Consider the following 109,200-nt stretch of genomic DNA (forward strand, 5'->3'; position numbering starts at 1 on the left):
AAGTTCGATGTCCTGAAGGCTGCAATGAACGAAATCGGCGTAACAGGTATGACTGTTTCAAACGTAATGGGCTGCGGAATGCAGAAAGGTGCTACCGAATATTACCGCGGAACTCCGGTAAATATGACATTGCTTCCTAAGATTAAGGTTGAAATTGTTGTAGCAAAAGTTCCGGTTGATGAAGTTGTTAAGGCTGCTTCTACGGCACTGTATACAGGACATATCGGTGACGGTAAGATTTTTGTATACGATGTTGAGAACGTAATCAAGGTAAGAACTTCTGAACAGGGATTCGATGCCCTTCAGGATTCTGAATAAGGCGCAACACTAGTTAATTTTATATTGATTACTGATTTCAGTTGCGCTTTCAGTTTGCCCTTTGGGCAAACTGATTTAACGAATTTTGAAATACCAGCGGATTTACGTGCAACACTGGTAGTTCTTAAAGTGCTTACTGATTTTGGGTGTGCGTTTTTTGATTTTGATTCAACTCCTGCCGCCGTGCAAAGAGTTTTTTTGTGTGGCGGCTTTGTCTTGTTTTGGGAAGGCGGTTGTACAAATAAACAATATTCCGCCGCAAACTTTGTGTGCGGAGCGTTGAAGGAGTAGAGGGGAGGAAAAATCCCCGTGTAAAAAAATTCCCGGTGAATGTCACCGGGAATTTTTTCGTATACCAAGCAAAGAACTTATTTTTTAAGAAGCGCCGCAAACGGATTGTACGTTTCTCCGTCGTCCTGACTGTTAATGTAGGACGAAGCGGAATTGTCCTGTTCTACAGAAGTTGCTGGGACTAATGAAATCCGTTTATTTTCTGCATCAATTTCCTTGATGACTACAGAAAGCGTATTTCCGACCTTAAACTTTTTCTTCAGGTTTGTATTCCTGTCAACGTCTTTAAGCGTTGAAACGTGAACAAGTCCGTCGACTCCTTTGTCTACGCTGATAAAAAGACCAAAATCTGCAATCCGTGAGATTGTTCCGTCGAATTTATCTCCGACCTTGAATTTCTTGCTGACCGAACTCCACGGGTCTTCCGCAAGCGCTTTCATACTGATTGAAACGCGCTCGTGTTCCCAGTCTGCGCGGAGAACTTTTGCAGTGATTTTCTGTCCTACGGAAAGAACTGTGCTTATGTCGTTTACGCGCTCGAATGAAATCTCCGAAACAGGAAGGAGCGTCTGAAATCCGTCAACGTCTACGAATGCGCCGAAGCTCTGGAGCGATTTTACAGTTCCTTCAACGACTGCACCTTCAGTTACTTTTTTGCTGAGCGTAACGATATGTTCGGCGCGCTCTGCTTCAAGAACGGCGCGGTTTGAAACAAGAATGTTTTTTCCGCCTTCTTTATATTCCGTGATGATGAAAGGCAGTGTTTTTCCTACGAATGTTTCGTTTTCTTCCTTCTGCCTGCCGCCCATCTGGGAGAACGGACAGAATGCGCGGTTTCCGCCGATTTTTACTTCATAGCCGCCCTTGATTTCCTTTTCTACGTGACCGTCTACAGGAATGCGGCTGGAAAATGCATTTTCTATCATAGAAGAATCGGCATCTTCACCCTTAATTCTGGCAGTGAATTTCAGTTCGCCGCGGATTTCTCCCATAAAGAAAACCTTGATTTTATCACCCTCTTTTACGGAACAGACGCCGTTTTCATCGGAGAATTCGGCGGCATTGACAACGCCTTCGCTTTTTGCGTTCAGATCGATGAAAATAGTTTCACCGTTTACCGCAACGACAGTCGTTTCAATTTCCTGTCCAGGAGTCAGATTTTCAAACATATATATACCTCTTGTTTTTCAGGCGAGTTTAGAACTGCCCGACTGTTTTACTATTTTATTTCCATTTCTACCGGCGGTTCGCTGAACAGGCTTCTTACTGCGGAATTTATCCGTTCGGCAACGTAGGAATTGTTCATCGTGTACAGGTGTATTCCTTCTATGCCGTTTGTAACAAGGTCGACAATCTGGTCTACGGCATAGGCAATTCCTGCATCGCGTATTGCTTCCGGCGAGTCTGCATAGCGTTCCATCATCCGCACAAATTTTTTAGGAAGAACGGCATTTGTCATACTGACCATTCGTTCGATTGATTTTTTGTTTGTAGCAGGCATAATTCCGGCTTCAATAGGAACGGTAATTCCGGCAAGCCGGGCGCGTTCTACAAAACGATAGAATTTTTCATTGTCAAAAAACAGCTGTGAAAGAAGATGCTCCGCGCCGGCATCAACTTTATCTTTCAATGCCTTAATATCGCTCAATACGTCCGGGGATTCCGGATGGCGTTCCGGGTAGCACGCGCCGAAAAGTTTGAAAGATTTTCCGTTAGTCCGCTTTGCATCAAATTCCTTGATAAAACGGATTAAGTCTGACGCGTGTGCAAAGTCATTGCACTGTTCAACGCCTTCTACCCTGTCTCCGCGCAGTGCAAGAATATTTTCAATTCCTGCTTCCTGAAACTGCTCCAGCACGAACAAAGCGTCTTTTTTTGTCATATTGATGCACGGAAGGTGAACGACGCTCTGTACTCCGCATACGTCTTTTATTCTGTTTGCAATGTTAAGCGTGTTTCCGCAGTTTGCGCTTCCGCCTGCTCCGTACGTAACGCTTATGAAATCCGGCTTTATTCCGCTTAGTTCATCAAGAGTTTTATATACGGTTTCTATGTTCATTGTTTTTTTGGGAGGAAAGACCTCAAAAGAAAAAATCGTATGGTTACTATTCATAGAAAAAAATATATCATATTAAAAAATATAATTCGAGTAGCCGTGATTAAAATATTGTATTCCGGCAAAAAAACGGATAAAGTACACGAATGAGCCTTTCTTCAGAACTAAAAGAAACTTTGAAGACGCTTGCACAGACTTATGAAACGGCGGATTTTTTAAACGATGACCCGAGCCGTTTTCTGCGCTGGTATTCAGACCCGGCGGACGTTGAAGCGGCAGCGTTTATTGCGGCAATGCTTTCATTTGGAAGCAGAAAACAGTTTATTCCGAAAATTCAGGAGATTTTTGAACTGGCAGACGCGCACGGAGGGATGAAATGCTGGCTTATGGACGGTAATTGTGGCGGAGATTTCCGCAGTTTTGCAGAAAAATCCGGGTGCGGCGGAAATTACAATAGGAAATTCTACAGGTTTTATTCTTATGAAGATATGATTGACTTGTTTGAACGAATGGGCGGTATTTTGAAAAAAAACGGAACGTTCGGAGAATGCGTTTATTCAGAATGGCATGCATCGCCGGAAAAACATCTTGCGGAAGTAGTAAGCGATTTGTTTTCCGGATGTGCCGTTGTTCCGCAGGGAAAAACTAGCGCGAACAAGCGTATTCATATGTATCTTCGCTGGATGGTGCGCCGCAATTCTCCTGTTGATTTAGGGCTGTGGAACTGGTACAGTCCGGCGGATTTGATTTTGCCGCTTGATACGCACGTCATTCAGGAAAGCATACGTCTTGGGCTTATCCCGGAAAAATCCAGCGCAACTCTTAAAACGGCACGCGCAGTTACTAATTCCCTTAAAGAAATCTGGCAAGATGATCCGTGTAAGGGTGATTTTGCGCTGTTCGGACTTGGCGTTGACCAGAACAAAAACGATGAATAGCGAAAGTCCGGACGGAATGGTGCTTGCACCTTGTAAAAAACAGCCGTAGAATACAGGTATGAACGTTAGTATTTTTGAAATGCCGCTTGATTTCGGGGCAAGCCGTCACGGTTCTGATATGGGACCTTCTGCAATCCGCCTTGCCGGAATTCGCGAAAAAATTGAAAGCCTTGGTCATACAATCAACAGCTATATGACTCCGATTTCCATAAATCCGCAGGAATACGAAAGCGTCGGTAATCCGCGTGCAAAATATCTTGAGCCTATTACAAAGGCGTGCCAGACTCTTGCTGGAGAAGTCTATCATACGGCGGAATCAGGTGATTTTCCGCTTGTGCTTGGCGGTGACCATTCAATCGCGCTCGGCTCTCTTGCAGGAATGGGGCGCTTTGCAAAAGAAAAGCATAAACGGCTTGGAGTTCTGTACGTAGATGCGCACGGAGATTTTAATACTGACGAAACGTCGCCGAGCGGCAATATCCACGGAGAATGCCTTGCGGCGTCCTGCGGATACGGACTTAAAGAACTGACGGATTTGTATTATGAGGGAGTAAAGATTGAGCCGCAGAATGTATGCTTTGTGGGGACGCGCGATTTAGATTCAGGCGAGCGCGAACTTATGAAAAAAGCCGGAGTAACAGTGTTTTCGATGAGCGACATCGAGCGGCACGGATTTCCGGCGATTGTAAAAAAAATAATTGTATTTTTCAAAAGCCACGCGGATATTGTTCACGTAAGTTTTGATATGGACGTACTTGACCCGATGTTCGCGCCGGGAACTGGAATTCCACTTCCGGCAGGGCTTACGAACAGAGAGGCGCTTCTTTTAATGGAAGAAATGGCAGACACTGGGCTTGTGCGCTCTGCGGAAATCGTAGAGGTGAACCCGGTGCTTGACGTGCGGAACCAGACTGCTATTCTTGCAGTAAGCCTGGCAGCCCGGCTTTTGGGTGAAAAAATCTATTAAGACCGGCTAGTTTTCAAGCTTAAGGTCGCCTTCACCAATCCAACCGATTTTTCTAAGAAGAAGACCTGCTGCCCAGCTTATTATTCCCGGAAGGATAAAGCAGATAAGCAGAAGTCCAATCCAGTCAAGTGCGCCCGGGGTAATTGCAGAAGCACCTGCTTTTACGGCAGCTTCCGATGGCGAAAACCATCCGGTAATTACGCCTATTTGTCCTACAAGACCGCACGTTCCCATACCGGAAGAAACAGCTGCGCCGTTCATCTCCATTTTGAAAAGGCACGTTGCAAGCGGACCTGTAATTGCCGATGCCAAAACAGGCGGAATCCAGATACGCGGATTTTTTATGATGTTAGGCATCTGAAGCATAGAAGTTCCCAGTCCCTGGCTGAAAAGTCCGCCCCATTTGTTTTCGCGGAAACTCATTACGGCAAAACCAATCATATTTGCGCAGCAGCCTGCAACAGCCGCTCCGCCGGCAAGTCCTGTAAGTCCGAATGCGGCGCATATTGCGGCGGAGCTTATCGGCAGGGTAAGCGCAATTCCTACTACAACAGAAACGATAATTCCCATTACAAGCGGATGGAGCTTTGTTGCCCACATAATAAGGTTTCCGATTGAGCTAGCGGCCATTCCGATATATTTTGCGCAAAGCACGGAAAGGAGCGCACCTGTAATAATCGTTACAAGCGGCGTTACGATGATGTCAACTTTTGTCTTTTTAGATACAAGTTGTCCTGCTTCTGCCGCAATAATTGCAATTACAAGAACGGCAAGCGGTCCGCCTGCACCACCGGTAATATTTGCCGCAGAACCTACGGCAGCAAGCGAGAACATAACAAGCATTGGAACGCCGAGTGCAAGTCCGATTGCAACAGCCATTGCAGCACCTACGACGTGCGCATCACAGGCAAAAGAGCCGGCATCAACAAAAAACTGGAATACTGCGTTCTGGTTCAGGCGCAGGAGCTGCTGACCGATAGTGCGGATAATCGTGCCGATTAGTAAAGATGCAAAAAGTCCCTGAGCCATACCGCTCATCGCATCAATACAATACCGCTTTACAAATTTGTTCATAGAAATCTCCTATGGAAAAAAATGAGAAAAATAAAATAGAGTGGATTGATATACTTGTTGATGTGCGATACAGGGCGCGCCGTAGCGTCGGCTGTATTCTCGTTCCGTGGAATCGAGCGTGTGGTTCATCACAAACGTAAAATCTAGTGGAAATCTAACGTATTTTTCGGGTAAAGGCAATATGCAGGGAAAACGCATTGCAGGACAGGACTCCTTACAGGTTTATTAAATTATGTGAGTCTGCTATTATCAAATTGTTTTTGTTTACTTTGGAGGAAAAAGAATGAAAAAACTGATTTTTTCTGTGATGCTTGCGCTGTCTGCGTTTTTTGCAGGTGCAGCAACACGACTTACGCTTGATAACGGCATAAATATTGTTTTTGAGGGATGCGCTGACGGTTCGGTGCGTTTTGAGGCTCTTGGAAAGAAACCTTCCGCTCCGGTGAAAGAGTTTGAACTTTCGCGCGAAGCTGCCGCTGAAGATTTTGTGCAGGCAGAGGATGGCTCGTACCGGTGGAACGGCTATACGGTCATTCCTGCGGCGGACGGCTACACCCTGCTTTTTAACGGTGAAGAACTGTATGCGTCGTCTTTCAACGAAGAACCTTCCCTTCTGCGTGAAATACGTAACTGGAAAACTGCAACTGAATTCTACGGATTTGGAGAAGCAAGCCGCAACGTGAGCCTGCGTAACCAGTCCTTTGCAATATGGAACGTTTCAAAATACGGTGACCACGCATATCTTTTCATTCCGTTTTACGTAACGAATACAAATACGTGCGTATATTACAATGCCGGTTCAAATGACAGAATTTATTTTCAGGACGGCAAAGACTTTCAGGTGTACAGAAGCGCCTATCACAGGATAGAATGTTTCGTACGCCAGGATTTATCTCTAGAAGAAAGCGTTGCGAAATTCTACAGGGAATCAGGTGCATCCTGCCTTCTTCCGAAATGGGCGTTCGGCTTTATCCAGTCAAAATACGGCTACAAGACGCAGGAAGAAGTGACTGAACTCGTAGACGGTTTCAAGATGCGTGACATTCCGCTTTCTGCCGTCGTCCTTGACCTTTACTGGTTCAATAGAATGGGCGACATTTCCTTTACGAACGCCGGTTTTCCAGAACCAAAAAAAATGAATGACTATATGGAACAGAACGGCGTAAAGCTCGTTACGATTACAGAGCCGTTTTTTACTACTGAATGCGTGAACTACAAGGAACTTCTTTCCGGAAAAATGCTGTGCAAGGATAACAAGGGAAAAATCCGGCTGTGGCGTGACTGGTGGTGTCTTGGGGATAAGGAGGGCGCGCTTTTTAATCCTCTTGCAAAAAAAGCCCCGTCATTTATGGCAGAAAAATATTCTGCAATGCTTGAAGACGGAATAGACGGCTTCTGGACAGACCTTGGCGAGCCGGAAAATGCTCCGGACGATATAAAAGTCGGAAAATACGCGCTTATTGATTTTCACAACTACTACAACTATTACTGGACAAAAGCGCTTTATGACGGTATGAAGTCCGTTCACCCTGACAAAAGGCTTTTCATTATGTCACGTTCAGGATATACAGGAATTGCAAAATTCAACGTTTCCGTATGGTCAGGAGATGTTGCAGTGTCCTGGCCGTCGCTTGAAAATCAGATAGCATACGGACTGAACGCCGGTCTTTCAGGACTTGCATACTGGGGAAGCGACGTAGGCGGATTTACGCCGGAAAAGACAAATCCTGAACTTTTCGTGCGCTGGTATCAGTTCGGTGCATTTACGCCTGTATTCCGTGCGCATGGTACGGATTCGCGCGAACCGTGGATTTTTACCGACAGGGAAACAGAAATCGTATCAAAATATATCCGTGCGCGCACTGCGCTTCTTCCTTACGTTTACTCAACGGCAAGGCAGACGATGAGCGGAATTCCGATGATGCGCCCGATGTTTTACGAGAGCAGTTCCGTTCCGCAGGAATATATGGAAAGCCAGTATATGTTCGGCGATTTCATTCTTGTAGCTCCTGTATATCGTCAGCTTGCTGCGGAAAAAGAAAAGACAGTCTATCTTCCTTGCGGAAACTGGTATGAGTTCAGTTCTATGAAAAAAATTAAGGCGGAAGGCGGAACGGCTGTTACAGTGCCGCTTACGCTTGACGATATTCCGGTGTACATAAAGGAAGGAGCAGTTATTCCTGCAGAAAAAGACGGTGCGCTGTACGTGCTTTTAGTTCCTGCTGACGGCGTAAAAAATTCGTTCGTGCTGTATGACGACGACGGAGAAAGCGAGCAGTACAAGGATGGCGCGTATTCGGAGATTGAGCTTTCGCTCGACGGTTTTAACGTTACGGCAAAACGTTCAGAAAATGCAGATTTTCTGGGTGACGATTTAATCCTTGCCGTTCCTGCCTCAGTAAAGACAGGAAGTGGCTGGACTTTGCGCGGAAATTTCAAGACGAAGAAAGTTTCGGTTTCTGAAATGGAGAACGGTTTTTCCCTGTAAACGTGAAAAAAGGTCTGAATATGAACAGAATTGATTTTTATAACGCATTTATCATTGTTTTTCTGGCAGGAACTATAGTCAGTTTTCTGATAAATCAGTTTCTGGAATGGATTGATTTTCGGGAGCGGTGCAGAAGCGGCGGAGAAATTCCTTCTGTCCTAAAAAACATTCCGGAATCATCCTGCTTTGATTTTGAAAAACTCCGGAAAATATGCGCCTACAAGAACGCAAAATATTTTGCGTGGATTCCGTCGTCCGTTCTTGGAACTGCGCTTTCACTTGCGCTTGTATGCACGGGATTTTATCCGTGGCTGTTCAACGTTGTCTGCCGCATTACAGGAACGCCGGGATCGTTCGTAAGTTCCTATACGTGTGCCTTTCTGTTTATGGTTTTTTGTTCCATCCCGGAAAGCATACTTTCAATTCCTTTTGACCTGTACCGCGAATTCCGCATAGAAAAAAAATTCGGTTTTTCAAATATGACGTTCCGACTGTGGATTTTGGACGGCATAAAAAACATTATTGTGTCGCTTGTGATGAGCGCGATTCTTGTTGCTGCAATGATTGCAGTTCTTACTGGTTTTCCAAAACTCTGGTGGATTTTCATTACGTGCATTCTGTTTGCGTTTACGCTGATTATGCAGATACTCTATCCGCTTGTAATTGCGCCGCTTTTCAATAAATTCATACCGCTTGAAGACGGCGAACTCAAGAGCCGCATTACATCACTTATGGAACAGCTTGGATTTAAATCGACCGGTATTTTTGTGGTAGACGCGTCAAAGCGGAGCGGGCATTCAAATGCGTATTTTACAGGAATAGGAAAGTCTAAGCGCGTCGTTCTGTATGATACTCTGGTGGAGCAGCTTACGACGGACGAACTTGTTGCCGTTCTGGGACACGAATTCGGGCATTACAAGCTTCATCACATTGTACGGCGGATTTGCATTATGCTTCCGGTAGAATTCCTTTTGATGTTCCTTCTGTACGTCTTTTCGCAGACGACTGCGCTTTACACAGGATTCGGGTTTGCAGTTGCACAGACACAGGTTCAGTCCGTTCAGTTTATAGGACTGTTCCTGTCATCTCTTGTAGCAGGTTCCGTTCAGGAAATTCTTTCGCCATTGATGCACTTTGGTTCACGGCGCGATGAATATGCGGCAGATGTATTCTCTGCGCGGCTTACAAAAAATCCGCACGCGCTCGTTACCGCCCTCATAAAGCTGAACAGCGAAAATCTTAGCGAACTTCTTCCGGCAAAACTGTACGTAATCTGGAACTATTCGCATCCTGCTCTTTCCGAACGCGTTGCCGCGCTGGAAGCTCTTGCAGAAAACGGCTGACTGTAAAAATCAACATACCTTGCCGTAACCGGTGAGGTTGCCGGTTTTTAAATTTCCTGCAATTTTTTAACGTTCTTCAATTAAACACAGATCGCCACCGGGGTCAATGAGGTAAAAGAAGCGGTATTGCAGAGGGAAAACGTGATACTGCTCTGCAGAGCGCAACTTTAAATATAAAAATATCCCTATTGACATTATCACTGAATGTACGGGGCTTTCCATCGAACAGGTAAACGCATTGTAAAAATATGAAAAACTTTCGGTTCTGACTGCGGAAAGTGTTTTCGGCAATGACATTTCAGCCTTGTTGCTTGAAGAGCCGGCTTTTTTCAGCTAAACTTTTTGTATGAACAGTTCATTTCTTGGCGAAGTGTTGATACTGGTGCTGCTGGTCATCAACTCCTGCAGGATATTCTTTCTTAAATACGGAAAAATTGACGCGCTTACGGTTCTTGCTCCTGTGTGCGTTATTCTTTCTGTTCTTCAGATTATTGCCTGGAACGCAGATTTTTTTTCCATTCTGATTTTTACCGTTTCAGCGGTAGCTTTTTTTATCAATTTCCGCGCGCTTCTGCGCTTTGCATCCGGTCTGTACGTTGACCATTACAGCATTGCGTTTAAGACCGGTGCGGCTTTGATTTTGTTTGTATCTGCGGTTTCTCTTGGTATTCTTTTGTATTTCCGCCCGGTTATCGTTCAGCCTTCTGATTATAAGGCAGTTCAGTCTAAGGTGCGCCTGGTCGGTTCGTTTGTCGGCGGTTTTCATACGGCATCTGCATTTGAAAGTGCAGACGGCATTGTAACGGTGTGCGCGCCTGTTCCAGAACAACCGTCCGCCGGTTCGGGCGCGGAACTACCGTGCGTGCTTATTATTCCGGACAAGCGCGCTGACACAAATTTCTATCTTCCGTATATGTATATGCTTTCAAAATGTGGTTTTACCGTATATTCCGGTGATTTTTCTGCGCGCGACGTAAAGTGGTTTCATTCGGCGGCGGACGTATGTTTTTTCCGGCGCTTTTTCTCCGTCTGTGCGTATCTAAAAAATCCTCATCAGTATGAGGCTGAAAAAGAATTTTACACGTTCAATATTTCAAAAGAAATTGATGCAATGGTTAATTTTATACGCAGGAATGCTTCTGAAAACCAGAAGATTTTTATTGTCTACGACTGGATGGCAGACACGGCTGTTTCTGACTATGCAAAGCTTCATCCGGATGTTGCAGACGGATTTCTTAATCTCTGTGATTTTGAAGAATACGTAACTCCGGGATTCGGCTTTGTGCGCCAGCTTGAGCCTTTTACGGCATTCCGGCTTGGCTTCGGGAAAAGTAATGATTTAAAGGAAATACAGCTTGTTGCGGACAGGACGCTTTCGCTTCTTCCGCAGGAAAAAAACAGTCAGGCGGAGGAACAGTCGAATGACGCTGAATGAACTTGATGTGTATTTCAAAAGTTTTTTGAAACCGGAAAATTTTTTGTCCGATTCGTCGCGTAACGGAATACAAATTCAAAACAGCGCGCCGGATAAAACTCCCGTTACAAAAATTGCGTTTGCCGTTGATGCTTGTGAACAGACAGCACTGGCGGCGGCAAAGGCAGGCGCGCAGCTGCTTTTCGTTCATCACGGACTTTTCTGGGGTGCGTGCGAAACTGTTACGGGTCACGTGTACAAAAGATACCGCGCTTTTTTGCAGAATGACCTTGCACTTTATGCGAGCCACATTCCGCTTGATGCAAATAATCCTTACGGCAACAACTACGGACTTGCCGCGCGCATCGGGCTAAAAAACTGCGCTCCGTTTGGTGAATGGCGCGGAATGTCGATAGGCGTAAAGGGAGAACTTACTGTTCCTGTTTCGGTGGAGAAACTTGCTTCCCGCGCGCTTCTTCCGGGAGAGAAGCCTGCGTGCATACTTCCGTTCGGAAAAAAAGATATCAGGACAGTCGGCATTATTTCCGGCGGTGCAGGCGAGGACTGGGTGCAGGCTTCTGACGCCGGTCTTGACGCGTTTATCACAGGCGAAGTACAGCACGAACAGTATCACTGCATTCAGGAAAACGGAATTAACGTTATTGCCGGCGGTCATTACCGCACGGAAACGGTCGGTGTAAATCTTGTACGTGAAAAAGTGGAAAAAGAATTGAAAATAGATACTATTTTTATAGATATTCCTACGGGACTTTAATATCTTTATCTATAGTAATTTTCTAGTTTTTTTCTAAGGGTTTGTTTTAAACCCTAAAAAATATTTATTTTATCAGAGGTTTTATGACTATCGACAGAAAAAAAATGCTGCCTTTTATCCTGACGGCTGCCGTTATTATCCTTGACCAGATTACAAAAGCATTGATTGTTAAGAATATTCCTCTTTTTACTATCGGGTATTCGTTCTTCGAGGATTTTTTGCGGATTGTTCATGTTGCAAATACCGGAGTTGCATTCAGTATGGGAGATTCTATGCCGTTTATTCTAAGGCGGATATGTTTTGGAATTATTCCGCTTGTCGTAATCGTAATGGTTATCGTCGTGTATCTTCGCAACGATGATTTCAATTCGCTTCAGCGCTGGGCAATCTGCGGAGTTTTAGGCGGCGGTCTTGGAAACATTATCGACCGTTTTTTCCGTGCAGAAGGCGTAGTCGATTTTATCGACGTAAAATTCTACGGTCTCTTCGGGCTTGAGCGATGGCCTACGTTCAATGTGGCTGATGCTTCGGTTGTTGTGTGCGGCATACTTCTTGTAATTTCATTTGCCGTTGCAATAAAAAGCGGCGGAAATAAAGACGGGGAATAGCATTTTATGGAAAAGTGCATAAAAAAAATCGGCATAATCGGTGCGATGGACTCTGAAATTTCAGTTCTTCGTTCCATAATGAAGGAAAACGGAAGCCTTAAGCAGACGGAGGCAGGAAACTGTACATTCAATGAAGGCGTAATCAACGGTGTTTCTGCTGTCGTCGTAAAAAGCGGCGTCGGAAAGGTGAATGCTGCTCTGTGCGCCCAGAGGCTTATCCTTCAGTTCGGGGTGGATGCTGTCATCAATACCGGGATTGCGGGCGCAATGGGCGGAAACCTCTGCATATTCGATATGGCCGTTTCTACGGATGCTGTGTATCACGATATGGACGCTGTGGAATTCGGCTACAAGCCGACGGAAATTCCGCAGATGAAGGTGAGTGCATTTCCGGCGGACGAACGGCTTATCAAGGCGGCAAAGTCTGCTTTCGAAAAGACGAATAAGTCCGGGGAACGGAAAATTGTTGCAGGACGCGTTGCGACCGGCGACCAGTTTGTAGCGGAAAAAGCGGTAAAAAATCACATAAAGGAAATATGCAGTCCTGTCTGTGTTGAAATGGAAGGAGCTGCAATTGCCCATACCTGTTATGTGAACTGCATACCGTACGTTATCCTGCGCTGTATTTCAGATATGGCGGACGATACGGTAAAGGCGACGTACTCGTTCAATGAGGAAACCGCCGCGGAAGAAAGTTCAAAAGCAGTAATTGAGATGCTTGCTGAATTATCCTGCGGAAATTGATTTTTCAAAGAGGTGAATATGTCTGAGCATACAGAGGGTCATTACAAGGTTGACAGTTTCAATCTTGATCACACAAAAGTAACTGCGCCGTTCGTGCGGCTTGCAGCTAAAAAAGTCGGGGAAAAAGGCGATGTCGTGTCAAAATTCGACATACGGTTCTGTCAGCCGAACAAAGAATTTATGACGACAGGCGCAATTCACACGCTTGAACATCTTGTTGCAGAATATATCCGCGATGAGATGGACGGCGTAATTGATTTCAGTCCGATGGGATGCCGGACAGGTTTTTATTTTACCATTTTCGGCGACAGGGACGAAGAATACGTTGCAGGGCATATGAGTTCTGTTCTTAAAAAAGTTGCCGCCTGGGACAAGCCTGTTCCTGCAACTACGGAAAAAGAGTGCGGAAATTACCGTGACCACGACCTTGCAGGCGCAAAGGAATGGGCGGCAAAATGGGTTTCCGGCATAGAAAAAAAAGGTTGGAATTGCTATTTAAAATAAGCGTTCCTGTTAATCTGCTGTTTATCAGGAAAAAAAATGAACGTCATTTCAAAATTCAAGGAAACAGTAACGTCGGTTCTGCCGGTTATGGCAATCGTGCTCGTACTTGGGCTTACGCTTGCTCCAATCGGTTCGGCTCTTATCATTCAGTTTATTGCAGGCGGAGTTCTGCTGATTGCAGGACTTACGATATTTTTAGTAGGCGTTGACATCGGAATACAGCCTATAGGGGAACGAATAGGCGCGGCTCTTACAAGCAAGCGAAACCTGTTCCTGCTTTTGAGCATTTCGTTTGTCATCGGATTTTTTGTAACGGTCGCCGAACCGGACATTCAGGTGTTCGGAGATCAGATTCATTCAATATTTAATGCCGTAAACAAAATGAACCTTGTGTATATGATTGCTTCCGGCGTAGGTCTTTTCATTATGATTGGACTTCTGCGGACTGTTCTGAAACTTCCGCTGAAGATTCTCCTTGTTTTCTTTTACATTCTTCTGTTCGTACTTTCGTATTTTTCTCCGTCAAGTTTTTGGGGAATTGCGTTTGACTCCGGCGGTGCTACTACAGGTCCTATGACAGTTCCGTTCATTCTTGCGCTTGGCGTCGGCGTTCATTCGGTGCGATCTTCCGGCAAAGACGATGATTCAGACACGTTCGGACTTACCGGCGTTACGTCCATCGGTCCGATTCTTGCGGTTATGATATACGGCATTGTGCTTTCGTCAAACGGCACTCTGAACGGTGCGGAAACGGCAGCAGAATCTGCTGCAGCAGAAAGCGGACTTGGAATTTTTCTTCATTTAATTCCGCATTATGCTTACGAGGCGGCGCTTTCCATTGCTCCGCTTGCAGTTATGCTTGTTGTGTTTCAGTTTACGCTTCTTAAACTCCCGCCACGCCAGATAATCCGTATGGCTGTCGGTCTTGTATGGAGTTATGTAGGACTTCTTGTGTTTTTAACCGGTGTAAACGGCGGCTTTATGTCTGCCGGCAGGGAACTTGGAATTATTCTTGGCGGAAAGGCAGCCGGTTCAGGTGGAGTGTGGTCGGTTCTTCTTATCTGCACAGGGCTTCTTCTGGGCGCCGTTGTTGTATGCGCCGAACCTGCGGTATGGGTTTTAACTGATCAGGTTGAAGCGCTTTCCGGCGGTACGATAAAGAGAAAGCTTATGCTTGTATTCCTTGCTGCCGGAGCTGCCGTTGCAATCGGTCTTACGATGTTGCGCGCACTCGGCGGATTCAGCATTATGCGCATTCTTATTCCGGGATATGCTCTTGCGCTTCTGCTTATGATCTGGAGTCCTAAGCTTTTTACGGCGATTGCGTTTGATTCCGGCGGCGTTGCTTCCGGTCCTATAACTTCAACGTTTGTCCTTTCGTTTACGCTTGGTGCAAGTCAGGCGTGCGGCGGAAGTTCTGATGCGTTCGGTGTTATTGCGCTTGTTGCTATGACGCCTCTTATTGCAATCCAGCTGCTTGGAATTCTTTACAACAGGAAGAAAAATAGGGACAGACTGACAGAAAAGGAGGGGAAATAATGGCATCATTTGATTTGATAATGGGCATTGTTCCCAAGAACAGCGGTGAACTTTTAACTCATACGGCAACGAATGCCGGTTCTGCCGGCGGAACGGTGTCTATGGGTCGCGGAACTGCATCTAATTCGATTTTGCAGATGCTCGGTTTCGGGGATTCTGCAAAAGACATTGTGTACATTCTTACCGATTCTGCTCAAACGCAGACGATAAAAAATGCAGTTACAGACGCGTGTCTTGAGAAAAAACGTCCGTTTGGAATTTTATTTTCAATAAAGGTTTCTCATTTTATAAAGACAGGTTCGGTTTCAGCAGACTTGCAGGAGGAAAATTCGATGACTAAAAATACAATGCATAAATTGATTACGATTATTGTAAACCGCGGTTTTGCAGAAGATGCAATGGATGCGGCAAGAAAGGCTGGTGCCGGCGGCGGAACGATTATAAACGCTCGTGGAACGGCTAAAGAGGGCGATGCAAAATTCTTTGGAATGGAGATTATTCCTGAAAAAGATATGATTTTTGTCCTTGCAGAAAATGAAAAAGCCGATGCAATTCTTGAAGCCGTGCGCACACTTCCGTGTCTTTCAAAGCCGGGAAGCGGAATTGCATTTGCAAGCCCTGCGGAAAACTTTACGCTTCTTGGAAAATAACGCGTCCGGCTTATGAAAAATCTGTGCATTCCCGGCGTCCGCCTTGAATATTTTGACACAATCGATTCGACTAATTCGGAGGCAAAACGCCGGCTTGGTGCAGTTCCGCCGGGAGAATATCGTCTGTTTCATAAAACTGTGCTTGTTGCCGGAGAACAGACTGCCGGCCGCGGACGTCTTGGAAGAAAATTTTATTCCCCCGGAGGAACAGGCCTTTATTTTTCGCTTGTCTATGCCGCCGGGAGCGTTTCTGACCCGGGAAAAATTACCGCCGTTGCCGCCGTTGCCGTATGCCGCGCCATAAAAAGCGTTTTTAACGTTGATGCTGGCATAAAGTGGGTAAACGACATATTTGTTTCCGGTAAAAAAGTGTGCGGAATACTTACGGAAGGCATTGTAAATCCGCTTTCGGGAGCAGTTGAAGCCGCAGTCATCGGAATAGGAATAAATATTTACTTCAGCAGCAAAATGCCGGAGGAACTTTCTTTACGTGCCGGGGGTATCTGCGGCTCTTCCCTCTCTGGTGCTGGTGATGAAAATGCAGACGGCGGAAAAAACGCGGAAATGAAAGACAGGCTTCTCTGCCGCATCATAGAAAATCTTGTAGAAATCCTTGACGGCAGGGAGGAGGAGTTTTTTTCCGCAATGGAAGAGTACAAGGCGCGTTCGACCCTTATCGGGAAAACAGTAACTGTTTCTCCCGTTATAGACAGCCGCGAAAGGCTGTATGATGCTGTAGTAACCGGCATTACAGATGACGCACAGCTTGTCGTGCGGACTTCTGACGGAAGGGAAAAGACGCTTTCAAGCGGTGAAGTAACGCTTCACGCAAACAGCTGATATTTACTGTTTGCGATAACAATCGGTGCGTGCTATAATTAAAGACACTGAAAACATTTTACGGTCTGCAAGCATAACTACGGCGGTTCTGCCGGTTTACGTTTGCCTGGAGTTTGAAAATGAGCGATTATTCTGATTTAGATCCTTCTATAGCAGAAATGCTTAGCAATGTGAAAGATACAGCTGATGAATCTGAAGATATAGATCTTTCTGAATTTGAATCAGCCGGTGAAAAGAAATTTTCTATGGAAGATTTTGCGCGCCGTTCAAAACTGTTTGACTCCAAAGCAGACAGCGTGAAGAAAAAGACAAAATCCATTCACGAAGTTGATTTAAGCCAGCACGAATTTGAACCTGTTGAGCAGATGCTGAGCGACGAGGCTTCTTCTGTTTTTGAAGATAAATCTTATTATAAAACAGCCCTCACAAATGAAAATGCCTCTTCTCAGCGCGTTCATCAGCTTCTTTCAAAATATTTGACCTGTCAGGATCCTAAGGACAGGACTGTCTATCGCCAGAATCTTATTTCAGCTTATTGGGAACTGCTCCGCGGAATGGCGCCGAAAATGGCTGATATAAATCTTCCTATGCCTAAGCGTATGATGTGCCGCTTCGGAGTCCTTCTGCCGTCGCTGTTCCGTCCTGAGCAAAAAACGTTCTTTTCCCGGATATTTTTTGAAAACCGTCCGTGCGAGCCTGTTATGTACGTTGACGAATGGTTCAAGGAAATTGCCGCCGGAAGAATGTCGAATTCTATGACTGACGAAAAACGAACGCCTGTAAAAGCGGCCAATGCGGAAGAAGCTGTGCGTATCGAACAGACACGGCTTATGCAGCTTAAATCAAAGAATTCCGGAAAGCTCCAGAGCGCCGAAAATCTCTTGAACATAAAGGAAAACGAGCGCGCAATGCTTGAAACTGAGCTTAAGGCAAAGGTGGATCAGCTTTGCGAGCATAATCCTGTTCTTGGTTTTGAACCGCATTTGTGCGAATATGATGAAATGCAGCTCAAGCTGTTTTCAGAAATTTCTGACAGGCTTCACCGGCTTTCAAAGAACAACAAGGAACTGTCACGCTGTCTTAGGGAATTTCAGGATGCAAAAGGCGTATATACCAGCGTTGAAAATAAACTTGCCGGCGGTCCGGACATATCGGCTGCTACGGACTCAAATGCCGTAAACATTGAATTCCAGACAGTCCGCCAGATGGCAAAAATGACTGTCGGACGGCAGGGAAATCAGTTTCCGATTTTTACGCGTGAATTTTTCCATTGTACGGAAAGGGGAACAGGAACGCGCGAAAACGTCATAGAAATCCTGCGCTGGGTAGAATCAGTTGATCCGGGCGCTTTCTGCCGTATACATAAAAATGTTCCGAACCGCATTGTTCCTTATGTGCTTCTTATTCCTACGTATGGTGACCGCGGCTTCTGCTGGGAACCGTTCGACCGTTATAACCGCGTAACAAGCCGCGGACGAATAGTTATTCCAATGTATCCGCGTGATTTGAAAATCGCCGTTCTTACTGCCGTTGCGGACTTACGCTGGCAGGTTGCAAAGGAAAAAGCGTCCTATTACTGGATGGAAGAAGGTCTTACCGGTCAGTATTATCAGCACATCGACCGCCTTAAGCTTAAGGGTGACCTGAAGGCATTTTTCATCGAGGATTACGTTTTGTGGATGACAAAGGAATCTGAGGGCGTACAGCGCCTTGACAAGGAAGTGCGCGGTATTTTCTGGCGGAATATGCCGTTCCCGAACGAACGCAAGCAGGAACTCAGAAAGCGAAGTCTTGTATACGATGAACTTTGTATAAAAGACAATAACCGCGCGATGAGCGACGGCTATTGATTTGAAAAAAATACATTACTATGCGATGAGCGTCTGCGGCGTGCAGACGCTTTTTTATTTTCCGAAAAGCGATGCGATTTTTGTAATTATGTCTGCGCCTGCAATGAACGTTCCTGCTGAACTTCCTATTGAAGAAAGGAAGAATACAAGAAGGACGCGCAAAATCCTGTTTTTGTAAAATCCCTTTACGGAACAGGCATCGTCAGAAAGCAGTTCAAGGTCTTTTACTTTCGGCTTGCAGAAAACAGCCTGCATTATTCCGGAAACAAGCCCGACTCCTATAAGCGGACAGAGCGAAGTAATCGGTGCGCCGATAAATGATACAAGAATTGCAAGCGGATGACCGGCTGCTGCCGCCGCTCCTATTGCCGAAAGAGTACCGTTCCACAAAATCCAGCTGAGCGCCATCTCTGTACCCTTAGCTTTTCCGCCGAAATAAAAACCGGCGCCTATCATTGCCACAATAATTGCCGGAATTACCCAGCCCATAATTTTTGTACCGGCTTTTTTCGGCGGAACGGAACTGATTTTCTCAAGGTCAGGCATTTCTTCCCCGGCGGCAATTTTTTCAAGGTGCTTTTTTACTCCGGCAAGATGACCGGCGCCTAATACCGCCACAATGCTGTTTCCGTCCGAATGCCAGATGCTCCCTGCAAGATATTCGTCGCGTTCGTCGATAAGCACTTTTTTTATTTCTGGCATATATTCAGAAAGTTCGCTCATCATCGAATCCATTTCGGACTGTTTCTTAAGGTTTTCTATCTGTTCGCTTGAAATTTCTTCTTTGCTGAAAGCGCTTGCAAGAAGTGCGGAAATAAGCTTGATTTTCCCTGTACTAGAATTGCACGCCCAGGCACGGCGCAGCGTTATTTGAATAGGACGGTCTGCCATAACGGCAGGAATTCCAAGTTCTTTTGCCGTATTCATTGCGGCAACCATTTCATCGCCCGGTTTTACGCCTGTGCTCTGACCCATCCGTTTCTGGAAAGACGCAAGCACAAGGTTTGCAAGCAGAAGAAATCCCTGTTTCTGGCGCAGAACCTTGATAATGTCAAGTTCGCGGTATTTGTCCGGATTTGTAATTGAATTACAGCGGTTCTGGTCAAGCTCGATTGCAACGCAGTCAGGGCGGATTGTTTTTATTGTTTCTGAAACTTCCGAAACGCTTTTCTCCGAAATGTGCGCCGTTCCGACAAGCGTTATGGTGCGTCCGTTCAGAGTCAAAACTGTCTGGGTTTGTGTCTGTGCCATTTTATTTCCTGTGCAGAAACCCTGAAAAACGGTGTATCGTTTTCAGGATTTCTGAATTATTTTGCCTTAGTTCTGAAGAAGTGCCCATTCTGCAAGCCTGTATTCAAAGAACAGAGGTGTCTGCATCTGGGTGATTTTTGCAAAATATTCGTTTGCTATTTTATCCATTCCCTTAAGCTGATAATACATCGCAAAATAGAACATCATTTTTCCGCGCTTGTTCTTGTCTGTTTCTTTGTCAAGATCCTTGATGATTGCGTTTTCTGCATTTATCGGTCCCTGATCGTGAAGCAGTCGCATAATTTTATAGTCAAGGGATTCACGGTTCATAGTTTTCATACATTTCTGCGCATAGTTCTTTGCATCAAGAAGCTTTTTTTCCTTCATATAGGTAATCATAATCATCATCTGATAGGCGGAAGAACTGCGGATTGATTCTGCTTTAAGGAATGCCTGCCGCGCCACCTGCCAGTTCTGCTCGTGGAATTCAAGAATTCCGATTTCTTCGTATGCAAAATAATACTTCGGGTTTGTTTCTATGATTTTGTGATAGTCCTTAAGTGCTTCCTTAATTCTGTTCTGCTCGTCGTACAAGCCGGCGCGGTAGGTGTAGCCAAGAAAATACGTCGGGTCTATTTCGATTGCCTTTGACCAGGCTTTTTCTGCTTCGGCAAACTGACCGCGGTTTCTCATATACTGACCAAGGTCGATGTAGAAATCGTAGCGTTCCGGCTCAAGTTCAATCGCCTTCTGGATATATTCTGTGGCTGCCTTGTAATTTTCGTCTTCGGCGGCAAGTTTTCCGAGATACTGCCAGGCAAGGCTGTTCTCCGGATTTTCCTGAAGTAGCCTGTTGAACGTTTCGCGCGATGTATTTATGTCATTGGTGTAGTAGCACATCTGTGCGTAACCGAAAAGCGCATCCTGATTGTCCGGCTCGCTGATGAGCGCACGCTGATAGTTTTTAAGGGCAAGCTTGTACTTCTTTTTAAGAGCCTGCTGGTTTCCCTGAATTATATTCGCCGTCGCATTGTTCGGGTCTGCTTTAAGAAGCTGGTTTATGATTGTCGTCTGCGACTGCTTGTTGCCGGATGCAATTGCAATTTCCGCACTCAGTTCAAGTACGTCCTGATTTGACGGATCTGACTGGAGAAGCCTGTTTGCAACGGCAGATGCTTCTTCCGTTCTGTCTGCAGAAAGCAGTAGTGAAGCCTTTAGAATTTCAAGGTCGACGTCATTTCTTAACGACTCTGGCATTTCAGTGTCGAAAAGGCGTATTGCTCTGTCTATATCGCCTGATTCAAGCGCAGACTGGATTTTTTCTACAAATACGATGTTTGGTGAAGCAGCTGTTTCTTTTGGTACGTTTTCAGGCGCAGTTTTCTCCGGTACGGATGCGCAGGCAGAAAAACAACAGAATAAAATTCCAGCGGCAAAAACAGACATTTTTGTTTTCATTATAGGTATACTCCAAATTAAACCGATTTTCCGACGGTTGAAATAAAAGCCGTCATTAGATAAACTACTTTCTGTATGCTTGCAAAAATTTTTAGAAGAGCCATTATTTTACTGGCAGTTTATTCTATTGTTATAATCGGCATTTTTGTCCTTCAGTTTAAGAATGATTCAATCATATCAGAAAAGCTTGGAACGCTCCATATAGTATTGCTGGAATCTGCGGCAGACGACAATAGCGTGAGCCTAAAAAATAAATTTACCGTTTCGTTTAACGGAATTACTTTTTCCGGTAACGATGAAAAGTCAGTCCGTATGATGACGGGGAATTCTTCCAGAGCAGTATCGCTTGTTTCCTGGGAAAAAACATCTCCGCTTTCCTGCATTCTGCATTTTACGCAGGGAGTAGACATTCAGTTTTCTGTAAGCGATGATACTTCGCTTGCGTTCCTTAATGTCCGTGCAAAAATACCGCAGAATGCAGATTTTGTCGTAATTCCGTACAGTTTTTCCGTCGGTTCGGCAGTTACTGCAATCAGCGATTCCAGAATTCAGGTTACAAATAAAAAAGTATCGTGGGAGTTGAGTGCTTCTGAAATAGAAGACAATATGCTTGTCGTTTCCCGGAAAGAACCTGTTGCATCATACGTTCATATAGACAAGAACCGTTCGTTCTCTTTTGCAATGGCAAACGGACTTGATGCTGCTTCAGAAACAGCATACATCAATATTATTGAAGATTTGAAAAACAATTTGATTTCGTCATTCCCACAGTCTTTGTCAGATACATCGCCGCTTTCGGAGCAGGAAGCCGTATCTTATGTTGCGGTAATGGCAGAAAAAGGCAGATATAATGAGGCAGTTGATGCTGTTCCTCAATCTTTCAAGAAAAGTACGTCGCGAACATATCTTTCTGCACCGTTTTTCAACAATCTTTCAGTAACAAGTGAATCTTTGTTCCGGCAGATGCAGTCTTACAGTGATATGATTCAGGCAGCTGCAGAAACAGGAACTTATGATGTGTTTACCGTAAAAAATCTTGCAGATTATATGTGCATGCATCCAGGTTCTTCTGCAATACATAAACTTCTTCAGAGTACGGCAGAAAGCGAACTGGAAGGAATTACGGTTCTGCAGGCATCAGGAATACTTTCTGTCTATGCAGATTTATATGAAAAGAATTCTGAACTTGCCGCAATGCTTTCCGGGGCTACTGGAAAATGTATTTCTAAAATAGAAAATTCGTGCAGCTTTGATGATTCTCGTATTACAATCGCAGAAAAAGGAACTCTGCTTTCCGTAATAAACGCTGCCGGTGCAGGAGATGCGCTTTTACGCTACGGTAAGATTACAGGAAATGCAGACTATGCTGCCGGCGGACGGTTGATTTTGCATTCATACCTAAAAGACAGTGCATCATTTGATTTAAGGACGCTCAGCGAACTGTATCCGGCTGTAGTCCACACAAATATGTATTATCCGCATTATGAAATTATGGCATTTGATAACGGTCAGGCAGTCTGGGCATGGACGTGCGCAAACAACATCAGCTATGAGAATGACAACGCAGGTGCAATCACCCTTGCCATTGACTTCCCTCTGTCATATACGCATTATGTCATCATAAGCGGAATACAGCAGTTCAAGACAATCTACATTTATAATATGGCATTCCGTTCTGACTATCGTTTTGAAACTTATAACTCATCCGGCTATGTATACCGTCAGGACAGAAGCACGCTGCTTTTGAAATCACGACATCGTTCGGAGATTGAAACAATCCGGCTTATCTATACGGAAAAAGCTGCTGAACAGTCTGATGAAATCCACGAGGAAGAAGTGGGAACCGGCGAATAGCGGCAGTTTCAGGAGAGAGAATTTTTTTCTTGTAACAAAGACAGAAAAAAACGGTTTATTTTGTATGAAAAAATTAGTGCTCGGGCTGATGTGTTTTATGATTCCCGCCTGTTTTGCAAGTCCTGATCTGGAAAAATACCTTGAAAATGATCTGGAGCTTAAGAAACTTGCGCTTGAAGTAAAAAAGGCAGAGCTTTCTTCGGAAGAAACGTCCATTGACACCGGAATAAACGTACAGATTTCTACGGGAACTATAACGCTTGCAGGCGGCGCTGATGATTTTAACGTAACGCTCAAGCCGTCTGTTACGGCAACTGTTCCAGTACGTTCTAATTTAAAATTTGCCGTTTCGTCATCCGTTGCGGTTGAGTCCGGGGAAGATAATTCAAGCAATACAAAATTTTCCCTTTCGGCAGACATTATTTCGGGTGCTTCTCTTTCGCGCAGGCTGAAGCTTATGAATGCGGAGCGGATGCTTTTAACGGCACGGCGGAATTTGCAGAACCGCGCACTTGAAGCGGAAAAAGAATTTTACACGGAACTGAAAGCGCTTTTTACTGCGGCAAATGCTATCGTAAAGGCGCAGCAGACTCTTTATGACGACACAATTGATTTTGAGGACATTAAGGCAAAAGGATATGCTGTTACTTCGTCAAAATACAGGCTGGCAGAATTAAAAGTCCTTTCTGATTCCCACGACGTAGAAACAAAAATCCGGGAACTTGAACACGACTGCGCAGTTTTTGCTTCAAAATGCAGTGATGAATATAAAACCGGCACAAAAGCGGAAGATTTTTTGCCGAAAACAATACAGTATGTAGAGCCGGTAGATATTCTGGCGTTTGAAAAAAATCAGTATGCTTCCATAGAAAAAGCCGTCTGGACATACGAGTACAATTCGCTTGAGCGGAAGTCAGTAAAGAACGTTACGCTTTCTGCGAATGCCGGCTACACCTTGAAAAATTCAAGTACGGCTTCTTCTGCCAGCCGTTCCGATATGTCGGATACGGTTGATGCAGGGGCGACTGCCGGGCTGTACGGCTTGAGTCTGGGAGCAGGCGTTTCGTTTCCGGTGGAAAATCCTGGAAATCCGGTGTATTCGCTTTCTGCGTCTGTTGATCCGGCGGAATTCCGCAAGGCGCGCATAACGACGGAAAAAAACGGTTATTCAGAAGAGCAGGACCTGATTGCAATTCAGTCTGCGGAGGAAGATTACGATACTTCCGTGGTAGACCAGCAGCAGTCTTTGAGCGACATTATCTGGTCAAGGCAGACAAATGCAGAAACGTATGAGATGTACGTTCGTCTTGAAAAGGATATGGCGGAATACCTTAAGGCAGGGATAATTACGGAAAGTGAATATTTAAATGCTTTTGCAAACAGGGAGCAGTACCGCCTTCAGCTTCTGATAAATGACATTGACCTGATTATTTATAACAATACGACAAAGCTTCTGTTCTGCCGTGATGAAGAAATTTTATAGGAAAATACGATGGGTAAAAAAACAGTTTCTGCCGGAAAGAAAATAACTATATGCATAATTGCGGCGGTGGCAGTCATTTCAGTAGCTGTTGCGGTGAAAAAAATTTCCGGAAGGGCGAAGGCGTCTGCTTCGCTTTATACGGTAAAGACGGAAATTTACGAAAACGTAATTGAAATTGCCGGTACGATTTCTGCGGCGGAACAGCAGACGCTTCAGGCGCTTAGCGACGGTACTGTTCTTGCCGTATACGTTGAAAAAGGCGATACGGTAAAAAAAGGCGACATTATCATTCAGCTTGATGCAACGGAGCAGGAATACAATCTTGCAAAGCTTGACTACGATATGGCATCGACGAAAATTACAGGTTCGCAGAAACAGCGCCTTTCCCTTCTTCAGAAAATTGAGGACAGAAAAGTAAAGGCAACTTTTGACGGAATAATTGCAGATCTTGATGTTTCCGTCGGCGATTCAATGGAAGCAAAGGATTCTGTAGGAACGCTCGTAAACGTAGATTATCTGATTGCAGAAGTTGAAATACCGGAAACAGACGTTTCAAATCTGAAAACCGGACAAAAAGTTGAATTTAGTTTTCCGGCATATAACGGAACGGTTGAAGGGTATGTTGTAAGCTGGCCGGCAATAGGTGAAGTTACAAGCCGCGGTGCGACTATTGTAAAGGCAAAAATTCGTATTGATGACTATCCTCCGCAAATTTTACCGAACTATTCTTTTACCGGAAAAATACAGATTACAGAACCGGTTGAAAATGTGATTGTAGAATCGTATGCCGTTGCGCGTGAAAAGGGCAGGGCATACGTGGAACTTGCCGCAACTGGCGAAAGGATATATGTAAATGTTTCACCATACGGTAGCGGCTATCTTAAAATTGAAAACGGTCTTTCCGGCGGCGAAGTCTTAAAAGCCCAGAGCGCACCCAAACGTTCAGGAACTGACCGTGCCAGACAAAAAAATGATTTTTCAAAAAACAACGAAAATCGCGGCGGACCGATGGGCGGCGGAATGGGAAGACCGCCTTTTTAATGTGCGTTCCCTGCTATTTGTTTTGGCAAATATCATTTGGTTTTATTTGATTTTATAAGGATGTGAAATGGCGGAAACTGTCATCCGTATGGAAAACGTAACGAAAGTATATAAAATCGGTCAGTCTGAAGTTCACGCTCTGCGCGGAATTACGTTCAGCGTAAAGCAGGGAGAATTCGTTTCTATAATGGGACCGTCCGGCTCCGGAAAATCGACCTGTATGAATATGATTGGCTGTCTTGATCGTCCTTCCGGCGGAATAGTCGAGATAAACGGTACGGAAACGGCAAAAATGACGGAGAAGGAACTTGCTTCGCTCAGAAACAGGACAATCGGTTTTGTGTTTCAGCAGTATCACCTTCTTCCGGGAATGACAGTTCTTGAAAACGTTATGCTTCCGCTTCGCTATCAGGGAATTGAAAAGCCGGAGCGCGTACGTCTTGCAAAAGAAGTGCTTGAGCGCGTTGAAATGGAGAACAGACTTTCTCACCGTCCTAGCGAGCTTTCCGGCGGACAGAAACAGCGCGTGGCAATTGCGCGTGCGATGGTCACAAAACCGCATATAATTCTTGCGGATGAACCGACCGGCGCACTTGACAGCAAGACAGGACTACAGGTTCTGAACCTGTTTAGGGAAATAAACAGTGCGGGAACGACAATTGTAATTGTTACCCATGACGGCGGAATCGGTGCAAGTGCAAACCGCTGTATACGGATTTTTGACGGCAATATTCAGTCAGATGAAGAGCAGATTCCTGTTATGCCGTTTTATGCTATGGCGGAAGAAAATGCTTGAGGATTTTTTTAATGCGCTGCAAAATTTCAGGCGGCAGAAAACACGTACGTTCCTCTCTCTTCTAGGTGTTATTATAGGAGTTGCATCTGTTATTGTAATTACGAGTATGGGTTCAAGCTCTACGCAGGAAATAAAAGATATGTTTGGAACGGCAGGTCTTGACGTAGTAAGCGTATCGAAAGGCTTTATGAGGCGCAGGCGTGATGCTGTTACGATTACGTTTGACGAATCTTTCCGGGAAAAACTGTTTGGCAATCTGAGTGACATAAAAAAAATCTGGTATAAAAATTCGATGAGCGCAACGCTTTCTTACGGCGATACTAGTTCTACGATGAGCTGCAGTGCCGTAGAATACGGCTATCTTGAAATGTACGGAATTCAGCTTTCCGAAGGGCGTTTTTTTACCGTTACGGAAGATTATTACGGTATGCAGAAAATTATTTTGGGAAAGACAGTCGTTGATGCGCTTTTCCCTGACGGCGGTGCAGTCGGAAAATACATTCTTGTTACGAACGGAAGCATATCGTTCAGTTTTGAAGTTGTAGGCGTATTGAAAGAGCAGACGTCCGGCATGGAAGATACAAGCAATTCTGCGTACATTCCGCGCGGTTTCTATGCAAAAAAAATTACGCCTAATCCTGCTGCGGCAACTGTTCTTGTTCAGGCGGTAAGTCCTGCAAAGGCGGCGGAACTTGTCGGCAAAATTGAAGAATACTGCAATAACCTTACGGGAACGGCGTATTCGGTGAATGTTATGTCGATGCAGACAATGCTGAATCAGATGGATGAAATTACTACTACGATGAGCGTTATGCTGAGCGCAATTGCGGCAATTTCTCTGCTTGTAGGCGGAATAGGTATTATGAATATTATGATTGTTACCGTTACAGAGCGGCGGCAGGAAATCGGAATACGCAAGGCGCTTGGTGCAAGTCCGCTTGATATACGGCGTCAGTTTCTGGTGGAATCCGCTGCAATCACCCTGATTGGCGGCATACTCGGAATCCTCATAGGCATTTCGGTGAGCCTTATAGTAGAGGGAATAAAAGGGCAGGCGTTTGTCGTCAGTTTCTGGGCGTGTGCCGTTTCTTTCGTTTTTTCTGTTTTTGTAGGAATTTTCTTCGGGCTTAATCCTGCCGCACGAGCCGCAAAACTTGACCCGGTACTTGCGCTTTCCGGGGAATGAAAAGCCGCCTTTTCTGCAAAAATAAAAAGCAGCCTGTAAAACTACGTGCTGCTTTTTATGACTCATACACGAGTCGAACGTGCGACCTTTTGCTTAGGAGGCAAATGCTCTATCCAGCTGAGCTAATGAGTCAAGTAATCCTATTTTACATAATTCCATTTAGAAAAACAAGATGGCATAAACTTTTTTCACAAAATCCTAATTCAGCCTTTTGTTTTCTCCGATAAATGGACTATGAAACTATCTAATAAACCAAACATAGCGGCAGGAATTGTTCTGCTGCTTGTGGCAGCTTTTTTTTCTATATCTCTGATTCTTCAGGCACTTGATTTTGGAAGTTTTGGTCCGGGAAGGGAAAATCTTTTGTATCAGCTTGGCTCTATGCTGACGTCAGTGTACGGCTTTTCAAGCATTTTAATTCCTGTATTTTTATTTTATGCGGCGATTTCCTGTTTTGCTTCACGGTGGACTGCCCGAAAATCCATGCAGCTTCTGACGGCAGTTATTCCGTTTTTTACGGCTGTAGGAATTGAAAAGGTTTGCAGAATGATTGTAAATCATACGACGGATAATTTTGCATTTATCAAGATTGTTTTGACGTCTATTATAGGCGTAATGCTCGTTATTATAGAAATTCTTTCTGCCGGAATGCTTGCAGATAAAATAAGCGGCGTTTCAACAAACGGCAAAAAATCCGGCGGACGTAGAACGGTAAAAATACCGGACGGACAGAACGACGCTTCTTTTGAGGATATAAACACTTCGGAATATGATGCGGACGAAGAAACTGTTTTTGACGGTGCCGATTTTAGCGTAACAGAATTTTCAGATGGTTCAAATGGTTCTGGCGTTCAGGAAGAGCTTTCAGAAAAAGATGCATCTGTTTCTGACGAACCGTATGCAGACGGAAATTCGGACGCTTGGGATAAAGGCGCAGGCGATTACGACGAAACGGCTGCATCCGAAACCGTAGCGGAAGATCCGTACAGTCTTGCATCTCTAGAAGAAACATCTTCTCCGGCACAGGCTGATGAAACGGTGCAGGCGCATTTTCCGGAGCGAAGCAGCACCAAAGAGGAAGATCCGTTCACCGGCGTGTTCGACGATATTCCGGAAGAGGACGAAATTCCTGAAAATCCGGCTTCTCTCATAACGCAGGAAGAATATGCGGCGCTCACGGATTTTTCCGATGAAAACGAAGACTCCGGCGATGACGATACTTCGGATGAAATCGAATGGCCGGAAGAGGACGAAATAAAGGCAAAGGCCGGGAATACTTTTCAGGCAGAAACGGTCGTAGATGAAGATATAAATGCAGAATCAGAGGGTGATGCCGGCGGTACGGAAGAGACTTCTGTTTTTGAAAATACGGAAGAAAAGGAAGAACCGTTTACCGTTCCTGACCACGAAGAAATTTCTTTGGAGGAAAATCCATTTGAAGATTTTTCTGATGCGAACGGAGATGAAGGAAATCTTGCAGAGGAAGTTCTGTCTGCATCAGATACGGCTGCAACGCTTGATCCCGATTTTTTTGATATAGATATGAACGAAGAAACTCCGGAAGAGGAGGAAGAAGAAGCCGCTTTAGAAGGGCGGACAGGCGGATTTGAAGCGAACGGGAAGGGCGCGGAAAATGATAAAGATGCGCCTTACGAAACGGAAGAGCGCGTTGAAGAAGTAAATCCGTTTGAAACGCCGGAAACGTCGCTCTCTGTGGAAGTTTTTGATGATATGGAAAAGGAAATCCGCGACGAATTGAAAGGAAAGAAATTCACTTTTACCGAGCCGGAACAGCAGTCTGATTTTGACAGCCAGGAAATGCCGGAAAACAAGATTTCAGATTCTCTTTCTGCACAGAATTCAGCAGCTTCAAGCCGTGCAAGGGCGAAAGGACCGTATAAAATTCCTACGTCGCTTCTGGAAGAATACGAAAACGACCAGTACTGGATTATTGACGAGCAGACAAAAGCCGATTCTCTTAAACTTAAAGAAACTCTTAACCAGTTTAATATCGAAGCGGAAATTATCGGCATAAAAAAAGGTCCTGTCGTCACGATGTTTGAACTTGCTCCTGCTCCGGGCGTAAAACTTAGCAAAATCGTAACGCTACAGGATAATATTGCGCTCAGTCTTGCGGCAAGTTCTGTCCGTATTGTAGCTCCTATTCCAGGGCGTGCGGCGGTCGGTATTGAAGTTCCGAACAAGCACCGTTCTATAGTCAGTTTCCGCGAAATGATTGAGCAGGATTTGCCGGAGTACAATAAAATGGCAATTCCTGTAATTTTGGGAAAAGACATTCTTGGAAAGGCGCAGCTGCTTGACCTTGTAAAAACGCCGCATCTTCTGATTGCCGGAGCAACTGGTGCCGGAAAATCAGTCTGCGTGAACTCGATGATTCTTTCAATTTTGTACAAGCGTTCTCCACAGCAGGTAAAACTTATCCTTGTTGATCCGAAAGTCGTTGAACTTAAGCTGTACAACGATATTCCGCATCTTCTGACTCCTGTAATCACCGAGCCGAAGCGCGCGCTCCAGTCACTGCAATATTGTCTGTGCGAAATGGAACGCCGGTATGCCCTTCTTGACGGTATGGGCGTACGCGATATTTCAAGTTACAACAGGCGCATTGAGGAACGGAACATCTGCACGGAAAAACTGCCGTATATCGTCGTCATTATTGATGAATTTGCAGATTTGATGGCTACAACCGGTAAAGAACTTGAGTCTACGATTGCCAGACTTGCCGCGATGAGCCGCGCCGTCGGAATTCATCTTGTCCTTGCAACCCAGCGTCCGTCAATCGACGTTATCACCGGTCTTATCAAGGCAAACATTCCGACCAGAATTGCATTTATGGTCGCTTCAAAAATGGACAGCCGCATCATCATAGATCAGGTGGGCGCGGAAATGCTTTTGGGAAAAGGCGATATGCTTTATGCAAGCGCCGTTGATCCGTTCCCGGTTCGTATTCAGGGAACATTTGTAAGCGACAACGATGTTGAAAAAGTCGTTGAATATGTAAAATCTTACGGCGAGCCGGAATATATTGATGATGAGATTTTTGTTGATGACGACGACGTTGATTTAGGACCAAGCCTGTTTAATGAAGGCGCAGATCCGTTGTATGATCAGGCGCTAGATATTGTCATTCAGGCAGGAAAAGCAAGTGCTTCATACATTCAGAGGCGTCTTAAGATAGGTTATAACCGCGCCGCGCGCCTTGTAGAAGAAATGGAAGAACGTGGAATAGTCGGTCCTGCAAACGGCTCAAAACCGCGCGAGGTCATTCACATTCCGAGCTAGATTCTCAGCAAAGGAGAGGCGGAATAGAAAAATCGCGCAGTTTATTGATACTTTTCTTCGTAAACTGTATAGTATAAAGGCATTTTTGAGGGATTGGCTCAATTGGATAGAGCGTTGGCCTCCGGAGCCGAAGGTTGCGTGTTCGAATCACGTATCCCTCAAGTAAAAAGGCTGGTTTTGAAAAAGCAAGACCAGCCTTTTTTATTTATCATACAGTTGCGCGGTGAAAAATTCTCCGGCGCGTATATGTATGTGCCTACCACTCAATCCGTCTGTTTTTCTTTATCATTGATTTTATTTTTTTCTGTTTAAGCCGTTTTTCTACGGATTCTTTTGTCGGTTTTGTCTTTTTGCGCTTTTTCTGCGGTTTTACGGCTTTTACGATGATGTTTTCCATTCTAAAAAGGGCGTTTGCACGGTTTCGTTCCTGATAGCGTTCATCGTCTGCGTATACAAAAAGACAGTCTTCTTTATTGATGTTCGGGCGTAATTTTGTGCGGATCAGGATTTTTTCTTCGTCAGAAAGACCTTCAAGCGATTTTACTGGAATTGCTGCGTGGACTTTTGTATTTACTTTGTTTACGTTCTGTCCGCCTGCGCCTCCGCTGCGTGAAAAAGTGAGAACAGCATTTTTTTCGATGGATTCGTGCAGTTCTTCGCGGTTCATCTGCGGACTCTCCTTTTTTAATTTTAAAGATATTCTGGTTTATGAAAAACATAAACCAGAATATCCGTCGGGGCGGGCTTTCGCCTTATTCTTCCCTTTCAGTTACAGTAATGTGAAGATCCTGCAGTTGCTTTTCGTCTACGACAGACGGACATTCGTCCATCGGGCAGGCGGCAAGATTGTTCTTCGGGAATGCAATTACTTCGTGTATGCTTTCTTCGTGGCGCATAAGCATAATCAGGCGGTCAAGTCCCGGAGCAATTCCACCGTGCGGCGGCGCACCGAATTTAAACGCCTGTACAAGAAATCCGAATGCTTTTTCGGCGCGCTCGCGGCTGTAGCCTACGATTTCAAAAATGCGCTCCTGCAAAGCCGGGTCGTTAATACGCATACTTCCTGAAGCAAGTTCGTATCCGTTCAAAACAAGGTCATACAAGTCGCCCTTTACTGCGCCCGGGTTACTTTCAAGCATGTCCCAGTATTTTTTCTGCGGAAGGGTGAACATATGATGTTCCGTTTCCCAGTGATTTTCTTCTTCATTCCAGGCAAAGTACGGAAAGTCGATAATCCAGGCAAAGTGGAATTCATCGGCCGGATTGTACAGGTTCAGGTCTTTTCCAAGCTGCTTTCGGACTGCACCGAGCGCAACGCAGGCAACCTGCCATTTTTCATCGCTTACGAACAGAATAAGGTCGTTCTTTTCTGCACCTAGCTTTGAGCAGATTTCTGCTTCTTTTCCGGCATAGAATTTGGAAATTCCGCCTTCGAATATTCCCTCTGCATCAATTTTCATCCAGGCAAGACCTTTAGCCTTGTAAGTTTTTGCAACTGCTTCAAGTGATTCGATGTGCTTTCTGCTGTATTTGTCGGCAGCGTTTTTTACGACAAGCGCCTTTATTCCGCTTCTTTTGTGCCGTTCGATTGACTTGTCTGCATTTGCAGCACCTGCCTTGAATGCGTTGAAGTCTGCAAGCTCTGCCATAAATGCGGCGTCCTGCATTTTCATATCAAAGCGAAGGTCAGGCTTGTCGCTTCCGTACAGGTCAAACGCGTCTTCCCAGGTAATCCTGTCAAAATGAGCTGGCAGATTGTAGTTCAGCGTTTTCTTGAAGATGTACTGCATCATTCCTTCTGTGGTTTCAAGAACTTCCTCGCGGTTTGTAAAACTCATTTCCATATCAATCTGCGTGAATTCCGGCTGGCGGTCACCGCGTGCATCTTCATCGCGGTAGCAGCGTGCAATCTGGAAATATTTGTCAAATCCGCTGACCATAAGAAGCTGCTTGTACAGTTGCGGACTCTGCGGAAGGGAATAGAATTTTCCCGGATGAACGCGGCTTGGAACAAGATAATCGCGTGCGCCTTCCGGTGTAGATTTTACGAATGTAGGTGTTTCGATTTCAAGAAATCCTTTTGACGTAAGGTATTCGCGCGTTGCAAACATAACCTGACTTCTAAGGATAATGTTCTGCTGCATAGGGTCGCGGCGCAGGTCAAGATATCGGTATTTAAGGCGCAAATCTTCGTTCGGAAGGACAAGAGTTCCGTCCTTCTGGCGCACTTCTTCGATTGAAAAAGGCAGTTCCTGACTTGTTGTAAAAATTTCGATGTCAGTTGCTTCTACCTCAATTTCACCGGTCGGCATATCTTTGTTGATGTCTTTTTCTGCGCGTGCATTAACGACGCCTTCCACCGCAATACAATATTCACTTTTAAGACCGGCGGCAATCTGCCTTACCTTTTCGTCTGCTTTTTCGCCGACCATAACCTGCGTGATTCCGTAACGGTCGCGCAGCCGTATAAATAAAAGTCCGCCTAAATCGCGGGTGCGGCTTACCCAGCCGTTTAATACAACTTTCTTTCCCGCGTCGCTTTTACGAAGCTCACCGCAGGTAACTGTTCGCTTAGAATTTTCCATAATATGTTTATTCTAGTATTTCACGCTGATTTTTACAATAATTAACAGCCCGGATGAAAGACAGAAGATGCCGTTCTTGTAAAATCTGTAGCCGTATTTGTGTATGAAAAGTGGAACGGGGCAGGAAGAATTGTAGTATTCGGTGTACGAATGAAATGTGATATAATCTGCGTATGATTTTGAATATACTTTGCGTTGCATTCGGCGGAGCTTTGGGTGCATCACTTCGCTATGTGATTTCGCTTGTGCCGGTGAAGTCTGTTTTTCCGTTCCAGACTTTTTTTACGAATATTCTGGGTTGTTTTATCGTAGGTGTGATTGCGGCACTTGCCGCAGGAGCCGTGCATAAGGCGGACGGACAGATTTCCCCTGTGCTTGTTTTGTTTTTGAAAACAGGTTTTTGCGGTGGATTTACGACTTTTTCTACGTTTGCACTTGAAAGCGCAGGGCTTTTCTCCGGAGGACACGCATCAGCCGGCGGCGTATATGTTGCGCTTACGCTGATTTCCGGAATTATATGCGTGTATCTTGGAGAACTTGCCGCCGGATTTATCCTGGGAAAATAATGTGCCGTTCAGAGGACTGTGCTATTTTCCAAGATTTACTGATTTTTCGTATGCGACGGTTACTGCCTGAATTACGGCATTTCTGAAACCGTTTGATTCAAGGGCTGCAACGCCCTCAATTGTCGTTCCTGCCGGCGAGCATACGGAATCTTTCAGGACTGCCGGATGATTTTTTGTTTCAAGAACGAGCGCGGCAGAACCTTTTACGGTTTGTGCAGCATACGTGTATGCCTGTGAGCGCGGCATTCCGCATCGTACAGCAGCATCTGCAAGCGCTTCTATAAACATAAATACGAATGCCGGTCCGGAGCCGCTTACTGCTGTTACGCAGTCCATAAGTTTTTCCGGAACAGCCTCGACTTTTCCGGCGGCGCTTAAAATCTGTTTTGCTTCTTCAAATTCTTCAGCCGTTACCGACGCGCCGCTTGTTACGGCAGTCATTGCTTCTCCGATTTGTGCGCATACGTTCGGCATCATTCTGATAAACCGGGCTTTCGGGGCAAAACTTTCAAGTTTTTCAATTTTTACGCCGGCTGCCATAGAAATGACAACCTGTTTACCGGTAATTTTGTCTTTTATTTCATCAAATACGTCTTTTAAAAACTGAGGCTTTACGGCAATAAAAATGTAGTCCGCGCCTTTTATTGCATCTTCATTTGACCCTGCAAAAACAGCTCCTGTTTCTTCAGCAAATTTTTTCCCCATTTCAGAGTTTTTATCCGTTACGGTGATGTCTCCGGCGTTGTATTTTTTGCATATGGCACGCATAATTGCTCCGCCCATTGCCCCGGTTCCTATACAAGCTATTTTCATATTATCCTTCCTTTTTATCAGTTCATTGTGCCAAAAATAAAGTTCCTTTTGCGCTGCCGTTCAGAAGACCGTCGATGATGTCAGGCGTCGAGCCGTTTGCAAGCAGCAGCGGAATTCCATAGACAGTTGTTTTTTCCGCCGCCTGAATTTTAGTTTCAATTCCGCCTGTTCCGAATGAGTTTGTGCTTCCGATTTTTATAGAATTCCTTAAATTCTGGATGTTCTCTACCGTTTCAATGAGCCGTGCATCTGGATTAGTTTTAGGATTGTCAGAGTATACGCCGTCAATGTCGCTTAACAAAATCAGAAGGTCTGCGCTCCAGAGAATTGCAGAAAGCGCACTCAGGTTATCGTTGTCGCCTATAGAAAATTCGTCTATTGAAACAGAATCGTTTTCGTTTACAATCGGTACGATGCCCTCATCTACAAGCGTGAACATCGTATTACGGATATTCAGTGAACGGTGGTCGTTCTTAAAGTCGTCTTTTGTAAGCAAAAGCTGACCGATATGCAGGTTCTGTAAGGAAAATGCTTTCCGCCACTGGCTCATAAGTTCTACCTGTCCGATTGCGCACAGTGCCTGCCGGAAATGCACGTCCTTTTTACGAGCCCATTCCCTCGTGATTGATATTCCGGAAACCTGCGCTCCAGACGAAACGAGAATAACCTGTTTTCCCAAATCTATAAGATTTCTGCATTGCCGCGCGAAATTCTGCATAAATTCCGTGTTCTGCGTGCCGTCTTCTTTTGCAAGCGTATTGCTTCCGATTTTTATCACGATTTTTCGTGCTTCTTTGAATGTCTTTGAAATTGCTTCACTCATATTTTTACCGGTCTGCCTTTTCAGCGGATTTGACCGTCTCCGTCTATAAAATATTTTATTGTTGTAAGTGCTTTTATTCCCATCGGACCGCGCGCGTGAAGTTTCTGCGTACTTATTCCAAGTTCCGCTCCAAATCCGAATTCGCCGCCGTCGGTAAACCGCGTTGAACTGTTTACGTATACGCAGGCGGCATCTATTTTTGCCTGAAACAGTCGTGCATTTGCGCGGTTTTCGGTGATGATGCTTTCTGAATGTTTTGTGTTGTGGCTGTTTATGTAGGTGATTGCTTCTTCTACGTCATCAACTGCTTTTACACAGCAGATGTAGTCAAGGAATTCGAAGCCATAGTCATCTTCAGTTGCGTGAAGCAGGTATTCTGGAACTTCTGGTTTTGCAAGAACAGAATAGCAGAAATCATCCGCACGCAACTGAACCCTTCCGGCAAAGCGTTCTTTCAGAAGAGGCAGGAATTTTTCTGCGATGCGCCTGTTTACCAAAATACATTCGATTGCGTTGCACACGCCCGGACGCTGGATTTTTGCATTTTCGGCGATTTTTACTGCCATTTCAAGGCTGGCTGATTCGTCTACATAAAGATGACATACTCCGCTTCCGGTTTCAATTACGGGAACGCGCGCATTTTCTACGACAGTCTTGATGAGACGGGCGCTTCCTCGCGGAAGGACTACGTCTATTTTTCTGACTGCGTTAAGAATTTGCTGAACGTCGTTGTGACCTTCACTGTCCGGCTCAACAAGTGCAATTGCGTCAGGAACGCCATCCTCCGTTTTGGAAAGCGCATCCTGTATAATAGAAACAATTGCCCTGTTTGAATTGTATGCGGAAGACGAGCCGCGCAGAAGAATTGCGTTTCCGCTTTTGTACGCAAGGCAGAACGCATCCACCGTAACGTTAGGGCGGCTTTCATAAATAATCGCTGCCACACCCAGCGGAACGCGCACCTGCCGTATCGTAAGACCGTTCGGCGTTTTCCAGCCGGCGGTTTCTTCTCCAATCGGGTCGTTCTGCAAGATTACCGTTCTAAGGCTTTCTATAATGGAATCAATACGCCTGTCATCAAGGGAAAGCCGGTCAACAAGTGTTTCTTTCATTCCTCCTGCACGGGCATTTTCTATGTCAGTTTTGTTTGCGGTGATGATTTTTGCGCGTTCCGCATCAAGCGCTTTTGCAACTTCTTCAAGCGCCCTGTTTTTCTGAACGGCTGTCTGCAAGGCAAGAACCTCTGCTCCGTTCCTCAGCGTTTTGTATGTACTGTTTAAATCCATAATCAATTCTCCGTTAGGTCAAACCGTTCAAAAAGAATAAAAAAAGCCGGAACAAATTGTTCCGGCGCCGTTGTGTCGTTTTAGTAATTTGCAAGGAAATACATTCCGAGCAAAACAGCATTACGGCACTTGTCTTCGGGCCATTCTGCTGAAAGAGGAAGGCTTTTTATATACCACCAGAAAATACCGAATTCCGGGTCAATGCGCAGCGAGTATTCCGCAAAATCGTCAGATTTTGTCTGCTGTCCGAACATAAGGTAAACGGCGTTAGCCAGTATCTCAAGGAATTTTGTATAGGATTTTTTCCAGTCAACAGGATTTTTGAAAAGAACGTCAAGCTTGAACAAAATTTCTTCTTTAAGTGCAACGTCTGATTTTTCTACCCAGGTTTTTTGAATTAACAGTTTAAGATTGTTTTTGAAACTTAAAATTAATTTGTTATGGTCATCATTTGTGGAAGCGGAAAAACTTCCCGAATAGCCGAACATCTGCGCAATCAAGTCAACGTCAGCATTTTCATTGCCTGTACCGGTAGTGAAGTCTGCTACTGCGCGGACTGTCTTTTCGTCTATAAATTCTGAAATTAGGATTGCTACCTTTTCTGATAAAGCCATAACCGAATAATAGTTTTTTATCAGTAAATTATCAAGTAGGTACATAGAAGTAAATTCCGGTGAAAAAAAAGGGTATGCCTGTTTCCGTATGTGATTTTTGTGCTGTAGAAAATCCTTTTTATAATCAGTATATTAAATGTATGATTACGAAACATAAAATGCAGGAATTACAGGAGCGTGCAGAAAAGTACGGTCCTTTGTGCGTCGGACTGGACACTGATCCGTCTTATATCCCTGACTCTGTCGTGAAAGCGGTCGGTTCACGGGAAGAGGCTGTTCTTACTTATAACAAAGAAATTATCCGTCGTGTTGCGGCTGATAAAAGCGCATGCTGCTTTAAAGTTCAGATTGCATATTATGAAGCGATGGGCATTGCCGGAATGAAAGTGTATGCGCAGACTCTCAAGGCTGTGCAGGATGCAGGACTGACTGCTATCTCTGACATCAAGCGTGGCGATATTGCCGCTACAGCCGGGGCGTATGCGCGTGCTCATTTTACAGGTGATTTTGAAACGGACATTATTACGGTAAATCCTTATATGGGATTTGATACGCTTAAGCCGTTTACGGAATACGCTTCTCCGGAAAAAGGCGGAAAGGGTGCGTTTGTGCTTTTGTGTACGTCAAATCCCGGAATGACAGACATTGAACATCAGGAACTGAAAGACGGTTCTCTTCTTCTTGAGCGAGTAGGTTCGGAGATCAGCCGGATTGGTGCAGAGTTCAAATCTTTCTATCCTGAACAGACGTGCGGTGCTGTAGGAGCAGTTGTAGGCGCAACGCAGGAAAAGGATGCGCGCAGGCTTCGCGATATGTATCCGGATACGTTCTTTTTAATTCCGGGATACGGTGCGCAGGGCGGTGCGGCGCGCATTGCGGCAACGCTTCTTGACAAAGCCGGAGGAACGGTAAATTCAAGCCGCGGAATTTTATGCGCCTGGCAGAAAGATAGTGATTTAACGGAAAAACGGGAGGCAGGCGCATTGAGCCTTGCCGATATTGCTTCTGCGGCGGCAAAAGCTGCTATATTCAGCAAGGAAGACCTGCTGAATGCAAAAAAATCACTGTAGAGGTGGAATATGCAGCCGGTCACTGATTGCAATGGAATTCCATATCCTGTGTATACGACAGGAAAAGTAACGTATTGTTCTAGCGTAGACGGAGCGCGCCCGGAAGGTTCTGTTTCCGTACTGAAAATTGAAATTTCCGGCGAAAAAGCGCGCCTTCCTGTTGCAGGACAGTTTTTTATGCTCCGTTCGGAAAAGTCAGAGAGGCTTCTTGCGCGCCCGATAAGCGTATTTCATTCGGAGCGGACAAAGCACGGCGTTTCGCTCAGTTTTTTAATTCTTTTAAAGGGAAAAGGAACGCAGGAACTTTGCGTGCTTGAAGCAGATGATACGGTGCAGCTGCTCGGTCCGCTCGGAAACGTATTTCCTCAACCGTCTGACCCTACTGGAAAAGTGCTGATTATCGGCGGCGGAATAGGCGTTGCGCCTGTTGCAGGCTTTGCAGAAACGCTGCCGGACGAATCCTATGATTTTATTGCAAGTTTTAAAAGCGGCAGCTACGGTCTTGAAAACGTCCGCGCATCTCATCTGACGATTACGACAGACGACGGAAGCACCGGTATTCACGGAATGCTTCCTGTGGCAATAGATGCAGAAAAAATAAAGAAAGCCGGCTACAGTACTGTATATGCGTGCGGTCCTGCGTCTATGCTTGCATACGTAAAGCAGATTTCGGAGGAAGCCGGCGTTCAGTGCTGGATAAGTATGGAAGCGCGGATGGCGTGCGGCGTAGGCGTGTGTCTTGGCTGCGTTATTCCTACAACAGAAGGAAACCTTCGTTGCTGCAAGGACGGTCCTGTCTTTAATTCAAAAATATTGTCGTTCCCTAAGCCTGCATATGCTCCCTGCTTCGGTACTGCAAAAAAAGCCGGTGAGCCTGTTCCTCAGGATTTTAAGCCGGATATGAGCGTTACCATAAAAGGCGTGCGTTTTGAAAATCCTGTCATCGGTTCGTCCGGAACGTTCGGCTTCGGAACGGAATATGCGTCCGTGTTCGATGTGAACCGTCTTGGCGGAATTGCATCAAAAGGACTTACGCTTGAGCCCCGTCAGGGAAATTCAGGCATACGCGTGTGGGAAACGCCGTCCGGTCTTATGAATTCCATCGGTCTCCAAAATCCTGGAATTCCTCACTTTATAGAATACGAACTTCCGGAAATGCTCCGTCTTAAGCCAGTTACGATTGCGAATTTAAGCGGTTCTACCCTTGAAACATACGTTGAAGGCGCAAAACTGCTTGAAAAAACCGCTGTTCCTCTTATAGAACTGAATATTTCCTGCCCGAACGTTGCTGCCGGAGGTGCGGCATTCGGAATGAGCTGTACGGCGGCGGAAACTGTCGTCAAGGCAGTACGCGCCGTTACGGAAAAACCGCTTGTAGTAAAACTTACTCCGCAATCACCGGAACTGAATAACGTTGCGCTCAGCTGCATTCAGGCAGGCGCTGACGGGATAAGCCTTTGCAATTCGTTTCAGGGAATGGCTATTGACATAGAAACCGGGCGGCCTGTTTTTGACAAGGTAAAGGCCGGTTTTGGAGGACCAGCTGTCCGTCCGATTGCCGTCCGCCTTGTATACGAACTTGTTGAGGCAATGCGCATTCTTCCAGAGGAAAAAAGGGTTCCAGTTATAGCAATAGGCGGAATAGCCGGCTGGCGTGATGTTGTTGAATTCATTATGGCAGGTGCAAGCGCCGTTGAAATCGGAACAAACACGTTTGCAAATCCCCTTACGATGACAGAATGTATAGACGGTCTTTTTGAGTTTATGAAGCGCAAGGGATTTAAGACGATTGATGAAATGCGCGGATTAGCCCACTAGCCGGCGGAACTGTTCTGGTTTTGCTGCAGCTATGGCGCAATAGTCTTTAAATACGCGTCTGTCTGACTGAAAATGTCTTCAAGGGCGTATGCATCTGTGGGCAGGGAGAAAAGGCTTCCTGCTCCGCTTTCCGGGTTTTGCCGTACGATTTCTTTCTTGCGCATAATGTACAGGTCTGTTTGCTGGGCGAGCGTGGCGGCAAACCATTCTGAAAACCGGCGCAGTTCGTCGTGCGGAAGGCGTCGGAGCTTTTCTTTTTCCGCAAAGCCTTTTACAAGTTCTGCAATTCCGCGTTCGATTTTTATAAGCTCGTTTTCGGCAATTTCAGCGGCATTTTTATTAAAATATTTTTCTGAGTGAACGAACGTAAAAATCTGGAAAAGAGGTTCGTTTTCATACAGCTGGATATGCCGCTTTATTATTTTCCGAAAACCGTCGTATGCGTCTTCTTCATAGATTTTTCCGTCGCGGTTTATGTCCTCAGGAATAAAATTTACAAAATTAAGGTAGTCGCTGCAATATACGAGCGTTGCATCGTACATTTCGTCCTTGCTTCCGAAATGGTTGTACAGGGAGGCTTTCTTTATTTCCAGAAAATCGGCGATGTCCTGAAGGGATGTTGCACCGGCGCTTTTATCAAATGCACAGAATAAAAACGCATTGATTATTTTTTCGCGGGATATACGTTTTCTGCCCATTTTTATTTTAAGTCCGCCCTACCTGTACGGCACGGTGGTTCTTCCGACTCAGAAACAGATTCTTTTATTTCTGACCAGGAAGAAACGCATCCCTTTCCGTGCTGTTTTGAGTAGTAAAGCGCCTTGTCTGCATTTGCAAGAACAATGTCCAGATTTGCATTGTCCTCAACGTCATAGTTTGAGCATAATCCCATACTGAATCCAAGCCGTTTTACCTTTGGAATTTCAAGCTTTCGGTGCAGGAACGCTTCAATGTCAGTGATAAAATAATTTCTTTCTTCAAGTCCCTGATACAGTCTTTGAGCCGCGCGCTTTCCTTCCGTGCAGGACGTATCTGAAAGTACGCAGACAAATTCATCTCCGCCGAACCGGGCGATAAAATCAACTTTTCTGAAAATCTGCTTTAGAAGCTGCGAAAAGCATGTAATAAGCAAATCGCCGGTTTCATGACCGTATGTGTCGTTGTAATATTTAAAATTATCAAGGTCGATGAACGCAATCGTTTCCTGAAGCGTAAATTTCCGGCGCGTACGGTATCTTCCGAGTTTTTCATTTTCAAGAATGATAAAATCCTGAAGGGCGCGGCGGTTCTTGAGTTTTGAAAGCTGGTCGGTGGAAGAAATATACAGCAGGTGTTCGTTTTGCTTGAGCATAACAAGCTGTGCCTGAATGTTTGAAACGGCAATGTTCAGCGTATTGATGTTATCCGTGGAAATTACGTTTGCCTTGCTCGGAACGATTATTATTCCGCCTATAAATTCAAATTTTGAAATATTGCAGAACAAAAGCTGATGGTCTTTTTCGTATACAAGCTGACTCTGTTCCGATTTTTTTGATGCATTGGTAAATTTTTCCCACATATCTGAAGTTGGAAGTGGAGTATCATTTCTGATGTCAGAAGCAAGGATTTTCCAGCCGGATTCATTTTTTTCTGCAATGAATGCTGCATCTGCCATGGAATAATCGAATGCAGCCTGCAGAACGTTCCGTACGTATGTCCGTATGTTCGGCGGATTTGTTCCGTACAGCATTACTTTATTCAGGAACTGATAGTCATGTATTCTGTTGTGCAGCTGGTTCATAAGCCGCTCTTTTTCAGCTTTTTCTTCTAGATAGATAAGGTTAATTTTTATAGGTTCAACTTCGCAGAATGCATTTGTGTAGTCATCGCATGTAATTGATTCTTTGTTCTGAGTGTAATAGGAAAGATTTTTTTTCTTTGCAAGATTAAAGCCTTCCTTGAGGTAATGGTTTCCGTATTCTGCATAGCCAAAGTGACTGAGAACGAGTGCATATTCATAATACATATACACAAGCCGGTGTTCCTGTGATTTTCCTACCTGAGCGAATCGTTCTATGCACATTTTAAAAGCTTCTGTAGAAGATTCAATGTTTTTTTCCTGAGCATAGATAATCGCCTGAAGAAAATTCGTGAGCGGCTGGTCTATTGCAGTAATCGATTTTCCGTTGTGAAGAATGTTGTGGAGATTTATTTTTGACCGTACGTAGTCACCGTGAAAGAAGTCGATTATTGTCTTGTAGATGAGAATGTCATTGTATTCCGGAAGAAACGAACTGTACGACGCATCTTCCAGATCGAATAAGTGCATAAAATGAAGTATTTTTTTCAGTAGTTCGTACGCTTCCTTGTAATGCCGCGAATAGAACAAAGCCTGCGACATATTCTTGAGCGTAATAATCATTTCCGTGTAATCGTTGATTTCGTCAATGCGTGATATGAAACTGTTTATCAGTGTGTAGGACTGTATGTAATTTGCCCGGATAAGGGCTTCGTATGAAAGACCGTTTCGTATTTTTATAATAGACGATAAGTCTCCGATTTCAGTACGTATTCTGTTGCACTCGTAGTACCACGGAAGCGACTGGTCGGTCTGGTCATTAAATGAAATGAGAATTCCTTTCCAGTGGCAGGCAGTAGAAAGTGCAAACTGATTGTCAATTTTTTTGGAAAGTTCAAGCGCCTTGTCAATGTTCGGGTCAACGATGGTCCTTTTATCCTGGTCATTTACAAATGCCCACGGAATATACAGCATTACGTTTATGTAATTGTTTATAAGTCCGTGTTTTTCCATCATCTGCAATGCAAGGTTGTACGTTTCTATTGAGGCAGTTGAGTCTGAGCGTTCGGTGATATTATATTCAGTTGCAAGTGCAAGTGCATAATACGGAGATTCCTTGTTTGACTGTAATTTTTGTGTAAGTATGTGTGCACATTTTGCGGCATAGGCATTTGCATTTTTAAATGCAAGGACTTTTGCATAGAAAATAGTTGCCAGAATGTTTTTTTCGTCATCAACCTGAGATTCCAAAACATTGTTCAGATAAAGTGCTGCTTCGTCCGGTAGGAATGAGTAGAAGTCTATAAGTCCCATTTCCATATACAATGCGCGAGTCTGAAGCTGGTTAAGTCCAAGTTTTGCAATGTTCAGGGTAAGCCAGTTACAAATTCCTCTTGACTGTTCAAGGGCAAGAAACAGACGGCAGTTATGCAGTCCGTTAAAAAGCGTTTCGTATGAGGGAAGATCGTCATAGCCGCTTGATATTTCGTCGGTATAGATGTCGCTTTTCGAATCGTCTGAAAGCGTAAAAAAATTCTTCTGATTGCTTATGCTGTCTATGTATTCAGCAGTTTTTTTTGAGGCAGAGTTATTTTTCAATGAATCGAACAGGAAGACAAATTTTCCTTTGCAGGATGTTTCTTCAAGTGCTTTTAGAATATCAACGGATTCTTCATACAGATACTGCGCATTCAAAATAACGTATTTTCCGCTGCACAGACGTTTTAAAAGTTCAACGATTGTTTCCCTGTATCGTTTTTTTTCGTAAAAAACTTCTTCCATAATAATTAAGTCATTTCTTTCTCCTGCATTTCCGTAAGAAAAAAATGATTTGAACGTTTCTTTCTGGAGCGAATACGCTATGCTGTCAATGAGTTTTTCGTCCGGGGAAAGATCAGACAATATCTGAAGGAACGGTTTTAAAGGTGAAAAATTCATTGCAAGATCTATGATTTTTACATCTTCCGTTTCAGAAACGATAGTCGAAACGGTCTTCATCATAGACTCAGTTACAGAGATAAATCTGATGTGTTCTTTTTTCTGCTGCCAGAAATCTTCAAAAATGGAAGAAAGAATTTTTTGAAATGCCATATAAAAATAATACACCTAAAGTGTTAAAACTGCAATCTTGCTTTTAGTATGATAAGATTATATACTTTTTAAACTCTATATTATGGGAGTTATGTGCGTTATGGAACAAACCCTTCCAAAAATGTTGCGAAAAGTGGCTGCTGACTATCCTGAAATTCCTGCACAGTATTCACGCAAGGATGACGGGAATTTTAAATCAGTTACGTTCCGTGAATTATTTGATATTTCACTTGATTTTGCATCCGGGCTTCTTGATATTGGCGTAAAGCGCGGCGAACCTGTCGGGCTGATTTCTGATAATCGAGAAGAATGGCAGCAGTCCGATATGGGAATTATGGCAATCGGTGCTGTGGACGTTCCGCGCGGCTGTGATGCAACGCTTCAGGATTTAGAGGCAATTCTTTCAATAACAGAATGTAAAGTCTGCATTGCGGAAAATCCGGCACAGGCAAAAAAAATACTTTCATTAAAGGAAAAACTTTCACACCTGAAAACAATCATTGTTTTTGACGAGCTGAACGGCGCAATCAAGGAAGAAGCCGAGGCTTGCGGCGTAAAAATTACCTGTTTTTCAGCCGTTGTAAAGGAAGGAAAAAAATACCGCATAGAGCACAAGAATTTAGTTGAAGAAGAACTTGAAAAAGGAAACTGGGACGATCTTGCGTGCATTATCTTTACGTCGGGAACTACGGGAACTCCTAAAGGCGTTGAACTTACGCACGGCAATTTCCTTACCCAGCTGGACGAACTTCCTGAGCGCATTATACTTAATCCCGGCGACAGGGCTGTCTGCGTTCTTCCTATATGGCACGTTTTTGAGCGTGCGTGCGAATACGTAATTATAATTCAGGCAGCTTCAATCTGCTATTCAAAGCCGATAGGAAGCGTCCTTCTTGCAGATATGGCAAAACTCAATCCAGCCCTTCTGCCTGCCGTTCCGCGTGTTTTTGAAGCAGTATATGACGGAATTACGCGCAAGCTTCGTAAGACAGGCGGAATAGTCTACGCGCTGTTCAGGTTCTTTACGGCAGTTGCAATTACGCACAGCAGGATGCAGCGAAAAATGTTCAACCGCAATCCGTGCTTTACGCGCTATTATACCGTAGGCTGGTGGTTTCTGTTCTTAATTCCGTGGTGTCTTTTGTGGCCGCTTAAACTTCTTGGAAACCTGCTTGTATTCAGAAAAATAAAGTCTATGCTCGGAAAGAATTTCCGAGCAGGTGTTGCAGGCGGCGGTGCATATCCTCCGCAGATTGACGAATTCTTTTGGGCAATCGGCGTAAATATCGTAGAAGGCTACGGACTTACCGAAACGGCGCCGGTTGTTTCCGTAAGACCGATAAGCGCGCCGGTGTTCGGTAACGTAGGTTCTCCGATTCGCGGAGTAAAGGCGCGCATCGTTTCTCCGGAGGACGGATTTGTCCTAAAGCGCGGACAGTTCGGTGCAATTCAGATTAAGGGCGGAACTGTTATGCGCGGATATTACAAGCGTCCTGACCTTACGGCAAAAGTTATGACCGTTGACGGCTGGTTTGACACCGGTGATTTGGGAATGATGACGATTCACGATGAAATTGTCATCAAGGGAAGAAAAAAGGACACGATAGTTCTTCGCGGCGGAGAAAATGTTGAACCTGTTCCGCTTGAGATGAAGCTTGCGGAATCGCGATTTATAAAGCAGGCTGTTGTAGTCGGTCAGGATCAGCGGTATCTTGGTGCGCTTATTCTTGTTGATGAGGAAGAAATCAGAAACTATACAGCGGAAAATGGAATTCAGTACGACACGTATGAAAATCTTTTGAAATCAGAGGATATTGCAAAACTGTATGAGTCTGAAATAAATTCTCTTGTGAATTCAAAGAACGGTTTTAAGATGTACGAACGCATTAATAAATTCGCCTTGATTACAAAACCGTTTGAAATCGGCGTTGAACTGTCTGCAAAACAGGAAATCATGCGCTACAGGATGACGGAAATATACAAAGAACAGATAGATAAAATATTTGCAGAGGAATAAGATGAAAATGAGAAGAGTTGTAACGGTTCTTGCCGCTTTTTCAGCATTGCTGATGATGCAGGGCAGTTTTGCTCAGACGAGTTCTTTATCAAGCGATAAAATAAAGAATACTTTGGGAACTCAGGGCAATGGAACGCAGGGTAAGGAAATTCAGACTGAAGAAGAACTCGATTTTTCCAATATGGAAAATTATGTGCTTATTGCCAATTCTTCAAAGGACTATCCGGTAACTCCAGGTGATGTTTATCGTCTTGCGTATGCAGCAGGTACATCGGCAATCAGTTATCTTATTCCTGTAGATTCTACGTATACAATAAGAATTTCAAATCTTGCAACAATAAACGGTGAAGGAAAAACATTTTTACAGTTGAAAAAGCAGGTTGAAGATATTGTAAACCGTAACTATCCGATGGGAGGCGTACAATTTGTTATCTATCAAACTGCTGTTTTTCAGGTTACTGTAAAAGGTGAAGTTTCTGAAACGCAGATAAAAAAAGTTACGGCATTGACCCGTCTTTCTTCTGTTCTTAAAACAGAACTTACAGATTTTGCATCTGAAAGAAATGTTACGATTGTTTCTGACAAAGGCGTAAAAAAATCATACGATTTATATAAGGCAAGGCGGAACGGCGATTTATCGCAGAATCCGTATCTTCGTCCTGGTGATGAAATTATCGTAAACCGATATGACAGGAAAGTTACCGTTACAGGTGCAGTTGAACGTCCTGGAAAATACGAACTTTTGAAAGGCGAAAATCTAAATGAACTGATAAACATATATGGTGGCGGACTTCGTGACCGTGCAGACGCATCGCGAATAGAGGTGCTGCGAACTCTTGACGTACTTGACCGTTCGGGGCGGAAAATCTATCTTGGTAAAAATGCGATAGAAGATAATTATGAACTTCTTAATTATGATTCGGTCTACATTTCGGATTATAATGAATTAAAAACTGTTGTATTCTTTGAGGGAGCTGTTAATTCCGTAACTGAGTTAATTAATAGTCAGGAAGGTGACTCCGAAATTAGTTCTGCAACTAGTTTTGAAAACGATACTGCAAGTGATACTTTGCGTACGTCAAATAAGACGGCGGTGTCATTTGAAAAAGATGAAAATTATGCTTTTCTGGTGCGGAAATATAAGCTTTGTTTTACTTCAAATGCAGACTTAAAAAGTGCTTATATCCGCCGTGGCGGAAGCATTATACCGATAGATTTAGAGCAGATTTTGTATAATCCTGATTTTTATTCAGACCAGATTGTGCAGGAATTTGATACTCTTGTAGTTCCGTTCAAGCAGTATTTTGTTTCTGTTGCCGGTGCTGTCCGTAATCCAGGTCGTTATCCATATATTCCTGACAGGACGTGGGAATATTACGTTGGACTTGCCGGAGGTTTTGACAAAGATAAAAATACTCTGAATTCAATTGTAATTGTTGATACAAACAATAAAAAGTGCCGGGAAAATGAATATATTTTGCCGGAATATACGATTACTGCAAGAACAAATTCATTTACTTATTACTTCAATAAGTATGCACCGGTCGTAACAACTGTGTTGAGTGCAATTTCAACGATGTTTACGATTATTGCAGTAACAAGATAATGTGAATGTAACTTCGAAAAGTTTTAGTTTTCGAAGAACTCTTAAGGGAATTTCTAAAAATTGCAATTTTTAGAGATAACTTTGAATAATTTGTAAGGGGCTTATCTATTATGGAAAATACAGAAAGAATTGAAGGAGCAGTACAGGATTTAAAAGATGATGAAATTTCTTTGATTGATTTATTTGCCGTTCTTTTGAAATACAAGAGAATGATTGTTGTAATTGTAGTTGCTGCTATGATTTTTGCGGTAGGAATATCAGTCATTTCTCTTATGCTTCCGGCCGAAAAATCATTTTTGCCGAATAAATACAAGGCTTCTGCTCATATGCTTATAAACGATACTGATTCTTCTTCCAGTTCTCTGGCATCTGCAATTTCTTCTTCCGGTTTGGGAGGCCTTGCCGGTCTTGCAGGAATAAGCACTGGCGGTTCTTCAAACAGTTCGCTTGCAATCTATCTTGTAAGTTCAAATCCGTTTCTGGATGCAATCGTAAAAGAATTTAATATTCTTAAAAAACCGGAGCTTGCAAAGTCAAAATTTCCTGTTTCTGACAGCCGCGATATGGTAAAGAAGCAGTTTTCTGCCGAAACGGACGACGAAAGCGGAGTATTTACGATTTCCTTTACGGACATTGATCCTGTTTTTGCCCAGAAAGTCGTTGATTTTTCCGTAGACTGGATTTCCGATAAATTTGATGCACTTGGCATAGACCAGAACAAAATTCAGAAGGAAAACCTTGAAAAAAATATAGATTTGTCGTTCAAGGAAATACAGAAACTTCAGGAAGAACTTGACAATATTGCAACTTCAGTTTCGCGCGGTCAGTCTGCCTGGAACATTCCGTCAATCACTTTGACGACGACAAAAGTACAGATGGAACTTTCTGCGCAGCAGGAAGTGTACAAGCAGCTTAAAACTCAATACGAACTTTTAAAAGTTCAGATGCAGAGTGAAAGTCCTGTGTTCCAGATACTTGAACGCCCGGAAATTGCCGACAAAAAAGCATCTCCAAGCCGAGGAAAACTGTGTATAATCATTACGTTTGCCGCCGGCTTCATTGCAATTTTTGTTGCTTTTTTACGAAATGCGTTGGAAAATATAAAAAATGATCCTGAGGCAATGTCCAAACTAACAGGTTCACGCAGGAAGTAAAACCTAAATGAAAAAACTGATTATCGTTGGAGCTGGAGTATCCGGGCTTTCTGCCGGGGTATATGCTGCACGGAATGGTTTTGATGTAACAATTTTTGAAAAGCATATTATTCCAGGCGGACTTTCTACAAGCTGGAAGCGTAAAGGCTATCTTTTTGAAGGCGGAATGCACTGGCTTACCGGTTCGTCGGAAAAACTGTTCCTTAATAAGGTATGGCGTGAAGTCGGCGCGCTTAAAGAAAATAATCCGGTGTTTTACCGCGATCCGTTTTACGTCCTTAAATCCGGCGGAAAGGAACTCTGCCTGTACCGTGACGTAGACAGGCTGGAAGAAGAACTGCTGCGTTATGCGCCGGAAGACAAGCGTGCAATCCGCCGCCTTTGTGATGACATACGTCTTTTCAAAGGCGTTCATATGATTGTGGACGATATTCCGTTTTTAAAGACAAAAAATCCTGTCCATCCCGGAATTTTTGAACTTCTGCGGATGGCAATTGTCATTTTCCGGCTGCCGTTCCTTGTGCAGCAATCCTACATTGATTATTTAAGTAAATTCAAGAATAAAGACATCAGGCATCTTCTGGCAACTGTTATCGGTACGCGGTATAATGCGCTTTCCTTTGTATATACGCTTGCTTCTTTTGCAAGCGGCGACTGCGGTTATCCTGCCGGCGGTTCCCTGCGGCTTACGCGCAATATGGCAGATACGTTTGAAAACCTTGGCGGAAAAATTGAATATCGCCGCGAAGTGTCTAAAATCGTCGTGGAGGGAGGAAAAGCTTCCGGCGTTGTAGTGAACGATGAATTTGTGCCGTCAGATGCAGTAATCGTTACGGAAGATATGCGGAAGGCTGTGGAAACGCTTTTTGACGTTCAGCTGAACAGACGGTGGCTTTCCGTATTGCGCCGGCACGTAATCACCGAACAGAATATGTTTGTGTGTCTTGGTGTAAAGGCTGATTTGCGAAAATATCCGCGCGGAATAGTTTTTCCGCTTGAAAAAACGCTGTGTGCAGGCGGACTTGAATTCAACGAACTGCGGATAAACAATTATGCGGAGTACGAAAATCATTCTCCGGAAGGGTGTACGTCGGTAACGTGCCTGCTTTTAGGAAACAGCTATGCGTACTGGAAACAGGTAAAAGAGGACGGCACTTATAAGCAGAAAAAGCAGCAGCTTGCGGACGATGTAATTTCGGAACTTGAAAAGCATATGCCGGAAATAAAAGATGCCGTCGAGGTGATTGACGTTGCAACTCCGCTTACGTATGAACGCTACTGCAATACGTATGAGGGCAGCTGGATGACCGTGTGGCGTCCGGGTGGACGGGCAATAAATGCGCCGATAAAATCACTTTCCGTAAAGAATCTGTATTTTGCCGGTCAGCGCACGATAATGCCGGGCGGGCTTCCGATTGCGGTTGTTTCAGGACGTAAGGCAGTACAGTATTTATGCAGGGACAATAACGTTATGTTCCGTTCTGCAGAATAAATAGAATTATCAGGAGGCTGTATGGCTAAGAAATCTTCATTGAATGTATTGTATTTGGTTGGAATGGCGCTTGTGGCGCTTGGTTTTGTTCTTCCCATATTCCAATTTTCTTCTATTTTGGGAAAACATCAGTTTACTGGTTTTGACCTTGTGGGAGACGGCGATACGGCATTAAAAATCTATACGCTTCTTATTTTTATAGGCGGTATTTCCGGTGTGGTACTTTCGTTTGTAAAGGTACAGAACGCAAAACTTTTAAAGCTTGCTGCATTGCTTGTATCAATTATCGGATTTGTACTTGTCGTTGTTTCTCTTGTGCATTCAGACGGTGCTGCTATAATAAAAGGATTGAATCTGGGGAAGAAAACAGTATCATTTATTTTTAAATCATTGTATGCAGGTAGCTATATGATTGTTGCAGGATGGATTATTGCCATTGCAGGGTTCGTAACCGGAAAGTAATGAAATACAAACTTGTTATTTTTGATATGGACGGCACTATCCTTGATACGCTTGAGGATCTTGCCGATGCAACGAATTATGCGCTTCACCAGAACGGATTTTCTGAGCGCACAATTGACGAAATACGCCGTTTTGTAGGAAACGGAATTATAAAACTCATTGAACGCGCCTGTCCGGAAAATACGCCTGATGAAGTCCGGGAAAACGTCCGCCGTTCTTTTGTTTCCTATTACGGCGAACATTGCGCCGACCATACAAAACCGTATGAAGGAATACCGGAACTTTTGCAAAAACTTCGTGTCGCCGGAATAAAGTGCGCCGTTGATTCAAACAAGCCGGATTTTGCCGTAAAGGAATTGTGCAGCCGTTATTTTAACGGACTTTTTGACTTTGCGCTCGGTTCGCGCGAAGGCTGCAAGAACAAGCCTGATGCCGGTGCAGTGAACGAAATCATTTCTTTACTCGGTATTGATAAGACGGAAGCCATATTTATAGGAGATTCTGACGTTGACGTACAGACTGCATTCAATGCTGGAATTCAATGTATAGGCGTAGAATGGGGTTTCCGCGGAAGAAAATTTCTGCTTGAACACGGTGCGCATATTACGGTAAAAAATACGGGAGAATTGAGCACCATTTTGGGAGTATGAAAAAATGAAAGATACGAAAAGTACAAAAAAGACAGAAAAAACTGCGGTAGCAGGAAAAAAACTTGTGGAATCGTACAAGGCATTTTTGGATGCAGGAAAAACAGAACGCGAATGTGTCGTGCAGATTATTGCGATGGCAGAAGCGCACGGCTATAAAGACATTGCCTCCTGCAAGTCTCTTGAACCAGGCGATAAAGTTTACGTTCAGAAAATGAACAAGGCAATCGCCCTGTTTGAAATCGGAAAAGGCAGCATAGAAGACGGAATGAACATTCTTGGTGCGCATATAGATTCGCCGCGCCTTGATGCAAAGCAAAATCCGCTTTATGAATCAGACTGCATCACCTATCTGAATACGCATTATTACGGCGGAATTAAAAAATACCAGTGGGTTACACTTCCGCTTGCCGTTCACGGCGTTGTGTGCAAGGCAGACGGAACTGTCGTTCAGGTAAATATCGGTGAGGATGCGGACGACCCTGTGTTCTGCATTTCAGACATTCTTCCGCATCTTGCACAGGATCAGATGAAAAAAACAGGCGCGGAAATTATCAAGGGCGAAGATTTAGACGTTATATTCGGTTTGCGCATTCCGTCAGAAAAGGACGGAAAAACTGACGATGAGGAAGGAAAGGACTCCGGAAAAAAGAAGAAGGGGAAGGCGGACGGAAAAAAAGCAATCCTTGAACTTTTGAAGAAAAAATACAATATTGAGGCGGATGATTTAAAGTCCGCAGAACTGGAGATTGTTCCTGCCGGTGCTGCACGTGACTGCGGACTTGACCGTTCGATGATTCTTGGCTACGGACAGGACGACCGTTCGTGCGCGTTTACTTCTGTTGCGGCAATGCTTGAATCATCTGCCGGAAAGCGGACGAATTGCTGCATCTGTGTTGACAAGGAAGAAATCGGAAGCGTAGGCGCAACAGGAATGGCGTCCCATATGTTCGAGAATGCCGTTGCCGAGGTGATTGCGCGCCTTCCGGAAGGCTACAGCGAACTTTCACTGCGCCGCAGTCTTGCAAACAGCATTATGCTTTCAAGCGACGTAAACGCGGCGTACGACCCGAAAAATTCGTCTTTGTACGACAAGGACAATTCTTCTTCCCTTGGCGGAGGATTAGTCCTGAATAAATATACCGGCTCACGCGGAAAAAGCGGTGCAAGTGACGCAAATCCGGAATTCATTGCGCGCCTTCGCGGTGTATTCGACAAGGCCGGTGTTTCCTACCAGATGGCAGAACTTGGTAAAGTCGATCAGGGCGGCGGCGGAACGATTGCGTATCTTGCCGCAAAATACGGAATGAACGTGCTTGATGCAGGTGTTGCCGTTCTTAGTATGCACGCGCCGTGGGAAATCATTGCAAAGGAAGATTTAATTCAGGCGTATGCCGGATATAAGGCATTTTTGAAAATATAGCAGAATGCTTAATAAACAGTGCGGGCTGTCCTGAAAGACATTCGGTCTTTGTAAAAGGACAGCCTGTTTTTTTAGAAAATAAAGAAGAATGAAAAGAACAGGAAAATGCTTGCGATAAGGAGGATTAAATCACCTATCGCGTGCATAAATTTCACTTTCCGCAAGGTGCAGAACACAAGTCCGATGGTAAATACAATGCCGGAAATAATGAGCATACGGAAACTTGCAGGCGTAACTGCGTGATATACCTGATTGCAGATGAAAAGTCCTGCCCAGCCGAGCACTGCATAGAAAATGATGTTTACCAGTTCAAGGCGCGTTCCGGCAATCGCATACATCATAATTCCTACAAAACACGTTACCCAGACAATGCCGGTTACTACCCATCCGAAAACATTTGTAACGGATACAAGCGAATATGCGGAATATGCACAGGCGATTATCAAAAAGACGCCGATGTGGCACAGGCGCTTGAACACTTCCTTTGCGCTTGAGTTTGTAAGGGCGTGATGAAGGGTAGACATAATGTAGCTTAAAATCATCGTTATGCCGAAACAGGTATATACCGTAAGATACGACGTTTTGTATTCCTCAGGAACGCTGTCTATTGCAACTACGTCAAGCAGGACAGTAGCCGCAATAAAAAGACACGCGCCTATTCCCTGCAATACAGAACTGAAAATTTCTTCTCCGAGCGAATAAGCGCGCAGCTTATGCTCCCGTTCAAGGTGCTTTTTTTCCTTTTCAATGCGCTGTGCCGCGCGTTTTTTTGCGCGTTCAGTGCGCGCATAGTCGTCCGCGGCATATTTTGCGCGAAGGCGCTCCGGGTCTTCTGCATACTGAATGTTTATTTCCCGGATTTTTGCTTCGGTTTCTTCTTTTATCTGCTTAATTCTGAGCTTTCTTTTCAGGTTCAGGGATTTTAATGTGGAATTACGTACGGCTTTTGCCGCAATTTCGTCTTGTTTTGTCATATTCTTTCCGTTAAAAAAAGCAATAAGAAAGTCTGCAACGCAAACATATATAAAAAGTATATCAGCACTTTTACATTTTTACCATAGCGCAGTTCTGTCGTCATTATTGCGCAGTGTTTTGCATTCTGATATATTAGAAGAATGAGTGCAAAGATTGAAAAATGCCCGTGCGGTTCAGGGAAAAAATACAGTGAATGCTGTGAACCGATTATCAAGGGAACTGTAAAAGCTCCGACTGCGGAATCATTGATGAGAGCGCGCTATTCTGCGTATGTTACGCACGAAATTGATTTTATCATCAATTCCTGCGAAGAAGGCGAAGGACTTGCCGATATTGACAAAAAAGCAACGGAAGACTGGAGCCGCCAGTCAACGTGGAACGGTCTTACAATCATAAAGACAGAAAAAGGAACTGAAAAAGATGACGAAGGCGTAGTTGAGTTTACGGCTGACTACACATTGAAGCAGATGCATGACGTTCATCACGAAGTTGCCGGTTTTAAGAAGATAAACGGAGAGTGGAAATACGTTGCCGGAAACATCATTACGACGACAGTAAAGCGTGAGGGAGAAAAAATAGGGCGCAATGATCCGTGTCCGTGCGGAAGCGGCAAAAAATACAAGAAATGCTGCGGACGATAGACGGTATGCAGCAGTAAGTCTAATACGGTTTTTTGACGGAGTTCAAGAACCGTATTTTTTTTAACCGGAATTTTTCCGAGTCTTTAGGCAGGGGAATTGATTATGGCAGAGCGGATTATTACGGGATTTCACGCAATTGAAGAAAAAGTTTTGAAGGCGAAGGAACAGAATTCGTGCAGCGGAATGAGTATTGTTTACGGAAAATCAGGACCGCGCGTAAAAAAAATATTAGGGTATGCAAAAGAAGCAGGAATTTCAGTGCGCTCTGCTAGAGATGAAGAACTTGACGCTCTTGTAAAAAATCTTCCTGAGGCGCTTCGCGAACATCGCGGAATAGTTCTGTGCGTAAGCGGCGAAAACGCAAAAACCCGTAATACTGTTGATTTTGACGCCTGGCTTTTGCAGGCAGCTTCGCGCCCGGAAAATGAGCGGCAGACTGTAGTTGTTCTCGATTCTGTAACAGATCCGCATAATGTAGGTGCAGTTATCCGAAGCTGCGACCAGTTCGGGGCAGGACTTGTTATTATTCCGGAAAGACGCGGCGCGCGTGATGTGGCAGAAAATGAGGTGATTGCCCGTTCAAGCGCCGGTTCAAGCGCCTGGGTTCCGGTGGCAGTTGTTTCTAATTTGGTTCGTGCCGTGCAACTTTTGAAAGAGAAGGGCTTTTGGATTTACGGTGCGGATGCCGGCGGCAGCCGTGTGAACGAACTTACGTTTTCTGCGCGCAGCGTTATCGTGATGGGAAGCGAAGGTTCGGGAATAGCGCGCCTTTTGGAAGAGCAGTGTGATTCAATCGTTTCCATTCCGACGTGCGGAAAAATAGACAGCCTGAACGTAAGTGTTGCCGCCGGAGTGCTTTTGTACGAAGTGTACAGGCAGTCGCTGTAAGATTGTAAAAAACGCTCGCATCCTTGCTCGTTTTTCGCCTTCGGCGCGCTCATTGCGTTAGTCGGTTCTTTTTATGATTTTAATTAAGACAAAAGGCAAAATCACAGATTTTGCCTGGGATGTTTTTTTTGATAATCCTAAAACAATCCTGTCGGATTGTTTTTTAACGGATTTTCTATTTTAAGCAAAATCACAGATTTTGCCTGAGATGATTTTTCGATAATCCTAAAACAATCCTGACGGATTGTTTTTTAACGGATTTTCGATTGTAATCTGGAGCTGATCGGACTTGAACCGACTACCTTTTGAATGCCATTCAAACGCTCTAGCCAGGTGAGCTACAGCCCCGGATGCGGTGCGGACACCGCATTCTGGTTTAATTCTTTGCGCGTTCTACGAAAGAGCCGTCGCGTGTGTCGATTACAATTCTTTCATCTGTGTTGATGAAAAGCGGAACGCGGACTTCAATTCCTGTATCAAGAGTTGCAGGTTTCAAAGATTTTCCAGAAGTATCGCCTTTTACGCCAGGTTCACAGTATGTAACTGTTCTTGTTACGTTTACAGGCATATCAATACCAACAGGTTTTCCTTCATAGAAGGTGAGTTTTATCTCAAGATCATCTTCCGGCGTGATGTATCCGGCGTAGTCGCCAAGGTTCTCTTTTGGAAGTTCAAACTGCTCGTATGATTCCTGATCCATAAATACAAAAGTATCGCCGTCAATATAAGAAAGTTTTGTTGTGTGTGCTTCAAGATCAACTTCGTCGAATTTCTCGCCGGCATCAATACCAAGATCCATAGTTGATTTTGTAACGAGATTTTGAACGCGGAGATTTGTAACCATACCTGCGCGGCCGGAACGCTGACCGAGCATCTTCTGAACGATAAGAGGAGTGCCTTCATACATAAAAGCAGTTCCTACTTTTAACTGTGATGTCATTAACATAATATATAACCTCAAAAAAAGTTTTAGAATTGACTTTTTCCATTATATACGACTTTTGAATAAAAGTCATCAGGTAATTTTAGAAGTTCCCTGTAAATGATTCTTTTGGGAAAAGAATTATATTCTCAGTATTTTGTCTGTGTATTTGAAAATTCTTCTGCTGGTTATTTTTTAAGGTTGAGAACTTATTTTAATCATAAATTCTATAAGATTGGCGGCTAAATCGCCGTTTTGCAGAAGGGAACGTGAGAAATCTTTAAAGCAGGGGCGAAGTTCTGCGTAGGAAAGCAGGAAATTTGTTATGGCGGAATTAAGGTTTCCCTGTGCGCCGTTGTAGGTGAGCCAGCAGGCTTCTGTTTTTTCAAAAAGTTCCGGCGGAAAATGAGGGCGCATTCTGTCAAGAAGAGCCTGTACTTTTACAAGCTGGTAGTCGTCGCTCTGCGGATAGGCATTCCAGATGAACGGAACTCCGCACAGGCAAGCGCGGCTAAGGCTGTCTTCTCCGCGGATAAAAAGAAGTGGCGTTTTGCACATAAGCGCGTCCCAGTCTGTTTGCGGAAGGAACGGAAGTTCTGTAAGTTTGAATATCGGTTTTTCGGACGGACTTTTTTCTTCTCGGGCGCTTTTGTACGCGCTTTTAAATGAATCAAATCCTGCGCCTTGCGCAAGCAGGACTTTTACGGGACAGCCGGCGTTTTTGGAGAACGTCTGAATGGCGTTTATTACTGGAGTGTGGTTTTGCGGATAGCTGAAAAATAATATGTTGAACGATGGTTCTTGCGGGGTTTTAGGGGTGTCCCCTAGGAGAGGGGGTAGCGGACAAGCAAAGGAGCGGAGCGGATTGCTTGGGAGCGAGGGGCAGGCGCCCCCTTTATCCGGCTGTAAGGATTTTAAAAACTGTCTGTCAAGGATGAGTCCACCTGTTTTGGGGGTGAAACCGGGCATAAAGTTGACTTTCTGGACTCGTGCGCTTCTGGTGAGTGATTTCAGACAGTGGAAAGTTTCGGCGTAAGTTTCGGCGGTGAGGTAGTCGAGCATAATTATTCGGGCGATGTTCGGGATTTTTATGTTGAAAAGAAGATGGTCCAGCCATTCAGGGCGGCCGCACTGGAAACATTCGATTATGAGGTGCGGCGGATTTTTAGTGAAGGCGCTGAGGCAGGCGTCGGAGGCGTTCCAGTTGAAGATTTGCCAGCCGTTGAAAAACTGTTCGTCCGCGCCGGGATTTATGCCCGGTGAAAGAAGCGAAAATGCGCGGAGATTGTCCGTAATTATCCGGAGCGAGATGTTGGGGAAATCGGAGAGCGAGCGAGAAAGACGGAATACTACGCCGATGTCGCCGAAATTGTCGACTACTTTGCAAAGGATTGTGACGTCCAGAAAGGGCGCGGAAATTCCAGACTGTTCTGGTTTTTGCGAACGGGTTGTTTCTTTTGGATTTACGGCACTTGTTTTTTCCATATGGTTATTGTACGAAAAGTGCGGATTTTGTGGAAGACGGCGCGCACTTTGTGCTGCGGGCGTGTAACGTTTGATGCGGACGTTCGTTCTTTTTATGATGCGGAGCGGGGGCATAGAGACTTTGTGTGCGTTTGCATTATAATGATAATACACATATACTTAAATTCAAAGTTAACACTGAAAAAACAGGAGATTTACATTATGAAAAAAAATATTTCGTTTGTGTGTGCGGCGGGGCTATTGCTTTGTTCGTTCGGTGCGTTTGCAAAAAGCAAAAAGCCGAGCGCGCCGTACGTTATTGAAGAATTTGCGCCGGACAAGGTAAACCGGCAGCTTGGATATCAGCTTACTGGTGACGGAAGTACTGTTGTATTTGTGTTTGATGCTGGTGCATACGGCATAAAAGTGCCTAAAAAGGTGTATGTTGAAGGTTCTTTTAACGGATGGGCAAAAGGAACGAGTGCTGACTGGCAGCTTGAACCGTATAAAGGAAATATCTGGACGCTTACGTGCGATGCGGAAGATGTAAAAGTTCCTGGAAATTCCGGATTTCCGGAGTTTAAGTTCTATGTTGTGGCAGATGTTGAGTATGTAACTACAGTCTGCGGAAAGGAAGTGACGCGTACGCGGCAGGAAAAAATGGAACCAGCAGCTGTTTCGCGAATTCCAGGTTTTCAGATGGCAACTAACAATTTGATTTTGTTTCCGGGCGATGATCCTGCCGTTGTGGTAGAGAACGTGAAGGTTTCCGAAAGGGTAAAAAAACTTAAGGAATTTGACCTTTCAAAGCCGGAAGACTGTGCGACGATTTCCAATGTGCGCGTTGTTCCGGGAACTTCAAAACTTATTCGCGGTTATCATCCGTATAAGATTTCTCGCGCTAATTTCAATACGGAAAAAACGCGCCTTGAGCTTGTAAACAAGGCGATTGAAGATAACGGAGTTCAGTCGATTATCACGCTTTCCGGTAACGAGCAGATTATTTCCGGCAAGGAAACGATTTCTTCTTATATCCAGAACATAAATTATTCGGGAAATCATCTGTTTATAGATACGTCGTATAACACGGTTTACTATAATTCAACAGGCTCTGATTTTGGAAAACTGATGGCGGACATTATTTCGTTCATCAATACGCATCCTGGTCCGTATTACATTCACTGCCGGCTTGGAACTGACAGAACGGGCGTTACGTCCGCCGTGCTTGCCGCACTGTGCGGTGCTTCCTGGGATGAAATCCGTGCTGACTATCAGAAAACAAATGCGATGGGGATTAAGGAATTCCGCGACTACAGGCTTTTGCAGTATTCGTTTGAAAAAATGCTCGGAAAGCCGATGGATGAAGTTCAAAATCTTCAGAAAGAACTGGGAAATTATTTCATAGAGCGCAAATTCGTTACTCAGGCGGATTTAGATACGCTTGTTTCACGGTTGAAGTAAAAAATCATTCCGCCTGCACGCCCTATTCAGTATTGAAACAAGTTCGGGATATTCTTTTTTAAGTTTTGCCGGACTTGTTTCTACAAGATGTTCAAGTTCGGTGTGGAAAAGGCGGTCTTTTGCAGAAACCGGCATATAATACACCGTACTCTGCGTGTAGAAATGTTCGATGCATCCCTTTGGCAGAATATATACGCGTGCGCTTTCCATTGCCGCCAGAATAATGTTCGTAAGGTTTATAATCTGCGGAACGGTGGCGGCAAGCGGAACAGGCAGAATGTCAGCCAGTTTTTCCCTTAAAGTAACAATGCCCATAAGAACGACTGTTTTAAAAGTGTCTAGCCCTTCCGGCTTTTCGTACTTGTCGTACAGTGCCTTTATTTTTTCCACAAGCATATCTATGTCCGCAGAAAGACTGTAGTCAATTTTGTACAGGTGATTTCCGATTGCGGTAAGGAACAGTTCAAGGCGGCAGATGAGTTTTTCAAGCGTTATCGGGGCGGCAAGTTCCTTGCGCGAAAAAAGCAGGCGGTAGAACGGCATCTGCTTTTCCTGCTGTTTTTCAAGCCAGGAAGCAGGACGGTCGTCATTGCATACAACGTCGCGGAGCTTTCCGCAGAAAAGTGCGTCCAAATCGGTGATAATGCGTCCGTCCGTGCCGAGAAGGGAACAGACGGTAAAAAATACGCCGAGTTCGTCCTTTCCGCCTACGTCGATAATTCCTGTTCCAGCAGAACCTGAGCGGTCGTCTATGCAGCAAAGAAGGTGCGAGAACATCTGCTGGTCGGTGTAGCCTTCTACGAAAATCTGATTATCGGAAAAGAAGAACTGCTTGTGGTAGGTGTTGAAGCGGGGCAGGAAACGGCGGAACAGAGCTTCGTCTTCTTCGCTTAGAAAATCTATTGAAGTGGGAACGTTGTTTATGTGGCATACGATTACGCCTGTAAGATCTTCGGCGCGGCGAAGGTCGATGAAGTACGGAGAATGCGTTATAAGAAAGAAAATGCGCTCCGGTTCTTTTTCCGCAACAGAGCGGATTTCGTTCATAAAAAACTGCTGGAACTGAGGGTGAAGGTGAAGTTCCGGCTCGTCAAGGATAAGACAGCCTTTTTTTATGCTGTACAGCGCAATGAGAAGGGTGATTATTTCTTTTAGTCCGTGACATTCGCCCTGCTTAAGACCGTATTCTACGCCGCGCGCCTTGTTTATGACGATAGGAACGAACATTCCGTCCGGCGTTTTTTCAAAACGGATTGATTTTCCGAACATATTTGAAAGCACGGATTCTATGCGCGTTCTGATGGATTCGTCCTCTTGCAGTATGGAAAGAAAATAATCCTGTTCCTTGCGGTCTGCGCGCAGAAAAAGGACTTTTTTTCCGTTTTCTTCAAACTGGCACGCAAGTTCTTCTGCAAGAAGCGTTTTTCCGGAGCCGTTCGGACCTACAATCAGATTGACCTGCGACCATTCGCTTTTTTTGAAAGCGCTTTTTCCCCACAAAAACGGGATTTTTGTCTTCGTTTCAATATGAATCATAGTTCGGCTCCGTACGAATTAGTTTTTTCTCCGCACTTCAAAATCTATTTTCGGTGTTTTTGCAGACGATTCGGCGCGCCTTCTGTATTTTTTATACAGGATTTCCTGTGCGCGCATTTCTTTTTCGTCTTTTTTACGTTCTACCGGCTGCCATATTCCGTTTTCGGAAAGATACTGGGCATTCGTGTTGTCTTCAAAATACGTAGAAAGAATGCCCTGAACTTCCTTAAATGCGTTTCTGTCAAGGACAGGGAACATAAGTTCGATGCGCCGGTCAAGGTTTCGGCTCATCCAGTCTGCGCTTGAAAGGTACAGTTCCGGCGAACCACTGTTCTGGAAGTAGAAAATGCGCGAATGTTCAAGATAGCGATCCACAATCGAAACGACTTTTATGTTTTCGCTAAGATCCTTTACGCCCGGAACGAGCATACATATTCCGCGTATGTTCAGCATAACCTTAACGCCTGCCTGACTTGCTTTGTAGAGTGCCTCTATTACTTCCTGATGAGTAAGGCTGTTCATTTTTGCCATAATAAGTCCCGGATGTTCCGGGTCGCTCCGGTCAATTTCCCGCTGAATCATTGCAAGAAGCCGCGTTTTTAGCGTGACAGGCGCCATTCCCAGCTGCTTCATATTTTGAAGCGTTGAATAGCCTGTTACAAGATTAAAAAACTGCGTTGCATCGTTCACTATTTCGTAGTTTGAGGTAAAAAGCGAAAGGTCAGAATACAGGCGCGCTGTCTTAGGGTTATAGTTTCCGGTTGCAAGATGTGCATATCGTCTTATAGTGTCGCTTTCGCGGCGCATAACCATAAGGATTTTTGCGTGGACTTTAAGGTTTACAAGTCCGTAGATTACGGTAACACCGGCATTTTCAAGTTCATTTGCCCAGGCGATGTTCCGTTCTTCGTCAAATCGCGCCTTGAGTTCAACAAGCACGATGACCTGCTTTCCGTTACGTGCGGCGCGTTCAAGTGCGCTGATAATCGGCGAGTCGCGTCCTGTACGGTAAAGCGTCATTTTGATTGCAAGGACATCCTTGTCGTCCGCCGCATCGGAGATGAATTTTATTACAGGGTCATACGATTCGTACGGAACGTGCAGCAGGACGTCGTGCTGTTTGAGAATGTCCCAGTACGGTTCATCCTGCGGCAAATCTGCCGGGTAAAAATGCTTCCATTCCGGAAAACTCATTTTTGCCCCTTCGTCAGTATTTCGCAGTTCCATCAGCACGGACGGGTCTATTAAATCTTCTACAAGGTATACGTCCTCATCTTTAAGTTCCAGCTTTTCCATTAGGAATTTCATAATGGTCTGGCTTGTGCTGTTGCACGTCATACGGACGGCAAAAGATGATTTTCTCTGCACAAGGATTTTTTCCATTTCGTGAATGAAATTCCTTCCGGACTCTTCGTCTACGGCAAAATCAGCGTCACGTGCAACTTTTAAAATCATCGTTTCGTCTACAGCAAAGCCAGGGAAAAGCTGCGTTCCGTACTGGGTGATTATTTCTTCTGTCAGAGCAAACTGTTTTTTTCCTTTTTCGGACGGTAGCCATACAACTTGCGGAATGCAGGATGGAATCTGCACTAGCGAAATGCGAGGACTTTCTTCACCGCCTTTTAATTCCTGATTTGCGTTTCTTATTCCTGAAATCGGTTTTAGGAGGAATGCCGCATAAAGCGCAAGGTTATTGATGTTCGGGAAAATTTCTGTGTCTGTGCGGAGCGGCGTAAGGAGAGGAAAAATTTCGTTGCGAAATAAATTCTGCGCGTAGTCATTCTGCTGGTCGGAAAAATCGTCCGGTTTTACGTATACAAGATTTTTTGCCGCAAGAGCCGGGAGAATATCGTTTTTAAGGCAGTCGTGCTGGGCGCGTATTACCTGATGGGCGCGTGCAGAAATCTGATGAAGTACCATTTCTGGCGTAAGTCCTGAAATGTCTACTGCGTCAGGAGATTCTGCCATCATCCGCTTTACAGAAGCAACGCGTACCTGAAAAAATTCATCAAAATTGCTCGTAACGATAGAAAGAAACTGAAGGCGCTCCATCAAAGGCAGTTCTTTTCTAAGTCCCTGATGAAGAACGCGTGCATTAAATTCAATCCAGGAAAGTTCGCGGTTAAAAAAACGTGGTTCCATTCTCTTTCTACCTCCAGCCGGTGTGCTAATATATTATACAAGAATAAGTTTATAGCCGAAAACAGACTCAAACAAATCTCCCTTTTCCGAAAGGGCAACCTGCTCCAGGGCAACGTTCTTGCTTCCCTTTGTCCTGATTATCATCGAGTCTTTCTGCTGCCTGAGCGTAAAGTCGGAGAATGATTTTCCGTGACTTCTGTCAAGCGCGTCTGCAATGCGGAGAATTGCCGTCAGTTTTAAGATAGTCATTCTGTCGCTGCGTGCAAGAATCTGGAACTGCTCATTGTCCTGCGGCTGCTGTCTTCCGCGGTGATAGCGTGCAATTGTAGCCAGAATGACATTTTCCGTGTGCGTAATTCCAAAAATCTCTGAGTGACGGATAATGTATTCTGAATGAAGGTTATGCTCGTCCATACGGATAAAAATTCCAATATCGTGCAGGATGGCAGAAACTTCAAGCAGAAGAAGCGTGCGTTCGTCAAGGGAAATTTCATTTTTCAGGTGATTGTAAAATTTTACGCAGTATTCGCGGACTCGTTCGGCATGCTTTTCGTCACCGTGATATTTTCTTAGCAGACTCATCGCAGACGCTTTTATCTGCTGGTGGAATTCTGCCTTAAGTTCTTCGCCCGGCGTTTCGCGCTTGCTTATAATCAGTCCGTCACGGATGTTTGTTTCCGGCACGATGATTGTATGAACTTTTGTGTAGTGGACGAACATTTTGTAAATCAAAAGACTTACGTGAAGCGTCTGCGCGTCATTATACGATATTTTAAAGCGCGCCACACATTCGTCGATTGAATATTCCTGAAGTTCGTCAACAAAATTTTCAAAATCTTCGCGGTCAATAGACCACAGGAATGTTGAAATCGGCTTTCCGGCGTTTATTGCCGCAAGCGTTGCGTCTGCGCCTACGGCGATAAACTGTTTTACCTGCGATATGTTCAGCTCGCTTTCAAGAGAGCCTTTCGTGTTGTTCGTGTATTCTTCAAGATAACGCTGAATGTCGGCAAGGGATTCCGACTGGCTTCGCATTTTTGCTTCAAGACGCACGGTTCCAAGTCTGAAACTGTGCGCACCCGCCATTTTGCCTTTTTTCATCAGCATCATTTCGGTAGAACCGCCGCCTACTTCAAGAATAACGGTGTCTTCCGAGCGCAGTTTTGCGTCCTCTTCATTAAGCCGGTCGGCAACGGCAAGATACATCAGCCGGTTTTCCTCAATGCCGTCTATGACTTTAATTCTAAAGCCTGTTGCAATGAGGATTTTATCCATTACAGGGTCTTTGTTTTTTGATTCGCGGAATGCGCTTGTTGCAATGATTGTCGTCTGTTCCGGCGTAATTCCCCAACCTGCAAGCTGCTCTTTATAATGAAGAAGAATATTCAGGCACTGAGACTGTGTTTCCCGGCTGATAACTCCTGCCGTAAATACGTCACGTCCTAGAGAAACCGGCATTTCAGCCCTATCGAGGATATTTCGTTTTTTGTCAGCGGTAAACTCAGCGACAAGCAGGCGTACACCTGTTGAGCCGATTTCAATGACTGCTTCTGGTGTTGCCATTCTCGCACTCCCATTGTGAATTGCGGTAACCGCTATAGTTTGTCTATAAGCATAGAACACTTGCCCGACGGAATCGGAAGTGTCTTTTTCTTCTGGTCAAGAATATTGATGGTAAAGTAGTAAAGTTTTTCACTTTCCATCTGGATTTCCCAGCCACGATTACTCTTGTTGCTCAAGATAGTAATCAGGTTGCGTTTAAGGGAAAGATTTTCTATACCCATTATTTCAAGGTTCGGGATAATCCAGTCAACCGTTTTGCGTGGAAGGCTGATTGAAAGTCCTATGACATTTTCAATCATCAGCGCAATGGTAGAAAGACCTGAGCCGGCAAGGAAATGCATGCGCGGAAAATCCGGGTGTTCAGACCAGGACGCTTTTCCTTCTTTGCACGGAAGGTAAGCCTCGTAGATGTCGCCTTTCTGGTTATCATCGTTGGGCATAAGTCCTTCAAGGATAAAATACAGGTGACGGATTGAACATTCGCGTGCAAGTTCGTACTGCTGGTATTTTTCAAGTCCCTTGATGACCATAAAATTAAACATAGGGAAGACGCTTCCGCGGAATCCTTCTCCATTTTCCCGGAAATTCGGACTGTCTGCCGAAAGTGTAGGGAACGGATGTTCGGTACCGAACGTTGTAGGATTATTCAGGTGTGCAATAAGCATTTCTGACTTGTCTGCATTCGGAATTTCTGCAAGAAGCGGCCAGAAACCGGCGATTGTTTTTTCGATAAGATGGTTTCCGTCCTTATCAAGGTCGTGGTAGAAACCTGTTGCATTATCCCACATCAGCGAGTTAATACGCGTCTTTATGGAGAAGTACATACGGCGGTACTGGAAGCTTAAGTCCTTGTCGTTCAGAATGTCGCCGAGCGCAGACATATGGGAAGCGTTTATTGCCATTGCCGCATTAAAGTCAACAGGATAATATACGTTTTCGCGAGGTGCGTTCATCATTGTTGATGCAACTGCCGGTACGGCATACAGTCCGTTTTCCTGCTTAAACGTGGCATCAATCCAGTTCATGTATTTCTGCAGGACAGGCATAACTTCCTTTATGCGCTTTTTATTTGCAGATTTGTGGTATAAGTTGAATTCCGCCCAGGCAAAAAGAGGCATTCCGATTCCTTCCGGGTTTTCAGAAGAAAGAAGAGGCTGGTTTGTCTTTACGTCATACTTCCAGCGGATAGCACCGTTTTCTTCCTGTCGGGCATAGAAATAATCAATGTTCTTGTTTGCATCAAAATTACGGTTTGAGTACACAAGAAAAAAAGACGAGAAGATTGATTCAAACTGATCTATAATAAACTTGCCGTCTACCGGATAGATAAAATATCCGTCCGCAGATTTTTCTTCCGTTTTCGGATCAATCCAGTAATCCGAAAGCATGTTCCAAGATTTATTATAAATATCTACAAAATCCTGATCGTAAAAATGGATTTTTGGGAAATCGTGTTTGTTCACAAAAACTCCTAAGATCTGCTTTTGGTAAAAGCCAAAACATTTCTTCTAGTATACCATATTTTATCTAAAAACGATATAATTTTTATGTTTTTTATGTAAAAAGATAAAAAATGACGCGGTTCGGCTTGTGCCGGTCTGTACAGTTTTTATCTTCTGGAGATTTTTATGTATCAGTCATTTGTTTATATTGAAGCCAGAATACAGTTGCCTCCTGTTGATTCTGTGTTCAGGGAGGACGAAAAGACGCACCGGATTTCGGTTGATTCTGATGTTCTGAAAAAAGTTCTGATTCTTTCCCGGGCGCTTGGCTGTACAGTTCCAGATTTGTCTGATATAGAGCATATCACCGGAAACATAATAAAGCCGGAGACTGAAAAAAACTTTACCGGCTATTCAATAAAAATTGCAGAAAGCGGTTCGATGAATATTCTGTTTCACAGCCGCCAGAAGTCTGTTTGCATAGAAGAAGTACGCATAGAGGAAGATGCCGGCCGGCTTACGCACGCAAACGGAATTGCCAGAATGGATTTTTCCTGCGCCGGCTATCCGAGTATGCGCATAAAGACTGCTCCGTCGTTTGAACTTGGCGAAGAAGTGCAGATTTTTCTGGAGGAACTCCGCCGGCTTTCGCAATACCTTCACCTTACGGCAGAAGGCGCCGGCGACAGCGCAATACGGTGCAATGCGTACGTTGCGCTTGCTTTGTATCCCGGAAAACCTGATTATTACGTAAAGCTCAGGAATTTAAATTCGTTTAATTTTGCGCGAAAGGCAGTAAATGAAGAACTTACGCGTCAGGAAAATATGCTTTCCTGCGGAGAGGAAGTTCCGGCACAGAGCCGCATCTGGAACGAGCATAAGTCCTGCACGGAATTCTATCAGGAAAGGACAGATTTACCGGCGCGTTTTGAAAAGATAAATCCGTGCCAGACGTTTAATATAGAAAAAGCCTCACAGAATATTGAACTTGAAGAAAACGTTGAACTTCCTGAAGCGCGGCGGCAGCGGTTGAAAAAGCAGTACGGCGTTTCCAGATTGCGCGCCGAATTCCTTTGCGACTACAAGGACAGGGCTGATTTTTTTGAAAATACTGTTGCGCTAGGGGCAAAACCTCTTAATGCGGCGCATTGGATGGCATCCGAACTTACGCGCCTTTTGAACAAGAAAGGCATTCTCATTTCCCAGTCCAAAATGAAGCCGGAGAATTTTGCATTCATCATAAAAAAACTTGATTGCGGAGAAATGCACAGCGCCACGGCGAAAACGCTTTTACGCGCGACTTTTGAAACCGGCACTAATCCTGAAAAACTTATAAAGACTCTTAATATTTCCGAAATCGGTACTGAAAGGGAGCTTCTTCCGTATGTAAAAAAGGTAATTTCGGAGAATGCAGAACTTTGCAAGACGCTTAAAAGCGGAGAAATGCCGCCGCTTGAATTCCTTACCGGTCTTGTAATGAAAGAAACAAAAGGAAAGGCTGTTCCGCAGATTGTAAAGGCGCTCATCAAGCAGGAACTGAACATCAGCGTAATTTATATGATTACGACAGGCGGTGCAATTTCTGCGGTTCGTCACGCTGACGGAACGATTACAAGCGGCGATTCGTCTGCCCTGAAGGAGATTGCAGGAATTGTTGCACCTGATATTCCGGTTCAGATAATTTCTGCCGGTCAGTATTTGAGTGAAGAACTTGAACCTGCAAACTGGGCGGAACTTATAAGCGAAGTTGCCTCCCGCATAAACGCAGGAACGGCAAACGGCATTGTAATAACGCACGGAACATACACCCTTTCTTATACGGCTGCCCTGCTTTTCTGGCTTTTTTCAGATGCAGGTGTTCCTGTTGTGCTTACAGCATCTTCTTCCCTGCCGTCAGAATCTTCCGAAGCGGCAGACAATCTCCGGCTTGCAATAAAAACGGCCGTGGAGCAGAAAAACGGTGTATATGTAACGTTCGGCGGAAAAATACTTTCTCCGCTCAACCTGCATTTTGACCGTCCTGGAAGTTTCTGCAACTGGAATTTGAAAGAACAGCTGTACACCGACACCGGCCCGATTGCAATGCAGTTCAGCGGAATTGGCGAACTTGATAAAGAAGTAATTACACGTCTTTTAGTTGAGGCAAGCGGCAAGATGTTTATGTGCCGTCTTTATCCGGGATTTAGGAGCGATTTGTACAAGTCGATAATCGCCTACTCAAAAGTCCATTCGATATTCCTTGAAATGTACGGAATAGGAAGCGGCAATATGAAAAATTCTGACTTTTCGCTAAAGCCGCTGCTGCTTTCCGGGAACAGCAAGGGAATACGCTTTTACTGTACGTCCCAGCAGAAAATAAATCTTGATTTTTCGCAGTACGTAACGGCACTGAACGTATGGCGCGAAGGTGCAGTTCCTATGGGCTACCTTACGACGGAATCCGCCGTGGCGCTTTACTTTGCGTGCGCCATAGCCGCAGACAATGAGGTGGAATTCGACGAACTTATGGAAACGTACGCATCGCTTTATTCAAACTAGTCAAACTGGTGCGGTGGCGCGCGTTTATCCTCCGAGATATGCGCTTTTTACGGAATCGTCGGCGATAAGGTCGGATGCCTTGCCGCTTTTTGTAACCGTTCCCGTTTCAAGAACGTATGCGCGGTCAGCAATGGAGAGTGCCTTAAACGCATTCTGTTCTACAAGCAGGATTGTCGTTCCGTCTGCATTTATACGCCTGATAATTTCAAAAATCTCGTCAACAAGAATAGGAGCAAGACCCATAGAAGGCTCGTCAAGGAGAAGCAGTTTCGGTTGAGCCATAAGCGCGCGTCCCATTGCAAGCATCTGCTGTTCGCCGCCGCTTAATGTTCCGGCATTTTGGCGGATTCTTTCTTTAAGGCGCGGGAAAAATCCGAATACACGTTCCATATCCCTTTCTATTCCGTCCTTGTCTTTTCTAAGGTATGCACCAAGTTCAAGGTTTTCAAGAACAGTGAGATTTGCAAATATGCGGCGGCCTTCCGGAACCTGTATCAAATTCTGGCGGACGATTTTGTCCGGGTGAACGGCGGTAATGTCGTTTCCGTTAAAGAAAATCGAGCCGGACTGTTTTTTTATGATATTGGATATTGAGTTTAGCGTAGTCGTTTTTCCTGCGCCGTTTGCTCCGATAAGGGTGATGATTTCGCCCTCGTCAACATAGAACGAAATGCCGCGTACGGCTTTTATTGCGCCGTAAGAAACGCACAGGTCTTTTACTTCAAGCATCATTCTATTCACCTCCAAGGTACGCTTTGATAACCTGCGGATTTGATTTTATTTCCTCAGGTGTGCCGGACGCGATGATTTTTCCGTAATTAAGAACCATAATCCGTTCGCAAATTCCCATAACAAGTTTCATATCGTGTTCAATCAGAAGAATTGTCAGGTTGAATTCCCTGCGGATAAAGGCAATCATTTCCATAAGTTCGTGCGTTTCCTGCGGATTCATACCGGCTGCCGGTTCGTCAAGAAGAAGCAGTTTTGGATTTGAGGCAAGCGCGCGCACGATTTCAAGCTTGCGCTGTTCTCCGTACGGAAGGTTTTTTGCAAGTTCCCTGCATTTTCCGTCTATTTTAAACAGCGAAAGAAGCTGCATTACTTTTTCCGTCATAATCTGTTCGTCGCGGCGGAAACGTGATGTGCGGAATAAAACGTCAAGCGGATTTGAGATGCGCGAATTGTGGAGCGCAATGCGTACGTTGTCAAGAACGGTAAGGTTTCCGAAAAGGCGGATATTCTGGAACGTGCGCGCAATTCCCAGCTTGTTCAACTGTGCAGGATTAGCCTTGTTTATTACGCGGACTTTATTTTCCCTGTCCCAGTATGACAGCTGACCGGAAGTAGGCGTATAAATTCCGCTTACCATATTGAACATCGTCGTTTTTCCAGCACCGTTCGGTCCGATAAGACCAATCAGTTCGCCTTCGTATAAGTCAAAACTTGCATCGCTTACAGCGCAAAGTCCGCCGAAAACAATTGAAATGTCGGAAGCCTGAAGAACCAGATTTTTTTCGCTGCTCATTATTCTGCCTCCCTGCGTGATTTTCTGGAAAACGCATTTTTTATGCGCGCCGGGAGCGTTTTAAGTCCGCCGCTTTTTATCCATTCAAATGCGTTTACAAATGAGAATTCTTTTGTACCTAAAAGTCCCTGTGGACGGAACAGCATTACAAGAATAAGGACTACCGGGTAGAACAGAAGCCTGTAGTTCTGGAGAAATCTGAGTGATTCCTGAAGGAAAGTAAGTACATAGGCTGCAAGAACGCTTCCTGTCATAGAACCCATACCGCCAAGAACTACGAAAATCAGATAGTCAATGCTTTTTGTAAAGGCAGCCTGTTCCGGCTTGATAAAACCGATGAGCATAACGTAGAGGGAACCGCCTATTCCTGCTACAAAACTTGCAAGGACAAAACCCGTCATTTTGTAGCGGAAAACAGGAATTCCGCAGGAGTTTGCCGCAATTTCATCTTCGCGGACGGCAAGAATTGCGCGACCGTAGGAAGAACGGATTACGTTCTGCACAAGTACGATTATAAGCACAAGGACTGACGTAATTGTAAGGACGGCAATAGTCGAATCCATCGTAAGGATTGTGTTGAAGGACTTTCCGTTAGGACCGCCCGTAAGTTTTTTCATATTTACAAGGACGACGCGGATAATTTCGCCGAATGCAAGCGTTACGATTGCAAGATAGTCGCCTTCCAGCTTAAGCGTCGGAAAACCGATGAGAAATCCGAACAGCGCAGTAACTATTCCGGCAAGAACGACGGACACCGGAAGCGGAACGTGAAGTATTGTATTGAATAAAATCGTTGAATATGCGCCGAGCGCCATAAATCCTGCCTGCCCCAGACTTAGCTGACCGGTAATTCCGCTTATCAGGTTTACGCTTATCGCCATAATTGCATAAACGCCTGCCTGTGAAAGAATACCGGCGATGTATTCGTCGATTACGCCGGATGCTACAAGAACGGTAGGAATGAGGATTGCAGCGGCTGCGATTACAGTCAGAAGGATTGTGTGCTGAATGTGTTTTTTCATAAATGCCTCCGCTATACCTTTACCGATGTTTTCTTTCCGAAAAGTCCAGTCGGCTTTATAAGAAGAATGACAATCAGAATTCCATAAGAAATTGCGTCGGCATACTGGGAACTGAGGTAGCCTTTTGTAAGCGTTTCTGCAATTCCCAGAATTATTCCTCCTGCCATTGCACCCGGAATTGAGCCTATTCCTCCGAGAACCGCCGCAACGAAGGCCTTTAGTCCCGGAATGTAGCCCATCATAGGGTCAATGAGCGGATACGCTGTAGCATAAAGAACTCCGCCTGCGCCGGCAAGAATCGAGCCGATAAGGAACGTTACTGCAATAATACGGTTTACGTTTATTCCCATAAGGGCGGATGCCTGAAGGTCATAGGAAACGGCCTGCATCGCTTTTCCGGTTTTTGTATGGTTTACGATGAAATTCAGAAGAATCATAAGGACGGCACTTGTAATGATGACAATCAGTGTCGTGGTTGAAACGGAAACTACATTGAACGTAAAATTGTGAACCGGCATAGTCGGGAACGGGCGCGGATTAGGCCCTACGAACGGAAGGATGCGCATAAGATTCTGGAGAATGAGCTCTACTGCAATCGCGGTAATCAGCGAATTAAGGCGCGGAGCAGAGCGCAGCGGACGGTATGCAAAACGTTCAATCAGAATTGCAAGAAGTCCGCAGAGAACCATAGCAGCGATGAATGCGCCTGTAAGACCGGGAACGGTAGCACCCAGACACATAAGGACAAAATATCCTGCGTATGCACCCATCATCATAACGTCGCCGTGTGCAAAGTTAATAAGTTTTACAATACCGTAGACCATTGTGTAGCCTAAGGCGATAAGCGCATAGATACTGCCTAAAGACAGACCGTTAATAAGCTGCTGCAGGAACTCTGAAAGAAAACCTGAGTTCTGCCCAGCGTATAAAAAAAGCATAGCACCGGATTCCAATTTTTCCTCCCGGCATAAAATGAAATAACTTTACTATTTTACTTATCCGTAGAATATTAGTAAACTCCCTGATTAAGATACAAAACAGATTTTTGCCTTTAAAAAGCTTTTTTTTCGTTTTGTATTGTGTAAAAATTTGATTTCAAATATCTTACAGACGGAACATTTTTTCTGGTTTTTAATGGGGATTTTACGAAAATGAAAAAAAATTATTTCATGGTAAAGGCCGTCTTTCTTTTGGCGGCAGCTGTCCTTCCGGTGCTTTTAGGTTCTTGCAGTAAAAAAAACGTACAGTCCGACGCACCAGATTCAGAGACTGCCCTCCAGTCGTATGCCGGCTCTTCCGTAACGGAAAACGGTATAAAAATTGACTTTGATTTTACTGCGCTCAATGCAACGATGGTGTATTCGGAAGTGTTCAATATGCTTGTAGAACCGGCTCATTATAACGGGAAAAAAATACGTGTCCGGGGAACGTTCAGTTCATTTATTCCTAACGGAAAGACGGAACGTGCTTATATGGTTGTGGTGTCTGATGAACATGCCTGCTGTCAGCAGGGAATTGAATTTAAACTATCCGGAGTGTGTAGTTTTCCCAAAGATTATCCGCCGCTTGATTCGGAGATAGAGATTATCGGTACCTTTATCCTTACGCAGACGGAAGAAGGTTATGACTATTTTTACATTGCCTGTGATGAAATTACGGAACTGTAAGGCTTTTTGCAGGAACAGCAGGCGGCGCGGGAGGGATTACAAAAGTGCTTGAATGGCAGGCAGCAGATGAAAAATGATTATTTAGTTACAAAGCGCCCGATTGCAGCGCTTGCGGTTTTCTTTTTGCCGATAATGCTGGGAAACTTGTTTCAGCAGCTGTACAATCTTGTGGATGCGGCGATTGTAGGACAGTTTGTAAATGAAAAAGCTGTTGCGGCGGTTGGTGCGTGTCTTGCGTTTACGAATGTTTTTATTTTTATTGCAAACGGCGGCGGAATAGGTGCGTCAGTTATAGTCGGGCGTTTTTTCGGGGCAAAAGACTATGTAAAAATGAAAGTTGCCGTCAATACGACGTTCATTTCGTTTTTCATTCTTAGCGTCATTCTTGCCGTACTTGGACTTTTGTGCGGACGCCCGATTATGATGCTTTTAAAAACGCCGGACGACATTCTTGATATGACGGTAACGTACCTGAACATTTATTTTTTCGGACTGCCGTTTCTGTTTCTGTACAATGTGCTTGCCTCTCTTTTTAACGCGCTTGGAAAATCAAAATATCCGCTTTTATTCCTGCTGTTTTCATCCGTGCTGAACGTTGCGCTTGATATTCTGTTTGTAACGCAGTTTCATCTTGGCGTTGCTGGAGTTGCATGGGCAACACTCATTGCGCAGGGATTTTCAAGCCTTATTTCGTTCGCTGTATTTATGCGCCTTATCGTGCGTTTTCACATAGGAAGGACATCATTTTTTTCCAAAGACGAGCTTCTTCACATTACGCGCGTTGCCCTGCCGTCTATTTTCCAGCAGTGTACAATATCAATCGGACTTATGCTTATTCAGGCAGTTGTAAATCAGTTCGGCTCTCAGGCTCTTGCAGGATTTTCCGTTGGCTCGCGGATAGAGGCACTTGGAACTACGGCAATGGTTGCATCTGGAACGGCGCTTTCTACGTTCGTAGCGCAGAATATCGGTGCAGAAAAACCTGAGCGCGTGCAGAAAGGTTATGTTGCCGGAAACATAATTGTCCTGTGCGTGTGCACAGTCTATTTTCTTGTAATAAGGATTTTTAAGGCGCAGATTATATCGTTTTTTATAGGTCCAGGCGGTTCTTCCGTGGCTTACGAAACAGCAGAAGGCTTTTTGGATTATATGAGCGTCGTCCTGTGCCTGATGGGCTTTAAGCAGAACAGCGACGGAATTCTTCGCGGCTGCCGTGATATGACGCTTTTTACTGTGGCAAACGTAGTGAACATCGTAGTCCGCGTTCTTTTTTCTTCCCTTCTTGCGCCGGTCTACGGAATTTCTATGGTGTGGGTGTCAAATCCTGTGGGATGGGTTTTAAGCCTGATAATCTGCTACACTGAATATAAAACAGGAAAGTGGAAAAAAATCAACAGGCTGTCCAAAACGCCGGAAGCGAATTAGACAGCCTGATTAGTACGGCGGAAAATGCTATTTTATTTCTGCACTCGGCTTGAGGAGCTGCGCAATTTCCGTACGCTTCCAGCGGATTGCAGTCATATACGGCGTTTCGCCCGAAATATTCTTTACGTTCGTATCAAGTCCGTATGAAATAAGCTTGGCAACTGTGTCTGCGCTTGAACTTCTTGCCGCATAATGCAAGATCGTATTTCCCTGAATGTCAGACATTTTTCCCGCATATTTTACGATGTTTCCAAGAATAGCCTCGTTGTTTTTCTCCAGAGCAATCGAAGCCGGATTTTTGCCTTTCTTGTCTATCATAGTAAACGGATTTGCACCGTTTGCAAGAAGAATGGATGCATATTCCTTGTTGTTGTTTTCGATTGCAATGCCTAGAGGCGTGTATCCGTCGGAATTGCGCGTGTCAGAAGGATAACCGGCGCTTATGAGCATAGAAAGAGTGCGCGCCGGGCATTTATTTTTTATGATAATATGCACAGGTGTGTTTCCGTCGCTGTCTGCGATTGTAGTATCGTTTCCAAGGACGGCGCGCATAATTTCATCACCCTCGCGAAGGCTCAGGCTGAACGGAGTAGTACCGCTCTTGTCGCGCGAAAGCGGATTTCCGCCGGCGTTAAGTATCAGCGAAATAATCTGCTTGTCGCCGGAAAGCGCCGCTTCGTGATATGCGTTTCTTCCGTTTATTTCCTGAATTTGCGGATTTGCGCGGTATGAAAGAAGCAGTTTTATGACGTTTACGTTTTTTCCACGTACAGCATCCATTAATATTGTTCTTCCAGACGTATCGCTTATGTTCGGATTTGCGCCCTTATCAAGAAGCATTTTTGCAATATCGTATTTTCCGGCAAGAGCGGCTTCTGCAAGCGGTGATTTTCCGGAAACATTCTGTGGGTCAATTTCAACGCCAAGCGAAACAAGTTTCATTGCCGTGTTTATGTTTCCCCAGCGCACCGCAGTATGAAGCGGCGTACTTCCAAGGTTATCGCGCACATTTACGCGTGCACCCTGCGCAACAAGCTGGTCTATAATAGAAGGATTGTCGTTTTTGCACGCACTGAAAACAGGCGTTTCACCGTTTGCATTTTTTGCCTCCGGATTTGCGCCTTTCTGAATCATTGCGGAGATTGCACTTTCAAGACCCCATTCCGCCGCATAGTGAAGGGCAGTATTTCCGCTTCCGTCAGTAGCAACGATTGTCTGCGAAGTCAAAAGCCAGTCCATTACAGAACCGCCTGCATTGAGCGCAAGGCTAAGCGGAGATTTATTGCGCGTATTCGTTGCAAAAATATCTGCATTTTTTGCAAGCAGCAGTTCGCCAAGTTTCTGCCTGTTTTTAAGAACGGAAAGGTAAAGCGCAGTGTTTCCGTCTGCGTTGCGCACATTAACGTCGTCCGTAAGGCTGAGGATATACTGAATTTTATCAAGAGTTGCGTTCTGAATGATTGCAACGTTTAGCGGAGTGTTTCCGTCTGAATCCTGTGAGTTTACGTTGTTTTTGTTCACGATGATTTCAAGCAGGTTTTCACTTGATTTAAGCGCCATTGTAAGAGGCGTTTCGCCTTCTGTATTTTTTGTATTGATGTCTGCGCCGTTGTCTGCATAAAAACGGATGTGGTCGATGACATTGTTTTCGATTGCGATTGCAAGCGGAGTAACGCCTTCCTTATTGCGTGCGTTTATGTCTGCTCCGGCGCTTACAAGAGTTTTCAGAATATCAACAGGAACAGTCGTCATTGTTGCAGTGTGAAGTACAGTGTCGCCGTACATATCCTTTACGGAAATGTCAGCACCCTTGTTCAGAAGAAGCGAATACAGCTGGGCGCGCTGCTCTTCCGGCATAATAAGAAGGATTGGAGTTTTTCCAAGATTGTCCCGGGCATTCGGATCTGCGCTTGCCTGAAGCAGAAGCTGTGCAATTTCGTAACGTCCGTAGCGGACGGCTTCGTGCAATGGAGAAGCACCTGAACTGTCCTGAACGTTTGTAAGCGCATTGTTTTCAAGCAGATAGCGAATTACAGGTGTATGCCCGAAAATCGAAGCAATGTGAAGAGGAGTCTGTCCGTCGTCAAAACGGTAGTTTAAGTTTCTGTTCATTACGGCAGTCTGGAAATAGTCGTAGTCAGATTCAACCTGTTCTGCACCGTTCAATATGAGGGATGCCGCAATTTCTACGGATTCAATATCGGTGATTGACTGGAATGCAAGGTCAAGAGGCGTTTTTCCGTTTGCATCCGGAACAGAAAGAGGAATGTTCTTTTTTACGCAGTAATTTATTGCCTTTTCATTTTTTGTCTGTACAAAATAGTGAACGATATTCCGTCCGTCATCAATGTCGCGGAGTTCGCTTGTTTTTGTAGTAATGAAAATGTCGTAGTATGCGCTGTCGCGTTCAAAAGCCATATCCATTGCAGTAATGCCTTCGCTGTTCCGCGCAAAAATATTTGCACCAAAAGAAACAAGCACCTGTGCAGATTCCACGGAATTATGTTCGATGGCAACGTGAAGCGGTGTCTGGCTCTGATAATTTTTCAGGTCGATGTCTGCCTTTTTAATGATAAGGAACGTTACTAAATCAGAATCGTTTATTGCGGCTGCAAGATGCAGGGCGGTGTTTCCGTCTGAATCAATCTCGTTTATGTCGTATTTTGTCGTGAAGCGGTCTTTTGCTTCATCTATTCTTCCTTCCTGTATAAGTTGATGCAGGGAGGCTTCCTTTTTAGGAGTTGAGCTGCATCCTGCCGTAAAAATGAAAAAAAAGACGCTGATTACAAGAGCAATAGAAAATTTTTTATTCATAATTCCCCTCGGAAAAAGATATACTACTTTCAGTATCGGAATTTAGGTCGTTCCGTTTAGTTTTTTTTTGCATTACTTTCTGTAATTTCGTTTTCTGAACGTTGAACAGTTTATTTCAAGCTATTATAATTTCCGCGGAACTTTTCCTTACATTATCTATATATGGAGAATCAGAAGAGAATGAATCTAATTTATGGTATCAAAGACAAACCGGGCTTTGGAAAAACTGTGCTGTTTGCATTGCAGCAGCTTCTTGCCATTATGGCAGCAACAATTGCCGTTCCTGCAATCGTAGGACACGGACTGACAGCTTCTGCGGCGCTGTTTGGTGCCGGAGTAGGAACTTTTGTGTATCTTGTGTTCACAAAAAGCTCTAGCCCGGTATTTTTGGGAAGCTCATTTGCATTTATCGGCTCAATGTTCAGTGCGTTTGCCGGTGCAGAAACGCTTGGTCTTGCACAGGCAGCTGGATACTGGGGACTTATTATCGGTGCCCTGATGGCAGGAATCGTATATATTGTAATTGCGCTTGTCGTAAAATTTTGCGGAGTAAAATGGATTGACCGCCTTATGCCACCTGTCATCATCGGACCTACAGTTGCAATAATCGGACTGAGCCTTTCCGGTAATGCGGTAGGTGATCTTATGAAATCAAGCGTTGAGGGTGGAAGTACATACGTTGCCCTTATCTGCGGACTTTTCACCCTTGCCGTTACCATGCTTTGTTCCACATACGGAAAGAAAGTCGGAAAACTTATTCCGTTCATTATCGGCATTTTTGCAGGATACGTTCTTGCATCCCTGTTTGCGCTTATCGGAAAACTTACAGGAAACGCAAGCCTTACGGTCATCAACTACAGCGCACTTACATCCCTTGACTTTACATCTTTCAGCGGCTATATTTCCCTTCCTAAATTTACGTTTCTGCTTGGCGGCACAGAAGGATTAAAAGCCGTAACAGGAAAGTATCTTTTGACTTTGTTTACTGCGTATGTTCCTGTTGCATTTGTAGTTTTTGCAGAACATCTTGCAGACCACAAAAATCTTTCTGCCATTGTAGGAACTAATCTGCTTGAAGAACCAGGACTTACGCGTACGCTGCTTGGAGACGGTGTAGGAACAATGATAAGCACTGCATTCGGCGGATGTCCGAATACAACGTACGGCGAATCAATCGGCTGCGTTGCAATTACGCGGAATGCCTCTACCGTTTCAATCTGGGGATGTGCTTCAATCTGTATTATCTTCTCTTTAATCAGTCCGCTTGTTGCTCTTCTTGAAACGATTCCATCCTGCGTTATGGGTGGTGTTTGCGTGGCTCTTTACGGATTTATCGCAGTTTCCGGCTTTAAGATGTTCCAGCAGGTAGACTTGAACAAGAACAAAAACCTGTTTGTTGCTTCCGTGATTTTCATTACAGGTGTAGGCGGAATGGTTGTAAGGTTCGGTGCAGTTGAAATAAGAACAGTTGCATGTGCACTGATTCTTGGAATACTTACGAACATTATGCTTTCCGGCGAAAAAGACGAATAGTTTTTCGTGCAGGTAGAATAGATAATTTTACGCAAAAAACTCCCGGTTCGGTAAAAAATTACGCCGTTCCGGGAGTTTTTTTTTACAAAAGTTCTTCGATTTTGGAAATGATATCTTCGTCAGCAGGAAGCCATTTTACGGAGTGCAGTTCCGACGCGGAAAGCCAGCGCGCGTTTTCGTGTTCAAGGAGCGTGAGAGTGCCTTAAATAATACTGCACGCAAAGCACTGCATTGAAAGATGGAACGAAGGATAGTCGTATTCCACTGAACAGATTTTTTTGCCGGCTGAAATTTCTGCTGTAAGTTCTTCGCGGATTTCGCGCACAAGGGCAGCTTCTGGCGTTTCGCCTTTTTCGATTTTTCCGCCGGGAAATTCCCACCAGCCTTTCCATTCGCCGTAGCAGCGCTGTGTTGCAAAAACCTGTTTTGTGCCGTCCGTGTCCGTGCGGAAGATGACGGCGGCTGATACGAAAATGTGCTTTTGCGGTTGATTTGAAGTCTGCTGATTTTCTGACATTGTTTGCCTCCGTAAAAATTATTATGGTCACGCAGATTAATCTTCCTGCAAGCGACCGGGGTTTTTAGGGGGTGTCCCCCCCTTAGGCGAAGGGGTAGTTCGTTCGCTATCGCTCACTACCGAGTTTTCTTCGAAAACTCGCATCAGGGCAACGGGTACGAATGAGCGGGTTTTCAGTAAGCTTCCTATATTTAATTGCCTTTGATTTCAAGATAGGGTTCCCATTCTTCGTCGAGCCACTGGATTATCCGGTCTTTTGTGCGTTCGATTTTCTGGTTTTTGTTTTTGCCGCGGATTGCACATTCCCAGACGATGCAGACGCGCCAGCACTGTTCCTGATAGTATTTGAGGTTTTCAGCGTCGCGCGCTTTGTTCCGCTGAAATTTTTTCTGCCAGAAACTCTGGTTTGATTTTGGGAAAACGAAATAGCGGCATCCTTCGTGGGCGTGCCAGAAACAGCCGTTTATAAAAATGACGGCATAGTAATGCGGAAGAATTATGTCCGGCTTTCCGGGGTAGCGTTTGTCGCAGATTCTGTACCTGAACCCTTCCTTGTGGAGTGCCTTTCTGATTGCTTTTTCGGGAGATGTGTCTTTTGAGCGGATGCAGGACATATTTTTATGGCGCTGCTGGGGATTCAGGGTGTCCATAGTTTTATGATACTATGAAAAACGGAGTTTGAATATTGCGGGGGACTGACCTTAGATATTGTTGTGCATGTCATGTGCTATTTTGTTATTTTTCACAACCATTTACCATTCTTATTTTTTTGTATCTGCTCCGTATATTCGCAATATGGATAATTCGTACAGCCGACAAACCAATGATTGTTTTTTCCTTTGCGTTTTACAAGAAAGCCACCGCAGGAAGGACATTTTTTAGGATTCAATAAAATTGTTGCATCTCGCAAAGAATATTTACATCTTGGAAAGTTCGAGCAACCAACAAAATATTTTCCTTCGTGCGATACTTTATAAAGAGTTCCACTTTTACAAAGCGGGCATTGCGTTTGTGCAGTCGTTTCAACTTTTTTTATTCCGATAAAACAGACAGAATTCGACTCTATAAATTCTTTAAAGAACGGAGATGGATTTTTATTGTCGGTCAAAACAAAAGTTCTATTCCGCGTTCTTGTAATAGCAACATAGAAAAGACGGCGTTCTTCTGCAAATTTGTAGTTTTCCGCATTCGTAAGAACAAGATTCAAAACTTTGTCGTCAGCAATCTGATTAGGGAAACCAAGCTTGTCGTTTTTAAAGTTCAGCAAAATGACATTATCTGCTTCCAAACCTTTTGATTTGTGAACAGAAAGAAAATCTATCTGTACTTCTGGAGCTGGTATATACTCAATGTATTCTTTCCGATTGTTCGTGTAGATTTTAAACAATCCTGATTTTTTCAAGATTTCTTTTTCATAGTTTGTTCTGCCAAGTATCAATATAGAAGAATTAACTCCAAATTCGGATATAATTTTATTAACAGCGAACTGCAACGTTTTGCAAGGATCTTCATTATATCCCCAAAATACAAGCGGGTAATCAAGATTTTTATCCGAATGTAAATCTTTTTTTAACTGCAATGGATTCTGCAAAACAAAATGAGAGGCTTCATCAATAAGGTTTTGTGAATTTCTGTAAGTTTTTTCGATTTTAAGAATTTTTGTATAACCAAAATATTTTTCAAAATCGGTAAAAAGTGAAATATCGCTTCCCGCAAAGCGATAAATTGCCTGCCAGTCATCGCCGACACAAAAAAGTTTTGCCTGCGATTTCTCTACAATTGCCTTTAATAAATTGAAGCGTGATTTTGAAATGTCTTGATATTCGTCTACAATTACATATTTGTAGGGAGTAATCTCACATCCTGTTTCTACTTTATCGGCGGCAAGATTTATCATGTCAGAAAAATCTATTGCATTCTGAGCAGAAAGATAATTCTGATATTCTGTGAGAATGACTTTGATTATATCCAAAAACAACGAAGTTCGTTCGCATAAAAAATCATTTGGTTCTGAATTACAATAATTTTTCTTCAATACTTCGATTTGCTCAATCTTGTAATTATTGGATTTAAAAAGATTGATAAAAGTACAGCACAGATTCATAAACTCTGAGAAATATTTGTTGCTTTTACTTGCATAGACTGTATTGAACACATCAGAAAAATCTCTCGGTTTTAATGTAATGCCATTGGCGGACAAGATTTCTTCAAGTTTTTTGAGCAGAACTCCTTCTGAACTGTAATATGAATATGTTTCAATTAGTTTTGTGTTGTGTTCTTCGTGAAAAGCACGCTTCCAGTAAATATCGTCCAGATATTTTTTCTCTTCTACTGGCGAAAGCCATGGAACGGTGAAATCTTTTGAAACCCCAAAATGCTCAAGATAAATGTCATAATCGCAAAGGTAAAAATCGGGGTGGTAAGCTTTCCTGTTTGGATCATTGCTTTCAAACGGATATAGTTTTTCATATTCGTATTTTATGCCGTTCATAAAAAGAAAGTTTGCGATTTTTGTTTCTTCAAGGCTCTTTACCTGCTCGTTGTTCAGAGTTTTAAATGCTTTTGCTTTTTCTGCTCCTGTTTCATGGATATATTTTTCCCTTTCATATTTTGATTTTAAGGTTTCAAGATCTGCGTTTTTTTCTTCTTCGTATAATTCGCCAAGAGAACTGTGTTTTTCCATATCCTCTGGAATTTCAAGAAAGTATGCAAAATATTCTGTAAGTGCCTTTACAATCTCGGGATGATTTACAATCTCGTTTTCAAAGAAATTGTGAATGAATTGCGTGAGGGCATTTTCGTCCGCAACTTCAGGTCTTTTGCCGTCTGCATTTTTTATAATATCAAGCCCAAGTTTGTGAAAAGTTGTGGCAACAGCAGGAATGTTAAGTTTGTTTTGTATTCGCTCTGTCATTTCCTCTGCGGATTTTTTTGTAAACGAAATCAAAAGAATTTCATTTGGGTTTATTTTTTTTACTTCGCAAAGATATTTTACTTTTGCTGAAATCGTAAGTGTTTTTCCGCTTCCTGCACCTGCAAGAACTAAAATTCTGTTTTCATCTGTTATAACTGCTGTTCGTTGTTGTTCGTCCAATGATTTGCCGTCAATATTTGAAAATAATGACTCGTATTTTGTTGATTCATTTTGAATGAACTGATTGTTGGCTGTTTCAAAATAATTGTGCAACGAATGATAGACTGTTTTGAACCGTTCAATTTCAGAAAACTCATCATCTTCTTTGCGAACATCTGCGGAAATTAATTTTTGATAGAGGGATTGCCATTTTTCGATAAAGGAAACGCTGTTTGAATGTGTAACATACTGCTTTTCAAGGTTAAAAAGTTCTGTATAGAAGTTTTCGACAGATTTTAAGATTTGTGAAAGAGTTTCCTTTCTTCTAATTTCTGCATTCAGACTGACAATTTCATTATGAAGATTTGAGTAAGTTTTTCTAAAATGCTCGATTTCTTCTGCAAAACCATCTTTCTTTGAGATGCGATATTTTGAAAGTTCGGAATAAAATGCTTGCCATTTTTCTGCAAATTCAGTTTCTGAAACCTCTGAGATATAGTGCTTCTTTAATTCAAAATATTCTGCAAAAAAGATTCTGATTTGTTCTTGAAAATAGGCAAGCTTTTCTTCAAGCTCCCTTTCCAATCGTTTTTTGCGTTTTGCATAAAGTATTGAGAAAAATATTGATAAAATGACGACAACAACCGCTATTGATATTAGCAGGGTAGATGAAATCATAAGTTAAAACACTTCGTCCTGCTCGTCTTCTACAGCACTTGCATTTTTAAAGTAGTAATACAAAACTAATTGACCTGTACCGTCATAAAATCCACTTGAAACAGTACATTCCAATGCAACTGATTTAAGTTCATCTGAAAGGGCAGAATTATATCCCCAAACAGCAGATAGTTCACGAGAACCTTCTCTTAGAGAATAAAACCAATACTCATCTTGTTGATGGTATGAATCGGAAGCGTTACTGTATTTATCTGTAACTTTTGGTTTCCCATATGTTTTTGCAATTCTGTCTTTAAGCGAGTTAAATGAATTTTTTAGTTCGGTGCCAAATTTGTTAGTTGTGATTGGAGAAGAAATTGCTCGTATTTGATATAATCCAGTTTTTTCATTTACATATACTGCATAACAATCAAATAATGGATGACTTTTAGTAGGTTTTATTAGATAAATATCGTCTTTTACCAAGGAAGGTTCTTCTTTGCATTGTTCGGTTATTTCTTCAACTGTCATTCCCATTTTTAGACCAAAAGGAGCGGCATATATAAAAGTCGAAATAATTCCAAAAATCATTACTAAAAATAATTTTCTCATTTTATCCTCCTGTGCCCCATTGCGAGCATCATCCTAACACAAATCACACATATCCTGTATAAATTTCTTATACAGTTTTTTGTCCGTATAAGATTCATAACGAGTTAGTTTCTTCTACTTTATTATAAATTATCAGATTTTTCTACGGATATCTCTAATCTTGCATTCTATCAATTGATTTCCGTGTGCAAAAATAAAAATTTATTGTTTTTTATGGCGTTCTATGTTATTATATAATAAAGAATTAGACTTTGTATTTTTGCAAAAATCTGTAAACAGTCTGTTTACAGGCTGTAAATAGACTGTTTACAACATGAAAACAGACTGTTTACAAGGCGTAAAAAGCCTGTTTTCCGAATATTTGTTCAAGATAAAGATAATTTTTGCTCAAGATGAAAATAAATTTTGTTCTTGATGAAATATTTTTTTGTCCGTGCATTTGGGCATGCTAATACGTTTTTGTCATCCCGAACTTGCAGCTTTTTTTCTAACTTTCACTTTTTATAGAAAATTCTCCCCAAAAATGTTAAACTTCAACTAAAAGTCAGGCAAAAAAAAACAAGCGGAGATTACAATGTTTCAAAAATCAATAATCTAAAAATATCTTGCAAAACTGATTATGGTTACTATATATCTGATGAAGCAAAAAATATTGATGAAGAAATATTTTTTTATTTACCAAAAGAATTGTTTATTCTAAGAGAAGACAAAATAAAAGATATTATTGAGAAAAAATGGAACTTTACACACAGCGTTTGATTTTACGGCGCTGGAACGAAAACGATGCTGAAAATTTATTTGAATACGCAAAAGACCCTGATGTCGGCCCGATTGCAGGTTGGCCGCCGCACAAAAGTGTTTCGGAAAGTCTTGAAGTTATAAAAAATATTTTGTGCTGTTCTGCGTGTTTTGCAATCTGCTTAAAGCCTCGCAATCTTGCAATCGGCTGTATTGAACTTAAGCTGAACGGAACTACTGATATGACTGACCGCGATGACGAATGTGAACTGGGGTTTTGGCTTGGAAAAAAGTTTTGGGGTCAGGGGATTATGAGCGAAGCCGGAGCTGAAATTATCCGCTATGGTTTTGAAAATTTACAGATGAAAAAAATCTGGTGCGCTTATTACGACGGAAACTTAAAATCAAAGCGGGTTCAGGAAAAACTCGGGTTTGTCTATCACAGCACATGCGATTCAGTCCCTGTTCCGCTGATGAACGAAACAAGAATCGGGCATAAGAATGTTCTTACAAGAGAGCTGTGGGAAGAAAATTTCCTGCACAATCCCCCATTAACACCTTGCGGAGAATAACTTTCTAATCTCCGCAAAAAATAGGTAAAATATGCGGAGAATAACTTGATAATCTCCGCAAGGAATGTTATTCTTCTGGTATGGCTTATTTATGGCAAAATGCAGGCTGGCCGGATTTTTTCTGGGATAATTCAAAGCTCTTGAATCCGCTTCTGGAACTTCATTCCAATCAGGGAATTCTGGAAGGGCAGATGCGGCTTATGGGATTTTCCGTTCAGTCTGAATCGGCTATAAACAGGTTTACTCAGGAAATCAAGAATTCGTTTGAAATCGAAGGCGTAAATCTTGATGAGTCAAGCCTGCGTTCTTCTGTTGCACGAACTTTGGGGTTGGAAAATATTATTCTTGCAAAAGGCGGTCAGCTTGACAAAAACCGGCCGCATATAAATTCGATTGTCGAAGTAATAACGGATGCCGTTCATAACTGCAATGCGCCGCTCTCTCAGGAGAGGCTTTTCAGCTGGCACAAAAAACTGTTCGGAAATCCGTCGGGAAACGAAAGTTTTAACGGGCTTTACAAAATTCACGTAGGGGAATATCGGACTGACTGCAACGGACCTATGCGCGTCATAAGCGGTTTTGGCAGGAACGAGCAGGTTCACTTTGAAGCGCCGCCTGCCGGAATTCTGCAAAAAGAAATGGCGCGGTTTTTTGACTGGTTCAATTTTGACTCGGAGGAACAGAATTTGAGTTCCGTAATAAAGAGCGCGGTTGCACATTTGTATTTTGTGGAGCTTCACCCGTTTGAGGACGGAAACGGCCGCCTTGCCAGAGTGATTGCGGATATGGCACTTTGCCGCGGTGATAAAAATTCAGCGCATACAGACCATCTTTACAGTATGAGTTCTCAGTTGTGCCGGGAGCGAAAAGAATATTACGAAATGCTCCATTATATAGAAACGAGCGGTTCGCTTGACATAACTCAGTGGCTTTTGTGGTATTCCGGCTGTATGAACCGTGCGGTTCTGTCTGTTATTTCGGAACTTGAACAGACTCAAAAGCGCAGGGAATTCTGGGCAAAAGCTGATTCGTTCGGAATAAATGAACGCCAGCGGAAAATTCTTGGAATGCTGCTGAATGATTTTGAAGGAAATTTGACTTCGCAAAAATATGCAAAAATCTGCAAGTGCTCGCAGGATACGGCAAACCGCGATATAAGCAGGCTTATCAAAGCAGACATTCTTGCAAAAACAGAAGCCGGCGGAAGAAGCACGTGCTATAAATTGAAATAATGTGAATAATGTTTGTGCAATTCCATAAACGTAAAAACGGACAAAGAACTCCGTCTTATAGAAAAAATCCCTCTTCTGCAATAAATATCACTATGAAACTTTTAATTGTAATTGATATGCAGAACGATTTTATTGACGGAGCACTTGGAACAAAAGCTGGTGTTGGCGGTTCCAGCCTTTCAAAGAAAACCGAAGAAATTACCCTTTTGGATGTCTACAAGGCAGTGAGCGAAGAAGAAGATACTGACCGTTCTGTGTTCAATTTTCACTCAAACCCAAATCCAAAATGCCCTGTTGGAAGCAAGATTCATGCAGTTCTAGACCAACCATTAGATAATGCCCAAAAGGCTTTGGAAGAAGAATTGAAAAAAACAACAATTAAGGATTTGATGGGAAAGCTATAATCTAGTGTCCTATCATCGTATTTGCCCGGTATTCTGCATTCAGCTGGGAAATCTCTTTTTTACCGTCTATATACTGCTGATAGTCAATTTCCATGCCGCCACAGGCACAGCACATGGAACAGTCGCTTCCGCAGCCAAGAGCATCGGCAACGATTTTTTCTCGTTCTTCCTTTGTTGTGTCTTTTATCAAAATACTTCTCATTGACTGCCAGCCCCCTTGATTGTATTATAAACCAATCTGAGTAATAGGTAAACAAGGATATTTAGATATATGATAAATAAAAAAGTTTTAGAATTCCTCAAAGCTAAGGGATACGCAGACAGACTTACAGAACACAAAGAAACAATCGACACCGTAGAACATGCAGCACAGCAGATTGGCTGTTCTGAGGCAGAGATTGCAAAGACACTCTCATTTATTGTGGATGAAAAACCTGTTATCGTGGTAATGGCAGGTGACGGCCTTGTAAACTACTCAAAGTTTAAGGCACAGTTTCACGTAAAGCCCAGCATGATTGCCCGCGACCAGGTTGAAGCAATTACCGGCTTTGCTCCCGGCGGAGTCTGTCCTTTCAATGTTCCAAAAGAAATCCCCGTATGGCTCGATGTTTCAATGAAGAGATTTGAATATGTTCATCCAGCAGGCGGAAACTCATTTACTTCGGTAAAACTAACTCCCTCCGAACTGGAAGAAGTATCAGGCGCCACCGGCTGGTGTTATGTCTGTAAGGGCTGGAAAGAATAGATTCGGACTTGGAGTTTCCGCATTTGATCTTTTGCTAACTTATCAATGCAAAAGTATCTGCTACAAGTTTTACAAAAGCTTTTGTCTGCTCATCTTCAGTATGCTCAAAATTAAGTATAAAACCTTCAGTTTGCAGCTTATACCTTTCAAGTTCTGTTTTTTCAAATTCTGTTTTAACCGGAATAATTGTATTTACTTGAGCTTTTTTTCTTAGATCCATTAAACTAAAAGCAACAGATTTTGAATATCTTTTAAGATATCTCTTTGCTTCAGGTGACAAACTTGGATTGTATTTTATTGGCTTATTTTTCTTATATGCTTTTCTAAAACCTTCCCAAATCTTGATCATTTGGTTAGCTTCTGAATTGAACAATCTGTAATCCATGTCTCCTGGCAAAATAGTTCTAATAAACTCTTCAGCAAGTTTCAATTGTTCTAACTTAGCCATATTATCCTCCCATAAAAAGTCAAGAAGATTGTTTCAACAATCGATTGACTTTATCGTATAACGACCGGCAATTTATCTTTTACAGATATTTTTAAAGGTAAAGTATCATTTATGATACGCTGGGATTGACTAACAAGACTTAAAGTTTTTTCCAGGAGTTCTGGATTTTCGATATAACATTTCTGCCCGAATATTGCAGTAATAATACACATTGCCTTTTGCTTTAAGTTCTCATTTTCGATTGCGTCTTGAGTTTCATCCCCTACTTTGTTATAACCATCTGACATAATTTGTTCATTATAAGAATCTAAATCGCTTTTATAATTTGAATAGGCAGAACTAAGAGCTTCTAATATTTCTGTTTTAACATCTTTAAAAAACAATATATAATCAAGAAAAGATTGTAACTCTTCTATAAACCTAGATAAGCTTTCATTGAGGTTTGATACTTTAAATCTATAAACTTGATTTTTCTGATTTCTGATATTAGAAAGTAATTCTTCTAAAGTTCCTGTCATTTCGTTTATTTCATCATCAGAAACTGAGAGCTTATTTTCGTAATATAGAGCTTTCAATACTTTTATTGCAGCTTTAGTATTCTCACCTAATACCGTAAAGATACCATAGTTTACTTTCAATAATGCAGCTGGTTCAATTTGTCTGTATTCATTAATGAATATTCGAATAATATCCGGGAAATGATTTTTTTCATATTCTTTTTGTTCATAAGAATTGAGTACATAATCATAATAAGTCTTCGAATTTATAAGAATTTCCAATAGATAGTTGATTCTTTCTAAACCAGTGTAACCACTTAATTCGTGTAATTGAAAATTATCTAACATAATCAATCGCTCCTTATAAAACTCCGTGTTCAGAGGCGGTGCAGAAAGTACCTTCTTTTATTTTTTCCACACTAATTTTCAGGCTTCTTGCAACTCTTTTTCTACGATCGTCCTTTACTTTTTTATACAGAGGAAATGCGTCTTCTAAAATCCCGTTTTCAATTTTTTGAGCAAGCTTCCAGAGTTTTTTTATCTGTTGTACGACTGCATCCTTTTCCGGAGTTCGTTTAACTTCGAGAATTTCATCATAATATTCATTAGGCGGAGCACCAAAAATACTATTTCCGGTAATAAGCTTTTTGCCAAACCGTATGCTCGCCTCATTGTATATACGATCGTCATAGGGATCATTTAATCGGTCTGAAAGGGAATCTATCTCTTCCTGATTTTCCCTATAAAATTCCTGGAGCTTTGTTACTACAGAAAGTTCCTTACCGTAGACTATGTCTTTCCGCTCCCCTTTATATTTTTTCCCTTTATATGTCTCTCTGGGAAGAAGTATTTTTCGGTATAGACCGTTGTCATAGACTCGTATTATAAATTCTCCACCTTCTACTAACCCCTTAAGCCGCCGTTCATAGATGACTTCAAAAAGATCATCCTTTACACTTTCGATTTTTCCTTCCTTAATAGCAGTTGCCTTTTCCAATCGGGTTTCATTGACAATCTTAATACATTCGGAACAGCAGCGTTTGTTTTCTCCAAAGGCCATTTTTTCCTCTTCAGCTGTCCAGATGCCCCAGGTTGAATTACCATAGTCTGTGTATTCTTTTCCGCAGATGCAGCAATTTCCTGTTTCCGTAATATGACCTAATCTATCGTATTCTTCTTTAGTCATGATGTCACCTCTTATATTTCCAATACAAAAAAGCAGAGCTTATACCAATTTGCACAGGCTGAAATTCTCCACAGTCTGCACTTCTCTAAGCCCTGCAATTTTTTAATCAATACATTCATCACAACAGCTGTTTATCTGTCTTTAAAAATACTTTTCTGCCTGCTTTAAACCATCAGCTAAATACTCTTCTTCAATACTGTGATGCCCCTTTATTAAAATGCTGTTTTGATAAAAATCTTCTTTATATTGGAATAATTTATCAAATGAATCTTTGAAATGAAATAATTCATCGTCCTTTGCAAAAATGCCAAAACTTCTTCTTTTTTGTTCTTCTGGAATGTCTTTATATTTTTCCATTTCACGAAAGTCTGCCAATACTTTATCTGAAAGAATTATGGGATTACCAGTTGACCGGTCTCTAAGTTTTGGAATCTCAATAGAAGGATATAAACACGGATTTATTACAAGTTTGTCTATTATCTCTTCATATTGAAGAACATAAAAAGCTCCAAGGGAGGCTCCAATTAACAAATCAACTTTTTCACTCTTACAATAGTCCCTGATAAGACACTGAGTTTTTTTTACATCAGTGTGCAAATCTGGAAAAGGTATTGAATGAATGTTCCATTTTGTGAGAGTCTTTTTTAGCGTTTCAAAAGTTCCGCCCTTTGGATTTCCCATAAAGCCGTGAATGTACAAAGCGTTTTTCTTCATAATTATTTCTCTATATAATCGCGTAATGATAATCCCCGACGACGATTTCTTAATCTTTTCAATGCTTTTTTTTCTATTTCTGCTATTCTTTCAGCAGATGCTTTCTGAAACCACTCATATTCTTTCTTAAACTGCTCAAGTTCTTCCGGAGTCATATTTTCAAAATCAGGATAATCTCTCAGCCTCAATACCTCCATCTGCAAAGGCTCAAGATTGATTTGTTCCATAAGCTTACCTGAAATCCATATTTGAAAGAGGGAGGTATAGACAGTTGCAAAGCTTCTTATTTCAAATTTTGCAAAATAGCCCATTTGCTTCATATCATCTGTTTTCAGGTCGATGGAATTTTGCCCGATAAAACTTGTTAACTTTTTATTAGAAAGAATCATTTTTCCAGAGTCTTGATTCTGCCTGCAACTTACCCTAATAAATGCCTTCTCAAAATTTACAGCAAAAACCGTGGTAAAATAATACTGCGGATCATGACGAATTAGCCCAAGGTTATCAGACCTCTTGTCTGTAAATAAAAAGAACCTTTCTCCATTCAGCATGGAAGAATAGACTTTATCCTCGCTGTTGATTTTTCCTGAGCCGCTATTGCTGTCAACAAGGCTTTCAAATTCTTCCGTAATATTCACTTCCTGAATTTTAAAAGAACAGTTGCTTATGTTTTCTATTTCCGGAGAACACAGGGTTTCTCTAAGAACATCAGAAAGGAAATCCTTAAAGAGTTCATTTTTCTTTTGCCTGTCCTCAACCGGATGAACCTTATCCTGTAAAAGGTTTTCCTGATTAGAAAAATCTAAAGAAGTATTTGAATCTGACATAATTTTTACCCCCTATATAATAAATACAAGAAAGGTGTTTTTTTTAAGTAAAATTCTTTAAAAAAATGCAATTTTTTTTTACTGCCGGCTTTTTATGATTTCATAGGTTGATACAGCATAAATCAAAAGCAGAATTCCATTGATAATTATATATGGAGCAAGTTTTATTTTCGTAAATGTAAATACGAGGTTCGAAATTAAAAAGACTACAAAAAAGATTGAAGACAGAGCCTGTATATTAATTCCACCCGCTCTGCCCTTTGTCGAAACTGCCAGTATTCCGATTAAAGAAAGAGCCATGCAGATTCCGCTCCCAAATGTTATAAGCCAGACAAAGCCTTCTCCTGAATTTATGGCGTAAAAACCATAACCAATTAATCCCGCAATCAAAACTGCAATTACTGATAAAAATACATTAAACTTCATTTTTTTCCCCTATTGATTGATTAATTAAAGCTGTGGTGGCACTGGAGGAACAGACGGAACCGAGCCCGCAAACAGACCTGCAAGTTCTGGAATACTTCCCGCTGCCTGCCAGTTTGCCATTCCACTTTTCCAGACAAGACTCTCTTTTGTAAACTGACCATTCGCCGCCATTGTAGATAAAACAGAAATTGTGTAAGGACCTGTCGAAGTCCCGTTTACAGCCAGATGATAACTGTCATTTCCCGGAACCGGCGGTACATTCTGAGCCTGTGGCGGCACCTGCTGATTCATTCCGTTCATCATGCCGCCAACCATACCTGCCATGTTCTGCCCAATTGCGCTTCCCATTGCCATTCCTGCCATCATTCCTGCCGGGTTCATTCCACCGCCATTTCCAAGATTGATTCCCATAGCACCGTTTGCACCCATTTTGCCAAAAGCATTTGCGCCCGCAATTCCAACCTCTGCCTGTTTTTCAAGCTGGAACGCAGAAAGATTTGCAGTTTCATTCTGAAGACGCTGTGCCTGAGCCATGCTTTCACGCTGAATGCGCAGGGTTTCTTCCATGTTTGTGAGGTTTGCATTGGTCTGACGCTGAATTGTCTGACTTGTAATATCCTGAGTAACGGCTTTGAGATTGTGGTATCCATCAGAAGTTTTATCAATATCGATTGCATCTATATCAACTGAACTTACTGTTACACCAAACTCATTCTGTAAACGTTTTTTTAGAGATTCTTCAACTACATCGTTAATTTCTGTAAGTTTACGCTCAAGCTGAATTACAGGAATTCCTTTTTCTGCCGGAATATTTGAGACAACGCCCTTTACATATTTTGTTACAGCAGATTTTATCTGAGATTTAAAATCTTCCAGGTCAAAATTTATCAGACGATGAAGTTTAATGAACTCCTTGTAATCTGTGATTTTAAACCGAATGTCTCCTCGAACAGCCACAGGAACTGCATAATCAAGAAAACGGGGATCTGCAACATCAAAAAATGGAACGGCAAATCTTGTTTGAATCAGACCTGCAAGATTGATAAAGTAGATTTCTGCCTGAAAAGGACTTGCCCCGCCAAAAGCCGCCCCTACAATACCTGAAAGAACTGGGAAGTTTCCTGTTTTTATTGTCTGATCAAAAGGACCTTCAATAAAATCTTGATTACCCTTTTCTCCCGGATATACAAAAACCGCAACTTCGCCGTCCTTTACCCTAAGGCTTGAACCATAGCGGATTGCATTTTCTTTTTTAGTTGAATTTACATCCTCTCCAACCGGCCGCCATTTCCAGATTAAATATTCTTTTTCATCACAGCGGATTACATCCATCAATCCGCCTTCGTTTTTTTTATTGAACAAGCCCATTAGTTTTTTCCTCAACAAATATAGATAAATCATTAGTAAACTTTTCTTTTATATCGTTTTTTAAAACATTAAATCTATGATTAGAAGCTTTAGTGTCGTATTCACGAACAAAATTCATTTCAACAGAAGGTACGATATAAATATCAGGGATTACTGTTATATCTTCAAACTTGCCTTTATAATCCACGAAAATATAGTAATGATTTTTATCTTTTAAATTCTCTTTATATTTTTTATTCAAAGGGAAAGAATTTGAACCACCCTTTACATCAATAGTTAAAGCTTCGCTTCCCTTTTGAACTATAATGTCTACCTTTTTTGTGTTTCCAAATGACATAAATGCATTTGCTCCAACTCTTTGAAGAAGGCTAAGTACATAAAGTTCAGATGCAAAACCGGTTCTTTGAGCGTCTTTTCGATTCTTCTTCATAATTATCTAATCTTATACTCCTTTTTTATCAGTTTGATTTGTTCTTGAGCATTTTTATCATTCATAAAGACAAGTTTTGATTTAGTAAGAGTCTGACGGATTTTTGTTTTCCAAACTTTATTCCATAATGCTGTCTTTTTACCTTCCTTTGTAAACATATTGCTTCCAGGCTGAATTTGAGAACAGGAAAGCATCAAAAATTCGATTACCGATTCTTTTGTGTTTGGAACTATAAATGTTTCAATTAAATTCCGCTTTTTTTGTTCTTCCTGGGTTAATGGCGGGCGCATAATTACACCAATAAAAATTAAAATGAAACCTCCTAGAAAAAGAGGACTTCCAGAATCCATATGTAATTCTTCTGGGGTAATTCCAAAAAGAAACATTCCTGCTGCTAACACAAACAAAAGTATTTTTCCTATTCCAAAATACTCTTTTTTATCTCTATCATCACTTGATTCATATCCTCCTGATAAATCTGATAAGCGATTAAAAAAATCTTTCACAGAACTCTCAACTTTTCTTCCTGAAAGTTCTCGATTACACTCTGGGCAAGTTATAGCAAAAGAATCAGAAATCCTTGCATTACACCATGGACACCTCTTCTCAACTCCTACATAGGTAACCTTTCTTTTTGTGTCATCTGCAACATTCTCATTTATTCCAGGGATTGGCGGAGTCTGTGTTCCAGAAATCGGAGCTCCGCATGTATCACAAAACTTTGCATCATCATTTAACTGCTTACCGCAGTTTGTACAAAACTTCATTTTTCCACCTCAATTTTCAAAAAAATTACTTCTTCTTTCCAAATATGCCAAAGCCTTTAGAAATGCCGGCAAACGACTTTTTCATCTGATCTGCAAGCTGATTTTTCATTTCATTCATAGGCTCGGCCATCGTATCTTTTACCATATCTCCCATTTCTGAAAAGGCATCTTTTATTGGAGCGGCAATGTCTTCTTTAATCTGTTCTGTTGCAGTAAGCTGACCATTTGCTTTTCTGTTTTCATAATCTTCTTTTTTTTCTGCCGCAGCTTTTTCTGCGAGGCTCTTACATTTTGCCGAGCAGTAATGTTTGGTCGAAAGACTTACAACGCGCTTTACAATACCAAATCCCATCTGCTCAACAAATCCGCCGTTCATATCATTTTTAATATAAGCGCCACACCAATCACAATAAATATCACCTGTCTGAGATGTTTTCATTTTGTTTAAGAAACCCATAATTCACCTTCCAATGCTTTGATTTTTTTCGTTCCCTTCGGAATGCCTTCAATTCTACCACATGGCCTAAAAATTCCTTTGAGAAAACTTCCTAATAAAAATGGCAAATTTTTTAGGAAAATTTCCCAAAGATAAAATTGCGATTTGTTGTATACTGACAGACATGGATAAAAAGCAAGCTGCCGGCTCTGGATTTAAAATTAAAACCCTCTTTAAAATTGAGTTTATTTTCATTTATATTGCCGTACTGAACTTTGGATTTTCCATCGTCTGCAAAACTTACACAAATAAAAAGATTGCCAATCTGAATTCCCAGATGATTAAGATTCAACTGGAAGAAAACAGCGGCATTTTTAATCATCAGAATCTGATTCAAAAACTGGAGTATGATTACGAGCCTTTCACCTATTTTGATTCCGGACTTAAGGCCGAACTTTCTCAAATCCTTACCTTTCTGGGCGAAAACAAAAGCACGATTGAACCAATCATCACTTTCCAGAATCACATGCACCAGACAGAAAGCCGCCTCAACTTTGGCTACGATTCCCTTCTCTACTGCTCGCTGATTCTGATTGCTATTGCAGTGTATTTGATTGCAGAAAAATATTTTAAAAACAAAATTGATTTTCAGCGGCTCAAGGTGATGAACGAGGAACAGTCTAAAATAAGCCGCAACCTTCACGACGGAGTTGCCCAGGATCTTGCCGCCTTAAAGCTCTATCTTGAAAAAGAAGACCTTCCAAAGTCAAAGTTTTACGCTCAGCAGGCTTTTAACGAAGTGCGCTATATGATTGGAGCAACGCACTTAGATTTGAATCAGAGTTTTGAAGAAATCGTAAGAAAGATGGCGGCGACTCTTGAGGCCAACTATAATATTTCTACAAAGGTTTATGTCGGCTCCACAAAGATTCAGAATCTTAACGAAAATATTCAGGTTGAGCTGATACGAATTTTGCAGGAATCCCTTTCCAATATTTCCCGCCACGCAAATGCCAGCAATGTGGAAATCCGTTTTGTAGACGGCATCGACGATTTTAAATTCATCATAAAAGATGACGGAAAAGGCTTTAGCGAAGAAGAAGTGACAGAGAAAAATTCCAAGGGCGGACGCCAGCATTACGGAGTTTCAAACATTAAGGAACGCGTTGAACTTTTGGGCGGTACGGTAGATTTTATTCACGAAGGAGGAACAACAATTGCAATCACAATTAAAGATTCTGTTTGTAGATGATCATGTAGGACTGCGGGACGGAATGAAAGAGATGCTGAAAAGCAAAAATCCGGATTTTAATTTTGTCAGTGCAAGCGATTACGAAACTGCCCTTGAAGCATTAAAGAATAATCCTGACCTTCAGATTGCAATCCTTGATTTGAATCTTGACGGAAAAAGCGGGCTGGAAATAATTCCTGAAATCAAAAAAATCAACTCCTCTATTTCCATCATGATTTATACGATGTTTAATGATGTGATTCATGTTCAAAATGCCCTGCTTAACGGCGTTCAAGGCTACGTTACAAAAGACGCCACAATTGATGAAGTTGCGCTTGCAATCACAACGATTTCAAAAGGCAATTCCTACTACAACAAGGCGGCCACAGAAATAATGCAGTCGCTCCTGACAAAAAAAGGACGTGCCAACGACATTACCAATGATTTGAGCTATCTTTTTGACAATTACAAAGACCTCTCTGCCAAAGAGCGGGAAATTTTCATCCTGCTGTCTCAAAATATGGAAATCATCGACATTGCAAGAAAACTCGGTAAGTCAGAGAAAACTGTAATCAATCAGCGGACGGCGGTTTACTCAAAGCTGGATATAAAAGACCGGCACGATTTACTGGAAAAAGCAAAGCTTCTGGGACTAATCTATGACAAATAAAAAATCCTATTCTTCTGTTTCCCAAATAATTTTCATTGTCCTCTTTACTGCCTCTTCAATCGGAATAAACTATCTGGGTGACCTTCTTGCAGGTCTGATTGCATTTCCCCTCTATCTTGATTCCGTGATGACCATTGCAGTAACTGCCTTGTGCGGACTTATTCCGGGTTTAATCTGTGCCGTTGCTTCAAACCTGCTTTTATACATTTTTGCAAACACAGGAATCATTTTTATGCCCTGCCACATTTCTACAGCCGTAATTGCATATTTTGTTTTCCGCGCAGAAAGAAAAAATCATCCTAAGGAAAAATTGCTTTCCTCTTCCAGCTTTATGTGGGCAGGTTTCTTTGCAGCTCTTTCAAACTCAATTCTGGGAGACACAATGAGCGCACTTTTTTATAAAGCAAACACCTCAATTCCTCAGGTTGATAACGCAGTTCAGGGAATTTATGTAGTTATCCGCAATCTGAATGTCGCAGCATACATCGGCGGAACTCTAACAAATCTTGTTGATAAAATCATCAGTGCCGCAATCTGCTATGCAGTTTACCGGCTGATTTTAAGAATCACGAAAAATACTTTTCATTGACCAGGTTGAAGCAATTACCGGCTGGTATGATGTCTGCAAAGGCTGAGAAGAATAAAAAACAGTCAGATTTTACATCTTTGCAATCTTCCGCGAAGTAAAGCAATGTATCTGATCATTTTAATATCCGCCTTTTGTGGATGCCATTGTTAGCGATAAACAAATGGATAGTCTTTATAGCTGATAAAGTACTCTTTATCATTTGTTAAGATCCAGATTCCAAAAGGAGAAATATTTGTAACCTCTGTTTTAGTTGCAACCAAAGTGCTTGTTCCAGTCTGCATTAATTTCCTCCTTTCGTTTCTGTCCCTCAACAAATACTGTTCGGAAAGTTTGAGACGGAGGAGCAGAAAGCAGCTGATTCTCATGACTTTTTCACTGAAATTGCGAACAAATCTTGACACTATCTATTTTGGAAGGATTTTTAGTTTATCCTTTGTCTATTCTTTCCACGCCAGGCGCATTTTAAGAAAATCCTTCATATCCTTGTAAAAGTCCATTGGCGGCGGAGTAATGTTAATCTGTTTGAGAGCTTCCTGAATCAGAGGATTTTTGTAGCAGCAGACTGCATTTGCCGACGCATAAAAAAGTACATCCATCTGGATTTTGTAGGCCGTATCCTGCGTAGTGCCAAGCATCTGAGCAAGCCTGTCCCGGAAGGCGTTTGCCAGGTCGTAATATTTTCTTTTGAAAATTGCAAGGCGTTCCACTGTAACATTTGTTTCTATCACCGGGTTAAGATAGGAAACATAGCGCATGTAATCTTGATTTGCGTTGACGATTCCAGCCCAGACTTCCGCAATCACTTCTGTTGTAAAATTGTTGTCCTCTGGAAAAGCCGAAAGCAGGGAGTTATAGTAAGCTGCCATTTTTTCTGCGCAGATTTCCAGAAAAATTTCTTCTTTTGTTGTAACGTATTTATAAAGGTTGGCACGAGACCAGCCAAGTTTTTCTGCAATCGTGGTAAGTGTAATCTCTGAATAGGGAAGGGCTGAAAAAAGTTCTGCCGTTGCTTCTTTTATTTGAGAAAGTCGCTCTTCTTTATGCTCATCGCTTCTTGCGCGAATATAATCTGCCATAAAAAAATGATAGCACAAAAAGAGAATTTTCACAATAAGCAACTTTTTGTCACTAAAACCGCATTTTAGTATTGACTAGTTACTTTTTATGTCGTATTCTTTGGTTAAGTAACATAATGTTACTAAAAAAGAACAAAAGTGGAGGCAGGAAATATGTGGGATTTAAGAGGGAGGAGCCCCTCCCTGCGGCCGCACTTCGTTGCGTCCTACCCACCCAGCGGGGGACACCCCCTGCCAAAAATCGAAGAACCGTTAAAAAAAATGCACCGCATTTTTTAGGTTCATCGAAATAACGGCTCGAAAAAACTGGTTGTTTCGCAACGTCCCCAACGGAGGTTTTTATGAAAAAATCACTTTTTCTTCTATTAGTAAGCATCTTTATTGCATCTTCTGCTTGTGCCTTAAACACGGTCAATGCAAATGCAGACAAAGGAGAACTTTCTGATATGAAAATTTCAATTCAAATTACAAGCGACTCAGGAAGCCACAAACTTACTGCAACACTGGTAGACAATTCTTCTGCCACCGCCTTTTACAATATTTTGAAAAAGGCCCCTGTCACAATCAAAATGAGCGACTACAGCAATTTTGAAAAATACGGACCAATTGGAACTTCACTTCCCCGAAACGATACACAGATTACTACCACAGCAGGCGACATCATTTTGTATCAGGGAAACCAGATTGCAGTTTACTACGACACTAACAGCTGGAACTTTACCCGCCTTGGTAAGGTGGATGGAGTAACACAAGCCGAACTCAAGAGAATTCTTGGAAAAGGTGATGTGACTGCTATTTTTTCTGTAATGGAATAGAATGAAATGCTTTTGAAAAAACTAAACGCGCTCGATAAAGGGCGACGTTACGAAAACTGGTAATAGATTTAACATCTGGTAATAAATTTAACATAAGGAGTTAGGATAAAAAGCAGACTAAAATAACGTCTGCTTTTTATCCTGACAAGTTTCCGTTGGAAACTTGCATATCAATCGCAGCTCCTCATTTCATTGCGGAGCTACATAAAAAGTCAAATCGGAAATTGAAATTTCCTCATTGACTTTTTATAGGAGACTATTATGATTTTAGACAACATTAATTCACCAAAAGATTTAAAGAAGTATTCTGTTTCAGAACTGGAAACTGTGGCAGGTGAAATCCGCGAAGGTCTTTTCAACCGCCTTACAAAAATTGGCGGACACTTTGGACCGAACTTTGGTTTTGTAGAAGCAACAATTGCTCTTCATTATGTTTTTGACTCTCCAAATGATAAATTTGTATTTGACGTTTCCCACCAGGCTTATGCTCATAAAATGCTCACAGGCCGAAAGGCCGGCTACTTTGACGACAACCGCTTTTCAGAAGATTCTGGCTATACAAATCCAGATGAAAGTGAACACGATTTTTTTAACATCGGGCACACTTCTACTTCAATTGCACTGGCTTTAGGTCTTGCAAAAGGAAGAGACATTCTAGGCAAAAAGGAAAATATCGTTGCAATCATTGGAGACGGATCTCTTTCTGGCGGAGAGGCACTGGAAGCTTTGAGTGTTGCAGGAAGCGAACTTAATTCAAATTTCATTGTGGTAGTAAACGACAATGAACAGGCAATAGCTGAAAACCACGGCGGGCTTTATAAGAATCTAAAGGCCCTCCGCGACTCTAACGGCAAATCTGAAAACAATATGTTCAGGGCATGGGGCTTGGATTATATCTACGAAGAAAACGGAAATGACATTGCTTCATTGATTGCGGTTTTTGAAAAAGTCCGGGATTCAAATCGTCCTGTTGTTGTTCACATTCATACACAAAAAGGTAAAGGATACGAACTGGCAGAAAAAGACAAGGAAGGATGGCACTGGTGCGTTCCATTTGACCGGGCAACCGGAAAACCGACCTTTAATTTTGGGAGCGGTGAATCGTATTTAGGCATGACCAGCCAATATATAGTTGAAAAGGCTAAAAAGGACAAGGATTTTGTAGTAGTAACTCCTGCTATGCCCATGTCTGTGGGACTTGGTCCTGAAGAGCGGGCTAAGCTTGGAAGTCAGTACATTGACACAGGAATTGCAGAAGAAGCCGCTGTTGCCATTGCGTCGGGAATTGCCCGCCGGGGTGCAAAACCTCTTGTTGTGACAAACATGACTTTCTTACAGCGTGCCTATGACCAGATTTCTCAGGACGTGTGCATCAACAAAACTCCTGTCACCATGCTTATGAATTATTCATCATTTGACGGACTTACAGATGTAACCCATCTTGGCATATTCGGTCTTGCAGCCTTTACAAATATTCCGAATCTTGTAGTGCTCTGCCCTTCAAGCGCAGAAGAATATATTTCCATGCTGGACTGGAGCATTGACCAGAAGGAAAATCCTGTCTTAATTTTAATTCCCGGCAATGACGTTAGCCACCGCCCTGCAGATAAAGACTACGGCGTACTGAACCGCTTCAAGATTGAAAAGCAAGGAGAAAAAGTTGCCATTATTGCGCTGGGAGATTTCTTTCAGAAAGGAGAAGAACTTGCCTCTGTAATCAAGGAAAAATGTGGATTCACACCAAGCCTTATAAATCCTCGTTTCGCTTCCGGCCTGGACGAAGAACTTCTGCATGGTCTTGAAAAGAATCATCAGCTTGTCCTTACGCTTGAAGACGGAATCCTTGAAGGCGGATTCGGACAAAAAATTGCTTCCTTCTATGGACCAAACAAAATGCTGGTAAAAAATTACGGCCTCGAAAAACAATTTTATGACCGCTACAATCCTGATAAACTTTTGCAGGAATGTGGAATGACGACCGAGCAGATTGTGGAAGATCTCAAATCAATTTTATAGGAAATCAAGAGACAAATATGGCAGAAAAAATTACACAGACAGCAGGTCGGGATCAGCTTGGAGACTTTGCGCCTATGTTCGCTCATCTGAACGATGATGTACTCTTCTGCGAAGTATGGAATGTAAGCGAAGAAGATTATGGAAAATTAAAGTAAGGGCGTTCGTCGTTCGCTGCGCTCGCGCCGCCGGGCTTTTCGCACTTCGCCTATTCGGCTCATCCCTCAGGGACTGCCTGTGGCAGGTGCTACAATCCCTAACGCAAAAAATTATTTACGGAGAAAACTTTATGAAAAAACTAATTCTTACACTTCTAATTGGAGGATTTATTATGACAGGACTTTCTGCAAAAACGGCATTCGTTTATTTTAGTGCCACAGGAACAACCGAACGCATGGCAAAAAATGCAGCAGAAGCAATGGGAGCCGACATTTTTGAAATCCAACCCGTTCACAAATACACCGACGCAGACTTAAACTGGCACGACAAAAAATCCCTTTCTTCGATTGAATGTAACGATTCGAAAAGCCGTCCTGCCATTGCAAACAAAATCGACATTTCAGGCTATGACACTGTTGTGGTATGCTATCCAATCTGGTGGGCTTATGCGCCAAAAATTGTTTACACCTTTGTGGAAAGCCAGAACTGGAATGGCAAAAAGCTCATCACTCTTTGTACCAGCGGTGGAAGCGGTCTTGGTCGCAGCGGAAGTGACCTTGCAAAATTTTCTAAAGGCGCGGACTTTAAAGGCGGAAAAGATTTTACACGAGGCTCTGGCGCAGATGTTAAGAAATATATTGAAGGTTTGTTGAAATAAGGGCGTTCGTCGTTCGCTACGCTCACTTACCGAGTTTTCTTTTGCTCACCAAAGGGTTCGCATTTTGCTACGCAAAAACAAGAAAACTCGCTATGTCGGGCTTTTCGGGGTTCCGCACTTCGCTAACGCTCATCCAGCGAAGGTTACCGTGGCGGCGGCTGGAACGACTTTGGAAAAAATCTTCGTTCTGCTTATCGTGCTGCTATGCCACAAAACAAAAATCGACTCAAAAAAATGGGCAGAGTATGATACAATAATCTTAGGTTATCCAAACTGGTGGGCAAGCATTCCAATGCCGATTGCAACCCTTTTGGAAAGCTACGATTTTTCAGGAAAAACAATTATGCCATTCTGCTCTCACGGAGGCGGAAGATTCGGCCAGAGCCAAAGCTTGCTCCAAAAGCAAAATTGACATCCGGGCTTTCAATCCATTATTCCGGCGGCTCTTCTCTTTCAAAAGATGTAGAAAAATGGCTTAAAAAATGCGGAGTATCACAAAAATAGCATAAAGGTTATATAATATTGAATACTATATAATAGAAAAGTAATACTTTAAGTTGAATATATAACCTAAATGTTCTATAATACTATAAAATTATAATGTATAGGTTATTATATGGATGCAAGGGTTTTACAAATCAGAGCTTTGGATAAGAAAACTTCTGACTTAAAGAGTGCAAAAAATATAGTTCCTCAACCTTCCGGCTGGATAAAAACAGTGCGCGAAGCAATCGGAATGACTGTAAGCCAGCTCGCCACTCGTCTTGGAGTTACTCAGCCGCGAATTACAAAAATGGAATCTAATGAAGACAATCTAAAACTCTCAACCATGAAGAAAGCCGCCGAAGCTATGAATTGTGAATTTGTGTATTACTTTAAGCCTAGAACAACTTTCCAGAATCTTGTTGATGAACAGGCCCAAAAAAAGGCTGCAGAAGTTCTGAAAACCGTAAATGTGAATATGGCTCTTGAAAATCAGGAAATTGCAGAAGATGAAGCAGTAAAAGATTTTGCCACTGATTTGATAAACACAAAAATCAAACAGATTTGGGATTAATGATACATGGACATTTTTGAAGCAGACGATAATTCAACACCTCTTACGGCAGAAGAGAAAAATGGTCTCAAACTGAAGTGGATAACACTGCGTTCGGAACTAAACGAGGCAGAAGCTAGAAATATAGCACAGGCTCAGCTCTGGCTTGCAGCTAACAAGAAAAAGGATGTTTGTTCCGATACATTCTTGCGAAAACTTCATAAAAAAATGTTTTGTGATGTCTGGATATGGGCAGGCGAATATCGAACTACTGAAAGAAATATTGGCATTGCACCATATCAGATTCCAATGAAACTTATGCAGCTTTTTGATGATTTAATTTTTTGGATTGACAACAAAACATATTCAAATCAGGAAATTGCAGTCAGACTCCATCATAAGCTTGTTCAAATTCATCCCTTCCCAAATGGCAATGGACGGGTTTCCCGTCTTATGGCAGATTTAGTACTCCGAAAACTTGAAGGAAAAACTCTTTATTGGGGAGATACGAATCTTGTAGACGTTTCAGAAGTACGCAGAAAATATATTGATGCTCTTAGAAAAGCAGACGCAGGCGATTATACAGATTTGTTGAATTTTACAATGAAAAAATAAAGGTAGAATTGTTTATAAGTCAATTGTTTTTTAAGATATAATTAAATATGAATAAATTAAATAAAATCAGCCTTCCGCTTGACATTATGATGACTCTAGTTTCAATTGTTCTCATGGGCGGAAACTATCTCTTTCCGGCAGACATCGTTCACGAAATCTTAGGCGTGGCTCTGTTTGTCCTCTGGGCTATTCACATTTTTTTGAACCGCCGCTGGTATGCATCGCTCGCGCAAGCGAGCAAGTCAATAACTTCTACTAACGCAAACGACCGAAGGGCGTACGGAGCAATTTTCAAAGGAAAATACAATCCCTACCGCGTAATGCAGACTGTCATAAACTGCTGCATTTTGATTTGTACAATCTTTCTGATGATAAGTGGAATCATTCTTTCAAATCAGCTTTTTACTTTTTTAGGAATTGAAAAAGGTCTGGGGTTTGCCCGCATTGCGCACCTTTTGGCAAGCCACTGGTATTATCTTTTTATGTCACTGCATATCGGACTGCATGTGGGGGTGATTACAAATAAAATGCGTCATCCTGCCCCCATCAACTGTCATCCTGAACTTGTTTCAGGATCTTCTACAAATGAGATGCCGAAACAACTTCGGCATGACAAACTGCGCAAAACCATTCCGCGTATTATTCTTGCCCTGCTCTGTGCTTACGGTCTTTACGCCTTCATCACTCGCGGAGTCTGGAAGTATCTTATTCTTCGCCAGCAGTTTTTCTTCTTTGATCTGGAACGGGGCTACATCCTCTTTGCTTTGGACTACATTTCTATTATCATATTATTTTCTACAATCTTACATTTAATAGCATCAAGATTAAAAAAGAATCGATAAATCAGGAGATTAAATTGCAATTATAATAAATATTCGTTACACAGGAAAAAAGGGTGCCGCCCAAGCCTTTGCCCGCGAAATGATTTCCAGCGGAACTGTTGAAAAAATCCGCTCAGAAAAAGGAAATCTTCGCTATGAATACTACCTTCCTTTTGGCGAAACCGCGGACAGGGTGCCATCGAAGCCATTGCAGCCAGCGGCTTAAAAGAAATGCCTGGAATAACAGGAAGCGCTGACGAAGCCGCAGAACTATTTGCAAAGGGGCAGCTCAAACCAAACTTTGAGGCTAAGTGCAATCACCATGGGGAACATCATAACAACTAATATGAACATAGTGTATAAAGACATCAAAGATTTTACAGAGAAAGAACTGGAAGACTTATTTCTTTCTGTCGAATGGTCTTCAGGTCATTTTCCAGATAAACTTGTTATAGCAATGAAGAACTTCAAAACCGTTTATTCTGCATGGGACGGAAATAAACTTGTTGGCATGATTTGTGCAATGGATGATGGCATCATGAATGCCTATGTTCATTATCTTCTTGTAAATCCTGAATATCACGGAAAAAAAATAGGACGAACTCTTGTTGATATGGTAAAACAACATTACAAAGATTACTTAAGGATTGCCGTAATTGCCTATGACAAGGAAGCCCATTTCTACGAAAACTGCGGTTTTACTAAGAGTAACGATGCTTCTCCTATGTTTATTACATCTTTGTGGACTTAAACCTGTACTTCATCCCCAGACTACACATAACTCAACTGGTCGCCCAGGATTTCTTTCATCTGGCTTTCTTGGCTTTCTTGGGTTTCTTTTCCGGAAGTTCAGCATACATACCTTGCATAAGTTCCTGAATCAGAGACTTATCATCAAAACTGTCAAATACATGCATCAAAGTCTTTGACTCTTCATACGGATAACGCAGTTCGGAATCTACAAGCAGTCTGTCCGATGTGGGAGTTCTTTTCAAAAACAGCTCATCACCGCAAACATCACCTATCAGCTTACCGTTAAAATATACAAGGTATCCGCCCATCATAGATTTTATGACAATCTCGCCAGCTTCAGAAAAACATTCGCGAACATATTCATTAAATCATGAACCATGATTACATATTATCCCCAGAAAGCACCACTTTGATCTTCATCTACAAACCGGAAAACACTTTCTATATCTTTATGAAACATTGCAAGTTCATAACAGTGCCATTTCATATCCCGGCGCATCCAGAATAATTTCCAGTCATTAGAAGCTTTCCGATAAGTTGCTTTTGCAACATCAATGTTTATGTAACCGTCTCCCATAAACTGTTTTCTTTTTTCGTAAATGATTACACTCTGACCTTCCACACGATACTCACATTTTACCTGGTCGATGTGCTCGCCAATCATTTCATTTCTTTTGCCAAGATATTTATCTGCCGCGATTTTGATTTCTGATAATTGCCACTCTGTAAATGCCATAATTTTTTCCTTTTCTGCATTATAGCAGAGATTGTTCTTCAGAACACTGATTTTATCCTTATTTCGTGCTAAAATACATCTCATGGCAAGTATTTTGATAAAAGACACAACCCGCGAGCAGCGTGAACAGATTGTTCGCGAATCACTGGGCGATGATTATGATGTAGGCTGCGGCTATGAATCTACCGGAATCAATTATCAGCTGTATATCGACGGAATAAAAGAACTTCGCGAACTAAACATGGAAGCAAACTGCGGTTTTGAAGTAGCTCACCCGGAAGAAAGAAAATCCGGCTGCACAATGGTGTAATAAGAAATGAACTGGACAATTAAAACTTTTGACCAACTTACATCCAAAGAAATCTACGAAATCCTCAGATCGAGGGCAGGAGTTTTTGTAAAAGAACAGAAAATCAGCTATGTAGATCCTGACGGTGTGGATTACAAAAGCTGGCATATTTTTGCGATGGACAACGACAGAATCTGCGCTTACTTGAGAGCTTTTAAAGATGGCGAAGACACTATAAAAATCGGCCGGGTTCTCACTCTGATTCACGGAAAAGGAACCGGCACTCAGCTTATGAAATATGCAATCAGCGAACTAAAGGCTAAGATCGGCTGCAAGAAAATCATCATGGACGCCCAAAGCGGATTTTTTGTTTATACGTCGCAAAAAGAAAATGGAACAAACGAACAGGACGAACCTGCCAAAATCAAAAACTGGACGCTAAAGCCTTTTGCAGGTAAGACGGTAATGCTGACGAGTATTCAGACATCGACATCGGCATAAAAGGGCTTCCTCCACAGAAATTTTTTGCAACACATTCAATGCTTGAAGATGCTACCGGCAAAACTGTCGATTTGGTTGATTTTGATGAAAAGCCGCAGTTCTTTGACCTTTTGAGCGATTTGGGAGAGCTTCATAAAATTGGATAAGGTTGCAAAAACAAAGAAACCGATTTTCTGTCTTATGATTTACGGCTTTTGCTTACTGAATATATGGGATTCTGGCATTTCTATCACCACACTTACGGGTACACAATCAAATGGGAAAAATTTTTACACCTTTTTTTAGGCTTAACTGATTTTTGGCAGACTATAAAAAGTGCAGTCAGTAAATACATTGAAAAATGACTTTGAGAACAGTTCACACAAAAACAGAAAAAACAAACTCAATTTACCCCTCTACCCCTAAACCCTTTCCACCACCAATAAAAATCACTACAATTTTTTATATGATACTCAGCGCATCGCGGCGAACAGACATTCCGGCTTTTTTCTCTGACTGGTTTTATAAAAGAATCGAAGAAGGTTTTTTTATGGTCAGGAATCCGATAAACGTTCACCGGGTGTCAAAAATTTCCATTTCTCCGCAAAATGTCGAGTGTTTTGTTTTCTGGACAAAAAATCCGTCTGATGATTTTATTACGACTTTAAAAAAACTGGACAATCTAGGCTACAAGTACTATTTTCAGTTCACAATTACATCTTATTCACAGGATATAGAAAAAAACGTTCCACATAAAAAGGAAATAATCGAAAAATTCATAAAGCTTTCGGAACAGATCGGCAGGGAAAAAGTTATCTGGAGGTATGACCCCATAATTCTGACTGAAAAGTACAATATGAAATATCACATAAAATATTTTGACTGGATTGCAGAAAACCTGCACAATCATACTGACAAAGTCATAATCAGTTTTGTTGACTGTTATCCCAAAATCAAAAAAAGGCTTACCGACGGACAGATTATTGAACTGAACGAAGGGCAGATGAAAAGTCTTGCAGAAAACTTTAAAGCGATTGCTCAAAAATACGGTCTTCTGATTGAATCCTGCTCGGAAAAAATAAATCTTGATGACATCGGAATTCCGCACGGACACTGTATTGATGGCGAACTGATAAACCTTATCTGCAAAAAAGAATTCGTCCACGAAAAAGACAAAAATCAGCGAAAAGAATGTGGCTGTGTAAAAAGCATTGATGTTGGGGCGTATAACACCTGTATGCATAACTGCGCATACTGCTACGCCCTCAATAATTATAATTCCCTAGAACAGATAAAACAAAATCCTTCCAGCCCCCTGTTGTGCTCGGAACTTACTGCCGATGACAAAGTTACTGACAGGGAAGTGTTAAAGTTGGAAGAAAAAAACTGATTCTTAATCCTGAAACAGCTCCTGTCTTTGCTAAATTTTTCAAATGATTCAGAGTTTTTTTTGTAAGATTTAACATATTGCCTAACTTGTTTGAAGCCGTCTCATTTTTGACAAACCTAAAGAATCGTGGTAATATATCGATGTTGACAGATTCAAAATGTGTCAGAATCCTTTCCTTGCCGTACAGAAAAAAATTATAACTAAGCGTACGGTCTATCCTAACTAGATTTTTTAAATACTCTACCTACATTGACTGCACACTCTAGCTAGAGTATACTCCCTGTTACTGAAGGTTTTCACACCGTAAGCCAGTATGTCACGGTTCGTAAGATAATATGTTGTGATTTGTAAGATAGTATCTTATAGTTTGCAAGATAATATGTTACAGTTCGTAAACAGGTAGGTTACAGCCTGTAAACCAGCATGACAGAAGTTACCGCAAGCGTCATTCCGAACTTGAAGGAATAAGAAATTTATGAACAAAAAAATCACAATCCGTCCGGAAGAACATAAAGATTATAAAAGCATAATTTCGCTGATTTTGCGTTCGTTTCAGGAAGGAACTGATTATTCAGATGGAACCGATATTATCGCTTTAGTAGAGGAAATTAGGGATTCAAAATATTATATTCCTGAATTGTCTTTTGTGGCAGAATTAGATGACAAAATTGTAGGACACTTTCTTTTCTCGCACTTTCCGCTTTCGCCCACAAAACAAGGCGGACATAGCAAAGAGGCAAAGTCAGACATTGTCATGCTGGCACCGGTGTCTGTTCATGCAGATTATTTTCATCAGGGCATAGGAAGCAGCATGATTAAAATGGGAATTGCAAAGGTAAAGGAAATGGGCTATAAAGGAATAACTGTTGAAGGAAATTTCAATTTTTATAATAAAGTCGGATTTAAAACATCATCAGAATATAATATTTTTCCGACAAGCGGCTGGCCAATGGAAGAACCACGCTGTATGATGTGCCAAGAAACCTACAAAGGCTCCCTTTCTGGCATTCAGGGCTATATTGTTTATGACATGTATTACAATGCGTAAAATTTAAGGTCATGATACATAATTTTTTATGGGAGAAAAACAAGAAGAATATGAAACTAATCGGAAAAGGGAATACCGCTGAAGTTTATGATGCCGGCGAAGAAAAAATATTAAAGCTGTTTGTAAAGGGCTATCCAAAATTTGCCGTTGAGCATGAATATAAAAACGCAAGAATAATGCAAAGTTTTCATCTTCCTGTTCCAGCCTGTTTTGAAATGACTGAAGTGGACAATCGATATGGGATAGTTTATGAAAAAGTTTCCGGCTGTGATTTGTATGAATACATGATTAAGAACAACGCCGGAAAAAAAGGAATTGAGATTTTTTATAATCTGCAGAATCAGATTCTAAATTGCAAATGCAATGAATTGATGTCCTATAAAGATTTTATAAAGATGATAATCGGCGACAAATCACCTGAAACAATCAAAAAACTTGATAAACTTCCTGACGGAGAAAATATCTGCCATGGAGATTTTCATCTTTGGAATATTCTTATTGATGATAGCGGAAAAGCAAAAGTGATTGATTTTATGAATGTCTGCCGCGGTCCAAAATTGTATGATATTGCAAGAACTTTTTATCTGCTTAAAGGAGAC

102 protein-coding genes, 3 tRNA genes and 1 pseudogene (1 of these 106 cut by a window edge) are annotated in these 109,200 nt (G+C 42.7%); 60 read left to right on the top strand and 46 right to left on the bottom strand.

All coding sequences use genetic code 11. From position 1 onward, the window contains the following. Both B5D55_RS01230 and B5D55_RS01235 read left to right on the top strand, forming a co-directional pair. Positions 1 to 318: the 3' end of an ammonium transporter gene (locus B5D55_RS01230; protein WP_078932153.1), read on the top strand. The gene continues 1,434 nt to the left of window position 1, outside the view; only the last 318 of its 1,752 coding nucleotides appear in the window; its start codon lies off the left edge, out of view; the stop codon is at positions 316 to 318. A 24-nt stretch (positions 319 to 342) separates the two neighbouring features. Then, positions 343 to 609: a hypothetical protein gene (locus B5D55_RS01235; RefSeq protein ID WP_078932154.1), complete on the top strand. Its 267-nt coding sequence runs from the start codon at positions 343 to 345 to the stop codon at positions 607 to 609. A gap of 77 nt (positions 610 to 686) precedes the next feature. Here the strand turns inward: B5D55_RS01235 and B5D55_RS01240 are convergent, their stop codons facing one another. Next, on the bottom strand, positions 687 to 1,778 hold the full coding sequence (locus B5D55_RS01240; protein ID WP_078932155.1) for a 30S ribosomal protein S1: 1,092 nt from the start codon (positions 1,776 to 1,778) through the stop codon (positions 687 to 689). A 50-nt stretch (positions 1,779 to 1,828) separates the two neighbouring features. Beyond that, positions 1,829 to 2,722, bottom strand: coding sequence for a methylenetetrahydrofolate reductase [NAD(P)H] (metF, locus tag B5D55_RS01245; RefSeq protein WP_078932156.1), 894 nt, complete (start codon positions 2,720 to 2,722; stop codon positions 1,829 to 1,831). 89 nt (positions 2,723 to 2,811) lie between these two features. On the opposite strand from metF, the gene B5D55_RS01250 reads away from it, so the two are divergent. Next, positions 2,812 to 3,603 (top strand): TIGR02757 family protein, encoded by a 792-nt coding sequence (locus B5D55_RS01250; protein ID WP_078932157.1) that lies wholly within the window; start codon positions 2,812 to 2,814, stop codon positions 3,601 to 3,603. Between the two features lie 58 nt (positions 3,604 to 3,661). Further along, entirely contained in the window at positions 3,662 to 4,570 is a 909-nt protein-coding gene (gene rocF, locus B5D55_RS01255; protein ID WP_078932158.1) for an arginase, read from the top strand. 6 nt (positions 4,571 to 4,576) lie between these two features. Here the strand turns inward: rocF and B5D55_RS01260 are convergent, their stop codons facing one another. After that, positions 4,577 to 5,644 carry a PTS sugar transporter subunit IIC gene (locus tag B5D55_RS01260; protein WP_078932159.1) on the bottom strand — a complete coding sequence of 356 codons (1,068 nt, stop codon included), beginning with the start codon at positions 5,642 to 5,644 and terminating at the stop codon, positions 4,577 to 4,579. A 283-nt stretch (positions 5,645 to 5,927) separates the two neighbouring features. Here B5D55_RS01260 and B5D55_RS01265 point away from each other — a divergent pair, with 283 nt between their 5' ends. The 11 genes from B5D55_RS01265 to B5D55_RS01315 all read left to right on the top strand — a co-directional run bounded on the left by B5D55_RS01265 (position 5,928) and on the right by B5D55_RS01315 (position 18,399). After that, complete coding sequence (locus B5D55_RS01265) at positions 5,928 to 8,132, top strand: TIM-barrel domain-containing protein (RefSeq protein WP_078932160.1); 2,205 nt, start codon at positions 5,928 to 5,930, stop codon at positions 8,130 to 8,132. A 20-nt stretch (positions 8,133 to 8,152) separates the two neighbouring features. Next, positions 8,153 to 9,475, top strand: coding sequence for a M48 family metallopeptidase (locus tag B5D55_RS01270; RefSeq protein WP_143593121.1), 1,323 nt, complete (start codon positions 8,153 to 8,155; stop codon positions 9,473 to 9,475). 346 nt (positions 9,476 to 9,821) lie between these two features. Further along, complete coding sequence (locus tag B5D55_RS01275; protein WP_078932162.1) at positions 9,822 to 10,910, top strand: hypothetical protein; 1,089 nt, start codon at positions 9,822 to 9,824, stop codon at positions 10,908 to 10,910. Continuing rightward, complete coding sequence (locus tag B5D55_RS01280) at positions 10,897 to 11,664, top strand: Nif3-like dinuclear metal center hexameric protein (RefSeq protein WP_078932163.1); 768 nt, start codon at positions 10,897 to 10,899, stop codon at positions 11,662 to 11,664. Before B5D55_RS01275 ends, B5D55_RS01280 begins: the two co-directional genes overlap by 14 nt. Before the next feature lie 83 nt (positions 11,665 to 11,747). Next, a complete protein-coding gene (lspA, locus tag B5D55_RS01285) occupies positions 11,748 to 12,272 on the top strand; it encodes a signal peptidase II (protein ID WP_078932164.1) in 525 nt (174 codons plus the stop codon). Between the two features lie 6 nt (positions 12,273 to 12,278). Then, complete coding sequence (locus B5D55_RS01290) at positions 12,279 to 13,016, top strand: 5'-methylthioadenosine/adenosylhomocysteine nucleosidase (RefSeq protein WP_234975351.1); 738 nt, start codon at positions 12,279 to 12,281, stop codon at positions 13,014 to 13,016. Between the two features lie 18 nt (positions 13,017 to 13,034). Beyond that, positions 13,035 to 13,520 (top strand): S-ribosylhomocysteine lyase, encoded by a 486-nt coding sequence (locus B5D55_RS01295; protein WP_078932165.1) that lies wholly within the window; start codon positions 13,035 to 13,037, stop codon positions 13,518 to 13,520. Positions 13,521 to 13,556: 36 nt separating this feature from the next. Further along, the gene (locus B5D55_RS01300; RefSeq protein ID WP_078932166.1) at positions 13,557 to 15,059 is read left to right on the top strand and encodes a DUF1538 domain-containing protein; all 1,503 of its coding nucleotides are present in this window, start codon (positions 13,557 to 13,559) and stop codon (positions 15,057 to 15,059) included. Further along, complete coding sequence (locus B5D55_RS01305; RefSeq protein ID WP_078932167.1) at positions 15,059 to 15,709, top strand: P-II family nitrogen regulator; 651 nt, start codon at positions 15,059 to 15,061, stop codon at positions 15,707 to 15,709. The genes B5D55_RS01300 and B5D55_RS01305 overlap by 1 nt, the downstream gene beginning before the upstream one ends. 12 nt (positions 15,710 to 15,721) lie before the next feature. Then, positions 15,722 to 16,549 (top strand): biotin--[acetyl-CoA-carboxylase] ligase, encoded by an 828-nt coding sequence (locus B5D55_RS01310; protein WP_078932168.1) that lies wholly within the window; start codon positions 15,722 to 15,724, stop codon positions 16,547 to 16,549. A gap of 119 nt (positions 16,550 to 16,668) precedes the next feature. Next, positions 16,669 to 18,399: a hypothetical protein gene (locus B5D55_RS01315; RefSeq protein WP_078932169.1), complete on the top strand. Its 1,731-nt coding sequence runs from the start codon at positions 16,669 to 16,671 to the stop codon at positions 18,397 to 18,399. A 54-nt stretch (positions 18,400 to 18,453) separates the two neighbouring features. On the opposite strand, the gene B5D55_RS01320 is transcribed toward B5D55_RS01315, so the two are convergent. Both B5D55_RS01320 and B5D55_RS01325 read right to left on the bottom strand, forming a co-directional pair. After that, the gene (locus tag B5D55_RS01320) at positions 18,454 to 19,650 is read right to left on the bottom strand and encodes a TraB/GumN family protein (RefSeq protein WP_078932170.1); all 1,197 of its coding nucleotides are present in this window, start codon (positions 19,648 to 19,650) and stop codon (positions 18,454 to 18,456) included. Positions 19,651 to 19,716: 66 nt separating this feature from the next. Further along, the gene (locus B5D55_RS01325) at positions 19,717 to 21,108 is read right to left on the bottom strand and encodes a tetratricopeptide repeat protein (RefSeq protein ID WP_078932171.1); all 1,392 of its coding nucleotides are present in this window, start codon (positions 21,106 to 21,108) and stop codon (positions 19,717 to 19,719) included. Between the two features lie 75 nt (positions 21,109 to 21,183). Between B5D55_RS01325 and B5D55_RS01330 the strand changes: the two genes are divergently transcribed. The 5 genes from B5D55_RS01330 to B5D55_RS01350 all read left to right on the top strand — a co-directional run bounded on the left by B5D55_RS01330 (position 21,184) and on the right by B5D55_RS01350 (position 27,468). Next, positions 21,184 to 22,962: a hypothetical protein gene (locus tag B5D55_RS01330; protein WP_078932172.1), complete on the top strand. Its 1,779-nt coding sequence runs from the start codon at positions 21,184 to 21,186 to the stop codon at positions 22,960 to 22,962. A gap of 64 nt (positions 22,963 to 23,026) precedes the next feature. Further along, complete coding sequence (locus tag B5D55_RS11810) at positions 23,027 to 24,445, top strand: hypothetical protein (RefSeq protein ID WP_234975352.1); 1,419 nt, start codon at positions 23,027 to 23,029, stop codon at positions 24,443 to 24,445. A 9-nt stretch (positions 24,446 to 24,454) separates the two neighbouring features. Next, positions 24,455 to 25,486 carry an efflux RND transporter periplasmic adaptor subunit gene (locus B5D55_RS01340; RefSeq protein WP_078932173.1) on the top strand — a complete coding sequence of 344 codons (1,032 nt, stop codon included), beginning with the start codon at positions 24,455 to 24,457 and terminating at the stop codon, positions 25,484 to 25,486. A 67-nt stretch (positions 25,487 to 25,553) separates the two neighbouring features. Beyond that, positions 25,554 to 26,282 carry an ABC transporter ATP-binding protein gene (locus B5D55_RS01345; protein WP_078932174.1) on the top strand — a complete coding sequence of 243 codons (729 nt, stop codon included), beginning with the start codon at positions 25,554 to 25,556 and terminating at the stop codon, positions 26,280 to 26,282. Next, positions 26,275 to 27,468 (top strand): ABC transporter permease, encoded by a 1,194-nt coding sequence (locus B5D55_RS01350; RefSeq protein ID WP_078932175.1) that lies wholly within the window; start codon positions 26,275 to 26,277, stop codon positions 27,466 to 27,468. Before B5D55_RS01345 ends, B5D55_RS01350 begins: the two co-directional genes overlap by 8 nt. 58 nt (positions 27,469 to 27,526) lie before the next feature. Here B5D55_RS01350 and B5D55_RS01355 read toward each other — a convergent pair. Further along, positions 27,527 to 27,600, bottom strand: a tRNA-Arg gene (locus B5D55_RS01355). Positions 27,601 to 27,702: 102 nt separating this feature from the next. On the opposite strand from B5D55_RS01355, the gene B5D55_RS01360 reads away from it, so the two are divergent. Both B5D55_RS01360 and B5D55_RS01365 read left to right on the top strand, forming a co-directional pair. After that, the gene (locus tag B5D55_RS01360) at positions 27,703 to 30,771 is read left to right on the top strand and encodes a DNA translocase FtsK (RefSeq protein WP_078932176.1); all 3,069 of its coding nucleotides are present in this window, start codon (positions 27,703 to 27,705) and stop codon (positions 30,769 to 30,771) included. 87 nt (positions 30,772 to 30,858) lie between these two features. Next, a tRNA-Arg gene (locus B5D55_RS01365) sits at positions 30,859 to 30,932 on the top strand. 95 nt (positions 30,933 to 31,027) lie between these two features. Here the strand turns inward: B5D55_RS01365 and arfB are convergent. Both arfB and aspS read right to left on the bottom strand, forming a co-directional pair. Next, positions 31,028 to 31,438 carry an alternative ribosome rescue aminoacyl-tRNA hydrolase ArfB gene (gene arfB / locus B5D55_RS01370; RefSeq protein ID WP_078932177.1) on the bottom strand — a complete coding sequence of 137 codons (411 nt, stop codon included), beginning with the start codon at positions 31,436 to 31,438 and terminating at the stop codon, positions 31,028 to 31,030. An 85-nt stretch (positions 31,439 to 31,523) separates the two neighbouring features. Next, positions 31,524 to 33,356 (bottom strand): aspartate--tRNA ligase, encoded by a 1,833-nt coding sequence (gene aspS, locus B5D55_RS01375; protein ID WP_078932178.1) that lies wholly within the window; start codon positions 33,354 to 33,356, stop codon positions 31,524 to 31,526. Between the two features lie 173 nt (positions 33,357 to 33,529). On the opposite strand from aspS, the gene B5D55_RS01380 reads away from it, so the two are divergent. Continuing rightward, positions 33,530 to 33,922, top strand: coding sequence for a fluoride efflux transporter FluC (locus tag B5D55_RS01380; protein ID WP_200805263.1), 393 nt, complete (start codon positions 33,530 to 33,532; stop codon positions 33,920 to 33,922). 21 nt (positions 33,923 to 33,943) lie between these two features. Here the strand turns inward: B5D55_RS01380 and proC are convergent, their stop codons facing one another. From proC to B5D55_RS01400, 4 genes are all read right to left on the bottom strand, one after another. Continuing rightward, on the bottom strand, positions 33,944 to 34,735 hold the full coding sequence (proC, locus tag B5D55_RS01385; RefSeq protein ID WP_078932179.1) for a pyrroline-5-carboxylate reductase: 792 nt from the start codon (positions 34,733 to 34,735) through the stop codon (positions 33,944 to 33,946). A gap of 22 nt (positions 34,736 to 34,757) precedes the next feature. Then, positions 34,758 to 35,558, bottom strand: a complete 801-nt coding sequence (gene proB, locus B5D55_RS01390; RefSeq protein WP_078932180.1) for a glutamate 5-kinase — start codon at positions 35,556 to 35,558, stop codon at positions 34,758 to 34,760. Between the two features lie 20 nt (positions 35,559 to 35,578). Then, positions 35,579 to 36,844 (bottom strand): glutamate-5-semialdehyde dehydrogenase, encoded by a 1,266-nt coding sequence (locus B5D55_RS01395; RefSeq protein WP_078932181.1) that lies wholly within the window; start codon positions 36,842 to 36,844, stop codon positions 35,579 to 35,581. 80 nt (positions 36,845 to 36,924) lie between these two features. After that, positions 36,925 to 37,458 (bottom strand): hypothetical protein, encoded by a 534-nt coding sequence (locus B5D55_RS01400; RefSeq protein WP_078932271.1) that lies wholly within the window; start codon positions 37,456 to 37,458, stop codon positions 36,925 to 36,927. Positions 37,459 to 37,598: 140 nt separating this feature from the next. Between B5D55_RS01400 and pyrF the strand changes: the two genes are divergently transcribed. Both pyrF and B5D55_RS01410 read left to right on the top strand, forming a co-directional pair. After that, positions 37,599 to 38,528, top strand: coding sequence for an orotidine-5'-phosphate decarboxylase (gene pyrF / locus B5D55_RS01405; protein ID WP_234975353.1), 930 nt, complete (start codon positions 37,599 to 37,601; stop codon positions 38,526 to 38,528). Between the two features lie 9 nt (positions 38,529 to 38,537). Continuing rightward, the gene (locus tag B5D55_RS01410; protein WP_078932182.1) at positions 38,538 to 40,346 is read left to right on the top strand and encodes a dihydroorotate dehydrogenase; all 1,809 of its coding nucleotides are present in this window, start codon (positions 38,538 to 38,540) and stop codon (positions 40,344 to 40,346) included. Positions 40,347 to 40,375: 29 nt separating this feature from the next. Here B5D55_RS01410 and B5D55_RS01415 read toward each other — a convergent pair whose 3' ends face one another. Together B5D55_RS01415 and B5D55_RS01420 are read right to left on the bottom strand one after the other, a co-directional pair. Further along, positions 40,376 to 41,044, bottom strand: coding sequence for a TetR/AcrR family transcriptional regulator (locus B5D55_RS01415; protein ID WP_078932183.1), 669 nt, complete (start codon positions 41,042 to 41,044; stop codon positions 40,376 to 40,378). 2 nt (positions 41,045 to 41,046) lie between these two features. Further along, entirely contained in the window at positions 41,047 to 44,214 is a 3,168-nt protein-coding gene (locus tag B5D55_RS01420; protein ID WP_078932191.1) for a GGDEF domain-containing protein, read from the bottom strand. Positions 44,215 to 44,314: 100 nt separating this feature from the next. On the opposite strand from B5D55_RS01420, the gene B5D55_RS01425 reads away from it, so the two are divergent. The 7 genes from B5D55_RS01425 to B5D55_RS01455 all read left to right on the top strand — a co-directional run bounded on the left by B5D55_RS01425 (position 44,315) and on the right by B5D55_RS01455 (position 53,015). Then, complete coding sequence (locus B5D55_RS01425; RefSeq protein WP_078932192.1) at positions 44,315 to 46,231, top strand: AMP-dependent synthetase/ligase; 1,917 nt, start codon at positions 44,315 to 44,317, stop codon at positions 46,229 to 46,231. 1 nt (position 46,232) lies between these two features. Next, a complete protein-coding gene (locus B5D55_RS01430) occupies positions 46,233 to 47,837 on the top strand; it encodes a polysaccharide biosynthesis/export family protein (RefSeq protein ID WP_143593123.1) in 1,605 nt (534 codons plus the stop codon). A gap of 110 nt (positions 47,838 to 47,947) precedes the next feature. Further along, the gene (locus B5D55_RS01435) at positions 47,948 to 48,991 is read left to right on the top strand and encodes a GumC domain-containing protein (protein WP_078932194.1); all 1,044 of its coding nucleotides are present in this window, start codon (positions 47,948 to 47,950) and stop codon (positions 48,989 to 48,991) included. A gap of 7 nt (positions 48,992 to 48,998) precedes the next feature. Continuing rightward, positions 48,999 to 50,483 (top strand): phytoene desaturase family protein, encoded by a 1,485-nt coding sequence (locus B5D55_RS01440; RefSeq protein WP_078932195.1) that lies wholly within the window; start codon positions 48,999 to 49,001, stop codon positions 50,481 to 50,483. Between the two features lie 21 nt (positions 50,484 to 50,504). Beyond that, a complete protein-coding gene (locus tag B5D55_RS01445) occupies positions 50,505 to 50,945 on the top strand; it encodes a hypothetical protein (protein ID WP_078932197.1) in 441 nt (146 codons plus the stop codon). Then, on the top strand, positions 50,945 to 51,595 hold the full coding sequence (locus tag B5D55_RS01450) for an HAD family hydrolase (RefSeq protein WP_078932198.1): 651 nt from the start codon (positions 50,945 to 50,947) through the stop codon (positions 51,593 to 51,595). The genes B5D55_RS01445 and B5D55_RS01450 overlap by 1 nt, the downstream gene beginning before the upstream one ends. Before the next feature lie 4 nt (positions 51,596 to 51,599). Continuing rightward, a complete protein-coding gene (locus B5D55_RS01455) occupies positions 51,600 to 53,015 on the top strand; it encodes an aminopeptidase (RefSeq protein ID WP_078932199.1) in 1,416 nt (471 codons plus the stop codon). 71 nt (positions 53,016 to 53,086) lie between these two features. Here the strand turns inward: B5D55_RS01455 and trhA are convergent, their stop codons facing one another. Further along, positions 53,087 to 53,989, bottom strand: a complete 903-nt coding sequence (trhA, locus tag B5D55_RS01460; RefSeq protein ID WP_078932200.1) for a PAQR family membrane homeostasis protein TrhA — start codon at positions 53,987 to 53,989, stop codon at positions 53,087 to 53,089. Positions 53,990 to 54,130: 141 nt separating this feature from the next. On the opposite strand from trhA, the gene B5D55_RS01465 reads away from it, so the two are divergent. Together B5D55_RS01465 and rlmB are read left to right on the top strand one after the other, a co-directional pair. Further along, positions 54,131 to 54,631 carry a YchJ family protein gene (locus B5D55_RS01465; protein WP_078932202.1) on the top strand — a complete coding sequence of 167 codons (501 nt, stop codon included), beginning with the start codon at positions 54,131 to 54,133 and terminating at the stop codon, positions 54,629 to 54,631. Between the two features lie 102 nt (positions 54,632 to 54,733). After that, positions 54,734 to 55,519 carry a 23S rRNA (guanosine(2251)-2'-O)-methyltransferase RlmB gene (rlmB, locus tag B5D55_RS01470; protein WP_078932203.1) on the top strand — a complete coding sequence of 262 codons (786 nt, stop codon included), beginning with the start codon at positions 54,734 to 54,736 and terminating at the stop codon, positions 55,517 to 55,519. Positions 55,520 to 55,793: 274 nt separating this feature from the next. Here the strand turns inward: rlmB and B5D55_RS01475 are convergent. From B5D55_RS01475 to earP, 3 genes are all read right to left on the bottom strand, one after another. After that, positions 55,794 to 55,867: transfer RNA gene (locus B5D55_RS01475), tRNA-Ala, on the bottom strand. A 28-nt stretch (positions 55,868 to 55,895) separates the two neighbouring features. Beyond that, entirely contained in the window at positions 55,896 to 56,459 is a 564-nt protein-coding gene (gene efp, locus B5D55_RS01480; RefSeq protein ID WP_234975354.1) for an elongation factor P, read from the bottom strand. A 177-nt stretch (positions 56,460 to 56,636) separates the two neighbouring features. Then, a complete protein-coding gene (gene earP / locus B5D55_RS01485; protein WP_159446120.1) occupies positions 56,637 to 57,926 on the bottom strand; it encodes an elongation factor P maturation arginine rhamnosyltransferase EarP in 1,290 nt (429 codons plus the stop codon). A 201-nt stretch (positions 57,927 to 58,127) separates the two neighbouring features. Here earP and B5D55_RS01490 point away from each other — a divergent pair, with 201 nt between their 5' ends. Next, positions 58,128 to 59,366: a tyrosine-protein phosphatase gene (locus B5D55_RS01490; RefSeq protein ID WP_159446121.1), complete on the top strand. Its 1,239-nt coding sequence runs from the start codon at positions 58,128 to 58,130 to the stop codon at positions 59,364 to 59,366. Here the strand turns inward: B5D55_RS01490 and B5D55_RS01495 are convergent. From B5D55_RS01495 to B5D55_RS01510, 4 genes are read right to left on the bottom strand one after another with little or no spacing between them, the layout of a single operon-like run. Then, positions 59,352 to 60,902, bottom strand: coding sequence for an ATP-dependent nuclease (locus B5D55_RS01495; RefSeq protein WP_078932206.1), 1,551 nt, complete (start codon positions 60,900 to 60,902; stop codon positions 59,352 to 59,354). The genes B5D55_RS01490 and B5D55_RS01495 overlap by 15 nt on opposite strands. Before the next feature lie 18 nt (positions 60,903 to 60,920). After that, on the bottom strand, positions 60,921 to 63,044 hold the full coding sequence (gene ppk1 / locus B5D55_RS01500; RefSeq protein WP_078932207.1) for a polyphosphate kinase 1: 2,124 nt from the start codon (positions 63,042 to 63,044) through the stop codon (positions 60,921 to 60,923). Positions 63,045 to 63,077: 33 nt separating this feature from the next. Then, positions 63,078 to 64,607, bottom strand: a complete 1,530-nt coding sequence (locus B5D55_RS01505; protein ID WP_078932208.1) for a Ppx/GppA phosphatase family protein — start codon at positions 64,605 to 64,607, stop codon at positions 63,078 to 63,080. A gap of 32 nt (positions 64,608 to 64,639) precedes the next feature. Continuing rightward, a complete protein-coding gene (locus B5D55_RS01510; protein ID WP_078932209.1) occupies positions 64,640 to 66,070 on the bottom strand; it encodes an MGH1-like glycoside hydrolase domain-containing protein in 1,431 nt (476 codons plus the stop codon). A gap of 165 nt (positions 66,071 to 66,235) precedes the next feature. Here B5D55_RS01510 and B5D55_RS01515 point away from each other — a divergent pair, with 165 nt between their 5' ends. Beyond that, positions 66,236 to 68,587, top strand: a complete 2,352-nt coding sequence (locus B5D55_RS01515; RefSeq protein WP_078932210.1) for an asparaginase domain-containing protein — start codon at positions 66,236 to 66,238, stop codon at positions 68,585 to 68,587. Between the two features lie 24 nt (positions 68,588 to 68,611). Here the strand turns inward: B5D55_RS01515 and B5D55_RS01520 are convergent, their stop codons facing one another. From B5D55_RS01520 to B5D55_RS01535, 4 genes are read right to left on the bottom strand one after another with little or no spacing between them, the layout of a single operon-like run. Continuing rightward, entirely contained in the window at positions 68,612 to 69,316 is a 705-nt protein-coding gene (locus B5D55_RS01520; RefSeq protein ID WP_078932275.1) for an ABC transporter ATP-binding protein, read from the bottom strand. A 4-nt stretch (positions 69,317 to 69,320) separates the two neighbouring features. Next, the gene (locus B5D55_RS01525; RefSeq protein ID WP_078932211.1) at positions 69,321 to 70,112 is read right to left on the bottom strand and encodes an ABC transporter ATP-binding protein; all 792 of its coding nucleotides are present in this window, start codon (positions 70,110 to 70,112) and stop codon (positions 69,321 to 69,323) included. Beyond that, a complete protein-coding gene (locus B5D55_RS01530; RefSeq protein WP_078932212.1) occupies positions 70,112 to 71,134 on the bottom strand; it encodes a branched-chain amino acid ABC transporter permease in 1,023 nt (340 codons plus the stop codon). Before B5D55_RS01530 ends, B5D55_RS01525 begins: the two co-directional genes overlap by 1 nt. An 11-nt stretch (positions 71,135 to 71,145) precedes the next feature. Further along, on the bottom strand, positions 71,146 to 72,072 hold the full coding sequence (locus B5D55_RS01535; protein WP_078932276.1) for a branched-chain amino acid ABC transporter permease: 927 nt from the start codon (positions 72,070 to 72,072) through the stop codon (positions 71,146 to 71,148). A 213-nt stretch (positions 72,073 to 72,285) separates the two neighbouring features. Between B5D55_RS01535 and B5D55_RS01540 the strand changes: the two genes are divergently transcribed. Both B5D55_RS01540 and B5D55_RS01545 read left to right on the top strand, forming a co-directional pair. Next, positions 72,286 to 72,801 carry a hypothetical protein gene (locus tag B5D55_RS01540; protein ID WP_078932213.1) on the top strand — a complete coding sequence of 172 codons (516 nt, stop codon included), beginning with the start codon at positions 72,286 to 72,288 and terminating at the stop codon, positions 72,799 to 72,801. Positions 72,802 to 72,867: 66 nt separating this feature from the next. After that, positions 72,868 to 74,226 carry an MATE family efflux transporter gene (locus B5D55_RS01545; protein WP_078932214.1) on the top strand — a complete coding sequence of 453 codons (1,359 nt, stop codon included), beginning with the start codon at positions 72,868 to 72,870 and terminating at the stop codon, positions 74,224 to 74,226. Positions 74,227 to 74,253: 27 nt separating this feature from the next. Here B5D55_RS01545 and B5D55_RS01550 read toward each other — a convergent pair whose 3' ends face one another. Next, positions 74,254 to 77,040, bottom strand: a complete 2,787-nt coding sequence (locus B5D55_RS01550) for an ankyrin repeat domain-containing protein (protein WP_078932215.1) — start codon at positions 77,038 to 77,040, stop codon at positions 74,254 to 74,256. A gap of 180 nt (positions 77,041 to 77,220) precedes the next feature. On the opposite strand from B5D55_RS01550, the gene B5D55_RS01555 reads away from it, so the two are divergent. Beyond that, positions 77,221 to 78,573 (top strand): uracil-xanthine permease family protein, encoded by a 1,353-nt coding sequence (locus B5D55_RS01555; protein WP_078932216.1) that lies wholly within the window; start codon positions 77,221 to 77,223, stop codon positions 78,571 to 78,573. 202 nt (positions 78,574 to 78,775) lie between these two features. Here the strand turns inward: B5D55_RS01555 and B5D55_RS01560 are convergent, their stop codons facing one another. The 4 genes from B5D55_RS01560 to B5D55_RS01575 all read right to left on the bottom strand — a co-directional run bounded on the left by B5D55_RS01560 (position 78,776) and on the right by B5D55_RS01575 (position 83,432). Further along, the gene (locus tag B5D55_RS01560; RefSeq protein WP_200805264.1) at positions 78,776 to 79,090 is read right to left on the bottom strand and encodes a (deoxy)nucleoside triphosphate pyrophosphohydrolase; all 315 of its coding nucleotides are present in this window, start codon (positions 79,088 to 79,090) and stop codon (positions 78,776 to 78,778) included. 191 nt (positions 79,091 to 79,281) lie between these two features. Continuing rightward, entirely contained in the window at positions 79,282 to 79,740 is a 459-nt protein-coding gene (locus B5D55_RS01565) for a very short patch repair endonuclease (protein ID WP_078932217.1), read from the bottom strand. A 92-nt stretch (positions 79,741 to 79,832) separates the two neighbouring features. Next, entirely contained in the window at positions 79,833 to 82,841 is a 3,009-nt protein-coding gene (locus B5D55_RS01570; RefSeq protein ID WP_078932218.1) for a UvrD-helicase domain-containing protein, read from the bottom strand. Positions 82,842 to 82,844: 3 nt separating this feature from the next. Next, a complete protein-coding gene (locus B5D55_RS01575; RefSeq protein WP_078932219.1) occupies positions 82,845 to 83,432 on the bottom strand; it encodes a hypothetical protein in 588 nt (195 codons plus the stop codon). Between the two features lie 734 nt (positions 83,433 to 84,166). On the opposite strand from B5D55_RS01575, the gene B5D55_RS01580 reads away from it, so the two are divergent. The 3 genes from B5D55_RS01580 (at position 84,167) to B5D55_RS01590 (ending at position 86,378) form a co-directional block, all read left to right on the top strand. Next, on the top strand, positions 84,167 to 84,742 hold the full coding sequence (locus B5D55_RS01580; RefSeq protein WP_078932220.1) for a GNAT family N-acetyltransferase: 576 nt from the start codon (positions 84,167 to 84,169) through the stop codon (positions 84,740 to 84,742). An 80-nt stretch (positions 84,743 to 84,822) separates the two neighbouring features. Then, a complete protein-coding gene (locus B5D55_RS01585) occupies positions 84,823 to 85,974 on the top strand; it encodes a Fic family protein (RefSeq protein WP_078932221.1) in 1,152 nt (383 codons plus the stop codon). Between the two features lie 92 nt (positions 85,975 to 86,066). Beyond that, positions 86,067 to 86,378 carry an Rrf2 family transcriptional regulator gene (locus B5D55_RS01590; RefSeq protein ID WP_143593125.1) on the top strand — a complete coding sequence of 104 codons (312 nt, stop codon included), beginning with the start codon at positions 86,067 to 86,069 and terminating at the stop codon, positions 86,376 to 86,378. A 1-nt stretch (position 86,379) separates the two neighbouring features. On the opposite strand, the gene B5D55_RS01595 is transcribed toward B5D55_RS01590, so the two are convergent. After that, positions 86,380 to 86,580 carry a hypothetical protein gene (locus tag B5D55_RS01595; protein ID WP_078932223.1) on the bottom strand — a complete coding sequence of 67 codons (201 nt, stop codon included), beginning with the start codon at positions 86,578 to 86,580 and terminating at the stop codon, positions 86,380 to 86,382. Between the two features lie 69 nt (positions 86,581 to 86,649). On the opposite strand from B5D55_RS01595, the gene B5D55_RS01600 reads away from it, so the two are divergent. Then, a complete protein-coding gene (locus B5D55_RS01600) occupies positions 86,650 to 87,123 on the top strand; it encodes a YbaK/EbsC family protein (protein WP_078932224.1) in 474 nt (157 codons plus the stop codon). Positions 87,124 to 87,157: 34 nt separating this feature from the next. Here the strand turns inward: B5D55_RS01600 and B5D55_RS01605 are convergent, their stop codons facing one another. The 10 genes from B5D55_RS01605 to B5D55_RS01650 all read right to left on the bottom strand — a co-directional run bounded on the left by B5D55_RS01605 (position 87,158) and on the right by B5D55_RS01650 (position 94,243). Continuing rightward, positions 87,158 to 87,571 carry a hypothetical protein gene (locus B5D55_RS01605; RefSeq protein WP_078932225.1) on the bottom strand — a complete coding sequence of 138 codons (414 nt, stop codon included), beginning with the start codon at positions 87,569 to 87,571 and terminating at the stop codon, positions 87,158 to 87,160. Positions 87,572 to 87,621: 50 nt separating this feature from the next. Beyond that, positions 87,622 to 88,416, bottom strand: coding sequence for a hypothetical protein (locus tag B5D55_RS01610; RefSeq protein ID WP_078932226.1), 795 nt, complete (start codon positions 88,414 to 88,416; stop codon positions 87,622 to 87,624). Between the two features lie 13 nt (positions 88,417 to 88,429). Continuing rightward, on the bottom strand, positions 88,430 to 89,254 hold the full coding sequence (locus tag B5D55_RS01615; protein ID WP_078932227.1) for a hypothetical protein: 825 nt from the start codon (positions 89,252 to 89,254) through the stop codon (positions 88,430 to 88,432). Positions 89,255 to 89,395: 141 nt separating this feature from the next. After that, positions 89,396 to 89,968, bottom strand: a complete 573-nt coding sequence (locus B5D55_RS01620) for a YqiA/YcfP family alpha/beta fold hydrolase (protein ID WP_078932228.1) — start codon at positions 89,966 to 89,968, stop codon at positions 89,396 to 89,398. A 2-nt stretch (positions 89,969 to 89,970) separates the two neighbouring features. After that, positions 89,971 to 90,795: a sigma-70 family RNA polymerase sigma factor gene (locus B5D55_RS01625; protein WP_078932229.1), complete on the bottom strand. Its 825-nt coding sequence runs from the start codon at positions 90,793 to 90,795 to the stop codon at positions 89,971 to 89,973. A 78-nt stretch (positions 90,796 to 90,873) separates the two neighbouring features. Next, positions 90,874 to 91,221 (bottom strand): hypothetical protein, encoded by a 348-nt coding sequence (locus B5D55_RS01630; protein ID WP_078932230.1) that lies wholly within the window; start codon positions 91,219 to 91,221, stop codon positions 90,874 to 90,876. 24 nt (positions 91,222 to 91,245) lie between these two features. Next, positions 91,246 to 92,589 (bottom strand): SPFH domain-containing protein, encoded by a 1,344-nt coding sequence (locus B5D55_RS01635; protein WP_078932231.1) that lies wholly within the window; start codon positions 92,587 to 92,589, stop codon positions 91,246 to 91,248. Further along, positions 92,573 to 93,019: a hypothetical protein gene (locus tag B5D55_RS01640; protein ID WP_078932232.1), complete on the bottom strand. Its 447-nt coding sequence runs from the start codon at positions 93,017 to 93,019 to the stop codon at positions 92,573 to 92,575. The genes B5D55_RS01635 and B5D55_RS01640 overlap by 17 nt, the downstream gene beginning before the upstream one ends. 2 nt (positions 93,020 to 93,021) lie before the next feature. After that, a complete protein-coding gene (locus B5D55_RS01645) occupies positions 93,022 to 93,786 on the bottom strand; it encodes a zinc ribbon domain-containing protein (RefSeq protein WP_078932233.1) in 765 nt (254 codons plus the stop codon). A gap of 25 nt (positions 93,787 to 93,811) precedes the next feature. Continuing rightward, on the bottom strand, positions 93,812 to 94,243 hold the full coding sequence (locus B5D55_RS01650; protein WP_078932234.1) for a hypothetical protein: 432 nt from the start codon (positions 94,241 to 94,243) through the stop codon (positions 93,812 to 93,814). A 163-nt stretch (positions 94,244 to 94,406) separates the two neighbouring features. Here B5D55_RS01650 and B5D55_RS01655 point away from each other — a divergent pair, with 163 nt between their 5' ends. The 3 genes from B5D55_RS01655 to B5D55_RS01665 are packed head-to-tail and all read left to right on the top strand — an operon-like array spanning position 94,407 to position 96,712. Next, positions 94,407 to 95,474: a sensor histidine kinase gene (locus B5D55_RS01655; RefSeq protein ID WP_159446122.1), complete on the top strand. Its 1,068-nt coding sequence runs from the start codon at positions 94,407 to 94,409 to the stop codon at positions 95,472 to 95,474. Beyond that, the gene (locus tag B5D55_RS01660; RefSeq protein WP_078932236.1) at positions 95,440 to 96,123 is read left to right on the top strand and encodes a response regulator transcription factor; all 684 of its coding nucleotides are present in this window, start codon (positions 95,440 to 95,442) and stop codon (positions 96,121 to 96,123) included. Before B5D55_RS01655 ends, B5D55_RS01660 begins: the two co-directional genes overlap by 35 nt. Beyond that, positions 96,113 to 96,712: an ECF transporter S component gene (locus B5D55_RS01665; RefSeq protein WP_078932237.1), complete on the top strand. Its 600-nt coding sequence runs from the start codon at positions 96,113 to 96,115 to the stop codon at positions 96,710 to 96,712. Before B5D55_RS01660 ends, B5D55_RS01665 begins: the two co-directional genes overlap by 11 nt. 146 nt (positions 96,713 to 96,858) lie before the next feature. Here B5D55_RS01665 and B5D55_RS11935 read toward each other — a convergent pair whose 3' ends face one another. Then, the gene (locus B5D55_RS11935) at positions 96,859 to 96,993 is read right to left on the bottom strand and encodes a hypothetical protein (protein ID WP_268811088.1); all 135 of its coding nucleotides are present in this window, start codon (positions 96,991 to 96,993) and stop codon (positions 96,859 to 96,861) included. A gap of 156 nt (positions 96,994 to 97,149) precedes the next feature. Continuing rightward, positions 97,150 to 97,788 (bottom strand): TetR/AcrR family transcriptional regulator, encoded by a 639-nt coding sequence (locus B5D55_RS01670; protein ID WP_078932277.1) that lies wholly within the window; start codon positions 97,786 to 97,788, stop codon positions 97,150 to 97,152. 341 nt (positions 97,789 to 98,129) lie between these two features. On the opposite strand from B5D55_RS01670, the gene B5D55_RS01675 reads away from it, so the two are divergent. The 9 genes from B5D55_RS01675 to B5D55_RS01725 all read left to right on the top strand — a co-directional run bounded on the left by B5D55_RS01675 (position 98,130) and on the right by B5D55_RS01725 (position 104,656). After that, a complete protein-coding gene (locus B5D55_RS01675; RefSeq protein ID WP_234975355.1) occupies positions 98,130 to 98,603 on the top strand; it encodes a cyclophilin-like fold protein in 474 nt (157 codons plus the stop codon). A 261-nt stretch (positions 98,604 to 98,864) separates the two neighbouring features. Next, positions 98,865 to 100,619 (top strand): 1-deoxy-D-xylulose-5-phosphate synthase, encoded by a 1,755-nt coding sequence (locus B5D55_RS01680; RefSeq protein WP_078932238.1) that lies wholly within the window; start codon positions 98,865 to 98,867, stop codon positions 100,617 to 100,619. Positions 100,620 to 100,636: 17 nt separating this feature from the next. Beyond that, entirely contained in the window at positions 100,637 to 100,774 is a 138-nt protein-coding gene (locus B5D55_RS01685) for a hypothetical protein (protein WP_234975356.1), read from the top strand. 131 nt (positions 100,775 to 100,905) lie between these two features. Then, positions 100,906 to 101,433 (top strand): flavodoxin, encoded by a 528-nt coding sequence (locus B5D55_RS01690; protein WP_078932239.1) that lies wholly within the window; start codon positions 100,906 to 100,908, stop codon positions 101,431 to 101,433. Positions 101,434 to 101,581: 148 nt separating this feature from the next. Next, positions 101,582 to 101,845, top strand: a complete 264-nt coding sequence (locus B5D55_RS11665; RefSeq protein WP_234975357.1) for a flavodoxin — start codon at positions 101,582 to 101,584, stop codon at positions 101,843 to 101,845. Positions 101,846 to 102,049: 204 nt separating this feature from the next. Next, complete coding sequence (locus B5D55_RS01700; RefSeq protein ID WP_078932240.1) at positions 102,050 to 102,490, top strand: mobile mystery protein A; 441 nt, start codon at positions 102,050 to 102,052, stop codon at positions 102,488 to 102,490. Positions 102,491 to 102,496: 6 nt separating this feature from the next. Next, a complete protein-coding gene (locus tag B5D55_RS01705) occupies positions 102,497 to 103,084 on the top strand; it encodes a mobile mystery protein B (protein ID WP_078932241.1) in 588 nt (195 codons plus the stop codon). A gap of 47 nt (positions 103,085 to 103,131) precedes the next feature. Continuing rightward, the gene (locus B5D55_RS01710; protein WP_078932242.1) at positions 103,132 to 103,926 is read left to right on the top strand and encodes a DUF4405 domain-containing protein; all 795 of its coding nucleotides are present in this window, start codon (positions 103,132 to 103,134) and stop codon (positions 103,924 to 103,926) included. A gap of 325 nt (positions 103,927 to 104,251) precedes the next feature. Continuing rightward, a complete protein-coding gene (locus B5D55_RS01725; RefSeq protein WP_078932244.1) occupies positions 104,252 to 104,656 on the top strand; it encodes a GNAT family N-acetyltransferase in 405 nt (134 codons plus the stop codon). 55 nt (positions 104,657 to 104,711) lie between these two features. Here B5D55_RS01725 and B5D55_RS01730 read toward each other — a convergent pair. Then, positions 104,712 to 104,993, bottom strand: a pseudogene (locus B5D55_RS01730) (TfoX/Sxy family protein); the annotation flags it as partial. 53 nt (positions 104,994 to 105,046) lie between these two features. Then, positions 105,047 to 105,394, bottom strand: coding sequence for a DUF3024 domain-containing protein (locus tag B5D55_RS01735; RefSeq protein ID WP_159446123.1), 348 nt, complete (start codon positions 105,392 to 105,394; stop codon positions 105,047 to 105,049). 82 nt (positions 105,395 to 105,476) lie between these two features. On the opposite strand from B5D55_RS01735, the gene B5D55_RS01740 reads away from it, so the two are divergent. The 5 genes from B5D55_RS01740 to B5D55_RS01760 all read left to right on the top strand — a co-directional run. Continuing rightward, the gene (locus B5D55_RS01740) at positions 105,477 to 105,704 is read left to right on the top strand and encodes a hypothetical protein (RefSeq protein ID WP_078932246.1); all 228 of its coding nucleotides are present in this window, start codon (positions 105,477 to 105,479) and stop codon (positions 105,702 to 105,704) included. Positions 105,705 to 105,710: 6 nt separating this feature from the next. Further along, on the top strand, positions 105,711 to 106,184 hold the full coding sequence (locus tag B5D55_RS01745) for a GNAT family N-acetyltransferase (RefSeq protein WP_078932247.1): 474 nt from the start codon (positions 105,711 to 105,713) through the stop codon (positions 106,182 to 106,184). A 445-nt stretch (positions 106,185 to 106,629) separates the two neighbouring features. Next, complete coding sequence (locus B5D55_RS01750; RefSeq protein WP_078932248.1) at positions 106,630 to 107,553, top strand: DUF1848 domain-containing protein; 924 nt, start codon at positions 106,630 to 106,632, stop codon at positions 107,551 to 107,553. A gap of 475 nt (positions 107,554 to 108,028) precedes the next feature. Next, positions 108,029 to 108,601 carry a GNAT family N-acetyltransferase gene (locus B5D55_RS01755; protein WP_078932249.1) on the top strand — a complete coding sequence of 191 codons (573 nt, stop codon included), beginning with the start codon at positions 108,029 to 108,031 and terminating at the stop codon, positions 108,599 to 108,601. Between the two features lie 50 nt (positions 108,602 to 108,651). Further along, on the top strand, positions 108,652 to 109,200 hold a 549-nt coding region (locus tag B5D55_RS01760), incomplete at its 3' end, for a phosphotransferase (RefSeq protein ID WP_078932250.1).

The sequence above is a fragment of the Treponema porcinum genome, from assembly GCF_900167145.1.
GTDB lineage: Bacteria > Spirochaetota > Spirochaetia > Treponematales > Treponemataceae > Treponema_D > Treponema_D porcinum.

Excerpts from the sequence above, each read along its gene's own strand:
- B5D55_RS01400 (WP_078932271.1), bottom strand. The coding sequence starts at position 37,458 with ATGGCTTTATCAGAAAAGGTAGCAATCCTAATTTCAGAATTTATAGAC.
- B5D55_RS01325 (WP_078932171.1), bottom strand. The coding sequence starts at position 21,108 with ATGAAAACAAAAATGTCTGTTTTTGCCGCTGGAATTTTATTCTGTTGT.
- B5D55_RS01740 (WP_078932246.1), top strand. The coding sequence starts at position 105,477 with ATGGCAAGTATTTTGATAAAAGACACAACCCGCGAGCAGCGTGAACAG.
- B5D55_RS01685 (WP_234975356.1), top strand. The coding sequence starts at position 100,637 with ATGGCAGAAAAAATTACACAGACAGCAGGTCGGGATCAGCTTGGAGAC.
- B5D55_RS01620 (WP_078932228.1), bottom strand. The coding sequence starts at position 89,968 with ATGAAGAAAAACGCTTTGTACATTCACGGCTTTATGGGAAATCCAAAG.
- B5D55_RS01610 (WP_078932226.1), bottom strand. The coding sequence starts at position 88,416 with ATGTTAGATAATTTTCAATTACACGAATTAAGTGGTTACACTGGTTTA.
- B5D55_RS01295 (WP_078932165.1), top strand. The coding sequence starts at position 13,035 with ATGTCTGAGCATACAGAGGGTCATTACAAGGTTGACAGTTTCAATCTT.
- B5D55_RS01420 (WP_078932191.1), bottom strand. The coding sequence starts at position 44,214 with ATGGCATTTCAAAAAATTCTTTCTTCCATTTTTGAAGATTTCTGGCAG.
- B5D55_RS01340 (WP_078932173.1), top strand. The coding sequence starts at position 24,455 with ATGGGTAAAAAAACAGTTTCTGCCGGAAAGAAAATAACTATATGCATA.
- B5D55_RS01605 (WP_078932225.1), bottom strand. The coding sequence starts at position 87,571 with ATGGCTAAGTTAGAACAATTGAAACTTGCTGAAGAGTTTATTAGAACT.
- B5D55_RS01650 (WP_078932234.1), bottom strand. The coding sequence starts at position 94,243 with ATGGGTTTCTTAAACAAAATGAAAACATCTCAGACAGGTGATATTTAT.
- B5D55_RS01280 (WP_078932163.1), top strand. The coding sequence starts at position 10,897 with ATGACGCTGAATGAACTTGATGTGTATTTCAAAAGTTTTTTGAAACCG.
- B5D55_RS01520 (WP_078932275.1), bottom strand. The coding sequence starts at position 69,316 with ATGCTTGAAGTAAAAGACCTGTGCGTTTCTTACGGCGCAATAAAAGCC.
- metF (WP_078932156.1), bottom strand. The coding sequence starts at position 2,722 with ATGAATAGTAACCATACGATTTTTTCTTTTGAGGTCTTTCCTCCCAAA.
- B5D55_RS01550 (WP_078932215.1), bottom strand. The coding sequence starts at position 77,040 with ATGAATAAAAAATTTTCTATTGCTCTTGTAATCAGCGTCTTTTTTTTC.
- B5D55_RS01755 (WP_078932249.1), top strand. The coding sequence starts at position 108,029 with ATGAACAAAAAAATCACAATCCGTCCGGAAGAACATAAAGATTATAAA.
- B5D55_RS01310 (WP_078932168.1), top strand. The coding sequence starts at position 15,722 with ATGAAAAATCTGTGCATTCCCGGCGTCCGCCTTGAATATTTTGACACA.
- B5D55_RS01705 (WP_078932241.1), top strand. The coding sequence starts at position 102,497 with ATGGACATTTTTGAAGCAGACGATAATTCAACACCTCTTACGGCAGAA.
- B5D55_RS01625 (WP_078932229.1), bottom strand. The coding sequence starts at position 90,795 with ATGTCAGATTCAAATACTTCTTTAGATTTTTCTAATCAGGAAAACCTT.
- B5D55_RS01725 (WP_078932244.1), top strand. The coding sequence starts at position 104,252 with ATGAACATAGTGTATAAAGACATCAAAGATTTTACAGAGAAAGAACTG.
- B5D55_RS01540 (WP_078932213.1), top strand. The coding sequence starts at position 72,286 with ATGAAAAAAAATTATTTCATGGTAAAGGCCGTCTTTCTTTTGGCGGCA.
- proC (WP_078932179.1), bottom strand. The coding sequence starts at position 34,735 with ATGAAAATAGCTTGTATAGGAACCGGGGCAATGGGCGGAGCAATTATG.
- B5D55_RS01505 (WP_078932208.1), bottom strand. The coding sequence starts at position 64,607 with ATGGCAACACCAGAAGCAGTCATTGAAATCGGCTCAACAGGTGTACGC.
- B5D55_RS01330 (WP_078932172.1), top strand. The coding sequence starts at position 21,184 with ATGCTTGCAAAAATTTTTAGAAGAGCCATTATTTTACTGGCAGTTTAT.
- arfB (WP_078932177.1), bottom strand. The coding sequence starts at position 31,438 with ATGAACCGCGAAGAACTGCACGAATCCATCGAAAAAAATGCTGTTCTC.
- B5D55_RS01530 (WP_078932212.1), bottom strand. The coding sequence starts at position 71,134 with ATGAAAAAACACATTCAGCACACAATCCTTCTGACTGTAATCGCAGCC.
- B5D55_RS01640 (WP_078932232.1), bottom strand. The coding sequence starts at position 93,019 with ATGAAGAAGAATCGAAAAGACGCTCAAAGAACCGGTTTTGCATCTGAA.
- B5D55_RS11935 (WP_268811088.1), bottom strand. The coding sequence starts at position 96,993 with ATGCAGACTGGAACAAGCACTTTGGTTGCAACTAAAACAGAGGTTACA.
- B5D55_RS01665 (WP_078932237.1), top strand. The coding sequence starts at position 96,113 with ATGACAAATAAAAAATCCTATTCTTCTGTTTCCCAAATAATTTTCATT.
- B5D55_RS01515 (WP_078932210.1), top strand. The coding sequence starts at position 66,236 with ATGTATCAGTCATTTGTTTATATTGAAGCCAGAATACAGTTGCCTCCT.
- B5D55_RS01690 (WP_078932239.1), top strand. The coding sequence starts at position 100,906 with ATGAAAAAACTAATTCTTACACTTCTAATTGGAGGATTTATTATGACA.
- trhA (WP_078932200.1), bottom strand. The coding sequence starts at position 53,989 with ATGACAAAACAAGACGAAATTGCGGCAAAAGCCGTACGTAATTCCACA.
- B5D55_RS01590 (WP_143593125.1), top strand. The coding sequence starts at position 86,067 with ATGAAACTTTTAATTGTAATTGATATGCAGAACGATTTTATTGACGGA.
- B5D55_RS01425 (WP_078932192.1), top strand. The coding sequence starts at position 44,315 with ATGGAACAAACCCTTCCAAAAATGTTGCGAAAAGTGGCTGCTGACTAT.
- proB (WP_078932180.1), bottom strand. The coding sequence starts at position 35,558 with ATGAGTGAAGCAATTTCAAAGACATTCAAAGAAGCACGAAAAATCGTG.
- aspS (WP_078932178.1), bottom strand. The coding sequence starts at position 33,356 with ATGGAAAATTCTAAGCGAACAGTTACCTGCGGTGAGCTTCGTAAAAGC.
- B5D55_RS01565 (WP_078932217.1), bottom strand. The coding sequence starts at position 79,740 with ATGGACACCCTGAATCCCCAGCAGCGCCATAAAAATATGTCCTGCATC.
- B5D55_RS01655 (WP_159446122.1), top strand. The coding sequence starts at position 94,407 with ATGGATAAAAAGCAAGCTGCCGGCTCTGGATTTAAAATTAAAACCCTC.
- B5D55_RS01600 (WP_078932224.1), top strand. The coding sequence starts at position 86,650 with ATGATAAATAAAAAAGTTTTAGAATTCCTCAAAGCTAAGGGATACGCA.
- B5D55_RS01275 (WP_078932162.1), top strand. The coding sequence starts at position 9,822 with ATGAACAGTTCATTTCTTGGCGAAGTGTTGATACTGGTGCTGCTGGTC.
- B5D55_RS01435 (WP_078932194.1), top strand. The coding sequence starts at position 47,948 with ATGGAAAATACAGAAAGAATTGAAGGAGCAGTACAGGATTTAAAAGAT.
- B5D55_RS01395 (WP_078932181.1), bottom strand. The coding sequence starts at position 36,844 with ATGGATTTAAACAGTACATACAAAACGCTGAGGAACGGAGCAGAGGTT.
- B5D55_RS01535 (WP_078932276.1), bottom strand. The coding sequence starts at position 72,072 with ATGCTTTTTTTATACGCTGGGCAGAACTCAGGTTTTCTTTCAGAGTTC.
- B5D55_RS01430 (WP_143593123.1), top strand. The coding sequence starts at position 46,233 with ATGAAAATGAGAAGAGTTGTAACGGTTCTTGCCGCTTTTTCAGCATTG.
- B5D55_RS01300 (WP_078932166.1), top strand. The coding sequence starts at position 13,557 with ATGAACGTCATTTCAAAATTCAAGGAAACAGTAACGTCGGTTCTGCCG.
- lspA (WP_078932164.1), top strand. The coding sequence starts at position 11,748 with ATGACTATCGACAGAAAAAAAATGCTGCCTTTTATCCTGACGGCTGCC.
- B5D55_RS01675 (WP_234975355.1), top strand. The coding sequence starts at position 98,130 with ATGAAAAAATCACTTTTTCTTCTATTAGTAAGCATCTTTATTGCATCT.
- B5D55_RS01305 (WP_078932167.1), top strand. The coding sequence starts at position 15,059 with ATGGCATCATTTGATTTGATAATGGGCATTGTTCCCAAGAACAGCGGT.
- B5D55_RS01580 (WP_078932220.1), top strand. The coding sequence starts at position 84,167 with ATGGAACTTTACACACAGCGTTTGATTTTACGGCGCTGGAACGAAAAC.
- rlmB (WP_078932203.1), top strand. The coding sequence starts at position 54,734 with ATGGCAGAGCGGATTATTACGGGATTTCACGCAATTGAAGAAAAAGTT.
- B5D55_RS01560 (WP_200805264.1), bottom strand. The coding sequence starts at position 79,090 with ATGTCAGAAAATCAGCAGACTTCAAATCAACCGCAAAAGCACATTTTC.
- B5D55_RS01360 (WP_078932176.1), top strand. The coding sequence starts at position 27,703 with ATGAAACTATCTAATAAACCAAACATAGCGGCAGGAATTGTTCTGCTG.
- B5D55_RS01575 (WP_078932219.1), bottom strand. The coding sequence starts at position 83,432 with ATGAGAAAATTATTTTTAGTAATGATTTTTGGAATTATTTCGACTTTT.
- B5D55_RS01680 (WP_078932238.1), top strand. The coding sequence starts at position 98,865 with ATGATTTTAGACAACATTAATTCACCAAAAGATTTAAAGAAGTATTCT.
- B5D55_RS01260 (WP_078932159.1), bottom strand. The coding sequence starts at position 5,644 with ATGAACAAATTTGTAAAGCGGTATTGTATTGATGCGATGAGCGGTATG.
- B5D55_RS01490 (WP_159446121.1), top strand. The coding sequence starts at position 58,128 with ATGAAAAAAAATATTTCGTTTGTGTGTGCGGCGGGGCTATTGCTTTGT.
- B5D55_RS01345 (WP_078932174.1), top strand. The coding sequence starts at position 25,554 with ATGGCGGAAACTGTCATCCGTATGGAAAACGTAACGAAAGTATATAAA.
- B5D55_RS01315 (WP_078932169.1), top strand. The coding sequence starts at position 16,669 with ATGAGCGATTATTCTGATTTAGATCCTTCTATAGCAGAAATGCTTAGC.
- B5D55_RS01545 (WP_078932214.1), top strand. The coding sequence starts at position 72,868 with ATGAAAAATGATTATTTAGTTACAAAGCGCCCGATTGCAGCGCTTGCG.
- B5D55_RS01380 (WP_200805263.1), top strand. The coding sequence starts at position 33,530 with ATGATTTTGAATATACTTTGCGTTGCATTCGGCGGAGCTTTGGGTGCA.
- B5D55_RS01250 (WP_078932157.1), top strand. The coding sequence starts at position 2,812 with ATGAGCCTTTCTTCAGAACTAAAAGAAACTTTGAAGACGCTTGCACAG.
- B5D55_RS01270 (WP_143593121.1), top strand. The coding sequence starts at position 8,153 with ATGAACAGAATTGATTTTTATAACGCATTTATCATTGTTTTTCTGGCA.
- B5D55_RS01465 (WP_078932202.1), top strand. The coding sequence starts at position 54,131 with ATGAGTGCAAAGATTGAAAAATGCCCGTGCGGTTCAGGGAAAAAATAC.
- B5D55_RS01710 (WP_078932242.1), top strand. The coding sequence starts at position 103,132 with ATGAATAAATTAAATAAAATCAGCCTTCCGCTTGACATTATGATGACT.
- B5D55_RS01240 (WP_078932155.1), bottom strand. The coding sequence starts at position 1,778 with ATGTTTGAAAATCTGACTCCTGGACAGGAAATTGAAACGACTGTCGTT.
- B5D55_RS01585 (WP_078932221.1), top strand. The coding sequence starts at position 84,823 with ATGGCTTATTTATGGCAAAATGCAGGCTGGCCGGATTTTTTCTGGGAT.
- B5D55_RS01630 (WP_078932230.1), bottom strand. The coding sequence starts at position 91,221 with ATGAAGTTTAATGTATTTTTATCAGTAATTGCAGTTTTGATTGCGGGA.
- B5D55_RS01455 (WP_078932199.1), top strand. The coding sequence starts at position 51,600 with ATGAAAGATACGAAAAGTACAAAAAAGACAGAAAAAACTGCGGTAGCA.
- B5D55_RS01615 (WP_078932227.1), bottom strand. The coding sequence starts at position 89,254 with ATGACTAAAGAAGAATACGATAGATTAGGTCATATTACGGAAACAGGA.
- B5D55_RS01320 (WP_078932170.1), bottom strand. The coding sequence starts at position 19,650 with ATGGCACAGACACAAACCCAGACAGTTTTGACTCTGAACGGACGCACC.
- B5D55_RS01745 (WP_078932247.1), top strand. The coding sequence starts at position 105,711 with ATGAACTGGACAATTAAAACTTTTGACCAACTTACATCCAAAGAAATC.
- B5D55_RS01350 (WP_078932175.1), top strand. The coding sequence starts at position 26,275 with ATGCTTGAGGATTTTTTTAATGCGCTGCAAAATTTCAGGCGGCAGAAA.
- pyrF (WP_234975353.1), top strand. The coding sequence starts at position 37,599 with ATGATTACGAAACATAAAATGCAGGAATTACAGGAGCGTGCAGAAAAG.
- ppk1 (WP_078932207.1), bottom strand. The coding sequence starts at position 63,044 with ATGGAACCACGTTTTTTTAACCGCGAACTTTCCTGGATTGAATTTAAT.
- B5D55_RS01410 (WP_078932182.1), top strand. The coding sequence starts at position 38,538 with ATGCAGCCGGTCACTGATTGCAATGGAATTCCATATCCTGTGTATACG.
- B5D55_RS01265 (WP_078932160.1), top strand. The coding sequence starts at position 5,928 with ATGAAAAAACTGATTTTTTCTGTGATGCTTGCGCTGTCTGCGTTTTTT.
- B5D55_RS01415 (WP_078932183.1), bottom strand. The coding sequence starts at position 41,044 with ATGGGCAGAAAACGTATATCCCGCGAAAAAATAATCAATGCGTTTTTA.
- B5D55_RS01750 (WP_078932248.1), top strand. The coding sequence starts at position 106,630 with ATGATACTCAGCGCATCGCGGCGAACAGACATTCCGGCTTTTTTCTCT.
- B5D55_RS01735 (WP_159446123.1), bottom strand. The coding sequence starts at position 105,394 with ATGGCATTTACAGAGTGGCAATTATCAGAAATCAAAATCGCGGCAGAT.
- earP (WP_159446120.1), bottom strand. The coding sequence starts at position 57,926 with ATGGAAAAAACAAGTGCCGTAAATCCAAAAGAAACAACCCGTTCGCAA.
- B5D55_RS11810 (WP_234975352.1), top strand. The coding sequence starts at position 23,027 with ATGAAAAAATTAGTGCTCGGGCTGATGTGTTTTATGATTCCCGCCTGT.
- B5D55_RS01450 (WP_078932198.1), top strand. The coding sequence starts at position 50,945 with ATGAAATACAAACTTGTTATTTTTGATATGGACGGCACTATCCTTGAT.
- B5D55_RS01635 (WP_078932231.1), bottom strand. The coding sequence starts at position 92,589 with ATGGGCTTGTTCAATAAAAAAAACGAAGGCGGATTGATGGATGTAATC.
- B5D55_RS01445 (WP_078932197.1), top strand. The coding sequence starts at position 50,505 with ATGGCTAAGAAATCTTCATTGAATGTATTGTATTTGGTTGGAATGGCG.
- B5D55_RS01555 (WP_078932216.1), top strand. The coding sequence starts at position 77,221 with ATGAATCTAATTTATGGTATCAAAGACAAACCGGGCTTTGGAAAAACT.
- B5D55_RS01440 (WP_078932195.1), top strand. The coding sequence starts at position 48,999 with ATGAAAAAACTGATTATCGTTGGAGCTGGAGTATCCGGGCTTTCTGCC.
- B5D55_RS01290 (WP_234975351.1), top strand. The coding sequence starts at position 12,279 with ATGGAAAAGTGCATAAAAAAAATCGGCATAATCGGTGCGATGGACTCT.
- rocF (WP_078932158.1), top strand. The coding sequence starts at position 3,662 with ATGAACGTTAGTATTTTTGAAATGCCGCTTGATTTCGGGGCAAGCCGT.
- B5D55_RS01670 (WP_078932277.1), bottom strand. The coding sequence starts at position 97,788 with ATGGCAGATTATATTCGCGCAAGAAGCGATGAGCATAAAGAAGAGCGA.
- B5D55_RS01595 (WP_078932223.1), bottom strand. The coding sequence starts at position 86,580 with ATGAGAAGTATTTTGATAAAAGACACAACAAAGGAAGAACGAGAAAAA.
- B5D55_RS01570 (WP_078932218.1), bottom strand. The coding sequence starts at position 82,841 with ATGATTTCATCTACCCTGCTAATATCAATAGCGGTTGTTGTCGTCATT.
- B5D55_RS01700 (WP_078932240.1), top strand. The coding sequence starts at position 102,050 with ATGGATGCAAGGGTTTTACAAATCAGAGCTTTGGATAAGAAAACTTCT.
- efp (WP_234975354.1), bottom strand. The coding sequence starts at position 56,459 with ATGACATCACAGTTAAAAGTAGGAACTGCTTTTATGTATGAAGGCACT.
- B5D55_RS01495 (WP_078932206.1), bottom strand. The coding sequence starts at position 60,902 with ATGATTCATATTGAAACGAAGACAAAAATCCCGTTTTTGTGGGGAAAA.
- B5D55_RS01525 (WP_078932211.1), bottom strand. The coding sequence starts at position 70,112 with ATGAGCAGCGAAAAAAATCTGGTTCTTCAGGCTTCCGACATTTCAATT.
- B5D55_RS01645 (WP_078932233.1), bottom strand. The coding sequence starts at position 93,786 with ATGAAGTTTTGTACAAACTGCGGTAAGCAGTTAAATGATGATGCAAAG.